This is a genomic window from Mesorhizobium sp. YM1C-6-2 (assembly GCF_003666685.1).
Lineage (GTDB): Bacteria > Pseudomonadota > Alphaproteobacteria > Rhizobiales > Rhizobiaceae > Mesorhizobium_K.
In genome coordinates, this window is the sequence record NZ_RCIZ01000001.1 from 110950 (window position 1) to 221964 (window position 111015).

Genomic DNA, 111015 nt, shown 5'->3' on the forward strand with positions numbered 1-111015 from the left:
CTGGTTCTCGGCGAACTGCGCAAGAAGGTGCATCAGGAAGTATCGAACAGAATCGTCGGCGAAATCCCCAAGACGCTCACCAACCACGCCGTCTTCGACATCGAAAAGCTTCTGCTCGCCGCCTGAGGAAGCCTGTCCGGTTTCGCCGTACTCCGGCGACACCGCTCCCGGCAGGCCATCGGCAAGGCACAGGCGTGGACGCGCCCCCGTCGGCGGCAAAATCCTCCGCCACCAGCCCGGCACTCGAAGAAATTGCGTTCGTGCCGGTTGCGCAGCGCCCCCGGCGTCACTCATAGTGATCCGGCGGGCTCCGGGTCGCTTCATTTTCCTTTCGGACGTTTTTTGAAGGTCGTTCCCAGACGATGCCTCACGCCACCCCTTTGATCGCCACCATAGTCGCCGGCCTCGGACTGGCCTTCATCTTCGGCGCGCTGGCGAACCGCTTCCGCATCCCGCCGCTTGTGGGCTATCTGATCGCCGGCGTGCTCGTCGGGCCGAACACGCCGGGCTTCGTGGCCGATCAGTCGCTGGCGGTGGAACTCGCCGAAATCGGCGTCATCCTGCTGATGTTCGGCGTCGGTCTGCACTTCTCCCTGAAGGATTTGCTGTCGGTCCGCGCGATCGCGGTGCCAGGCGCGGTGGTGCAGATCGCCTTCGCCACCGTGCTCGGCGTCGCGCTGTCATGGGCGCTCGGCTGGGAGCTCGGCGCCGGCCTCGTCTTCGGCCTGGCGCTCTCGGTCGCGTCGACCGTCGTGCTGCTCAGGGCGCTGCAGGAGCGCCGGCTGATCGAGACCGAGCGCGGACGCATCGCGGTCGGCTGGCTCATCGTCGAGGATCTCGCCATGGTGCTGGCGCTGGTCCTGCTGCCGGCACTGGCCGGCGCGCTCGGCGGCGTGAGCGAGGATGCGACGGCCAGCGGCGTCGCCGTCTTCGCCCTGCCCGCCAATCTCGGCGTCTGGGGCGTGCTTGGCGTCACGCTGGCCAAGGTGGCGGCGTTCGTCGCCCTGATGCTGGTCGTCGGGCGGCGCATCATCCCCTGGATCCTGCACTACGTCGCGCATACCGGCTCGCGCGAGCTGTTCCGCCTGTCCGTGCTCGCCATCGCGCTCGGCGTCGCCTTCGGCGCATCGCATCTCTTTGGCGTATCGCTGGCGCTCGGCGCCTTCTTCGCCGGCATGATCATGAGCGAGTCCGAACTCAGCCATCGCGCCGCGGAGGAATCGCTGCCGCTGCGCGACGCCTTCTCGGTGCTGTTCTTCGTTTCGGTCGGCATGCTGTTCGACCCGGCCAGCCTGGCCGAACATCCTTGGTCGACCCTCGCCACGCTCTTCATCATCCTGGTCGGCAAATCGGTCGCCGCCTTCCTGATCGTCATCGCGTTCCGTCACCCGGTGGGGACCGCGCTGACGATCTCCGCGAGCCTCGCGCAGATCGGCGAATTCTCCTTCATCCTCGCCGAGCTCGGCGTAGGGCTCAATCTCCTGCCGGAAGAAGGCCGCGACCTGATCCTCGCCGGCGCGATATTGTCGATCGTGTTCAACCCGCTGGTCTTCGCCGGCGTCGACAGGCTGAGGCCGTGGCTTGAAAAGCGCCTCGGCGCGGCCGTACAGCCCACCGAGCCAAAGCCGCTCGGGCCGGCCACGGAAATCGGCGCCGTCGCCGCGGCTCCCGCCCCCGCCGAAGCCAGCCCGCAGGAGGACGGCCCGCCGCCGCCGACCAAGCTCAGCGGCCACACGATCCTCATCGGCTATGGCAGGGTCGGCAACCTCGTCGGCCAGGCGCTCAAGCAGCACGGCCTGCCCTTCCTGGTCATCGAGGACGCCCTGAAGACGATCGCCAAGCTGCGCGAGGACGACATCGAGACCGTCACCGGCAACGCCGCCAATGCCGAAGTCTTCGCCGCCGCCAATGCAGCCGGCGCGCGCCGGCTGATCATCGCCATCCCCAACGCCTTCGAGGCCGGCCAGATCATCCTGCGCGCACGCGCCGCCAATCCAGCGATCGACATCGTCGCGCGCGCGCAATCCGAGGCGGAAGGCGACCACCTGACCGGGCTCGGCGCCAACACCGTGATCCTGAGCGAGCGGGAGATCGCGCGCGGCATCGTCGAGGAAGTGCTTGGCGGCAGGCCGAAGCCGGCCCTGCCGGACGAGCAGCCGGACATGCCGGGAGCGCCGGAGCCCTCAGCCGCCTGAGCGGCGACTCAGCCGCCGGTCAGGATATCGAGGATCGAGTTCGTCCGGCGCGGCGCCGGCGCGCCGACATCGCCGGGCGGCACGATGCGGCGGATCGAGGAGGTCGGCGGCTCCTCGAACTGCGGCTCGGCCTCATAGCCTGCGCTTTCGATCCGCTGCGAGGCGGGCGCTCTTTGCACCGGCTCCTGCGCCAGCGGCACGTCCGGTGTCGCCACGATCTCGCCGCCGTCCCCAGAACGCCAGTTCCCCGGCAGTTGCGCCACCGGCACGCCTTCATGGGCAGCCACCATGAACTCGTGCCAGGCCTGCGCCGGCAGGGCGCCGCCGGTCACCTTCTTCATCGGCGCGCCGTCGTCATTGCCGAACCAGACGCCGGTGGTCAGGTTCGCCGTGTAGCCTATGAACCACGCATCGCGCGATTTCTGGCTGGTGCCGGTCTTGCCCGCCGACGGCCAGGCGAAGGCAGCCTTCCTCGCGGTGCCGGTCTCCACCGTGCCGGTCATCATGGCGTTCATCATGCCGACCACCTCGGAGCGCACGACGCGCGGATTGTTGCCGCCGGTGAACTCGTAGAGGACCTCACCCTCGGTGGTGGTGATGCGTCGCACGAAATGCACGTCCGGCCGGTAGCCGCCATTGGCGAAGGGCACATAGGCCGCCGTCAACTCGAGCGGGGTCACCTCCGAGGTGCCGAGCGCGATCGAGGTGTTGGCCTGCAGCGTGGACTCGATGCCCATGCGGTGCGCCGCCTCGACCACGGCCTCCGGCCCGACCTCCATGGTGAGTTGCGCCGCCACCGAGTTCAGCGATTTCGCCAGCGCGGTCGCCAGCGTCACCTTGCCGAAATACTTGCCGTTGTAGTTCTCCGGCGTCCACTTGCCGATCCGGATCGGCGCGTCGTTCCGGACGCTGTCCGGCGTCCGGCCCTGCTCCAGCGCGGCCATGAAGACGAAAGGCTTGAAGGCCGAGCCCGGCTGCCGGCGCGCTTCCGAGGCGCGGTCGAACTGGCTGTTGGCGTAATCGTAGCCGCCGACCATCGCGCGCACGGCGCCCGAATTGTCGATCGAGACCAGAGCGCCTTGGCTGACATTCAGCGTCTTGCTGTTCTCGTCGACCAGCCGCCGGATCGATTTTTCGGCCAGTTCCTGCAGGTCGAGATCGACGGTCGTGTCGACGATGATGTCTGTCCTGACCTCGCCCATCAGGCCGGGCAGCTCTTCCATGACGCGGTCGGCGACATAGTTCTCGGAGCCGGTCCAGTACGCGGGCGCGCGCGTCGCCGGCGCGCTCATCGCGGTGGTCAGCTCCTTGTCGCCGATCATCTTCTCGTCGCGCATGGCGGCGAGCACGAGCTGCGCGCGCTCCTCGGCCGCCTTCGGATCGCGTGCCGGCGAAAGCCTGGACGGCGCCTTCAGGAGGCCGGCGAGCAGCGCCGCCTCCGACAGCGTCACGTCGCGCGCGGACTTTCCGAAATAGCGCCGCGACGCCGCCTCGACGCCATAGGCGCCCGAGCCGAAATAGACCCGGTTGAGGTACATTTCGAGGATCTGGTCCTTGGAGTGCTCGTGCTCCAGCCAGAAGGCGAGCAGCACTTCCTGCACCTTGCGCTCGATGGTCCGGTCCGGCTTCAGGAAGAGGTTCTTCGCCAGCTGCTGCGTCAGCGTCGAGCCGCCCTGCGAGAAGTGCCCGCTGGTCAGGTTGGTGACCATAGCGCGCGCGAACCCGATCGGGTCGACGCCGAAATGCGAATAGAAACGGCGGTCCTCGATCGCCATCACCGCTTGCGGGATGTAGGGCGACATCTCGTGCAGCCCGATCGCCTCGCCGCCGGTCATGCCGCGGTTGGCGAGCAGCCTGCCGTCGACCGAGACGATCTTGATGTTGGGCGAGCGGTCCGGAATGGACCATGTCGTCGCCGCCGGCATCTTGGCGCCGTAATAGACGACGACGCCGGCAGCCGCGATGCCGCCCCAGATCATCAGAACAAAGGCCCAGTAGAAAAGCCTGCCGAAGCGGCCGAGAAGGCTGCCGCGCCGCGGCTTGGCCTTGCTGCCGCGCGAGCGCGAGCCGCTTGCCGTCTTCCTGGCTGTTTTTTTCGAGCGCTGGGCCGGCACGACGCGGTCCTCCTCGCTGACGGACAGACCGCGTGCGGTCTTGCCTTTCGCCGGCCCGTCGAATGTCGGCTCGATGCGCCGGTCGGTTCTTTTCGCCATGAAGTATGCTGGTCCAATCCCGAAGCTGGCTTCGGTTGGAAGCTAAATGCGGCAATTTAAGGTGGGGTTAAGTGCGGCCTGACCGCACGGCCGCCGCAGGCCTGCCCGGATCTCAGTTCTCTTCGACTGAAATGCCGGATTCGTCGATCCTCAGCTCGACGCCGGAAGGCTTGGATTCCTCGCGCCAGACATAGATGCCGAGCGCGACCACCACCACGATGAGCGCGCCGATGATCAGATAAAGCGAATTCGTTCTCATCGGCGCCGCCCTTGTTGTTGTCAGTGTCAGCCTCGGCTGAGGTCAGGCCCGCTTCACGAGCCGGATGATCAAGAGAAGGATGACCGCGCCGATGACCGCATTGATGATGTCGGCAATGATGCCGCCGCCGATGACGAGACCGATGCGCGGCAGCAGCCAGCCGGCGATCAAGGCGCCGACGATACCGACGACGATGTTGCCGAGCAGTCCGAATCCAAAGCCTTTGACGATCAGGCCGGCGAGCCAGCCGGCGATCGCGCCGACGATGAGGAAGACGATAAGACTTTCAATGCCCATGACAATTCCCCTCCAGTTGGGAGCGCAACGTCGAAACGGCACGGCGCGCGAATCGGTCACGCATGCGAATCACCATACCCGGAAAACGCGAATCCGACGAGACAAGGGTTGTGGACGCCGCCCTATCCCGTTCGACGAACCAGGCTCTATTCGTCCTCGTCGCCGCTGTCGGCCGGTTTCCAGCCATGCGGCTCGATGCGCTTCTGGGTATCGCTGTCGACATAGGCCCACCAGCCGGCGTCGCTTTCGTCCCAGTCGCCGCCCGCCTGCTTCAGGCGCTCGGGTGCGCGGTACTGCGCGATGCTCTCGTTTTCCTGCCCGTCGCGGTCGGTCCACAGCACCGTGATCTTGCGCCCGTCGCGGGGCGCGGTTTCCATCGGTTTCGGCTCGGCCATCAAGTCCTCCTGCTCGGCCCAACATAGGCCAGCCGCTCTAAATGTCCCAGCGGCGAATTGGTTTCGCCTTCTGCGGAACGATCCGCGCCGACGCGGATTGTGGCCGCAGACGCTCGAATCCGGGGAACCCCAATGAAACGCATACTGCTCCTCCTCGCCGGCTACGCCCTCTATCGCTGGTGGACCAGAGAGCCGCCGGAACAGCCGGAGGGACCGCCTATCGCGCTGCCGCCGCCGCAAAAGCGCAAGCCGGCGGAGCGACGGGCCGCGAACTGAGCGCCGATCGAGCCGCTGGGCCCGCGCTCAGCTATGGGCGAAGATGTCTTCTTCCGGCCAGCCCATCAGGTCGAGCTTCGCCCGCGTCGGCAGGAAGCGGAAGCACGCCTCCGCCTCGCTCGTGCGGTTTTCCCGCGCCAGCCGTGCCGAGAGCGCCTCGCGCAGCCGGTGCAGATAGAGCACGTCGGATGCCGCATATTCGAGCTGTTCGGGCGTCAGCGTCTCGGCCGCCCAGTCGGACGACTGCTGCTGCTTGGACAGGGTGACGCCGAGCAGTTCGGAGCAGATGTCCTTCAGCCCATGCCGGTCCGTATAGGTACGCGTCAGCCGCGACGCGATCTTGGTGCAGAACACCGGCTCCGCCATGGCGCCGAGCGCATGGTAGAGCACCGCGATGTCGAAGCGCCCGTAGTGGAAGATCTTGGTGATCGAGCTGTCTCTGAGCAGACGGACGAGGTTCGGCGCCTCCCGCTGTCCGGGCGCGATCTGGATGACGTCCGCCGTTCCATCGCCCGGCGAGATCTGCACCACGCAGAGCCGGTCGCGGTGCGGGTTGAGGCCCAGCGTCTCGGTGTCGATGGCGACCGCCGGAACGGCGTATCGGGAGAGGTCGGGAAGGTCGTGCTTGTGGAAGCGGATGTCGGTCATCTGGTTAACCCTGGAGTGAAGCTAGCGGGACAGGGCGTCGAGAATGCGCGCCCAGGAGCGCTGCCCCCGGTGGAAGGAGTTGAGGTCGTATTTCTCGTTCGGCGAGTGGATGCGGTCGTCGGAGAGTGCGAAGCCGACCAATAGCGATTCCATGCCGAGATAGGTGCGGAAGTCGCCGACGATCGGGATCGAGCCGCCGCTGCCCACCATCACCGCCGGCTTCGGCCACTCGTCGGAGAGCGCCGCCTTCGCCTTGGCGAGGAAAGGCGAGTCGTAGGAAAGCTGGATCGCCGGCGAGCCGCCATGCGGGTGGAACTCGACCGTGCAATCCTTGGGCAGCCGCTCGCGCACGAACTTGCGGAACGCCTCGCGGATCTTCGCGGGGTCCTGCTTGTGCACCAGGCGGAACGACACCTTTGCCTGGGCTTCCGCCGCGATCACCGTCTTGAAGCCCTTGCCGGTGTAGCCGCCGGAAATGCCGTTGAACTCGGCGGTCGGCCGCGCCCACACCATCTCCAACACGGAGCGGCCTTCCTCGCCTGCCGGCTCTGAGAGGCCTATCGGGCCGAGGAAGTTTTCCGCGGTCGTGCCGAGCGTCTCCCACGACTTCAGCACCTGGCTCGGCGTCTCCTCGACGCCGTCGTAGAAGCCCGGGATGGTGACGCGGCCGTTCTCGTCGTGCACGTCCGCCAGTATGGCGGCGAGAACCCGGATCGGATTGGCTGCCGGCCCGCCATACATGCCCGAATGCAGGTCGCGGTTCGCCGCCTTGATGGTGATCTCCTCGCCGACCAGCCCGCGCAGCGAGGCGCAGATCGAAGGCGTCTCGGGGTCGAACATGTCGGTGTCGCACACCAGCGCGAAATCGGCCGTGAGTTCTTCCTTGTTGGCCTCGAGGAAAGGCTTCAGCGAAGGCGATCCGCTCTCCTCCTCGCCCTCGAACAGGATGCTGACGCGGCAGGGCAGTTGCCCGTGCTCGGCCTTCCATGCCCGGCAGGCCTCGACGAACAGCATCAGCTGTCCCTTGTCGTCGGAGGAGCCGCGGCCGGTGATCACCTTGCGGCCCGGCTCGATCTCCTTGACCTCGGGCAGGAACGGCGCGGTTTCCCAGAGCTCGACCGGATCGACCGGCTGCACGTCGTAGTGGCCGTAGAAGAGGACATGCGGGCTGTCGGGACGCGGGCCGGGGTGATGCGCAACCACCATCGGGTGGCCCGGCGTCTGCCGCACGCTGGCCTCGAAGCCGATCGTGGCGAGGTCGTTGACCAGCCATTCGGCGGCCTTGCGGCACTCCACGGCATAGGCCGGGTCGGTCGAGATCGACTGGATCCGGAGCAGCGAGAACAGGCGCTCCAGGCTGTCGTCGAGATGCTTGTCGATATGGTCGAGAACGGGGGAAAGCACGGGCATTCGGGGTTCCTGTACGGGCTGCCAGCCGTCCTACAACAAGCCCGCCGGGAAGGAAACCGCGCCCGGCGACGCGTTCAGGCGGCTGCCCTGACCGCCTGCGGCTGGTCGACGCGCGATGCCGGCGGCGCAAGCACCGTTATCGCCTCGGGATGGACCAGGAACTTCGCCGGCGTCGAGGTGACGATCTCGCCGTCGGTGTTGATCGGCATCGGCCGCTTGGTCTCGATCTCGAACTCGTCGCTCTTGGCGGTGCGCACCTCCTTCCACGCGCCATGCGTGCCGCTCCGGAAGGAACGCAGCATGCCGGCGAGCTTCCACACCCGGTTCATTTCCAGGCTGTAGAGGTCGAGATGGCCGTCATCGATCTCGGCGTTCGCCTCGATCACGTTGCCGCCGCCATAGTGGCGGCCGTTGCCGACGGCGATCTGGAACGTCTTCACCGTGCTGACGCTCCCCTTCTCCCGTATCGTCGCGGTGAACGGACGCGCTTTCGTCAGCACCTTCGCCGCGGCGAGCGCGTAGCCGAAGCGGCCGAAACGCTTCTTCAGCGTCGGGTCCAGGCCCTGCGCCAGTTCGGCGCTGAGCCCGATGCTCGCCACGTTGAAGAAGGCGTAGCCGTTGACGGAGCCGAGGTCGATCTTGCGGGTGTTGCCGGCCAGGATCACGTCCGCGGCCTGGCTGAGATCCATCGGGATGCCGAGCGTGCGGGCAAGGTCGTTGGCGGTGCCCATCGGGATGATGCCGAGCGGCAGGCCGCATTCCTCGACCGCCAGCGCGCCCGATGCGATGGTGCCGTCGCCGCCGCACAGGATGATGAGATCGGCGCTCTCGCGCAGCCTGACGATGTCGCGGGCGATCTCGGGAAGCGCCTCGAACGGCTCGATGGTGACGTCGAGGCCGCCCCTGTGCAGCCGCCCGACGACCGCATCGATTGCCTCGCCGCCCCGGCGCGCCTTCGGATTGACGAGAAGCAGCGCTCTTTTCTTGACCCTTTTCAAGGCTCGCCTTTCTTCGGATTGCTTCTGGACAGGGATATGGGGCGAAATGAGCGCTTGAATAAGGCCGTCGGACCCCAGACATAAAAATGCCGCCGTGGCGGAGGGGACAACCACGGCGGCCTTACTACAAATCGCAGCAGCCCGGAGAGGGGGATGAGGCTGCCGCATTGTGTCCGGTCTAGGCGGGGGACGGGCCATACTCCGGACTTCGGCAAAAACGCCGATGCACCGTATTTGGAGAGGGGAACGTGGCGATTCAAGGGCACGAACATTACAGTTGCGTAACAAACCCGTGAGGCCTTGCCCCGCTTGGGTTTGACCGTCAGGAGAGATTCCCGCGCCGCGCCTTTGCGGTGGACACTGTGATGAGCCCGCGCTACGGCTTCGCCCATGAAAAATGGCGACCATCTCTTCCTCGTCGACGGTTCCGGCTACATCTTCCGCGCCTACCACGCGCTGCCGCCCCTCAACCGCAAATCGGACGGGCTGCCGACCAGCGCGGTGCTCGGCTTCTGCAACATGGTGTGGAAGCTGATGCAGGACGCCCGCAACACCGATGTCGGGGTGACGCCGACCCATTTCGCGGTCATTTTCGACTATTCGTCGAAAACCTTCCGCAACGAACTCTACGCCGACTACAAGGCCAACCGCTCGGCGCCGCCCGACGACCTGATCCCGCAGTTCGGACTCATCCGCGAGGCGACGCGGGCGTTCAACCTGCCCTGCATCGAGATGGAGGGCTTCGAGGCCGACGACATCATCGCCACCTATGCCAGGCTCGCCAATGAGGCCGGCGCCGACACCACCATCATCTCCTCCGACAAGGACCTGATGCAGCTCGTCGGTCCCACCGTCTCGATGTACGACCCGATGAAGGACCGCCAGATCGGCGTTCCCGAGGTCATCGAGAAATGGGGCGTGCCGCCCGAGAAGATGATCGACCTACAGGCGATGATGGGCGATTCCGTCGACAACGTGCCCGGCGTCCCCGGCATCGGCCAGAAGACCGCCGCGCAGCTTCTCGAACAGTTCGGCGATCTCGACACGCTGCTCGCCCGCGCCGGAGAGATCAAGCAGGAGAAGCGCCGGCAGACGATCATCGACAATGCCGACAAGGCGCGCATCTCGCGCGAGCTGGTCAGGCTGAAGAACGACGTGCCGATGACCGAAGGGCTCGACGAGCTGGTGCTGCAGCAGCCGGACGGCCCCAAGCTGATCGCCTTCCTGAAGACGATGGAGTTCTCGACGCTGACGCGGCGCGTCGCCGAGGCGACCGGCACCGATGCGGCCGAGGTCGCGCCGGCCCCTGTCGTCGTCGACCTGACCGATGTGCACGGCCCCGACGTCGGCGCCGGGGCGCCGCGGGCGGAAGCGGCTGCCGAGGATGCGGACGCCGCGCCGGCCAGCGCGCCCGTCACCAACGGCAAGGTCAGCACGCCGACCCAGCTCGCCGGCGCGCGGGCACAGGCCGCGGCGGGCGTCAAGATCGACCACAAGCGTTATGCCTGCATCCGCCATCGCGCCGAGCTCGAAGCCTGGATCGCCGAGGCACGCGAAACGGGCATCGTCGCCTTCCGCACCGAGACCACCTCGCTCGATCCCATGCAGGCCGAGCCGGTCGGCTTCGCGCTTGCCGTCAAGCCCGGAAAGGCGGCCTACATCCCGGTCGGCCACCGCTCCAGCGCGGAGGACCTCCTGGGTGGCGGGCGCGCCGACGACCAGATGTCGGTCGACGAGGCGCTCACAGCGCTTGAGCCGCTGCTTGCCGACCGCTCCGTCCTCAAGATCGGCCACAACATCAAATATGACTGGCTGACCATGCACCGGAAGGGCATCGACGTCGCTCCCTTCGACGACACGATGCTGATCTCCTACGCGATCGGCGCCAACACCGGCTCGCAGGACATCAATGCGCTGGCCGAGCGCTGGCTCGGCCATGCGATGATCCCCTTCAAGGATGTCGTCGGATCGGGCAGGAACCTGATCCCCTTCGACCTCGTCGAGATCGAGCGTGCGACCACCTACGCCACCGAGGGCGCCGACATCGCGCTGCGCCTCTGGCAGATATTGAAGCCGAAGCTCGTCGCCGACGGGCTGGTCTCCGTCTACGAGCGGCTGGAGCGGCCGCTGGTGCCGGTGCTGGCCCGCATGGAGGAACGCGGCATCTCGGTCGACCGGCAGATGCTCAGCCGGCTGTCGGGCGAGTTCGCGCAACGCGCCGCCGCGCTCGAGGAAGACGTCTACGCCGCCGCCGGCGAACGCTTCACCATCGGCTCGCCGAAACAGCTCGGCGACATATTGTTCGGCAAGATGGGGGTGCCGGGCGGCGCCAAGACCAAATCCGGCCAGTGGTCGACCACCGCGCAGCGTCTCGAGGAACTCGCCGCCGAAGGCTACGAGCTGCCGCGCCGCATCGTCGACTGGCGCCAGCTCACCAAGCTGAAGTCGACCTATACCGACGCGCTGCCGGAATACATCAATCCGGAGACGAAGCGCCTGCACACGTCCTATGCGCTGGCCTCGACGCCGACCGGCCGCATCTCGTCGTCCGAACCCAACCTGCAGAACATTCCGATCCGCACCGCCGAGGGCCGGCGCATCCGCACCGCCTTCATCGCCGACCCCGGCAACAAGCTGGTCTCGGCCGACTACAGCCAGATCGAGCTGCGCGTGCTCGCCCACATCGCCGACATACCGCAGCTCCGCCAGGCCTTCGAGGACGGCGTCGACATCCACGCCATGACCGCATCCGAGATGTTCGGCGTGCCGGTCGAGGGCATGCCATCGGAGGTGCGCCGGCGCGCCAAGGCGATCAATTTCGGCATCATCTACGGCATCTCGGCCTTCGGCCTCGCCAACCAGCTCTCCATCGAGCGCTCGGAGGCCGGCGACTACATCAAGAAATATTTCGAGCGCTTCCCCGGCATCCGCGATTACATGGACAGCCGCAAGCAGATGGCGCGCGACAAGGGTTATGTGGAGACCATCTTCGGCCGCCGCATCCACTATCCGGAGATCCGCGCTTCCAATCCGTCGATCCGCTCCTTCAACGAGCGCGCCTCGATCAACGCGCCGATCCAGGGTTCCGCGGCCGACATCATCCGCCGGGCCATGATCCGCATGGAAGATGCGCTCGCCAAGGAGAAGCTGTCGGCGCGCATGCTCCTGCAGGTGCATGACGAACTGATCTTCGAAGTCGCCGAGGAAGAGGTCGCCGCAACGCTGCCCGTCATCAAGACGGTCATGGAGGGGTCGGCCATGCCGGCGGTGGCGCTGAAGGTGCCGCTAGCCGTCGACGCCCGCGCCGCCGACAATTGGGACGAGGCGCACTAACCGCAACGGGTGAAAGCCGAATGGAAATTCTCGCATCGGCTGCTGCCTCGTCGAGCCTGCTCTCCTTCGCGCTCACCTCTGTGATCATCGAGCTGACGCCCGGCCCGAACATGACCTATCTGGCGCTGGTTTCGGCGCAGGACGGCAGGCGCGCAGGCTTCGCCACCGTCGCCGGCGTGGCGCTCGGGCTCGCTGTCATCGGCGTCATCGCCGCCTTCGGCGTCGCCGAGCTCGTCCAGTCGTCACACCTGCTCTATGACGGCCTGCGCTGGGCCGGTGTGCTCTTCCTGCTCTTCCTTGCCTGGGAAGGCTGGACTGGCGGCACCGACGTCGTCGCCAGCGAGGCACAGTCGCGCAGTCGCTATTTCATGCGCGGCCTCGTCACCAACCTGCTCAATCCCAAGGCCGCCGTCTTCTATATCGCGGTGCTGCCGACCTTCATCGACACGGCGCGGCCGGTGCTGCCGCAGACCGTCTCGCTCACCGTCATCTATGTGCTGGTCGCGACGCTCATCCACGCGGCGATCGTCGTGCTTGCCGGCGCGCTGGAGCCGTTCCTCAACGATCCCCGCCGCGAGAAGATCGCGCGTCGCCTGCTCTCGGCGCTGCTTGCCTGCGTCGCGATCTGGTTCGGCTGGTCGACCGCTCGATAGCAGGGACGGTTTCGGCTACGCGGCCTCCGCCAGGCACCTGGCGCAGGTGCCGCGGAACTCGATCACCGCCTTCTTCGCGGCAAAGCCGGTCGACCGCACCCAGTGGTCGAGCTGCTCGCCGACCTCGTGGTCGGACATCTCCACCACCTGCCCGCAGCGGTCGCAGATGGCGAAGGCGGTCATGTCGTGACTGTGGTCATGCGGCTCGGCGCAGGCGACGAAGGCGTTGAGGCTCTCCAGCCTGTGCACGAAGCCGCCCTTGATCAGCGTGTCGAGCGCCCGGTAGACCTGCAGCGGCGCGCGGAACCCTTGCTCGCGCAACTGATCGAGCAGCGTGTAGGCGCTGAGCGGGCCGGCCGAAGCCTCCAGCCTTTCGAGAACGCAGATCTGGTTCCGGGTCAGCGCTTCGCGGGCAGCCATGGGTCCACTTCCATCGTCCGATGATCGTCAGCCTGGAAAATGGTGACGATCCAGCCCCGTTGCTACCGGTTCCCGCCCGCAAAGACAATCTTGCCCACTTTCGGGCTCGACCCGTCCTCGAGGAGCGCGCCCCTCAATCGCCCTGGTGGCGCTGCGGATAGGAGATGATGGACAGGTAGCGGATGGGCAGTTTCGTCAGTTCCTCCGGCCCGTGCGGGGCGTCGGCGTCGAAGAACAGGCTGTCGCCCGGCAGCATGCGGAAGAGGTGCGAGCCGTGGCGATAAACCACCTCGCCCTCCAGCATGTAGAGGAACTCCATGCCCTCGTGCTGGAAAGTCGGGAACACGTCGGAGTTCTGCGACAAGGTGATGAGATAGGGCTCGACCACGACGCCCGACGTGTTGGCGTCGACATGGCCGAGCAGATTGTACTGGTGGCCGGCGCGGGTGCCGCGCCGCTCGATCTCCAGCCCCTCGCCGGCCTTGACGAAGACCGCGCTGCGCTCCTCCTCGAAGCGGCGGAAGAAGGCCGTCACCGGCACGCCGAGCGCCCTGGACAACGCCTGCAGCGTGGTCAGCGAAGGCGAGGTGATGCCATTCTCGATCTTCGACAGCATGCCGAGCGACAGGCTCGTCGCCTGGGCGAGGTCGGCGACCGTGATGCCGAGCTTCTTGCGGAAGGCGCGCACCTCGCGGCCGATCGCGACTTCCAGCACCTTCTCCTTGGAGTCGCGCACCGCGTGCGGGTTCTGCGTCAGCGGCGGGCGTATGGCGTGGATCTCGGCGACCGCCTGGCGGAACGATTTCACGCCTTCGGCCGCAGCCGCTTTCTCACGCGGCTTCTTGCCCTTGCCGATTACCCCGGTGCTCGCCATCGCCCCTCGCTCCCTACAGGGCTGATTTCACCCCGATGAATGATTTATCCCTTTCATATGCACTGACAGGAATCGATCTGCAACAATGCCGCACGAGCGGCTCGCCACTGCACTCAGCCGGCGGGCGCCGCGTTAGCACCCGCATTGACAGGCTTACAGGAGAAATTATTGTCCTCACAGTGAAATTTGTTTCCAATAAAGACAACGGGGAATTCATACCAATGGGAGCATCCAAGAAGCGCGTCGCCGTCATCGGTGCAGGCCCCTCGGGGCTCGCCCAGCTCAGGGCGTTCAAGTCGGCGGCCGACAAGGGGGCCGAGATCCCCGAAATCGTCTGCTTCGAGAAGCAGACCGACTGGGGCGGGCTGTGGAACTACACATGGCGCACCGGGCTCGACGAGCACGGCGACCCGGTGCACGGCTCGATGTACCGCTACCTCTGGTCGAACGGGCCGAAGGAATGCCTGGAATTCGCCGACTACACGTTCGAGGAGCATTTCGGCCGGCCGATCGGCTCCTACCCGCCGCGCGCCGTGCTGTGGGACTACATCAAGGGCCGCGTCGAGAAATCAGGCGTGCGCAAATGGGTGCGCTTCAACTCGCCGGTGCGCATGGTGACCTGGTCGGACGAGACCAGGAAATTCACCGTCACCGCGCATGACCGCACCGAGGACCGCACCTATTCGGAGGAATTCGATTACGTCGTTGTGGCGTCGGGCCATTTCTCGACGCCGAACGTGCCGTGGTTCGAGGGTTTCGACACGTTCCAGGGCCGCGTGCTGCACAGCCACGATTTCCGCGACGCCACCGAGTTCCAGGGCAGGAACGTGCTGGTCGTCGGCCGTTCCTACTCGGCCGAGGACATCGGCTCGCAGTGCTACAAGTACGGCGCGAAGTCGATCACGGTCAGCTACCGCTCGGCCCCGATGGCCTTCAACTTCCCCGAAGGCTGGGAACAGAAGCCGCTCCTGCAGAAGGTCGTCGGCAAGACCGCGCATTTCAAGGACGGCTCGACCAAGGAGGTCGACGCGATCATCCTCTGCACCGGCTACCTGCACCACTTCCCCTTTCTCACCGACGACCTCAAGCTGAAGACCAACAACCGCATGTGGCCTTCAGGCATCTACAAGGGCGTCGTATGGGAGAAGAACCCGGCGCTGTTCTACATCGGCATGCAGGACCAGTTCTACACGTTCAACATGTTCGACGCGCAGGCATGGTACGCGCGCGACGTGATGCTCGGCCGCATCGAACTGCCATCGCCGGCCGAGATGGCCGCCGACAGCCAGAAATGGCGCGACCGCGAGGAGACGCTCGCCGACGCCGAGCAGATGATCTGGTTCCAGGGCGACTACACCAAGGAACTGATCGAGGCGACCGACTATCCGTCCTTCGACATCGAGGAGACCAACAAGACCTTCATGGAGTGGGAGCACCACAAGATGGAGAACATCATGGGTTTCCGCGACAACGCCTACCGCTCGCTGATGACCGGCACCATGGCGCCCAAGCACCACACCAAGTGGATGGAGGCGATGGACGACTCGCTGGAGAGCTATCTGCAGACGAAGTGAGACGGCTAACCGCTAGAGCACGGCTCTAGCGGTCCACCGCCGCCATCGCCCTTTCGCTGTAGCGCGGCCCGGCCGTCCTGCCGGGGGCTAGGGCATCATCGAGGGTCGCCATCTGCGCGGCATCGAGCTTCAGCGACGCGGCAGCGATATTCTCCTCCAGATATTTGCGCCGCTTCGTGCCGGGGATCGGCACGAAGGTCTCGCTCTTGTGCAGGATCCAGGCCAGCGCGACCTGTCCCGGCCTGGCGCCGACCTCGGCAGCCACGTCGCGGACGGCCTGAGCGGCGCTGACGTTGGCGTCGTAGTTGGCGCCCTGGTAGCGCGGGTCGTTGCGGCGGTAATCGCCTTCCGAATATTCTTCCGCGCGCTTGACCTCGCCGGTCAGGAAACCGCGGCCGAGAGGCGAGAAGGGGACGAGCCCGATCCCGAGATCGCCGAGCGCCGGAATGACGTCGGCTTCGAGGTTGCGCTCCCAGAGTGAATATTCGCTCTGCACTGCCGACACGGGATGCACCGCATGGGCGCGTCGGATGTTGGCGACGCCCGCCTCGGACAGGCCGAAGAAGCGGACCTTGCCCTGCTTCACGAGATCGCCGACGGTGCCCGCGACGTCCTCCATCGGGACGGCCGGGTCGACGCGGTGCTGATAGAGCAGGTCGATATGGTCGGTCGCGAGGCGGAGGAGCGAGGCTTCGACCACCTCCCTGATATGCTCCGGCCGGCTGTCGAGGTCCATGCCGACCTGCTTGCCGTTCTCGATGCGGAAGCCGAACTTCGTCGCGAGGACGACCTGGTCGCGGCGGCCCTTGAGCGCCCGCCCCAGCAGGTCTTCGTTGGTGAACGGCCCGTAGACTTCCGCCGTGTCCAGGAAGTTGCAGCCGAGCTCGATGGCGCGATGCAACGTGGCGATCGACTCCGTCTCGTCGGCAGGCCCGTAGGACTGGCTCATGCCCATGCAGCCGAGACCGACGGCCGAGACTTCAAGCCCCTGGCTTCCGAGTTTGCGCTTACCCAGGCTCATGACGTGACCTCCGTTCGCCGCTCCGTTCACGACGTTAGATAGAGCCGCCCGATGACATTCAAAAGAGGCTTTGGGCCCGGAGCGTGATGCGGTTTCTCAGAATCGTCACCACGCTCCAGCCTTTTTGTTTCAGCATGATCTCTTCCGAAAACCGGTTCCCACTTTTCGGGATCATGCCCTAGTCGCCGAATCTCGGCGAACCGTGGTGCTGGGCGATCTTCCAGTTGCCGTCCTTCTTCACCAGCACCCATGTCATGCGGTAGGGGCTCGGCGTATCGCCGTCGGCGAAGTCGACATGACCGCCGGTTATGGCGAGATCGGGCGCGATCTCGCGCACCTCGGGCATCGGGTACGACCTGACCCGAACGCCGGCAGGGCGTCCGCCGAAATAGGCCCTGATTTTCTCGCGCCCCTTCTGCAACTCGTCGACCGAGCCGAACAGCATCGCGTCCTCGGTGTAGAGCTTCATGTGGCGGTCGAGGTCATGGGCGTTGAAGGCCGCGATCCATTCGGCGAGCAGCGCCTCGACGGTCGGCGTAGCGGTCATGTCGTTCCTCCCTGACGATTTTCCCGGGAAGCTGGTTACCATGCCATGCGGCGCGGCTCCACGATGAACGCTTAGCCCAGTTTCGACCCGGGCGGTACTATCCCGCCAATGTCAGCCGAGCCGCGCCCTTGCCCTTGCGCTCCAGGCGTTGAACAGGCGATCGGCGATGATGCCGATGAAGGCGATCGCCAGGCCGGCGACGATGCCGCGGCCGGCATCGGCCTTGGACAGCGCGATGAACACTTCCTGGCCGAGGTCGCGTGTACCGATCATCGCGCAGATGATGATCATGGCGAGCGCCATCAGGATCGTCTGGTTGATGCCGAGCATGATCTCCGGCAGCGCCAGCGGAAGCTGCACCTTCCAGAAGGTCTGCCGCCTGGTGCAGCCCGACACGACGGCCGCCTCGATCAGCGCCGGTGGCACCTGACGGATGCCGTGGTTGGTGTAGCGGATCGCCGGCACCACGGCGAAGGCGACGGTGGCGATCATGGCGGTGACGTCGCCGACGCGGAAGAGCATCACCACCGGGATGATGAAGCAGAAGGAGGGCAGCACCTGCAGCGTGTCGATGAACGGGGTGATGATCTTCTCGAAGCGGTCGCTGCGCGAGGCGGCAAGCCCCAGCGGTATGCCGATCAGGCAGGCGACGACGACGGATATGCCGGTCAGGTAGACGGTGGCCATCGTCTTCTCCCACAGGCCCACCATCGCGCAGAACGCCGTTAGCGCCGCCACGAGCAGGGCAAGCCTGGCGCCGCCGAACTGCCAGCCGGCAAGCCCGAGCAGGAACACCGCGCCGAGCCACGGAAAGCCTTCGCAGAAGGCGCGCACGGGATTGAGGACGTAGAGGATAAGGAAGACGCGGAACGCCTCGATCACGTCGAAGAAATTGACGGTGATCCAGTTGAGCGCGATGCGCCACGCCGGCGCGGTGGTGAAGGTGATCGCCTTCGGCACGTCGGCGAAGAAGGATATGGCAAGGCTCGCCAGCGTCGTGCCGATGAGCAGGATGGCGGCAAGCGTCAGGTTGGGATGGCGCACCCAGAAGCTCTGCCCGTCGGTGAGTTCGCCGTGATATTCCGACTGTCGGCGCGCCGCCGCCTGGCTCAGCCGGTCGAGCGCGATGGCGAGCGCGACGATGGCAAGGCCCGCCTCCATCGCCTCGCCGACCTTCAGCGCGCGCAGCGCGAGCAGCACGTCGTAGCCGAGCCCGCCGGCGCCGATCATCGAGGCGATGATCACCATGTTCAGCGCCAGCATGATGACCTGGTTGACGCCGACCATCAGCGTCGGCCGCGCCGAGGGCAGCAGCACCCGCCAGAGCTTCTGCCGGGGCGTGCAGCCGGCCATCTCGCCGAACTCGCTGATCTCGGTAGGCACGCGGGCGAGGCCAAGCATGGTGGCGCGCACCATCGGCGGCGTCGCGAAGATGGCGGTCGCGATCATCGCCGAGACCGGGCTGTTGCCGAAGAGCAGCAGCATCGGGATCAGATAGGCGAAGGTCGGGATCGTCTGCATCAGGTCAAGCGCCGGCAGGACGAGGTACTTTTCCACCCACGGCCGCTTCCACGCCCATATGCCGACGAAGAGCCCGGTGGCGATGCAGAACGGTACGGCGATGGCGATGAGGCCGAGCGTCAGCATGGCGCTCGTCCATTTGCCGAACAGCGCGATGTAGAGGAAGAGGCCGCCGGAAAGCAGGGCGAGCCGCATGCCGCCGAAGGCGCGGCCGGCGAGGAAGGCCGCCGCGACGATGCCGACCCAGGAGAGGCGCGGCAGCGTGAAGGCGTCGGCGCCGGTGCCGATCTTGAAGTTCTTGGCGAGCAGGTCGAGCGCGAAATCGAGCGGCACGCCAAACACCGCGGTGATCGAGCGGGTCAGCCAGCTCAGATTGACCTTGAGCCAGTTCATCAGCCAGCTGATCCAGTCGTCGACTGGCACCACCGCCCAGGCCGGATAGTTCACAGTCCACGGCACGACACTGCGGGCAAGGAACATGGCAAGCACGATCGCCAGCGCCGCGGCCCAGATGGCCAGCCATGTCTGGACGGGCCGCGCCCTGACGGTTCCGGCGTCGGCGGCGATCGTCACGCAGGCGCTCCGCGGTTGTCGAGGCCAGCGAGGAGATTGATGACCGCCTCGGGCGTCACCTCGCCGATCGGCTTGCCGGCGCCGCTGGCAACCGCGAACGGCTTCTTTGCGGCGATGATCTCGGCCGAGAAGCTCGCCACCCGCGCGTCGGGCGATACCGTGCCCGCGTGCTGCCCCTTGCCTGCTGGCCGCATGATGCTCCTGGCGGAGATCACCTTGGCGCGCTGCACGTCGCGCGTGAACTCGGCGACGTAGTCGGTCGCCGGCTTCACCACCAGTTCCTCCGGCGTGCCGATCTGGATGACCTCGCCGTCCTTCATGATGGCGATGCGGTCGGCGAGGCGTATCGCCTCATCGAAATCATGGGTGATGAAGACGATCGTCTTCTTCAGCACCGACTGCAGCCGCATCAGCTCATCCTGCATCTCGCGGCGGATCAGCGGGTCGAGCGCCGAGAAGGGCTCGTCGAGGAACCAGATCTCCGGCTTGGTCGCCAGGCTGCGGGCGATGCCGACGCGCTGCTGCTGGCCGCCGGAAAGCTCGCGCGGATAGAAATGCTCGCGGCCGCGCAGGCCGACCAGATCGATCACATCGCGGGCGCGTGCCTCCCGCTCGGCGCGGCCGATGCCCTGGACCGACAGCGGGAAGGCGATGTTCTCCAGCACGTTCAGATGCGGCAGCAGCGCGAAATTCTGGAACACCATGCCCATGCGGTGGCGGCGCAGCTCGATCAGCTCGGCGTCGGAGATGGACAGCAGGTCCTTCCCCTCGAACTCGACCTTTCCGTAGGTCGGCTCGACCAGCCGCGACATGCAGCGCACCAGCGTCGACTTGCCGGACCCCGACAGGCCCATGATGATGAATATCTCGCCCTGTCGGATCTCGAGGTCGATCGCGCGGGCCGCACCGACCAGCCCCGCCTCGACAAGCTCCGCCGAGCTGGCCTTGCCGTCGCGGCGCCGGATGAAGTCCTGGGCACCGGAGCCGAACAGCTTCCAGACATTGCGGCAGGCAAGCTTGATCGGACGCGAATCCTTGCTCTTGCCCGCGACGACAGGAGTTTCCTGCGAGGCGATCGTCATGCTCTGCCTTCTCGATAATACGGAAGAATTGAGCGGCCCCGATCGTCGCCCGAACGGGACCGCTTGTCCACGACGAACTGCGTTACTCGGCCCAGGCCTTCCAGGTCGCCTCGTTCTCGGCGATCCAGCCGGCCGCCACATCCTCAGGCGACTTGCCGTCGAGATCGACCTGGCCGCTCAGCGCGTTCAGCACGTCGGTGTCGATCTTGTAGTTCTTCGCCACCTTGTAGGCGATCGGCCATTTGTCCTTCATGCCTTTCCAGGCATATTTGTAGATCTCGCCGGTCGGCTTGCCGCAGTCATAGGCAGCGCTGGTGTTGGAGCCCCAGGCCGGGTCCTCGTAGCACTCCTTGGTATAGGGCGGGAACTCGACCCACTCGCCCTTGTATTTCGCCGGGGCCCAGTGGGGCGAATAGATCCACAGCATGATCGGCGCCTGCCGCTGATAGGCGGAGTCGAGCTCGGCGAACATCGCCGCGTCGGTGCCGGCGTGGATGACCGTGAAGGGCAGGCCGAGCGAGACGACGCGCTCGTCGTCAAAACCTTCCCAGGTCACCGGCCCGCCGAGATAGCGGCCGTTCGGCGCCGTCTCCGGCGTCGAGAACGCCTCGGCGCATTTCGGGTCCTTCAGCGCCTCCCAGTTGGGCAGGCCCGGGCACTTCTCCTTCATGTAGGCCGGGTACCACCATTCTTCCTTGGCCTGCGGACCGAGCGGGCCGAGATTCTCGGTCTGGCCGGTGGCGTCGGATGCCACCATCGCCTCGCCGGCGGTGGTCTGCCAGTATTCCATGGCGAGCGTCAGGTCGCCATTGGTGAGGCCGGTGGTGAGGCTGGAGAGATAGTCGGCGGTCGGGTACTCGACCGTGTAGCCGAGCTTCTCGAGTACGCCGCCCATGATCTTGGCGTTGAGGTTGACGCTGGTCCAGTCGAACAGCGCGATCTTGATAGGGTCGCTCGATTCAGGCGCCTGCGCATAGGCGGAAGGCGTGCAGAAGCTAGCGGCGATGAGTGCGGCCGCCCCCATTCCCAGAAACTTGACGTTCATGCTGTGCTCCCATTGTACGAACTTTCGATACCTGTTCCCCGTCGCGCGCCTTGGCGGCGCGTCGTTCGCGGCTGTACCGCGTTTTTCATGTTATGAAAATTTATATACCAACGTTCAGCCCACGCAATGGCTGAAGTGTCCGACGCAACGAGTTTGGCTGGAGCGCGGGGCCGGATCGGCTGGCAAAATTCCGGCGGGAAACCTGTTCCGGCTTTTACGGGATTCTCTCAGTGGAAGCCTTGGCCGCCGCCGGCCGCACGCTTCAACGCGCCGTTCTCCATCCGGAGCGGCGCGGGGTGCCCGAACAGGAAACCCTGGAACACCTCGCAGCCGGCGGCGCGCAGCAGCGTCGCCTGGCTCTCCGTCTCGACGCCCTCGGCGATGGCATGGACGCCGAGCGCCCGCGACAGGCCGACGATGGTGGAGACCACCGCGCCCGAGTTGGGGTCGGTGTCGAGGCGGCTGACGAAGGAACGGTCGATCTTCAGCTTGTGGAAGGAGAAGTCGATCAGGTAGCTGAGGTTGGAATAGCCCGTGCCGAAATCGTCGACGGCCACCGAGATGCCCATCTCGGTCAGCTGCTTCAGGATGGCGGCGGCGCGCTCGCGATCCTGCATCATCGCCGTCTCGGTCAGCTCGAGCTCCAGCCGCTCGGGCTTGATGCCGGTCTCGCGGATCACGTCGCCGACCAGCCCGACGAAGTCCTTGGTCATGAACTGGACGGCCGAGATGTTCACCGCCACGAAGCAGTCGTCGGGCAGGTGGCGGGCGTCGGCGCAGGCCTTGCGCAGCACCCATTCGCCGATCGGCCCGATCATGCCGGTCTCCTCGGCGATCGGAATGAACTCCATCGGCGGGATCATGCCGCGCTCGGGGTGCTTCCAGCGGATCAGCGCCTCGTAGCCGACCGTCCTGCCCTTCAGCAGGTCGATCTGCGGCTGGTAGTGCAGGTCGAAATCGCCGCGTTCGAAGGCGACGTTGAGTTCCGCCTCGACCCACTGCCGGTAGTCGGCGACCTTGCCGATCTCGGGATGGAACACGGCCCAGTTGCCGATGCCGGCGGCGCGTGCGTTCTGCAGCGCCAGGTTGGAGCGCCTCAGCAGGAGCACGGGGTCGTCGCCATCCTTCGGCATGGCGACGACGCCGATCGACACGTTGACCGACTGCTGGTGGGCCGTCAGGTCGTAGGGCTCCATCAGCTCGGCGATCAGCCGCTCGGCGATGACGTCCATCGACATGTTGAAATAGGCGTCCGGGTAGAGCACGGCGAACTCGCCGGCGCCGATGCGGCCGATGACGACCTTGTCCGGCAGGGCCGCCTTCAGCCGCTGGGCGAAGGCGCGAACCAGTTCGTCGCCCTTGGCGTAGCCTATCGATTCGTTGATCTGCTTGAAGCGTCCGATATCGATGTCGATCAGGAAGACCGGCTCGCCGGTCCTTTTCGTTTCCTGCGCCGCCTCGGCGATCTTGCCGATCATGGCCGGTCGCGACAGAAACCCGGTCAGCTTGTCGAAATGCGTCTCCTTGACCACGTAGTCCACCGACTCGTCGACGCCCGCGAAGAAGGACATCGCAGCGCCGCCGGCCGCCAGCGCGCATAGCCCAGCGATGACGGCGCCGACCACTTCGGCCGGCAGGCCGACGACGCCGTCGCCGAAGCCGAACTGCAGCCCCCACAGGCCGAGTATGAAGCTGCCGAGCCCGGAACTGGCGATCGTGATCAGCCGGAACACCGGACTGCGGCTGGGGTGGCTGACTGCGGGCATGCACAAATTTCCCGATTCTGCGGGAACCTCTAGCACTTGCCCCTTAAGACGGGTTTCCCTGGGCAACTCGCATTTTAGCGAATGGCATCAAAGCTTCGGCAGCCGCCCGTTTCCGCCTGCGGCCGGCCACCGCGGACGCGATGGCGATGCGATTTGCCGCCGGCTGTTGCAGAAAGGGAATGGCAACGGCTTCCGGCATAGGTTAGTCGGATAGCCCATCATGTCGCCATCGGATACGTTATGAACGACGCATATGCCGCGACCGCATCGGCCGCCGCCGGATGGCATGGCCTGCTCCGCAGGATGCTTGCCCTGGTCGCCGTGCTCGTGCTGGCCGCCGGCTGCGCGACGAGCGAAGCGACACTCGACGTGGTTTCGCCGCCGCCGGGTCCGGAAACGAAATATTCGGCACTGGTGATCGACACGGCAAGCGGCGCCACGCTCTATCAGGCCAACGCCACGGCGGCGCGCTATCCGGCGTCGCTGACCAAGATGATGACGCTCTATCTGCTGTTCGAGGCGATCGAGCAGGGACGCGTGTCGAAAACCTCGGAAATCCCCGTGTCGTCGTTCGCGGCCCGCCAGCCGCCGTCGAAGATCGGCATCCGGACAGGCCAGACGATCGACGTGGAGAGCGCCATCCTGGCGCTCGCCGTCAAGTCCGGCAACGACTGCGCGGTGGCCGTCGCCGAATATCTCGGCGGCACGGAGGAGCAGTTCGCCCAGCAGATGACGGCGCGGGCGCGCCAGCTCGGCATGACCGGCACCGTGTTCCGCAACGCGTCGGGCCTGCCCGATCCCGAGCAGCGCACGACGGCGCGCGACATGGCGATCCTCGGCATGGCGCTCAAGTCGCGCTTTCCGCAGCACTTCCACTATTTCTCCGAGCGCGACTTTGTCTTCCGCGGCAAGACCATTCGCGGCCACAACGACCTGATCGGCCGCGTCGACGGCGTCAACGGCATCAAGACTGGCTATATCAAGGCGTCCGGCTACAACATCGTGACGTCGGTGGACCGGGGCTCGCGGCGGCTGATGATCGTGGTGATGGGCGCCGACAGCGCCCGCGCCCGCAATGCGCATGTCGAGGAGCTGATCGACAAGTATATGCGCCCGCCCGCTCCAAAAAGCATGCTGAGCTCGCTTTCTCCCTTCGATTGACCGGAACCCGCGTCGGGCAAGACGCGTTTATCTCCGCTGAAACGACTGAGCGGAGACCCAGTCATGGAACAAACGGCCAGCCTTGAGAAAGAAGACCGCATGCCGTTCGGCAGTTCGGTCTGCGTGCAAATCAGCGACAGTACGAAACGCGAGGTCAAATCCGTGCGCGGCGCGTGCGAGATCCTGATCGATTGGCCTCATTCGCGCCGTGGACCTGTCTACCAGGTCACGATGGCGGCCCTGCAGTCGGCGCTCGCCGGAAAGGTGACGGCCGAGGAGGCGCATGATGCTTTCGTGGCCTTCGCCAAGCATGCAGGGGTGCTGGCGACATGATGGAGGCGACGATGAACGATGCAGCCGGGCAGACCGGACGACCCAGTCCGGCGCCCGAACCTTTCCCAGGCCCCCCGTCCGAGCCCATTCCGCCGGAGCCCGCGCCGCCGCCGGGGCCGATCCCGGTGCCGCCGGTGAGGTGACGTGATGAGCGACGCGCCGAAGGCCGACAGATCGAAGAACGGGCCGAAGACCCCGCCGCCGGACGGCGAGCCGAAGGAGCCGACCAGGGACCGCGACAGCACGTCGAAGAGCAAGGTCGCGGAGGTGCAGGATCCGCTGATTTCGGGCGATGCCGGCAAGCCGGGCGGGCGCGTCGAGACCAACGAGGCCAATGTCGACGAGGCCGGCCAGATCCGCCGCAAGAAGCGCGTAGTCGATCTTCTTCATTAGCGTCGTCCGGGCCGGAACGCTTTTTCGGTATCGCCGTTTGTCCTCAGCCCGAGAGGAGACACCAATGAGCTACAAGGACAAGACGGACCTGACCCCGGAAGAAGCGCGCGACCGCGTCTGGGAACTCGCCGAAGACATCAATATCTGCATGTTCGTGACCTGGGATGGAGAGCGTCAGCGTGCAAGGCCGCTGGCGGCCAATGTCGATCGCGACGCGCACGCGATCTATTTCCTGACCGACGTCACCGGCATGAAGGACGACCAGATCGAACGGTTTCCGATCGTGACGCTCGCCTTCGCCGATACCGGCGGCAACAAATATGTGAGCCTCACCGGCGAGGCGACGGTCAGCAACGACCGCGCCAAGATCGGCGAGCTGTGGACTCCCGATAACAAAGCCTTCTGGGATTCCAAGGACGATCCTGACATCCGCCTCATCACGGTCCGGCCGGAAGACGCCGAGGTGTGGGATAGTCCCGGCATGATCGTCGCCACGGTGAAGATGCTGACCGCCGCCGTCACCGGCGCCAAAGTGGAACTCGGAAACAACCGCAAGGTCACGATGTAACGGAGCAGAAGTCGAGATCGTCAGGTGCCGGCGCCCGGCTCGGGCGTCGGCTTTTTGACGGGAGGGCAGCAATTGATGGAACGGCTCTTCACCAAAATCGCCAACGCTGTCGCCCACGCTGCCGGCAAGCCCGAAACCTTCATCGGCTGCTGCGTGGTCATCGTCGTCTGGGCCGTCTCCGGTCCGTTCTTCGGCTTCTCCGACACCTGGCAGCTCATCATCAACACCGGCACGACCATCATCACCTTCCTGATGGTGTTCCTGATCCAGAACACGCAGAACCGCGACGGCGCCGCGCTTCAGGCCAAGCTCGACGAACTGATCCGCGTCGGCGAGGCCGAGAACAGGTTCATCGGCATCGAGCACCTCTCCGAAAGCGAGGTCGAGGAATTCAGGCGGCTTTGCGAGAAGGCCGCGAAGGCGCACGGCGAGAAACAGAAGCACAATGCCAGGCGGCGCGGCGCGGCCTGACGCCAGCACCTGTCTGCCGGTTGCCGCCGAGAATCGAAATACGTCTCGCTCCAGCCTAGTAGCCGCCGATGATCGGCAGGATCTCGCCGGTGATATAGCTGGAGCAGTGCGGCGACGCCAGGAACACATAGGCCGGCGCGATCTCCTCGGGCTGGGCCGGACGCTTCATCGGCGTCTTGGCGCCGAATTGCGAGATGTCTCCCGCTTCCTTGTCCGACGGGTTGAGCGGCGTCCAGACGGGACCGGGCGCTACCGCGTTCACGCGGATGCCGCGCGCGAGCAGGTTGCCGGACAGCGCGCGCGTGAAGGCGTGGATGCCGCCCTTGGTCATCGAATAGTCGACCAGTTCCTTCGAACCGTCGATGCCCGTGACAGAACCGGTGTTGATGATCGACGAGCCCGGCTCCATGTGCGGGATCGCCGCCTGCGCCATGTGGAAATAGCCGTAGAGATTGGTCTTCAGGGTGGTGTCGAAATGCTCCGGCGTCAGGTCCTCGAACTTTTCCGAATGGATCTGGAAGGCGGCGTTGTTCACCAGAACGTCGATGCGGCCGAACTCCTTCACGGTCCGCGCCACCGCCTTCATGCAATTGGTACGCTTCGACACGTCGCCGGCGATCGTGATGCAGCGGCGGCCTTCCGACTCGACCGCCTTTTTGGTGGTTTCGGCGTCCCTCCGCTCGGTGAGGTAGCTGATGGCGATATCGGCGCCCTCGCGCGCGAAAAGTACGGCCACCGCGCGTCCTATGCCTGAATCGCCGCCGGTGACCAGCGCGACCTTGCCGTCCAGCTTCTTCGAGCCGAGGTAGAACGGCGCGTCATAGAGCGGGACAGGCTCGATCCGATCTTCTATGCCGGGCTTCGGATGGTGCTGTTTGGGAAAGGGCGGTTCCGGATATTTGCGCGCGCCGAGCTGAGCCGGCTTGGGTTTTTCTTCCGGCGATGCCTTGTCCCTGGCGTCGACGCCCGCCTGTATCCTGCGCTGCTTCGAGGCGGCCGCACTGGCGTCATCCTTGGCGCCTTTCTCCGTGGCGGCCCCGTCCTTCGCGCTTTTTCTGGTCTTGTCGAGCATGGCTCTCTCCCGGTTCGATGCCCGCTAACGCGCGACCGGGAGGAAAGTTGTGGGGAGCCGGGGTTTTTCGTCAGTTGGACGCGCTCTCGGCGAAGACGCGGGCGCGGTGGATGCGCACGAAACCTTGATCGCCCGCGCGCGCCACGGTTTCCGGCGGGACGTCGAGCTCGACCTGCTCGCCCCCGGCCGTCCTCGCCAGGATGCGGCGGCCGTCCGGCTTGTCGATCACGCGGGTGACGGTGGCAGCAATGCCCGGCTCGGTCGCCGACCAGTCGAGGTCGCGCGGGCGCAGGTAGACGCTCGCCGCCCCGTCCCCGAAGCCGGCCGCCTCCAGCGATGCGCCGCCGATCTCGGCCTTGCCGTTCGCCACCGTCGCGCCGAGGCGGTTGGCGTCCCCGAGGAAATTCATCACGAAGGCCGAATTCGGATTGCGGCAGACCGCCTCCGGCGTGCCTTCCTGCACAATTTTGCCTTCGTTGAGGATGACGACGCGGTCGGCAAGGTCGAGCGCCTCCTCTTGATCATGCGTGACGAAGAGCGTGGTGATGCCGAGTTCCTCGTGGATCTCGCGCAGCCAGCGCCTGAGATCGCGCCTGACATTGGCGTCGAGCGCGCCGAAAGGCTCGTCGAGCAGCAGTACCTTCGGGTCGACGGCGAGCGCGCGGGCGAGCGCCACGCGCTGCCGCTGGCCGCCGGAAATCTGGCTCGGGAAGCGTCCGCCAAGATTGTCGAGCTTGACCAGCCGCAGCAGTTCGGCGACCCGCGCCTCCATCTGCTGTTTGCTTCGCTTCACCTTCGACACCTTCATGCCGAAGGCGATGTTCTCGCCCACCGTCATGTGCGGGAAGAGCGCATAATGCTGGAAGACGAAGCCGACGCCGCGGTCGCGCACCGGAATGTCGGTGGCGTCCTGCTCGCCGAAATAGATGTGGCCGCCATCGGCATATTCGAGGCCGGCGACCATGCGCAGGATGGTCGTCTTGCCGGAGCCCGAAGGACCGAGCAGGGCGACCAGTTCGCCGCTCGCGATATCGAGCGAGACGCCGTGCACGGCGCGGAAGGTGTCGAAGGTCTTCACGACATTGTCGAGGCGGATCTTCATGGCGTCTTTCCTTGCGCAGCGGGCGCCGGGGAGGCGAGGGCCGGCCTTCCGGCGCGCCCGGCGCCCTGCCGTTCGAGCAGAACCTTGGCGATGATGGTGACGATGGCGAGCACGGTGAGGATCGATGCGGCCGCGAAGGCGCCCACCGTCTGGTAGTCGTGGTAGAGCAGCTCGATATGCAAAGGCAGCGTGTTGGTCTGGCCGCGTATGTTGCCCGACACGACCGACACCGCGCCGAACTCGCCCATGACGCGGGCGTTGCAGAGCACCACGCCGTAGAGCAGCGCCCAGCGTATGTTGGGCAGCGTCACCGAGAAGAAGGTGCGCCAGCCGCTGGCGCCGAGCGAGGTCGCGGCCTCCTCCAGGTCGCGGCCCTGCGCCTGCATCAGCGGGATCAGCTCGCGCGCTACGAAGGGGGCGGTGACGAACATCGATGCGAGCACGATGCCCGGCAGCGCGAACATGACCTTGATGCCGGCGGCGTCGAGCGCCGGGCCGAAGACACCCTGCAGGCCGTAGACGAAGAGGTAAGCGACGCCGGCGACGATCGGCGAGACCGAGAAGGGGATCTCGATGACGACGATGAGGAAGCGCCTGCCCCAGAAATCGAACTTGGTGATCGCCCAGGCCGCGGCGACGCCGAAGGCGGTGTTGAGCGGCACCGCGATCAGCGCGGTGAGGACCGTCAGCCAGATGGCATGGCGGGTGTCGGGATGCGCGATCGTGTCGGCAAAGACGCCAACGCCGAGCGAGAAGGCCTGGTAGAGGATGACGAGCAGCGGCGCGAGGATGAGGAACGCACCGACGATGAGCACGAAACCGAGCAGCGTGCGGCGGACGGCCGGCGTGTCGCCGACGCGCGGCGGCTTCTTGCGGAGAGGCGCGCTCATGCCCGCGTCTTCTCGGTATAGCGCAGCGCGCGCGCCTGCATCAGGTTGGTTATGGCGAGCATGACGAAGGCGGTGATCAGGAGCACCGAAGCGATGGCGGCCGCCGCCTGGTAGTCGTATTCCTCGAGCCGGATGAAGGTGAGCAGCGCGGTGATTTCCGTCTCCATCGGCTGGTTGCCGGCGATGAAGATGATGGCGCCGAACTCGCCGAGGCTCCTGGCGAAGGACAAAGAGACGCCGGCGAGCAGCGCCGGGGTGAGCAATGGCAGGATGACGCGCATGAAGATCGCGCCGTCACTTCCGCCGAGCGTCTGGGCCGCTTCCTCAAGCGCGGGGTCGAGGTCCTCCAGCACCGGCTGCACGGTGCGCACGATGAACGGCAGGCTGGTGAAGGACATCGCCACCATGATGCCGAGCGGCGTGTAGGCGACCTTGATGCCGGCCTCGGCGAGCACCGAGCCGAACCAGCCGTTCTGGGCGAACAGCGTGGTGAGCGCGATGCCGGCGACCGCGGTCGGCAGCGCGAAAGGCAGGTCGACGATGGCGTCGATCAAGCGGCGTCCCGGAAAGCGGTAGCGCACCAGCACCCAGGCGAGCGCCATGCCGAAAACCAGGTTGAAGGCGGTGGCGGCGAGCGCCGAGAGCACGGTCACGCGGTAGCTGGCGACGGCGCGCGCCGACGACACGATGCGCCAGTAGTCCTCCGGCCCGAGGCTTGCCGCCTTGAACACCAGTGCGCCGAGCGGCAGCACGACGATCAGCCCGACATAGAAGAGAGTGATCCCGAGCGACAGGGTGAGCCCGGGCAGGACGCGTCTTCTCACACGTGGACCTCTGCGTCTGGAGCGGTTGCGAAAAACGATATGCGGCCGGCGGGCAATGCCCGCCGGCCATCAAGACCAAACAGACCGTCAGGTCAACGGTCGCCGTAGATCTGGTCGAGCAGCGCGCCGGAGGCGAAATGCTCTTCCTGGGCCTTGTCCCAGCCGCCGAACACGTCCTCGACGGTCACCAGGCGGACCTCGGGGAACTCGCCCTTGAACGCCTCGGCGACCGCCTCGTCATTGACGCGGTTGCCGTTCTCGGCTGCGATCTTCTGGCCTTCCGGGCTGTACAGGAATTCCAGATAGGCCTTGGCGGCTTCGCGCGTGCCCTTCTTGTCCACCACCTTGTCGACGATGGCGACCGGGAACTCGGCGAGCAGACTGACCGACGGCGTGACGCGCTCGAACTTGTCCTCGCCGAATTCCTTGGCGATGCCGCGCGTCTCCGATTCGAAGGTGATCAGCACGTCGCCGACCTCGCGCTCGACGAAGGTGGTCGTCGAGGCGCGGCCGCCGGTGTCGAAGACCGGCACGTTGGCGAAGATCTTGGCGACGAACTCCTTCACCTTCGCCTCGTCATTGTCGAAGGCCTCCCGCGCATAGGCCGTCGCCGCGAGGTAGGTGTAGCGCGCATTGCCCGATGTCTTCGGGTTCGGGAAGATCACCTTCACGTCGTCGCGGACGAGATCGTTCCAGTCCTTGATGCCCTTCGGGTTGCCGGCGCGCACCAGGAAGGACGGCAGCGAGTACCAGGGCGACGAGTTGTTGGGGAAATCGTTCTTCCAGTCGTCGGAGACGAAGCCGTTCTTGACCAGGAAGTCGATGTCGATGACCTGGTTGAAGGTCACGACGTCCGCCTCGAGGCCCTCGACGACGGCGCGCGCCTGCTTGGAGGTGCCGGCATGCGACTGGTCGACGGAGATGTCCTTGCCGGTGTCGGCCTTGTATTGCGGCACGAAGGCGGCGTTCTCCTGGACGAAGAGCTCGCGCGCAACGTCGTAGGACGCGTTGAGGATCTTGTCCTGCGCGCTGGCCGGCCCGGCGAGTATGGCGGCGAGCGCCGCGCCGGCGAGAATGAGGCGGTTCATGATGGCTCCCTGACGGATGGATGGATTTTGCCGGAAACTAGCCGACGCGGCAGTCTTGCGAGAGGTACGCAAGACTGCGGCCGGCATAGTCGGGAGAATATTTTTCTACGCCGGGCGCAATTACGGGCTGTTCGTTTGCGCCGAGGCCGCCTGGCCGGGCGTCACGGGAAAAAGATCAGGAAGACATAGGCGCCGAAGACGACCAGATGCACGAGGCCGGTGAGCATGGTCGTGCGCCCCGTGCCGAAGCTGATGATGCTTATGCCCAGCCCGAGCAGGAGCAGCACCGTGTCGCCCGGATCCAGCCCGAGCGTCAGCTCACGGCCGGTGAGGAGGCTCGCGGCGGCGACGGCCGGTATCGTCAGACCGATGGTGGCGCAGGCGGAGCCGAGCGCGATGTTCAGGCTACGCTGCAGCTCGTTCCTGAGCGACGCCCGGATCGCCGCCAGCGATTCCGGCAGCAGCACCAGCGTCGCGATGAAGGCGCCGACGATCGCGTCGGCCCGGTCGACCTGCAGCGCGACCAGCGCGTCCTCGACGCCCGCTGCGATATCCTCCGCCAGCAGCACGACGCCGGCCAGCCCGACGAAGAGCAGGACGACGTTGAGGGCGATCCCGTCCCTAGCGATGTGCCTGCCCTGGTCGGCCTTCACGAGCTCCTCGACGAAGTCCTCCTTGCGCGATCCCATCTGCGCATAGACGAAGCTGCCGTAGAGCAGGATCGAGAGCACGCTGACGAAGGCGAGCTGCTTGGGCGAGAACGTGCCGTGGCCGACCGACAGCGTGAAGTCCGGCAGCACGAGCGTCAGCACCGCGAGCGCCGTCAGCAGCGACAGATAGGCATTGGTGCCCTGCCTCTTCAGATCCTGATGCTTGTGGCGCAGCCCGCCGAAAGTGAGGCAGATGCCGATGACGCCCCCGCAGACGATCATGACCGTGGAGAACACGGATTCTCGCGCCAGCGTCGGGTTGTTCTCGCCGTGCAGCATCATCGAGACGATCACCGAGACTTCGATGGTGGTAACCGCGAAGGTGAGAACCAGCGTGCCATAGGGTTCGCCGATGCGGTGCGCGATCGCCTCGGCGTGGTGCAGGGCCGCGAAAACCGCCGCGAACACCAGCCCGATCGCCAGCAGCGAGAGAACGAGCCGGACCGGAACCGCCGCATGCTGCGCCGAGACGATGCCGAGCTGCAGGGTCACCGCTAGCAGCAGGGTGGCCACGGGAAGCGCATTGAACGCAACCTTCTGCCGTCCGGTCATGCTTTTCCCCGCAGTACCTGCCCTAGGCCTACCACTACACCAAGGCCGGCCGGGCCGCGACGGGAAAGACCGCGCTTACTGGGGCGGGATCCTGGTGGCGCGGCGGCTGAGGCGATGGGCGACGTACCAGCCGCCGACACCGGCGACGACGCCGATGCCGAGCCCGATCAGCAGGCGCTGGTGCCGGTGCAGCGTATCGCCGACGATATGCTCCGCGCCGAGGCCGAAGACATAGCCGATGCCGCCGAACAGGGTCGTCCAGATGAGCGCGGACAAGGCATTGAGGACCACGAATTTCGGCGCTGCGATGCCCGACAGGCCAGCCGCCACGCCGCCGACCAGCCGGAAGCCGTAGACGTAGCGGTTGCCGAGTACATAGAGCGTCGGATAGCGCTGCATCAGGTCGAAGGCGCGATCGAAACCTGGCTTCGCCCGCAGCCGCTGCACGAACGGCCTGTCTGCGAAGCGGCGGCCGCACAGGAAGAAGGCCGCGTCACCGCCGAATGCGCCGAGGAAGACGGCCATGAAGGCCTGCCACGGCACGAACACGCCCTGATGCGCGAAGAAGCCGGCGACGATCGCCGCCGTCTCGCCTTCCGCCAGGCAGCCGGCGAAGACGGCGATCAGCCCGTATTGCTCGATCAGGCTATGGAGGGTGTCAGACATTGCCGACCATCGCGCGACCGGTGGAGCGAATGGAAGATCGGGCGGGGCGGGTCACGGAACCGACCCCGCCGGCCGATCTCAGTAGGTCTTTGCGCCGTTGACCATCAGGCGGACCATGTAGAGCGAGGTCGTGCCTGCAATGTAGAGGTCGTTGCGCTTGGAGCCGCCGAAGCAGACATTGGCGACCACCTCCGGCACCTTCACCTTGCCGATCAGCGTCCCGTCCGGCGCGTAGCAATGGACGCCGTCGGCGGCGCTCGTCCAGACATTGCCTTCCTCGTCCAGCCGGAAGCCGTCGAAGAGGCCGGCCGTGCACTCGGCGAAGACCTTGCCGCCGCGCACCTTCTTGCCGCCGGCCGCGACGTTGAAGACGAGCATGTGGGCCGGATGGTCCGGCACATGGGTGCGGCCCGTATCCGCGACGTAGAGCTTCGATTCGTCGAGGGAGAAGGCCAGCCCGTTCGGCCGCACCATGTCGGTGATGACGGCGTCGACCTTTCCCGTCCCCGGATCGACCCGGTAGACATGGCAGGCGCCGATCTCGCTCTCGGCCTTGTCGCCCTCATAGTCCGTGTCGATGCCGTAGGCCGGGTCGGTGAACCAGATCGATCCGTCCGACTTGACGACTGCGTCGTTGGGCGAATTGAGGCGCTTGCCCTGCCAGCTGTCGGCGATGGTCGTTATCGAGCCGTCGAACTCGGTGCGGCTCACCCGGCGGCCGGAATGCTCGCAGGAGACGAGCCTGCCCTGCCGGTCGACCGTGTGGCCGTTGGTGTTGCCGCAGGGTTGGCGGAACACGCTGACGCCGCCGTCCGTCTCGTCGTAGCGCAGGATGCGGTTGTTGGGGATGTCCGACCAGAGAAGATAGCGGCCGGCGGCGAACCAGACCGGGCCTTCCGCCCACTGGCATCCCGTATAGAGCTGGCGGACGCCGGCGTTTCCGTTGACCAGTTTCCCGAAACGCGCGTCCAGAATCTCGTAGTCGCTTGCCGGCATGAAGTCCCTCCCAATGCGCTGGCCCGGACCGGGCTCATATCATCACGGCGATGACGCCAGACAATCGCGCCGCTCGCCGCATCCCGCTGAATGCGGCGAGATAAGAGGAACATTCACGCGCTTTGACAAGCCCGTCCGCAACGAAAGTGCATCGCCGGCGGGATCGGCCGGCAAGCCGACGTGTATTGTCCGCGAGCGGCGCGGCGCAGGAAACACCCTGCGCCCCTGCCGTCATTGATCCGGCCGCCAGTCGGGCAGCGGCACGGCGACGCCCTCGGCCGGCAGGTAGGCGCTGGCGCCGATCGACACGCCCGGCCGCGGCACGATTTCCCCGGCGGACTCGATGACCGACGCAATCGACGCGCCGCCATCGACGCCACTACCACCACTGCCGCCGCCTCCGAAGGTAGCAGCCATCTCGGATGCCGGCGCCGGCGCATTGAGCACCATGCGGCATTCCTTCGGCAGCGCCGACATCTTCATCACGTCGCGCGCCTTGGGCGCATCCGGGTTCTTGTTCGGCCGCCACGGCTCCTCGGTGAACCACCAGGCGAGCGACTTGTCGCAGCCGTCGCCGGGCGCGGTCGCCGGTTGCGACTTGCAGCCGGTGGAGCCCGGCTGGCAGCCGATGCGGATGTGGAAATGGTAGTCATGGCCCCAGAACGGACGCACCTTGCGCAGCCAGGAGCGGTCGCCCGTCACCGTGTCGCAGAGCTTCTTCTTGATACCGGGGTGGACGAGGATGCGCTCGACTTCCGGGTAGCTCGCAGCGCGCCTGAGCAGCCGGGCATGCGCCGGCGTCCAGACCTTCTCGTTGACGGTCAGCCCGCCCTTCTTGATCATCGAGACGGCGCTGATGTTCTCGCGCTCGCTCACCGACAATGTGCGGCCCGGCATCGGGTTGAGCCAGATATCCGCGTCAAGGCCGATCTGGTGCGAGGCGTGACCGGTCAGCATCGGGCCGCCGCGCGGCTGCGAGATGTCGCCGATGAGCAGCCCCGGCCAGCCGTCCTTCTCGGCGGCGTCGCGCGACAGCTTCTCGATCAGCGCGATCATCGTCGGATGGCCCCAGCGGCGGTTGCGCGAGAGGCGCATGGCCTGCCAGGTCGGCCCGTCCGTCGGGATGGCGACGCCGCCCGAGAAACAGCCCTTCGAATAGAAGCCATAGGATTTAGCCGGGATGGCGGCCGGCAGCGGTTGGTGGCCGAACAGGTTTTTCGCAAGCTCCTCGGCGCCGGCCTGCGGCGCCTCGATGCCGGACATGGCGAAAGCGGCGACCGCGACGGCCGCAAGCTTCAGCACGGATGTCAGAAGTGTCTTCATGGGCTGTCCCAGCCTTTCTCCGGCCCCGACCCTGGACCCCGATGGTTACCCAACCGTAAACGCCCCACGCCACCGTCGATCGCGCGCTTTCGCGATCCTCGAAGCCCATCTCGCGTCCGTCTAGCGCTTCATCGGGCTCCTTGCGTCGCTCTCGCCTTCGCCCTTCCAATCGCCCGTCGCCCACATGGCATCGAAGGCCGAGCGGTAGTCGGGATGACGAAATCGATAGCCGGTCCCCTTGAGCGCCGCGTTCGAGACGCGCTTGTTCTCGCCATAGAAAGACCGCGCCATGGGCGAAAGTTGGGCAGAGGCGAAAGGAATCTCCGGCGGCGGCTCGACCCCCATCAATCCGGCGGCGTAAGTCACCACGTCCTGCGGGGGCCCCGGCTCGTCGTCGGTGACGTTGAAGACCCCGCCGAGGTCGCGCTCCGCCAGATGCCAGAGCGCGCCGGCTATGTCGGCGGCATGGATGCGGTTGAACACCTGGCCGGGTTTTATCAGGCGCTTGGCCGTGCCGCTCCGGAGATTGACTAACGCATTGCGGCCCGGCCCGTAGATGCCGGACAGCCTGAGCACTGCGACGGGCACGCCGGCCTTTTCGCCCAGCGCCAGCCACTGGTTTTCGGCTTCGAGGCGCAGCTGGGAGCGTTTCGACACCGGCCGGCATTGGCCGGTTTCGTCGACCCAGCCCCCATCGTAGTTGCCGTAGACTCCCACGGTGGAGAGGTAGCCGATCCAGCGAAGCTGTGGCGTCAGTCTCGCCAGATCGCCTCCAACCATTTCGACCACCGGATCGCCGCCTTCTTCGGGCGAGATCGAGACAATGAGATGCGTCGCCTCGCCCAGCGACTTCAGCAGATCGGGCGAAAACTCTTCCCCGTCGAAAAGGATCGGTTCGATCCCCACGCGTCTGAGCGCATCGAACTTTTCGGTCGAGCGCGTCGTGCCGGCGATGTCGATCGTTGGATCGCTGCGTGTGGCCGCAAAAGCTTTCGCTGAATAGCCGGCGCCGAGGATGAAGAAGCGTGATGTCATGCGTTGACCAGTCGTGGGATGGGAGTGAAGCAGCCAGCCATTCGGGTAGTGTCTCAGTTTGAATTCCCATGTCCGAATGCGAACTCGATCCGATTCGGGCGGGGGCCTGGCCGACCAGTTGCCCGAAAACCCGCCTTGGTCAGTAGTCCAATGGAGGCTGAATTATCTGGATGTGTTTCAGCGATGATCGGCCTTGAAGCAAGCGACGGTCTAGTGGCGATCTGCTCAAGCAAACCTTGAAGAGCCTCGTATGCGTATCCCTTTTTCTGATGGTCCACACCTAGCCAGTAGCCAATCTCGATGGTTTGGTCAGGATGATCGATTACGCCTACAGCACCGATCATTGGGCCATTCGCGAGCCGAACAGCGAAGAAGAACTCCTTGGTTTCCTCTTGGGCGGCAATGAGCGCCGCCGCTTTCGCGGTGGGTAACCCGCCTTCCATAAAGGCCATCCACTGATAAACTTCAGGCACGTTGCTGATTGCAGCTAGCTCCTCAGCGTCGTCTGGTGTGAGCCGCTGTATCCGGAGCCGGTCCGTCGTGAACGCATCAAGCATGGGAACGGCCTCATTTTCAAACTGAGACACTACCGCCATTCGGCACGGACGGATTCGTCGGATTCCTGAGCGCTCGCTGCAAGTTTCGCCAGTTCAGCCGGTTCAAGAAGCCGTGACAGCGCCCACACCGCCGCGCCGCGCACCAGTGGCGAGGGATCTTCAAGCAGTTCGCGGCAACGGGCGGCGAGCGCGGCGTCGCCCGAGTTTCCCGCAGCGATCAGCACGTTACGCAAAAAACGGTCGCGTCCGATGCGCTTTACCGGCGATCCCGAGAACAGCGAGCGGAACGCCGCGTCGTCGAGCGCCAGAAGCTCGGCGAGTTTCGGTTCGCGCAGGTCGTCTCGCGCCGCGAGCTTCGCTTCGGACGCCTGGCGGGCAAACTTGTTCCAGGGGCAGGCGGCGAGGCAGTCGTCGCAGCCATAGATGCGGTTGCCGATGGCCTCGCGGAATTCGTGCGGGATCGGCCCCTTGTTCTCGATCGTGAGGTAGGAGATGCAGCGCCGCGCATCGAGCCGGTAGGGCGCCGGGAAGGCGTCTGTCGGGCAGGCGTCCAGGCAGGCGCGGCAGGAGCCGCAATGGTCTTCCTCTGCGGTGTCAGGCTCGATCTCGGCCGTGGTGAAGATCGAGCCGAGGAACAGCCACGATCCGAATTCGCGGCTGACGAGGTTCGAATGCTTGCCCTGCCAGCCGACGCCGGCGGCTTCGGCGAGCGGCTTCTCCATCACCGGCGCGGTGTCCACGAACACCTTCACGTCGCCGCCGGCCCTGGCGACGATGCGCCCGGCGATCTCCTTCAGCCTGCCCTTGATGATGTCGTGATAGTCGCGGTTCTGCGCATAGACCGAGATCGCGCCGCGGTCGCGCTTTTCCAGAACCTCGCGCGGATCGTGGTCGGGGCCGTAGTTCATGGCGAGCACGATGATCGAGCGCACCTCCGGCCAGAGCGTCCTGGGATCGGCGCGCCGCTCCAGCGTCTCGGCGATCCAGCCCATCGAACCGTGGAAACCGTCGGCGACGAACTCCTTCAGCCTTGCCGGCGCGAGCGGAATGGCGTCGGGTGACGTCACGGCAACAGCGTCGAAGCCGGCCAGCCTCGCCTGCCGGCCGATCATCTGCCGCAGCGTCTCGCCTTTTGCGGCCCTGCTAGAAGTCGAGGTCCGCATAATGCGATACCGGGGACAGGCCCCGGACCCGATCGGCGAGCAGCGGCCGGAAGGACGGCCGCGACTTCATGCGCGTGTACCATTCGCGCGCCGCGCTGTGGCCGCTCCAGTCGATTTCCCCGAGGTAATCGAGGATCGACAGCGACGCGGCGGCGGCGAGGTCGGCATAGGTGATGCGCGGGCCGGCGAGCCAGTGGCGCGTGCCGGCCAGCCAGTTGGTGTATTTCATGTGCTGGCGCACATTGGCGCGCGCCGCGCGGATAGCCGCCGAATCGGGCGAGCCGCCGCCGAGCGCTTCCGGCATCAACGGCTTCAGCACGCGCTCGCGCACCAGGTGGCGCGTCACCTCGGCCTCGGTCTTGACCAGATACCAGTCGGCCAGGCGGCGGATCTCGGCGCGGTCCATCGGGTCTTCGGCCAGCAACCTCCGGTCGCGCTTCAATACGCCGCGTGTCTCATCGAGATATTCGGCAATAACATGCGCGCCGATGATCGGCACGTCACCTTCCGCGAGCAGCACCGGCAGCGTACCGGCGGCGTTCAGCGCCAAGAATTCCTTGCGCCGCGTCCACGGCTTCTCCTCGATCAGCGCCAGTTCCTCGTTGAACTCGCCGAACGCCAGGCGGACGAAACGGCAGGTCGCGAACATCGGATGATGAAAAAGCGTCAGCATGATCCCGCGTTATAAAACTGAAAATGCGTCTGGCCTCGCGGAGGCTGCGCCGCTAAATCTTGCGCGCCCGATTCCGGGATCGCCGCGGCCGATCGACCTATAGGGCCGGTTCCGCGCCGTGACAAGCAATTGCACCCGTTCCCGTAGATAAGGGAAATCATGGAAAATCAGTCTCTCATCGATGCCCTGGTGCTCGGCCTGCTCGAAGGTCTGACCGAATTCATCCCGGTGTCGTCGACCGGCCACATATTGCTGGCCGGGCATTTCCTCGGCTTCGAATCGACCGGCAAGGCCTTCGAGATCCTGATCCAGCTCGGCGCGATCCTGGCGATCCTGACCGTCTATTCCGGCCGCCTGATCAAGCTGCTGGTCGATTTCCCCAGCGACGGCCGCACGCGCCGCTTCGTGTTCGGCATCCTGCTCGCCTTCCTTCCCGCGGCCTTCCTCGGCGTCATCGGCCACAGCTTCATCAAGACGGTGCTGTTCGAGACGCCGAAGCTGATCTGCGTCATGCTTCTGCTCGGCGGGCTCGTGCTCCTGTGGGTCGACAGGCTGGAACTCAAGCCGAAATACCACGACGTGATGGAGTTCCCGCTGTCGCTCTGCCTGAAGATCGGGCTGTTCCAGTGCCTGGCGCTCATTCCCGGCACCTCGCGGTCCGGCTCGACCATCGTCGGCGCGCTGCTGATGGGCACGGACAAGCGCTCGGCGGCGGAGTTCTCCTTCTTCCTCGCCATGCCGACCATGGCCGGCGCCTTCGCCTATGACCTCTACAAGAACCGCGACGTGCTGTCGGCCGCCGACCTGCCGGTGATCGGCGTCGGCTTCGTTGCCGCCTTCGTCATGGCGGTGATCGTCGTGCGTTATCTGCTCGACTATGTGTCGCGGCACGGTTTTGCGCTGTTCGCCTGGTGGCGGCTGATCGTCGGCGCGGTCGGCCTCGCCGCCCTCTACATCTGGGGATAGCAGGCGCTAGAGCGTTTCCAGCTTTCCCAGAATCGCGGAACCGCTCTATCTATTTGTTTTTACGCAGTTCCGGACGCAAAACCGCTGCGCACTTTTGCTGGAATTGCTCTAGAGCGCCATGAGCCCGCGCCGCAGCAGGTCGAGCGCCAGCAGCGTGATGCCGATCTTGAACCACACGCGGAACGTCTTTTCCGGCATGCGCTCGAGCAGCGACGTTCCGTAGACGGTCCCGACGAAGCCGGACAGGATCATGGCGGCGATCAGCGGCAGCCATTCCCAGAAGGCGAATCCGGCAATGCCGAAGACGACGATCTTCAGGAGATGCTGGGTGGTCAGGCTGACCGCGCTGGTGGCGATCAGCGCCTTGCGGTCGTTGTGGAAAAACTGCGCGAACAGCACCGCGACCAGCGGGCCGGTCACCCCGACCAGCATCGAGAGCATGGCAAGCGCGACGCTCGCCAGAGCAAGCCCGACCTTGGTCAGCCGGTCGATGCCCGGGATTCTGGCCCAGGTGAGCAGCAGGATGAAGCCGCCGAGCACGAGCTTCAGCAGCGCGTCCGGAAGCTGCACGACCAGGAACACGCCGAGGACCGCGCCGACGACGGTGCCGGCGATGAACGGCTTCGCCACGTCCATCCGCACGAAGGCGCGCTGGTGCCAGGCGCGGCCGCTGTTGGAGCCGAGCTGGACGGCGCCGTGAACGGGGATCAGCGAGGCGACGGGCACGAACAAGCCCATCAGCGCCAGCATGGCCATGCCGCCGCCTATGCCGAAGGCGGCGGTGATGGCCGAAGTGAAGCTACTGGCGACGATGAGCAGCGCCGCGACCCATGGCTCCATGCCTGATGGCAGGAGGGCGGCGAGCGTCTCCACCTTGGCAGGGCGCCCTTACGCCTCGCTTTTGCGGGTGAACTGGCCGGCGGTGCGGTAGCGCCAGAGATAGCTCGGCAGCACCGATGCGGTCGACTGCGGATGGATGCCGAGGCCGGCAAAGGTGCGCCGTCCCTCCTCCGCCTGCCGCGACACGACATTGTCGGTCTTAAGCAGCGTCACCTGGTCGCGCGTCAGCAGCGGCTTGGGCAGGAGGCCGAGCACCGCGCCCTGGATCTCGGCCAGCCACCACGGCATCGGCACGAGCAGGCGCTTGCGTTCGATGACCTCGAGCATCTCCTCCATGCACTGGCGGAACGTCATCACGTTGGGGCCGCCGAGCTCATAGACCCTGCCGCCCTCGACTGCGCCGTCGACCGAGCGCGCGACCGCCTCGGCGACGTCGCCGACGAAGACCGGCTGGAATTTCGTCGTGCCGCCGCCGATCAGCGGCAGCACGGGCGAATACCGCGCCATGTCGGCGAAGCGGTTGAAGAACTGGTCCTCGGGGCCGAAGACGATGGAGGGGCGGAACACCACCGCGTCCTTCACCGTCTCGAAGACGGCCTTCTCGCCCGCAGCCTTGGTGCGGGCATAGACGGATGGCGAATCGGCGTCCGCGCCGATCGCCGAACCATGCGTCAGCCCGGCGCCGGCGGCCTTGGCCGCCTCGGCGACGTTGCGGGCGCCGTCGACCTGCACGGCCGAAAAGGTCTGCGCGCCGGAGCTGTAGAGGATGCCGACGAGGTTGATGACATGGTCGGCGCCCTCGACCGCCCGGTCGACCGACCAGCGCATCCTGAGATTGGCCTGCACCGGCTGGATCTGCCCGACATTGCCGAGCGGCTGCACGTGGCCGGCGAGTTCCGGCCGCCGGGTGGCCACGCGGATGCGGTAGCCGCGCTTGGCCAGCGCGCGCACCACATGCCGGCCGATGAAGCCCGAACCTCCGAAAACGGTGACGAGTTTCGGGGTCTCGAGGATTTCGGTCATGGCTGGCTCCGGTAACGCCACAAGGTCTTCTGGCGACGCTTGGCTTCGAGCCCGTCTCTTAGTCGGTTTTGCGGGAAAGGCAAAGATGCCGGCAGGTCAAAGGCGCCCGCCGGCCAGGCCGCAACCGACGCCCTAGAATTCCTTGCCGAGCTTCGCGTCGACCGAATGCCGGTTTGCGCCGCGGATGGCGAAAAAGGAGAAGATCGCCGCCCAGAGGATCGACTTCTCCGCACCGGCATAGCCTTCGCTGCGCACGATCCAGTGGAAATAGACGGTGACGAGCAGCACGAACATCGCCGCGAAGGAAGCCGGCCGGGTCAGCAAGCCTATGGCGATCAGCATGCCGCCGAAGAATTCGGTGAGCGCCAGCATCAGCGACCAGAACGCGCCCGGATAGAAGCCGAGGCTTTCGACCATGCCAGCCGCACCGAACGGGTTGGCGATCTTGCCCCAGCCATGGGTGACCAGCGCCAGGCCGGCGACGACGCGCAGGACGGTCTCGGCGGTGTCGCCAAGCGCGGCATAGAGCCGGCCGAGCGGCGGAATGACGAGGCGGGGGCTGGCATTGCGGTCGACGATGTCGGTCATGCGGATCTCCTGATTGTGCACTGCACAACCACCCATCATGACGAGCACGGTCAAGTAACGAAGGCTTGAGGCAGAGGACCCCACCGTTGACAGTCCGTTCAACGATCACGCCGGTCGGCGAAACCTATGTCCGCTCGGCGACTGCTGTGATGCGCCTGACGATGTCTGCCGGAACGTCGATCCCGAGCGCCTTGGCGAGCATTTTTGCCTTGCCGCGCGACACGCCCGGCAGGTGAACCCGGTAGTCGGATGCCAGCCGATCAAGCTGCGCCTTGAGCCGCGCCGAAAAATCCGGATCGATCAGCTTGGGATCGATGGCCAGCACGAAGAGGCCGGTCCCCGGGCTTTCGCGGCCTTCCGAGAAGGAGGGCGCGTCGAGCGACCAGTTGGCGCCGGAGAGGCCGGCGGCCAGCACCTCGACCATAAGAGCGATGTTGGCGCCGCGGTTTCCCCCGAAGGCGAGCAGCGCTCCCTTCATCGCCGCGGCCGGATCGGTGGTCGGCCTGCCCTGGGCATCGAGCGCCCAGCCAGCAGGTATCTCGCGGCCTTCCTCAGCCGCCTTGCGGATGCTGACGAAGGCGGTCGCGCTCGACGACTGGTCGATGACCAGCGGGGCGCTGTTCTCCACCGGCGCGGCGAACGACATCGGGTTGGTGCAATAGACCGGTTTGGTGGCGCCGGCGCCGGCCAGCAGGGCCGGGCCGTTGGTTGCGGCGAAGGAGACGAGCCCCTCGCCGGCCAGCCGGGCGGTGAAATAGCCGAGCTCGCCGCAGGTGAAGGCGTTCCTTTGCGAAAAGATCGCCACGCCGAACAGCCGCGCCGCCTTGGCGAGATCGCCGAAGGCGCGGTCGAAGCCGGTGTGGGCGGCGCCTCCATTGGCGTCCGAGACGAAGACGGCAAGCGACGGCCTTGTAATGACAGGCTCGGCGCGGCCGTCGATGCGCCCGGCGTCCAGCGCGTCGAGATAGTCGAGGAAATGCGACAGGCCCACCGCCTCGACGCCCTTGGCTTCGGCGACAACCACCGATTTCGCCAGCGCGGCCGCGGTTTCCTCGCTGGCGCCGGCCGCCATGGCCGCCCGCGTGCAGAGCGAAACCGCGTCATCCAGGTTCAGGCGGACCGTATCTGCCATGTCCCTATCCCAATCGTGCAGGAATCCGGGCCTCGAGCTTGCGGAATGCAAACACCAGGATGCCGGTGATGCAGAGGTAGACGACCGCCAGCAGAAGCAGCGGTTCGTAGACGATGAAGGTCGATTGCCTGACGCGCGAGGCGACGGCGTATATGTCGACGACGGTGATGGTGGCGACCAGCGGCGTCGCCTTGAGCTGCAGCACCGTCTCGCCGGTGAGCGTCGGCAGGGCGCGGTAGATCGCCTGCGGCAGCCAGATGCGGCGGAACACCTTCCACCGGCTCATGCCGAAGGCGCGCGCGGCTTCGAGCTGCCCGCGCGCCACGCCGGCGAAGGCGCCGCGCATCACCTCGCCCTCATAGGCGGCGTAGGAGAGGGTCAGCGACAGCACGGCGTAGGGCCAGGCCTGCCGGAGATACGGCCACAGGAAGGATTCGCGGATCCAGGGATATTGCGGGAAGAGCGAACCCAGCCCGTAATAGAGGAACCAGAGCTGCAGGAGCAGCGGCGTTCCGCGGATGACCGTGCAGAACCAGTAGGCCGGCACTGACAGCCACCGGGGCCCGGTCACCTGCACCAGCCCGATCGGGACGGCCAGCATGAAGCCGAGCACGCAGGTCACGACCAGGATCCAGAGCGTCCGCCAGATGCCTTCGAGCGCCAGCCCGTAATAGTTGGGCAGCCAGTCCCAGCGCATGAACAGCGCTGCGCACACGACCAGCACGACGCCCACCGCGATCAGGCCTATGCGGTGCGGCTGCAGCCAGAGCGAAGCGCGGGCGCCGGCGTCGACCAGCCTGGCGGTGGCGGGCTCGGCCATCAGTGCGACTCCACATGCATGCCGCGCCGCGCCCATTTCTCGACGCGCGCGATGATGACGTTGGAGAAGAGCGTGAGGAGCAGGTAGAGCGCGCCGGCGACCAGGAAGAAGGTGAAATAGGCCTTAGTGGTGCTGGCGGCGGTGCGCGTCTCCTGCGTGAGTTCGTTGAAGCCGACGATGGCGAGCAGCGCCGTATCCTTGGTGGCGATCAGCCAGAGATTGGCGAGGCCGGGAATGGCGAAGGGCAGCATGGCCGGCAGGGTGATGCGCCTCAAGAGCAGGCCGGGCGACATGCCGTAGGCGCGCGCCGCCTCGATCTGCCCCTGCGGGATCGCCAGGATGGCGCCGCGGATCACCTCGGTCGAATAGGCGCCCTGCACGATGCCGAGCACGCAGATGCCGGCGACGAGCCCGTTGATGTCGATGCGCTGGTAGCCGAAGGCTTCGAGCAGCCGATTGATCAGGTCGGTGCCGGCAAAATAGAGAAGCAGGATCAGCACCAGCTCCGGCACGGCCCGCACGATGGTCGTGTAGAGTTCGAGCAGGTCGCGCAGCACCGGCCCGCCATAGAGCTTGCCGAACGCCCCGGCGATGCCGACCATTATGCCGATGCTGTAGGCGCCGGCGGCGATCAGCACGGAGTTGAAGAGACCGCGCAGGAGATTGCCGCCCCACCCGGGCGGGCTCAAGGCAAGCAGGTCGAGGATGTTTCCCTGCGACAGCTGGAGGATGAGAGCTTCGATCTGCCCGTTCCCGCTATGCGCGGCGACGCTCCTGCACAGGAGGCAGCGCGCCGGCTACCCGTTGAATGCGCGATGGCGGCCGCGCCTAATTAGGCGCGGCCGGACGGAAGCGAGTATCAGCCGCCGTACACGTCGAAGCTGAAATACTTCTTGGTGATCTCTTCGTATTTGCCGTTGTCGCGGATGCCCTTGATGGCCGCGTTGATCCGCTCCTTGGTGGCGGTGTCTTCCTTGCGCAGGCCGACGCCGACGCCCGGCCCGAGGATTTCGAGGTCCTCGGCGACGTAGCCCTTGAGGTCGCAGCAGGCCTTGCCCTGATCCGACTGCAGGAAGGCGTCGAGCGCGATGTAGTCGGCCTGCGTGGCGTCGATGCGCCCGGCGGCGAGGTCCTGGTTCGCCTCGTCCTGCGTCTGGTATTCCTTGATCTCGGCCGCGTCGGGGAAGTGCTTCTTCACGTAGTTGGCGTGGACGGTCGAAACCTGCACGCCGATGATCTTGCCCTTCAGGGCCTCGGGCGAGGCGTCGAATGTCTCGCTTTTCGGGCCGACGATGGCGGTCGGCGTGTTGTAATACTTGTCCGAGAAGTCGATCGACTGCTTGCGCTCCTCGGTGATCGACATCGAATTCATGATCGCGTCGATCTTCTTGGTCGTCAGCGCCGGGATCAGGCCGTCCCAGGGGATCGGCACCAGCTCGCATTCGAACTTCGCCTCGGCGCAGATCGCGTTGGCGATCTCGACTTCCCAGCCGGTCCAGTTGCCGGCGGCGTCGGCGACGTAGAAGGGCGGATAGGCCTCGGGCGAGAAGCCGACCTTCAGCGGCTCGGCCTGCGCCATTGCAGCGCCCGATGCGGCAAGCAGCAGCGCCGCCGCGGCGATTTTCAGAGTTTTCAGCATTACGTTTTCTCCCAGTTTTGTTTTTGGTTGTTCCCGTATTCCCCGCTTCGCCACGCTAGTGGACGTTGTGCAGGAACTTCTTCAGCCGGTCGGAGCGCGGGGCGCCGAATATCGCCTCCGGCGGCCCTTCCTCCTCGACCAGCCCGTTGTAGAGATAGACGACATGGGTCGCGACCTTGCGAGCGAACTTCATCTCGTGGGTGACCAGGATCATGGTGCGGCCCTCCTGCGCGAGGTCGCCGATGACCTTCAGCACCTCGCCGACCAGCTCCGGATCGAGCGCCGAGGTGGGCTCGTCGAAGAGCATGACCCTCGGCTCGATGGCGAGAGCGCGCGCGATCGCGCCGCGCTGCTGCTGGCCGCCCGACAGGAAGGCCGGATAGACGTCGCGCTTCTCCGAAAGGCCGACGCGCGCGAGCAGCCGCTCGGCGTTCGCGACCGCCTCGTCGCGCTGCACGCCGAGCACATGGATCGGAACCTCGATGACGTTCTCGATCAGCGTCATGTGGCTCCACAGGTTGAAGCTCTGGAACACCATGCCGAGCCTCGAGCGGATGCGCTCGATCTGCCGGCGGTCGGCAGGCACGGTGTGGCCGTGGCTGTCGGCCTTCAGCTTGATCTCCTCGCCGTTGACGCGGATGAGCCCGCTGGTCGGATTCTCCAGGCAGTTGATGCAGCGCAGCAGCGTCGACTTGCCGGAGCCCGAGCCGCCGATGATGGCGACCACGTCGCCGTCGCGCGCCGAGAGCGACACGCCCTTCAGCACATGCAGCTCGCCGAACTTCTTGTGCAGGTTTTCGATATGGATGGCTTCGGCCGCTGCCTCGGGCGCGTATTTCACGGCAGATCGTGCAGGAGCACCCGAAGTCACGTCAGCCTGCGTCACGATCGCTGACCCACGCTTTTGCTTTGCCGCCTTGGCAATCTCGCACCCATAACCCTGCCACGAACGTCTGCCCGCAGGCAGGATGGACCGTCCGGCTTGCCGCCGTCAACCCGCCTTGACATGCCGCAAGGGAGGCCCAGGCGGCCGCGGCTCCCGGCCCCCTATTGATCGGGCCCGGCTGTTGGTGCAGTCTCGCACCATCCTCCAGGGAGAACGGACTGACCATGAGATTCGTCGACATGGCCGTCGCCGCGGCTTTCACGGCAACGTCCCTCTACACAACGCTTCCAGCGCAGGCTCATCACCACGACAATGCCGGTGCCTTCGTCGGCGGGCTGGTGGCAGGGGCGGTCCTCGGCGGCGCGGCGGTCGCCGCGACCCAGCCGCCGCCGTATTATTATTACGGCCACCATCACCGGCCGTATTATCCCCCGCCCTATCCGCCACCGCCGCCTTACGGTTATGCCTATCCGCCCTATTGCGGCTATGCGCCCTATCCGCCCTGCTATTGAAGATAGCGAGCGGCAGAGTCGGGATCGGTCCCTGTCCGGGCCACAGAAACGAGTGATGACATGCGCAACCTGCTGAAATCTTCTTTTGCGGCCGTCTGCCTGACGGCCCTTTCCAGCTACGCGCAGGCGCAGGAGACGCCTGCGCAGGCTCCCGCCGAGCCGCAGCATCTGCCTCCCTACGATTGCACGCTGAAAGAGGCCGTGCTCTGCAAGGCGGGCGCGACCTGCACGCCGGCCAAGACGCTCGGCGAACTGCCGCTTCCGGCCCGCGTCCTGCTCAATTTCGACAAGCAGGTGCTTGCCGGCGTCAGCGCCGACGGCCTGCCGCATGTCAGCACGATCGGCAGTCTCTCCCGCTCCGGCGACATCGTCGTCGCGCAGGGCGTGGACGGCGGCACCGGCTGGATGGTGCATTCGACGAGCAATGACGACGAGGTGACCTTCGTCGCCGCCTCGGACGATTTCATCATCAACGCCTTCGGCACCTGCAAGCCGCTCGGACTGGCCCAGTAGCCCGGCATGACAGCGCCGAGCCCAAGCCGTCCTCCACGCGGCCCGATCGTCGCCGGGGGCAGATCATGAACGTCATGGTCAAGCAGCGCCATGGCGCGCAATCCATGGCGGCGCCGATCCGGCGCGTGCTGATGCGCTCGGCGGCAAGCGCCATGCGCCATGCCAAGCCGGCCGAATGGCACTATGGGCCGGGCTTCGACGCGGCCCGCGCCGCCCGCCAGCACGGCACCTTCGCCGAACTGGTCGCCGCTTCCGGCGCCGAGATCGAATGGCTGACCGAGGAAGACGACGGGCTCGCCGATTCCGTCTTCACGCATGACCCGTCGCTGTCGACCGACCACGGCGCGATCATCCTCTCCATGGGCAAGGCGCTGAGGCGCCCGGAGCCCGCCCTGCACGAAAAGGCGTACCGCCGGATGGGCGTGCCGATCCTCGGACGCATCGAGGCGCCGGGAACGGTCGAGGGCGGCGACTGCGTCTGGGTCGACACGAAGACGCTGGCGATCGGACGCGGCGTGCGCACCAACGAGGCGGGCATCCGCCAGATGGCCGCGCTGCTTGCGCCTTATGGCGTCGAGGTGCTCGGCTACGACCTGCCGCTCTGGCACGGCGAGGAGGCCTGCCTGCACCTGATGTCGGTGATCAGCCCGCTGGCCGACGATCTGGCGCTGGTCCATTCGCCGCTTCTGCCGGCCGCCTTCTACCAGTTGCTCAAGGCGCGCGGCATCCGACTCGTCGAGGGGGACCCCCGGGAATTCCACGACAGTTTCGGCCTCAGCCTCAACGTGCTGCCGACCGCGCCGCGCGAAGTGATCGCCGTCGCCGGCTTCCCGAAGACGGCGGCCGCGATGGAAGCCGCAGGCTGCCGGGTGCAGACCTTCGAGGCTGATGCGCTCTGCATCGCCTGCGAGGGCGGGCCGACCTGCCTGACCAGACCGGTGTGGCGCGCATGACCACGCTCGGCGAAGCTCTCATCCATCTGCTCGAAGCCCATGGCGTCGACACGGTGTTCGGCATTCCGGGCGTCCATACGGTCGAGCTCTATCGCGGGCTGGCGCGCTCGAAAATCCGCCATGTCACGCCGCGCCACGAACAGGGCGCCGGCTTCATGGCCGACGGTTATGCCCGCGCCTCGGGCAAGCCTGGCGTCGCCTTCGTCATCACCGGTCCGGGCCTCACCAACACGCTGACCGCCATGGGGCAGGCGCGCGCCGATTCCGTGCCGATGCTGGTGATATCCGGCGTCAATGCGACCGACACGCTCGGCAAGGGCCTCGGCCATCTGCACGAGCTCCCCGACCAGCGCGGCATGATGGCGAAGGTGGCGCTGTCGTCGCGCCGCATCGACAAGGCCGACGAGCTGCCCGGCGCGCTCGCCGACGCCTTCGCGCTCTTCGCCAGCGCGCGGCCGGGACCGGTCCACATCGAGATCCCGACCGACGTCATGGTCGTGCCGGCGGACGGCCTGTCGCCAAAATTCGCCAACGCCGCCCCGCCAGCGCCCGACGGCGCGCTGATCGCGAAGGCGGCGGCGCTTGCGGCCAAGGCGACGCGCCCGGTGATCTTCGCGGGCGGCGGCACCAGGGCCGCCGAAGCCGCGCTGAAGCGGCTTGCCGAGGCGCTCGACGCGCCGGTCGTGCTCACCACCAATGCGCGCGGCCTGCTGCACGCCCATCCGCTCGCAGTGCCGGCCAGCCCGAGCTTCAAATCCGTCCGCAAGATGGTGGAAGAGGCCGATCTGGCGATCGCCGTCGGCACCGAGCTCGGGCCGACCGACTATGACATGTATGGCGACGACGGCTTCCGCCTGCCCGAAAATTTCGTGCGCATCGACATCGATGCAGAGCAACTGGCGCGCCACCCCACCACGGTCGCCGTCCAGGCCGACGCCCGCGCCGGGCTCGACGCATTGCTTGCGGCGCTCGCCGGAAAAACCCTGCAGGCAGACGGGGCCGGCCGCGCTGCTGCCGCCCGGACGGCGGCGAGGGCGGAACTGTCACCCGCGATGCAGGCGCAGCTCGACGCCGTCGAGACGATCCGCGACACGCTGCCCGGCGCGATCATCGTCGGCGATTCCACCCAGCCGGTCTATGCCGGCAACCTTTGCTACGACCACGACCGGCCGGGCGGCTGGTTCAACGCCGCGACCGGCTTCGGCGCGCTCGGCTACGGACCGCCGGCGGCGATCGGGGCGGCGCTCGCCGTGCCGGACGCGACGGTCGTCTGCCTGACCGGCGACGGCGGCTTCCAGTTCTCGCTGCCCGAGCTCGCGGCGGCGGTCGAGGCGGATGCGCGTGTCATCTTCGTCGTCTGGAACAATTCCGGCTACCGCGAGATCGAGACCTCGATGCGCGACGTCGGCGTCGAACCGGTCGGCGTCTCGCCCGCCCCACCGGATTTCGCCAAGATCGCCGAGGCCTACGGGATTCCGGCCGAGCGCCTCGCCGCGCGATCCGGCCTGCCGGACGCGCTGCGGCGGGCCCGGGCCGCGAAAAAGCCCTATCTCATCGAGATCGCGGTGGACTGAATCCATGGCAGGCGAGCTCGCGGGCAGGGTCGTGGTGGTGACGGGCGGCACCGGCGCGCTCGGCAGCGCAGTGCTCGACAGGCTTCTCGACGAGGGCTCGGTCTGCCATGTGCCGACCAGCCATGCGGCGGCACCAAAGGGATTTGCCTTTGCCAGGCACGGGCGCGTGACGCTCGCGCCCAATGTCGATCTCGGCGATCCGGTATCCACCGAGGCCTTTTACGCAACCATCCCGGACCTCTGGGCCTCGATCCACTGCGCAGGCGGCTTCGCCATGTCGCCGGTCGGCGAGGCCGGGGCGGACGTCTTCGCCGCCATGATCGACGCCAATGCCCTGACAGCCTTCCTCTGCTGCCATGCAGCGGCGCGGACGATGCGCGCCACCGGGACGGCGGGCCGCATCGTCAACGTGTCCGCCAGGCCCGGGCTCGATCCGCGCAAGGGCGCCGCGATGTCCGCCTATGCGGCGAGCAAGGCGGCAGTTGCCGCGATCACCGTCGCGCTCGCCGAGGAACTGAAGGGCGACGGCATCCTGGTCAACGCCGTGGCGCCCTCGACGCTCGACACGCCGGCCAACCGCAAGGCCATGCCGAAAGCGGATTTCTCGAAATGGGTGAGCCTGGAGGCGGCCGCGAAGGCGATCGTGCAGCTCGCCTCGCCGGAAAACGCAACGATCAGCGGCGCGCTGGCGCCGATCTACGGCCGCGCCTGATCCTGCCTGTCGCCCGGCTATGACGAGCCGTGGATGTCCACCATCGGCTTGAGCTGGTCCTGCGAGGCTGCCCAATCGGTCGGCCGCTCGATCATGCGGCGCACCTTGGGCGGCTCGGCGCCGCTGTGCAGCGCCACCAGCTTGTCCCGCACCACCGCATCGGCATGGGTCATGCGAAGATTGTGGCGGACATATTCGTGCCAGGTCGGCGTATGGTAGCTCTCGACCCAGATTTCGGGGTTCTCGAGGTCGCGCGCCAGCGTCCATTGCCGCGCGCCGTCGCGCCTGCGGATGCGCCGCCGCTCCACCATCACGTCGAGGAAATCATGCAGGTCGGCCTCGCGGATTACGTATTCGATCGAGATCACGATCGGGCCCGAGCGGGCCTTCAGGTCGAGCGCGACGCTCGGCTCGCGCCAGCGGTTCAACGGATCGAGGTTGAGGTCGGCCTGTTCCGGCAGCCGGATGACGAAGCCTATCGCCGCGCCGACCAGCATGAGCGCGGCCGAGGCCATCAGCGCCTCTGCCGGGCCGTAATTCTCGGCGACCACGCCCCAGATCCAGCTGCCCAGCGCCATGCCGCCGAAGGTCGCCATCTGGTAGAGCGACATGGCGCGGCCGACCACCCAGCGCGGCGTCGAGAGCTGCACCGTCACGTTGAACATGGCGAGCGTCAACACCCAGCTCGCGCCGCCGATCATCAGCCCGATGCAGCTCAGCCAGGCGGTGGTCGAGAGCGCCTGGACGATCGCCGAGACGGCGAAGGCGACGAAACCGATGCGCGCGATCCACTCGTTGGAGATGACGCCGCGCAGCCGGCCGCCGAGGAAGGCGCCGCCGATCGCGCCGACGCCATAGGCGCCGAGCAGGACGCCGTAGAGCAGCGGGCCGCCATGGATGATGTCGCGCGCCACCAGCGGCAGCAGCGCCAGCGTCGAGATCGCGGTCAGGCCGAAGACGAAGCCGCGCAGCAGCACCTTCTCGATGTTGGGCGACATGGCGACGTAGCGAAGGCCGGCCGAGATGGCGAGCCCGAGCGACTCGCGCGGCAGGGTCGAGGCCGGCGTCTCGAGCTTCCAGCGGAACAGGACGAAGATCAGCGCGATGTAGCTGACCGCATTGGCGGCGAAGGCGGCTGCCGCCCCCGCCGCGGCGACAATGGCGCCGCCGATCGCAGGGCCGACGCTGCGCGTCAGGTTGAAGCTCATCGAGTTCAGCGCCACCGCCGCCGGTACCTGGTCGCGGGTCACCATGTCGCCGACCGCCGCCTGCCATGACGGGTTGTGCAGCGCTGTGCCGCAGCCGATCAGGAAGGTGAAGGCAAGCAGCAGCCATGGCGTCATCACGTCGGCATAGGCGGCCAGCGCCAGCCCTACCGAGACGACGAGCATGAAGCACTGCGCGACCAGCATCACCGAGCGGCGGTTGAAATTGTCGGCCAGCGCGCCGGACACCAGCGAGAACAGCATGATCGGCAGCGTCGTCGAGGCCTGGACCAGCGCGACGAGATCGGCCGAGTCGGAGATCGACGTCATCATCCAGGCCGCGCCGACGCCCTGGATCAAAGAGCCCAGGTTCGAGGCGAGCGTGGCGAACCAGACATTGCGGAAGACGCCGGATTCGAAGGGCGCCAGGGCGCCGGGGCGGGCGGGAATGGGCTGATCAGGCATGCCGTTGTGACCGGCGTCGGACTCTTGGCTTGAAGAACGAAAACTTCGGTTGGCCGGCGGCGCCGCCGGCCGGTTCGGGATCCGAAACCCTTATTCCAGTTACCGAGGCATCCTGCAATGTCTCACGATCGGACTTGCCAGCGTCCGCATCCTACCCTGCCGTCCCGGGTGACGTCGGACAGGGGGCATCGCCATAGCCGTAGAGCCGCAGTCCGGACCCGGCATCCGCCGGACATTTGCGCAGCCATGGCGGCGGTACACCCTTCATCAACGATGCGGCAAAGGGATAACGGGCCTCAATCGGCTGCGGAAACGAAGCCTGCCAAGCACAGACTGCGACCATGTTGGCCCGCGACTGGTCAAGGAAGACGCGAGGGTCATCCTTGCCAGGATCGAGGAAGCGGGCGACGCGCTCTATGCCGCGCGCTGCAGGATGATGCGGCGTCGCCACCACGGCCGGATGTTGCTCCGCCGCCAGCAACCGGACACCTAGGACCGGCGGCGCCAGCACAACCGCGCCCTGCGGCCAGTCATAGGACGGCATGGGCGCCAGTGGCCCGCAACCGGCGTCGGCGACGGTGATTACCGTGGAGGCCGCCGTCACCGGTGGAACGGCGAGGTGATAGGCTGCGAGGAGCATTGCAAGCGCCGCGCCTGGCGCCGAAAGCACGAGCCTTTGCCACGGCGCATCGGGAAGCGCGCACTCCAGTCGCAAGCGGTTGGCCAGGCTCGGCGGCAGGAGCGCAGCCACGACCAGCGGCAGGCCCAGTCCGGAAAAGAACGGCACGTAGCGCAGATAGCGGAAGTAGAACAGCGCCTGCACGACGGCGAGCACGGAAAACAGTGCTATCGCCACCGTCGCGCGGTCGCGGCGTCCCGTCAGGCAAAGCGCCGCCGGCGCGAGCGCGCCGATGAACAGCACGGCCAGTGAGGGCAGGCTGCCCGAGAGGACGAGATCGCCGCGTTCGAGAAAACTCTTCTCCTGGCCTATCGCGGCCAGGAAATAGTCCCTGTAGTGCGCTTCGAGCACGGCGTAGGGCCCGCCGAGGCATTGCGGGAAAAGCGAGATCGTGACGCCGAGCGCTGCGGCGGTCAGAAGGCCGAGCGCGACGGCCTGCGCGGCCCATCCCCTCAGTGGCGCAAGCGCGGGCAGCGCCGCAAACACCGCGCCGGCCAGCCCGAGCGCAAGGGCGAAGGGCGCCGAATAGGTGTCGCAGCGGGCGATCCCGTAATTTTCCGGCGGCACGATAGCGACGAACAGCACGGCGGCGGCGCCCAGCATGCCGCCGCCGAACCACGCCATGTTCTCGGTCCCGCCCGCGCGGCCCGCTATATAGTCGAAAGCATAGAAACTCATCAGCAAAGCGTGAAAGGCAGCGAATTCGGGACTGATCGCGGTCGCAAGCGCAACGGCAACGCCATTGCCGAAGGCCGCTCCACGCCCGCCTTTCAGCAACAGCACGAGCCCCGCGAGCAGTAGCAGGACCTGCAGATTATGGTAGTCGATCCTGCCCGGCGCGAACTCAGCAAAACCCGGCAGGGCGACGAGAACCGCAAATGGCAGCGCACTGGTCCGGTCACGAAAGCCGACCGCGCCGACCAGTCGGGCGTAACAGAAGAAGGCCGGAACGAGCAGCAGCAGCGGCACCGCGAAGACGGCGGCCGAAAGCGCCCGCTCCGGCCCTAAGAAAACGCCCAGGAGCGCGGCGACCAGCGCATAGGGAAGGTCGACGATCCAGGGCCAGTGGCTGACATAGGGCTCGGGCTGGAGAATGTCGGGGAGCGACCGGTCGAAGATCGCACCCGTGGCAAGGAAGCTGCGTATCTCGTGCAGCTTCAGGAGATCGTCGGCGTCGCCGTTCATGGGGCGGCCCAGCCAATGGCCGTAGGCCAGGTAGAACGCCAGCGCCAACAGGGTGAGCACAGGCACGATGTGCCGCGACGCTGACGCATGGGCGTCCGTCACGGGCAGTTCGCCGTACCGTCCCGCCGCGTCCTGCACCATGTACCAAGCATAACCGGACAAGTTTGCATCATCGTAAACGAGCTGCCCCCCAACGCGCCGCAACCCAAAAATAAAAAAGACCCGCTGGATCGCTCAAGGAAGTCTTCGACGGAGTCGGGAATCGCTGTCGCCGAACGTCTTCATCATAGCGGCGGCAATCGCCGCCGGAACGTTGCCGGACGCCGGCGCATTGGAACGGCGGCAGGAAACCAACCCCAAGCGAAAGGACAGGACATGACCATTGCCAAGAACACGATCTGCCTGTGGTACGACAAGGATGCCGAGGACGCCGCGCGCTTCTATGCGGAGACCTTTCCCGACAGCGAGGTGAAGGCCGTCCACCGGGCGCCCGGCGACTATCCGAGCGGCAAGCAGGGCGACGTGCTGACCGTGGACTTCACCGTCTGCGGCATTCCCTGCATCGGCCTCAATGGCGGCACGATGTTCAAGCACTCGGAAGCCTTTTCCTTCCAGATCGCCACCGACGACCAGGCGGAAACCGACCGCTACTGGAACGCCATCGTCGGCAATGGCGGCAAGGAAAGCGAGTGCGGCTGGTGCAAGGACAAATGGGGTCTCTCCTGGCAGATCACGCCGCGCACCCTGACCGACGCGATGGCGGCCGGCGGCGCCGAAGCCAAACGCGCCTTCGACGCCATGATGAAGATGCAGAAGATCGACGTCGCCAAGATAGACGCGGCGCGGCGGGGCTGAGCCTCGCCCGCTGACGCGGGGCCCTGGAATGCAAAACCCCGCCGGCGAGATTGCCGGCGGGGTTTTTTCATGTCTGGCTGTATGCGGACAGGCAGGCCCGTCCGCACGGAGCGGCTTAGTTGCCGCCCTGCTTCTTCAGCGCGGCGCCGAGGATGTCGCCGAGCGAAGCGCCGGAGTCGGTCGAGCCGTACTGGGCGACCGCTTCCTTTTCTTCGGCGATTTCCAGCGCCTTGATCGACACCGTGAGCTTGCGCGTCTTCTTGTCGAAGGCGATGACGCGGGCATCGACCTTCTGGCCGACGGTGAAGCGCTCGGGGCGCTGCTCGTCACGGTCGCGGCTGAGATCGGACCGCTTGATGAAGGTCTCGATGCCGTGATCGACCAGCCGCACTTCAAGACCGCCGTCCTTGATGCCGATGACCTCGCAGGTCACGACCGCGTTCTTGCGCAGCTCGCCGGAACCGGCAGCCTCGCCGACGGAATCGCGCGCCATCTGCTTGATGCCGAGCGAGATGCGCTCTTTCTCGACGTCGACGTCGAGAACCTGCGCCTTGACCATGTCGCCGCGGTTGTACTCCTCGATGACCTGCTCGCCCGGACGGTTCCAGTCGAGGTCGGAGAGGTGCACCATGCCGTCGACATCGCCTTCCAGGCCGATGAACAGGCCGAACTCGGTCTTGTTCTTGACCTCGCCCTCGACCACCGCGCCGACCGGATGGTTGCGCTTGAAGGCTTCCCACGGGTTTTCAAGCGTCTGCTTGAGGCCCAGCGAGATACGACGCTTGGCCGGATCGACCTCGAGCACGACCACGTCGACCTGCTGCGTGGTCGACAGGATCTTGCCGGGGTGCACGTTCTTCTTCGTCCACGACATTTCCGAAACGTGGATGAGGCCCTCGATGCCCGGCTCCAGCTCGACGAACGCGCCGTAGTCGGTGATGTTGGTGACCGTGCCGGTGATCTTCTTGCCGATCGGGAACTTGGTGCCGATGTCGCCCCAAGGATCCGCCTCGAGCTGCTTCATGCCGAGCGAGATGCGGTGCGTCTCCTGGTTGATGCGGATGATCTGCACCTTGACCGTCTGGCCGATGTTGAGGATCTCGGTCGGATGGTTGACGCGACGCCATGCCATGTCGGTGACATGGAGCAGGCCGTCGATGCCGCCGAGGTCGACGAACGCACCGTAGTCGGTGATGTTCTTGACCACGCCCTCGACCACCTGACCCTCTTCGAGGTTCTGGACGATCTCCGAGCGCTGCTCGGCACGCGACTCTTCGAGCACGGTGCGGCGCGACACGACGATGTTGCCGCGGCGGCGATCCATCTTGAGGATCTCGAAGGGCTGCGGGTTGTGCATGAGCGGGGTGACGTCGCGGATCGGACGGATGTCGACCTGTGAGCGCGGCAGGAAGGCCACGGCGCCGTCGAGATCGACGGTGAAGCCGCCCTTGACCTGGTTGAAGATGACGCCTTCGACGCGCTCACCCTTGGAGAACTTCTCCTCGAGCTTGACCCAGCTCTCTTCGCGGCGGGCCTTGTCGCGCGACAGCATGGCTTCGCCAAGCGCGTTCTCGATGCGCTCGACATAGACCTCGACGGTGTCGCCGACCTTGAGGGTGGAGTCCTTGCCCTTGGCGCCGAATTCCTTGAGCGGGACGCGGCCTTCGACCTTGAGGCCGACGTCGATGATGGCCATGTCCTTTTCGATGGCCGTGACCGTACCCCTGACGACCTGGCCTTCTCCCGAATGACCGTCCGAGAAGGACTCTTCGAGAAGCGACGCGAAATCGTCGCGGGTTGGATTTGCTGCAGACATATTTTCTCCTGGAGGCCCCGCATTGCGGAGCAGGCGCCGTGGTTAGCGTTGCGATGGCCTGCCGGCGTTCCGGGCTAGGAGCCCTCTGCCGCTTTCGCGGCGGTATCGGCGCAAGAGAATGCTGACAGGCTGGTTCGGTATTTTCTCGGCCCGATATGGGTATCTTCACCGCTTCCGGCAACCGGAAGCCAATTCCCGTCTCAGGCTTCGTTCCGCTTGGCGAGGACTTCATCTACGATGGTCCGCGCCGCCTGGAACGCGGCTTCTATAGACATTTCCGAGGTATCGAGCAAGTGCGCGTCGGCGGCCGGCCGGAGCGGCGAGTCGGCGCGGCCCATGTCGCGCTCGTCGCGCCTGACGATGTCGGCGAGGATCTCGGCAAGGTCGGCGTGGCCGCCCCGCCCCTCGATGTCGCGCAGGCGGCGGCCTGCGCGCACCTCGGCGCTCGCGGTCACGTAGAGCTTCACATCGGCCTCCGGGCAGACCACCGTGCCGATGTCGCGGCCGTCGAGCACGGCGCCGCCGGGCTGGGTTGCGAAGGCGCGCTGCTTGTCGACCAGTATCTTGCGCACCGTCGGGAACACCGCGACCTTGGAGGCGGCTTCGCCGACCTCATGCGCCGACAGCGCCTCGCGGTCGAGGTTCCTGAGGTCGACCTGGCGCGCGGCGGTCTCGGCGGCCGAGACGTTGTCGAGCGGCAGGCCGTGGATGAGCAGCGCGCGGCCGACCGCCCGGTAGGTCAGCCCGGTATCGAGATGCGGCAGGTGGTAATAATCCGCCAGGCGGCGCGCCAGCGTGCCTTTTCCGGAGGCTGCGGGACCGTCGATGGCGATGCTGAGGGAATGGGTCATGCGGCTCGTTCAAATGGATCGGCGCGGCCCGCGCAAGGGGGTTCGACGCGGTTGCTCACGAAATGCCCGGACTATCGCGCCCGCACGGACACGCCTCGCGCCCATGCAGATCTCCTGCGGGCGCGAATCCATCCTAGGCGATTTCGTCCAGCGCCCGCCGCTGGCGGTGCATTTCCAGGAAGATGCGGTAGTCGCGGTCGAAGCGCGCCCGGGCCGCCGGGTTCGGCCGCCGCTCGCGCACCGGCTGGCGCATGCCGGCGCAGGCGCCGGCGAGGTCCGGGTAAAGGCCGGCGCCGGTCGCCGCGAGCGCCGCAGTCCCAGTCAGCACCGCCTCGTCGGCCAGCGGCTCGACCACCATGCAGCCGACGGCATCGGCGTAGAGTTCCATCAGCAGCGGGTTCTTGGTGTGGCCGCCGGTCACATGCAGCGTGTCGATGACGAAACCGCCGGCGTTGAGGGTGTCGAGTATGTGGCGGACGCCGAGCGCAATGCCCACGGCGGTGCGCCAGTAGAGGCGGCACAGGCTGTCGAAGGAGGCGTCGAGGGTGAGCCCGCTGACGACGCCGAGCGCATGCGGGTCGGCGAGCGGCGAGCGGTTGCCGTGGAAATCGGGCAGGACATGCAGCCGCCCGGCGAGGTCGAGCCCTTCCTCGGCCCTCAGCGCCATGATCCGTTCGGCGATCTCGCGGTGGCGGTCCGGCGTCGGCTCGCCGCCGGCGCCATGCAGGCGGATCACGTGATCGAGCAGCGCGCCGGTCGCCGACTGGCCGCCCTCGGCTATCCAGCAGCCCGGCAAGGCCGCGCCGTAATAAGGTCCCCAGCCGCCGGCGAACGGCCGCTCGTCGGGCGACATCGCCATCACGCAGCTCGACGTCCCGGCGATCAGCGCGAGGTGCCGGTTGAGTTCGGCCGGCTCGCCGGCGAAGCCGCCCAGCGTGCCCAGCGCCCCGGCATAGGCGTCGATGACGCCGGTCGCCACTCGGCATTGTTCGGTCAGTCCAAGCTCCGCCGCGGCTTGGCGGGTCAGCGGGCCGAGATCGGAGCCGACCGCGTTCGCCTTGGACGGCAGGCCGCCGCGCTCGATGATGTCCTCAAGCCCGACCCTGGCGAAGAAATCGCCCTGCCAGCCTGGGCTCTCATGCGCCAGATATGTCCATTTGCAGGTCAGCGTGCATTGCGAGCGGGCCGTCGAGCCCGACGCGCGGTAGGTCAGGTAATCGGCGAGGTCGAACATGTAGCCAGCTTTGTTCCAGCTTTCCGGCAGGCGGCGCTTCAGCCACATCAGCTTCGGCGTCGCCATCTCGGGCGACATCACGCCGCCGAGATAATCGAGCACGCGGTGGCCGCTTTCAGTGCATTCGTCGGCCTCGGCCAGCGCCCGGTGGTCGAGCCAGACGATCGTGTCCCAGCGCGTCTCGCCGGTCGACGAGACGCTGACCTGGCCGCCGTCCGTGCCGCGCACCACGATCGAGCAGGTGGCGTCGAAGCTGATGCCGGCGACGCTGTCCTTGGCGACGCCCGCCTTCGCCAGCGCGTTCCTCACGGCATGGCAGGCGGCCTGCCAGATATCCTCCGAATCGTGCTCGGCGTGGTCGGCCTTCGGCCTGTGCATCAGGATCGGGTGTTCGGCCCGCCCGAACACCTTGCCCGACCGGTCGAAGATCCCGGCGCGCGCGCTTCCCGTCCCGACATCGACGGCGCAGACATATTTTTCCATCAGTCGGCTCGCCGGCCCGTCCGGATCGGTCGCTCGCCAAGCAGCTCGGGCAGGCGCGCCATGTCTGAGAAGATCAGCTCGGGCCGCAACCGCGCGAGCGCCGTTTCCAGCCCCGCCGCCTCGGCATGCGCGCCGCCGGTGAAGGCGAAGGCGCGCATGCCCGCGCGCCTCGCCGCATCGATCCCTGCCGGACTGTCCTCCACGACGACGCAATCCTCCGCTCGGACGCCCATCTCCTCGGCGGCATGCAGGAAGAGGTCGGGCGCCGGCTTGCCTCTCGCCACCATCGAGGCACTGTATATATGCGGCTCCAGCATTTCCAGCAGGCCGGTGAGCGACAGCGAAAGCCGTATCCGTTCCGGGCTGCTCGACGACGCCACGCAGCGCCCGGTCTTCAGCCGTGACAGCGCCTCGGCCACGCCGGGCATGGGTTTCAGCTCGGCGCGGAAGCGCCGGAATGTCTCGGCCCTGATGCCGTCGAGCTCCGTCATGGAAAGCGCGAGCGCATAATCCTTGCGCAGCAGCTTCTCCACCGCCGCCATGCTGCGGCCGAGGAAGAGCCTGTAGCCGTCGCCGTCGGCGATCTCGGCGCCGGCCTGGCGCACCAGCTCGGTCAGCACGCCGACCGAGATGACCTCGCTGTCGACCAGCACGCCGTCGCAATCGAAGATGACGAGTTTTGGCGCACGCGGCATCGTTTTCTGCTCGCCGCCGCTCCCTCGCGTTCAGGCGGCCACGTACCGCTCCAGCGTGGCGCGCGCACCGCCCTGCCAGAGCGATTTGAGATGCCGGCCGAAGGCCTCGGCGAAAACGGCGCTCTTGCCGACCGCGCCATAGATGTCGGCCATGCCGAGCCAGGCCGCGGGATCGTCCTTCGCGGCCTTCGCCGTCGCCGTCATGCGTTCCCAGTTCGGGTCGTTCGGCTCGATCGCCGCGCCGCTGTCGGTCGTTCCGAAGCAGTAGCGGCACCACAGCGCCGACTCCAGCGCCAGCCCCTCGATCCCCTTGCCCGCCTTCAGCCGGTCGGCAATGGTCGGGATGATGAATTTCGGCTGCCGGTTGGAGCCGTCGAGGCAGAGCCTGCGGATGGTGTCACCGATCTTCGGGTTCAGGCAGCGCTCCTCCACCTTGCGGAAATAGGCATCGAGATCGGTGCCGGGGACCGGCGGGACGACGGGGATGATCTCGTCGCGCTCGACCTTCTGCAGGAAGGCGCGCACCAGCGGATTCTCCATGCCCTCATGGACAAAATGGATGTCCATGAGCCCCGACGGATAGGCGATGATGGCATGGCCGCCGTTGAGGATGCGGATCTTCATCATCTCCCACGGCGTAACGTCGGCGACGAATTCCGCGCCGACCTCCTCGAAGGCTGGCCGTCCCGCAGGGAAATTGTCCTCGACGACCCACTGGATGAAGTCCTCGCAGAACACCGGCCAGGCGTCTTCGATCCCGAACGTGTCGCGCGTGATCGCGCGCTCGCGGTCGGAGGTCGCCGTGGCGATGCGGTCGACCATCGCGTTCGGGAAGGCGACGTTGCCGCGCACCCACTGTGCGAAACCGGGGTCCTGCGCCTCGGCCAGCCCCGCGACCGCGTCGCGGCAGACCTTGCCGTTATGGGGGACATTGTCGCACGACATGACGGTGAACGGCTGGATGCCGGCGGCCCGGCGTGCCTTCAGCCCGGCGAGCATCAGCCCGAACACGGTCTTGGGATCGTCGGGATTGCTGGCGTCGGCGAGGATGGCCGGATGCTCCGGATCGAAGCTGCCGGTCGCCGGGTTCACGAAATAACCGCCCTCGGTGACAGTGAGCGAGACGATGCGTATGGCCGGATCGGCGAGCGCTTCGACGATCGCGCGCCCGTCCATCGGCGGCAGGAAATCTGCCATGACGCCGGTGACGCGCGCCTCGGATTTTTCCGCCGACTGCTCGACCACCGTCGACAGCCAGTCCTGTCCCGCCAGCGCGTCGCGCATCTTGATGTCGTAAGGCGTGACGCCGGCGCCCAGGATCGCGAAATCGCGATCCCTGCCGGCGTTCATCAGCCTGTCGAGATAGACTTGGAGATGCGCGCGGTGGAAATTGCCGACGCCGAAATGCAGGATGCCGGCGCGCAGGTCGCGGCGGCCGTAGCGCGGCACGGCGACATTCGTCTGCAGCTTGCCCAGATCGGCGAGGGAGAGTTTTACGGTCATCGCACTTGTGTCCTCTCAACTCATCCAGTTGCCGCCGTCGACATTGTAGGTCTGCGCCACCACGTAGTCGGCCTCGGCGCTGGCGAGGAAAACCGCCATGCCGGTAAGATCCTCGGGCGTTCCCATCCGCCCGTAGGGCACGGCGGCGCCGACCTGCCGTTTCTTCTCGCCGGGCTGCAGCCCTTCATATCTGGCGAACAGCGCGTCGACGCCGTCCCAGTGCTCGCCATCGACGACGCCGGGTGCGATGGCGTTGACGTTGATGCGGTGCTTGATGAGGTCGAGGCCGGCCGACTGGGTGAGCGAGATGACGGCGGCCTTGGTGGAGCAGTAGACCGCCACCAGGGCCTCGCCCCGACGCCCGGCCTGGCTCGCCATGTTGATGATCTTGCCTCCCTTGCCCCCGGAGATCATCGACCTGGCCGCGGCCTGCAGCGTGAAGAGACAGCCCGCGACGTTGACGGAAAACAGCTTCTCGTAGCTCGCGCGCGTGATCTCGACGATGGGCGCCGCATCGAACAGCGCTGCGTTGTTCACGAGTATGTCGAGCCCGCCGGCCTTCGCCTCGACAGTCTTCATCGCGGCGTCGATCGATGCCTGCTCGGTGACGTCGAGCTTGACCGCATAGGCGGCCGCGCCGATCCCGCTTGCCGTCTTTTCGGCGGCTTCGAGATTGATGTCGCCGATAGCGACCGTCGCGCCCTCGCGGACATAGGCTTCGGCGAAGGCCTTGCCGATGCCGCGCGCGGCCCCGGTGATCAGCGCCGATTTCCCCGCAAGTCTCATTTCAGCGCCTGCCCGTCCGGCCCGAAGCGATGGACCTTCGTCGCGTCCGGCGTCAGGAAGATGGTGTCGCCGTGATGCGCGCCGATGTCGCCGCCGGCGCGCACCGTCAGCGGCCCGACCCCGTCCGAATGCACATGCAGGAACGTGTCGGACCCCAGATGTTCGGCAACCCCGACCGTCGCTTTCCATTCTCCTGCCGTCGTGGACGCGGAAAGATGCTCCGGCCGGATGCCGATCGTCTTCGCGCCGTGCCTGGCGGCGGTCTCGCCTTCGATCAGGTTCATCCTGGGCGAGCCGATGAAGCCCGCCACGAAGAGGTTCCGCGGCGAACGGTACAGCTCCAGCGGCGAGCCGACCTGCTCGATGTTGCCGGCATTGAGCACGACGATCTTGTCGGCCATGGTCATCGCCTCGACCTGGTCGTGCGTGACGTAGATCATCGTGGTCTTGAGCTGGTTGTGCAGTTCGGAAATCTCCAGCCGCATGGTGCCGCGCAGCGCCGCGTCGAGGTTCGAGAGCGGTTCGTCGAACAGGAAGGCCGAGGGCTGGCGCACGATGGCGCGGCCGATGGCGACGCGCTGGCGCTGGCCGCCCGAGAGCTGGCCCGGCCGCCGCTCCAGGTAGTTGGTGAGGTTCAGCACGCGCGCCGCCTCGGCGACCTTCCTGTCGATCGTCTCCTTGCTCTCGCCCGCCATTTTCAGCGGAAAGGCGATGTTCTTCGCCACCGTCATGTGCGGATAGAGCGCGTAGGACTGGAACACCATCGCCAGCTTGCGCCTGGCCGGCGCCTCGCCGGTGACGTCGCGCCCGTCGATCGAGATGGTGCCGCCGCTGGTGTCCTCCAGGCCCGCGATCAGCCTCAGCAGCGTGGACTTGCCGCAGCCCGACGGGCCGACGAAGACGACGAACTCGCCATCCTCGATCTCGAGGTCGATATCGGGGATGATCGTCGTCGCCCCGAATGATTTCGACACGTTCCTGAGCGTTATCTGGCCCATCTTTGCCTCCCGGTGTTCCTGTCGCCGCTCACTTGACCGCGCCGAACGTCAATCCGCGCACCAGCTGCTTCTGCGAGAACCAGCCCATGATCAGGATCGGCGCGATGGCGAGCGTCGAGGCTGCCGACAGCTTCGCCCAGAAAAGCCCCTGCGGGCTCGAGAACGAGCTGATGAAGGCGGTCAGCGGCGCGGCTTCCGTCGTCGTCAGGCGGATCGTCCAGAACGCCTCGTTCCAGGCGAGGATGATGTTGAGCAGCATCGTCGAGGCGATGCCCGGCACCGCCATCGGGGTGAGCACGTACCAGATCTCGCCCCACAGCGAGGCGCCGTCCATGCGCGCGGCTTCGAGGATCTCGCCCGGGATTTCGCGGAAATAGGTGTAGAGCATCCACACCACGATAGGCAGATTGATCAGCATCAGCATGATCGTGAGGCCGATGCGGCTGTCGAGCAGCCCGGTGTCGCGGAAGATCAGGTAGATCGGGAACAGCACCGCCACCGCGGGCATCATCTTGGTGGAGAGCATCCACATCAGGATGTCCTTCGTCCTGCGCGTCGGCGAGAACGCCATCGACCACGCGGCAGGGATCGCCACGGCGAGGGCGAGGATGGTCGAGCCGACCGACAGGATCACCGAGTTCAGGAAGAACTTGAAATAGTTGCTCTGCGCCTGGACCTCGACGTAGCTCTCCAGCGTGCCCGACGGGATCAGGTTGAAGCCGGCGATCGCCTCCGTCTCCGACTTGAACGAGGTGATGATCGTGTAGAGGATCGGGAAGAAGATCAGGAAGGCGACAACCCAGGCGGCGATGGTTGCGACCGCCTTGTGCTGCGTGGTGACTGCGCGGGCCATGGCGTCCTCCTACTTGTCCAAGTTCTTGCCGACCGCGCGCATCACGAAGAAGGCGACGATGTTGGCGAGGATGACGGCGATGATGCCGCCGGCGGAGGCCTGGCCGATTTTGAATTCGAGCAGGGCTTTCTGGTAGACGAGGAACGGCAGGTTGGTCGACGCGAAGCCGGGGCCGCCATTGGTGGTGACCAGGATCTCGGCATAGACCGCGAGCAGGAAGATCGTCTGGATCAGGATGACGACGGTGATGGCGCGCGACATGTGCGGCAGCGTCAGGTACCAGAAGCGCGCGAGGAAACCGGCGCCGTCCATTTCGGCGGCCTCCTTCTGCTCGCCATCGAGCGACTGCAGCGACGTCAGCAGGATCAGCGTCGCAAAAGGCAGCCATTGCCAGGCGACGATGAGGATGATCGAAAACAGCGGGTAGTGCGCGAACCAGTCGACCGGCTGCACGCCAAGGAAACGGGCGATGTCGGCGAAGACGCCGTAGCCCGGATGCATGATCATGTTCTTCCACACCAGCGCCGCCACCGGCGGCATGACGAAGAAGGGCGAAATGACGAGGATGCGGACGATGCCCTGGCCCCAGATCGGCTGGTCGAGCAGCAGCGCGAGCAGGATGCCGAGGATCACGGTGATCGCCAGCACGCAGACCACGATCAGCAGCGTGTTGATGATCGACTGGATGAAGGCAGGGTTCGACCAGAACAGCGCGTAGTTGGCGAAACCGACGAAGCCGTCGCGGATCGGGTTGAGCGGATTGTACTGCTGGAACGAGAACCAGAGGGTGAAGGCCAGCGGAACGATCATCCAGACGAGCAGCAGGATCACGGACGGGGCCATCATCATGCGCGCCAGCGATCGGGTCTGTTGAGTAGCCATCGTTTCCTCTCCGGTTTCTGTGAACCGCTGAACGTGGTCTCATCTGCGCCTGCGGCGCAACGGTTCCCGGCAGCACCGGGCAAGGCGGCGGCCTCCCGAACGTGGCGGACGGGCGGGCCTGGCTGATTGAAGACGTTTCGCTATCCCGGGTCAGGCCGGCGAGATATCGGGCCTGGAAGGTGGCCGCCCGGCAGGGACACCGGACGGCCAAGGCACCGGGAGGATGCCTTTTACTGTATGTAGCCGCCCTCGGTCATTGCCGCGGTCGCGGCGTCCTGCGCCTGCTTCAGTGCGTCATCCACGGAGGACTGGCCGGCGAGCGCCGCCGAGAAGAGCTGCCCAACCGTCGTGCCGAGCCCCTGGAATTCGGGGATCGCCACGAACTGCACGCCGACATAGGGCACCGGCTTGACGGTCGGCTTGGTCGGATCGGCCGAATTGATCGAGTCCAGCGTCATCTTCGCGAAGGGCGCCGCCTTCTGGTACTCGGGATTGTTGTAGAGCGAGGTACGGGTTCCCGGAGGAACGTTGGCCCAGCCTTCCTTCGAGGCGACGAGGTCCAGATAGGCCTTGCTGGTCGCCCAGGAAACGAACTTCTGCGCGGCGTCCGCCTTCTGCGTGCCTGCCGGAATGGCCAGCGACCAGGCCCACAGCCAGTTGCCGCGCTTGCCGAGGCCGGTATCGGGAGCGAGCGCATAGGCGACCTTGTCGGCGACGGTGCTATCCTTCGGGTTCGACACGAAGGACGCCGCCACGGTTGCGTCGATCCACATGCCGCACTTGCCCTGCTGGAACAGCGCCAGATTCTCGTTGAAGCCGTTGGAGGAAGCACCGGACGGGCCGGCATCCTTCATCAGGTCGACGTAGAATTGCAGCGTGTTCTTCCACTCGGGCTGGTCGAACTGCGGCTTCCAGTTCTCGTCGAACCAGCGCGCGCCGAAGGAGTTCGACATGGCGGTCAGGAAGGCCATGTTCTCGCCCCAGCCGGCCTTGCCGCGCAGGCAGATGCCGTTGACGTCGGGGTTGTCCGCCTTGATCTTGCGGGCGGCCTCGGCGACGAAGTCCCAGGTCGGCGCGTCGGGCATGGTCAGGCCCGATTTCTCGAACAGGTCCTTGCGGTACATGATGAAGGAAGACTCGCCGTAGAACGGCGCGGCATAGAGCTTGCCGTCGACCGACAGGCCGCCGGCGATCGCCGGGATGATGTCGGCGGCGTCGTAGTCGGCGCCGAGATTGTCGAGCGGCAGGAGCCACTGCTGCTTTGCCCAGATCGGCACTTCGTAGGTGCCGATCGTCATCACGTCGTACTGGCCGCCCTTGGTGGCGATGTCGGTCGTGACGCGCTCGCGCAGCACGTTCTCCTCGAGCGTCACCCAGTTGAGCTCGATATCCGGATTCTTGGTGGTGAAATCATCCGTCAGCTTCTGCATGCGGATCATGTCGCCGTTGTTGACGGTGGCGATGGTGATGGTCTCGGCGTGCGCGGCGAAGGCAAGCGCGCTGGCGGAGCACAGGCTCAGAACGAGCGTTTTGAGTTTCATCCAGAATTCCTCCCTTGGAACCAAGTGAGCATTTGCCTTGGTCATGAGCAATTATTCGATTACGGAGAGAATGTGTCAAGACGGATTCCATGCTGCGCTGCAGCAGCAAGGGTTCCGGCTGGCAGTTGCGAGGCGAGGGACCGGCATGCGAGGCAGCCGCGTTAAGGCTAGGCTCAAATCTTCCAAAACACACCGGAAGTCGCCGGAGCAGGCGGGGTTTCCAGCAAAGGCGTCGGTTTTCCGGCACCGCGCCCTCGTTGTGAACAAATTCCGGGGTTTCCCAGGCAGCTTTCCCGGCAAGCCCTTGTTCCGGCTCGGTAGTTCCCGGTGCGAATACGGGCCTCGCGAAAATCTATCCACCTGTGACGCACTGCGGTGCAGGCTATGCCGTCGACCACCCGGGTCGCGTGGTCCTGCTTCGGTGGACACAGCGTTTCGCTGCCGCCCATTGAAGCCGGCCCGCCGGACTGCCAATTTGCATCAGGATCGAAAAAGGGCGCGCGCGCCGCATGACCTCAGTTTCCCCGCCCGCCCCCACCAGCCCCATCCCGGACGGCCCTATCCCGGCCAGCCCCGCTGTCGCTCCGGGCCGCAGCCAGGCGCGAGAACGGCATTTCCGGACCGCGCGCCTCGTCTCCGGCCTGGTGCTGATGCTCTTCGTGGCCATGCACCTCGCCAATGTGGCGCTGAACCTGGTCTCGATCGACACGGCGGATGCCGGCCTCGAATGGCTGACCGAGCCATGGCGGATCCTTCCGGCGAAGATCCTCCTCTATGGCGCGGCAACGGTGCATATCGTGCTGGTGCTGCGCACGCTCTACCTCAGGCGCACGCTGAAGATGCCGGGCAAGGAAGCGGCGCAGGTGCTGCTCGGCCTTCTGATCCCTCTCCTGATCGCCGAGCACGTCATCGGCGTCCACGTCTACAGGGCGATCACCGGCCTGGATGTCGACTACGAATTCGTGGCCCGCGCGCTCTGGATCGATTCTCCCGCGACCGGCGTGAAGCAGGTCTTCGCGCTGCTGGTGATCTGGGCGCATGGCTGCCTCGGCCTGCATTTCTGGCTGCGCTACCGCGATTGGTACCCGACTGCTGCGCCTTTCCTATTGATCGGCGCGGTGCTCGTCCCGGTCCTCGGGCTTCTCGGTTTCGCCGAAGCCGGCAAGGTCGTGCTGGCGCAGCCGACACCGCCGACGCCGGACGCCATCATGGCCGAGCGGCTTGCCACCGTGTACCTCACCAAGACCGCCTTCCTGAACCTCGCCTACGCCGTTGCAATCGGCGCCGTCGCGGCGACCCTTGCCCTGCGCGGCCTGCGGCAGGCGATCGCGCGGCGCAACCTGATCGAGGTCCGCTACGAAAGCGGCCAAGTCGTGCGTGTGCCCAGGGGCTCCAGCGTGCTCGAGGCGAGCCGAATCGGCGGGATTCCGCATTATGCTGTCTGCGGCGGCCGCGGCCGCTGCTCGACCTGCCGCGTCAGGGTGACGGCGGGCAGCGAGGCGCTGCCGCCACCGGCCCCGCTGGAGCGCGCAACGCTTTCGCGCATTCATGCCGATCCGAGCGTACGGCTGGCCTGCCAGCTCCGGCCGACCGCGCCGCTCACCGTGCTGCCGCTGCTCGTCGCCGACCGCGAACGTCTGCTGCCGGCAGGCGCCGGGCGGGCGAGGCCGGGCCGCGAGCAGGACATCGCGGTGCTTTTCTGCGATATCCGCGGTTTCACCGCGCTCGCCGATCATCGCCTGCCCTACGACATCGTCTTCCTGCTCAACCGCTATTTCGCCATCGTCGGCACCGCGGTGGAGAAGTCGGGCGGACGGCTCGACAAGTTCATCGGCGACGGCGCCATGGCGCTGTTCGGGCTGGACACGTCGACGGCCGAGGCCTGCCGCCAGGCGCTTGCCGCCTCGGCGGCGATCCTGGCCGAACTCGACCGGCTGAGCGAGGAACTCGCCGCCGAACTTCCCGCACCGCTCAAGGTCGCGATCGGCATCCATGCCGGGCCGACGATCGTCGGCGCCATGGGCTATGGCGACACAATGCATGTGACCGCCATTGGCGACACGGTGAATGTCGCCAGCCGGCTGGAATCGGCGGCCAAGGAATTCAACGCGGCGATCGTGGTGTCCGACACCGTGGTGGCGCTCTCCGGCCTCGACCTCAGCGACTACGAGGCGCGCGAGATCGCCATCCGCGGCAGCGCCAGGCCGCTGCATGTGCGCGTCGTACCGCAGGACGCGGCCCTCGGCTCGGGCTTCGCCGAGGCGGCCACGCAGTCCGCGGCGTAAGCCAACTGGATCGCCGGGCCAAAGGCACATAAGCTTCGCCGCGAGAGAGCGACGCGGAGAGGCCATTGTTTCGCAACATCGATTTCACTTCATGGCAAAGCCTGCTGGTGACGTTGATCGGCCTTGCTCTCTTCACGCTGATCAGCATCGGCATCCGCCTGCTGATGATGGTCACCATCCAGCAGCGGCGCGAGCGGGCAAACCGCCAGATCAACGAACGCCTGAAGACGCTGATCGCGGCCTACAAGGTGCTGGGTGGCTCGTTCACCGGCAATCTCACCGTCGATCCCAGGCATCTCAGCCAGATGCGACGCCCGCCGGCGGACGCGGAGGAAGGCGCCCAACCCGACGATGAAGACGCCGGGAACCTGACCGGCTTCGACCGCCCGCGGCGCATCCGCGACGCGGTCGAGGCGGCACTGTCGGACATCATCCTGCTCGGCACGGAGGAGCAGGTCCGGCTTGCCGAGCGCGCCGTGACCGAACTGGTCGCCGGACGTCCCGTGCACACGCACGAGCTTGTCGTCTCGCTGCGCGGCTTCATCCGCGAGGCGCTCGATCTGGCGCCGATCCCGCCTGACCTGGCGATCCCGATGCAGGGGCCGGCGCGCCCGTCCGGCTCGGGCGGCCGTGGCAAGAGCGAGCGCGGCGGGCAGGGCGGGGGCCGCGGCGGAGGAGGCGGCGGCGGGATGGGAGGTGGAATGGGCGGCGGAATGGGAATGGGGAGCGGCGCGGCCGACCAGTCGTCTGCCGATCAAAACCCGTGACGCGGCCGCTCAGGCCACCATGCCCGTCGACGCGCCGATCTCCTTCAGCAGCCAGTCCCGAAACGCCCTGATCTTCGGCACGTTGCGGCGCGCCTGCTGATAGACCAGCCAATAGGCGTGGCCGTCATTGCCGACGATGTCGAAAGGCTGGATCAGGCTGCCATTGTCGAGTTCCGCGGTGAACAGCTCCCGGGTCAGGATGCCGACGCCGACGCCGGCGACGGCAGCGCGCCCCTCGAAGGCCTGCGAGTTGAGCTGGCTGCGCGTCCTCGCCGCGAGGTTCTCGCGCGCGTCGATGCCGGCGAGGTCGAACCACATCGCCCACCAGGGATCGCCGGCATCGACGATCGGCAGCCTCAGCAGATCGGCCGGTTCCCTGACGCCGCCGATCGTGGCGGCCAGCGAGGGGCTGAGCATCGGCGTGAAATCGGCCATGAACAGGCGGTGCGAGGCGAGCCCCGGCCACTCGCCCTTGCCTCCCGTCCTGATGCCGACATCGATGTTGTCCTGCGCGAGGTCGACCACGCGGTCCGACGTTTCCAGCCTGACGGCGATCGCCGGATGGGCGATCTGGAAGGAACCCAGACGCAACGCCAGCCAGTTGGCGGCGAAGGTCGGGATCGTGCTGATCGACAGCGTCCCCTGGCCGCCGGTGCGCGCCTGCTCATAGCTCTCGGCGAGGATGCGCAGCGCTTCCGAGGCGCCGGCGGCGAGCGCGCGGCCGGTTTCGGTGAGTTCGACCTGACGCGCCTTGCGGGTGAAGAGCGGCTGGCCGACGCGGTCCTCCAGCACCTTGATCTGGTAGCTGACCGCGGCCTGGGTCATCGCCAACTCCTCGGCGGCACGGGTGAAGGAGGACAGCCGCGCGGCAGCCTCGAAGGCACGGATGGCGGCGAGCGGCGGCAGGTTCATGCATAAGTCCTCCTTATGCATCCTATGCAAGGTTCGATTGGCCGGCAAGGCCGCGCCGGCTCATATGTAACGCAACGAGATCGACCCCTTCGAGGATGACGACCATGCGTTACCTTCGCGCCGGAAAGACCATTCGCTCCATCGCCAACGTCTTGCACCGCAAGCGTTTCCATCTCGACGAGATGTCCGACTATATGCGCCGCGACATCGGCTTGGCAGACGGCGGCCTGGCGGAGGCCGACGCCCGCCTGCGCCGCCTCGACCTGCTCACGCTGACGCCGCGCGCGTCATAAGCCTGCTTAGGCAGCGGCTCCGAGCAACGCCGCGGCGGTCCGCTCGTCGGTGATGAGCCCGTTGACCAGCCGGCGGGTGACGGCGGCGAGAATGCCGGGCAGCTTGTTCTCGCCCATGGCGAGCGCGATCACCAGTGAGCGCTCGCGCGACGGCAGCGGCGCCGAAGCCACCCGGTCGTTGGTGACGCCCTCGATCTGCCGGCCGTCGCGGTCGAACACCCAGCCGACGATCTCGGCGACACCGCCCGCCTTCTGCAGCGCCTTGAGTTCGGCCTCGGTGACGAAGCCGTCCTCGTAGAGCGGCGCTTTCGGGCCGAGATCGCCTATGCCGACGAAGGTGACGTCGGCCTGTGCTGCGAGCGCCAGCGTCGGCTGGATCATCGGCTGGCTGAGCAGCATGGCGCGCTCCTCCGCCGAGGACGAGATGACCGGCAGCGGCATCGGAAAGGCGCGCGCCTTGATACGGTCGGCCATGGTGAAGATGACGTTGTAGAAGGCGGCCGAGCCGTCCGGCGCGATGTTGCCGGTGAGCGAGACGATCTTGTGCTGCGGGCAGTCCATCGGCGGCAGTTGCTCGATCGCCGCCTTCAGCGTGCGGCCGGTGCCGATCGCCATCACTATGGGCGTTTCGGAGCGGAGCCGGCGTTCGATCTCTGCCGCGGCCGCTTCGGCGATGCCGATCGTGGTGGAGGTCGAAGTCGGGTCGGTCGGCACCACCTCGACCAGGTCCAGCGCGAATCGCGACCTGAGCTTCGCCGCCAGCTCGAGGCAATTGGCGATCGGATGGTCGACGCGGACCTTGATCAGCCCCTCCGACACGGCAAGCGACACCAGCCGCTGCGCCGTCTGCCTGGAGATGCCGAGCTTCGCTGCGATCTGGTCTTGCGTGTTGCCGGCGACGTAATAGAGCCAGCCGGCGCGCGCCGCGTCGTCGAGCCTCGGATTCGTGGCGGTTTCCTGCCGAATGTTCATTTGCCTGTCCCAAGCTCCGGCCTCGGCCGAAGGCGCGGCACTGTCGCAGGGAATGACGCATTGTGCAATTGTCGACTTGGCTGGGCGAATATTCGCTGGCGGCGCCAAATGCGCTTGAGGCAATTGCCGAAGCCGCGCGCCCGCATTTTTCGAGAATCGCGGCGAAAACGCCGGAAAGGTGGATAGATTTCATTGACTGCCCAAATGTGCTCCGAAATCCGCCTGCGATCCCAATGGCTTGGCGGCATCGGCCTTCGCCAGCACCCAGAATTTGTTCACAAGGATCGCCAGGCAGGCGGATCGGGACGGATTTCTTCGCCAAATCGCCAAAAGATCCGGAAAACTGGCCTGACCGGACTGGAAGCCCAAGGCGGCGGGCTGCGCCAAAATTGAGATTCGATTTTCCGGCGGGAATGGCGCAGTAAGGGGCGCACAGAAGGAAGACGCAATGACGCCGAAGGCAGTCTACTGGGACATGGATGGCACGCTGATCGACAGCGAGCCGCTGCACGACGAGGCGCTGGTCTCGGCGATGAAGAGCGTCGGCATCTCGCCGCCGCCGGACCTGCATGAGCGCGTGCTCGGCATAGCGGCTTGGCCGGTCTACGAGATGATGCGCGACGAGTTCGGCCTCAAGCTGCCCTTCGACGACTGGATCCGGCGGAAATACGACCACTACCTGAAGCACGCGCCGGCTCTGAAGCCGCGCGAGGGGGCGATGGAGATCTTCCGCGACCTGCAGCGCATGGGCGTGGTGCAGGCGGTGGTGTCGAACTCGGACCGGCTGGTGGTCGACGCCAATCTGAGGGCGGTCGGCCTCGTCGAGCCGGGCTTCAGGTCGGTGTCGCGCAACGACGTCGCCGAGGGCAAGCCGCATCCCGAGCCGTTCCTGCGCGCCGCCTGGCTGACCGGCATAGATCCGGCCGACACGGTGGTGATGGAGGACAGCAATACCGGCTCGCGCGCCGGGCTCGCCGCCGGCATGCGCACCATCTTCTGGCCTGAGCGGCCGATGAAGGGGCCGGAAGGCGCGCTGACGGCGAACACGGCCGAGGACGTCAGGCGGCTGCTGGGGATGCTTTAAGCCAACCGCCGGTCGGAGGCGGTCCGGCTGAGAACCGGTCGGCTTCCGGAGCGGCTGCTCTATCTATTTGTGTTTACGCAATTCCAGCAAAACCGCGGCGCACTTTTGCTGGAATTGTTCTAGCTCCGGTAGACCGGCTCCTCGTCGTCGAGGATCGCCTTCAGTTCCGAGAGGTGGCGGTCGGCCTGGCCGGGATAGTTGTCGAGCTCGGCCGCCGTCTTTTCGGCGATCTCGTCAGAGAGGGTGCGCAGCGGCCGGCCGGTCCACAGCGCCTTGATGTAGGTCTCGGCGGCGCGCTCGAAATAGAACATGCGATTCCAGGCCTCGGCCACCGTGGCGCCGATGACCAGAATGCCGTGATTGCCCATGATCATGACCTGTGCACGCGCGTCGGAAAGCAGCTGCGAGCAGCGCTCGCCCTCCTCCTCGAAGGCCAGCCCGCCGTAATTCTCGTCGATCACCTGGCGCGGGCCGTAGAACATGGCGGAGTTCTGGTCGATGGGCGGCATGCGCGAATCGGCCAGCGAGGCCAGCACGGTGGCGTGGATCGAATGCACATGCATGACGCAGCGCGCATGCGGCACGTTGCGGTGGATGGCGCCGTGCAGGCCCCAGGCGGTTGGGTCGGGCGCGTCGGGGCCGGTGAGCGTCTCGGGGTCGTTGGCGTCGATCAGCAGGAGATCGCTCGCCTTGATGCGCGAGAAATGCACCTGGTTGGGATTCATCAGGAACCTGGTGCCGTCGTCGTTGACGGCGAGGGAGAAATGGTTGGCGACCGCCTCGTGCATGTTCAGCCGTGCCGTCCAGCGGAAGGCGGCGGCGAGGTCGACACGCTCCTCGTAGAAGGGCAGGTTGGTGAGCTTGCCGGTTTTCAGCTGCGTGACGGTCATGGCGCGTTCCTCCGTGTCGAGGGACCATGCCAGAGCGGCGGGCGGTGGGGCAACGGGAAAATCGGCGCGGCGTCTTTCGCCTTGTTCACGCGCAACTGCCGAGCCGCCCGGTGAGCCGGACCGAAAACTCCGTTTCGCCGAATTCCGGCGCCTCAATCGAGAAGAAGCCGATCTTCGGGCCGGCGGTGCGCGTCGTCCAGTCCATGCCCTTGCGCAGCAGGACCGGCCGGCCGTCGCGCAGCAGCCGGCGCCATTCCTCGTGCGAGGGCTTGTTCCACCAGTCGGCAAGGCCGCTGCTCGCCTGCCTGGAAACGTATCGGCCGGCCTTCCAGTCGATATGGCTTTCCTCGTCGTCGATCAGCACGGCGACGAGCGGATCGTCGGCGGGCACGCCGAGTTCGGCATGGCCGTTGAGCAGCTCGGCCACCCATGAACCCCGCTGCTGGCTGGCTCGGTAGATCGCCATCAGCAGCGGCGCTCAGGCATGGTTGTGGCCGTAATGCGGATCGCCGGGCAGGCGGCCGTAGGCGTCGCGCTCGCCGTGCCCGTGGTCATGGTCATGACCATGGTGGTGGTGATGATGATGCTCGTGGCCGTGCTCGTGCGAATGGCCGGAATGGACGCTGTGCACCGGCAGGAACGGCTCGACGACCTCGGTGACGGTGGCGCCGAGCTCTTCGAGCATAGCCCTGATTGCAGGGTCGCGCAGGACGAGGAGACGGTCGGCTTCCATGGCGGCGGCGAGATGCCGCTCGCCGATATGCCAGGCGAGTTCGGCGAGATGCGCCGCGTCACGGGCGCGGACGGTGTGGAGCTGCTCGGGCGCGGCGTCGACCTCGATCTGGCGGCCGTCCTCCAGCACCAGCCGGTCGCCCGCGGCGAGCGTCACCGGCTCGGTGAGGTCGACGAGGACCTTGCCGCCGGGGATTTCGCTCCCTTCGGCGAGGTCGACGGCGCGGCGGCGCAGATGCCGCTCGTCATGCGCAAGCAGCGCCCTGCCGGCGACGGCGCCCGACGCGCTGCCGGCCGGCGCCACGGAGACCGCGCGCGGAAATTTGGTGAAATCGGTGTTGATGGAAAGCTTCATGTGACCGCCGTCGTTGCGGGGCCATCATGCGTCCTGGGATGCGGCTTGCCAAGCGGGCTCAGACGATCCGGTCGAAGAGCCGCACGATCCACGACACCTGGTAGATGAGCGTGAAGGCGACGAAGCCGGCGTGGAAGCGGCGGTTGTCCGTGCGCATGGCCACGAGGCAAAGCCCGACGAAGAGCGGCGTGCGGACGAGATATTCGACGCCGAAACGGGCGAAATGCTCCTCGCCCTTGATCAGCGTGTCGACGACGTCGAGCAGATAGGTCGCCGCGAGCAGGCCGAAGAACCAGCCGCGCCGTGCGTAGAAAAAGTCCTCGTAGCCTTTGTAGTCCTGCATCGAGTCTGGGAACAGGAAGGCGCACAGCAGGAACAGCGAGACGGCATAGACGAGCACGAAGAGCTAGATGCCGAAGGTCCAGTTGGCGATGCCGTAGAGGCCAAACTGCCACCACCAGAAATGCACCAGCATCAAAAGCACCGACGTCACCCAGAGGAGGTGGACGGAATAGAGCGGATATTGCCTGGGATGCTGGACGATGCGGGCCACGCCGGACAGGAGCCGCGTGACACCGAGCCCGATCACCATGCCCATGACGATGCGTATATGGGGGAACACGTCGTGGGCGAGGGGAAGTTGTTCCATGGTGAATCCGCTGCAACCTCAAGGCGAGGCAAGGTAGAGCGGAAAGCACCGCTGCGCCACCGGGCCGGCGCATCATGACGATGGCTAGGGTTGCCGCAATCCGCCTTTGGCGAGCGCTCCGCCATTGGCCTGGGCGCGCGCCCGGGCAGGCCGCGAGAGGACGCGGTCGAGATAGGCGTTGACGCGATCCGACCCGATGGTGAAGCGGCCGCCGCGCGCCCAGGCGCCGATGTCGCCGAGCATCACATCCACCGCCGAAAAGCGGCTTCCGAGGGCATAGTCGCCGTCGCCAAGCCGGCCGTCGAGCGCCTTGACCTCGTTGGCGAAGTCATAGGCGGCGGCCGGGCCGACATCGACGCGCAGCTCCGGCGGCAGCAGGAAGCGGTGGCGCAGCTTGTTCCAGAGCGGCGCTTCGAACTCCGACTGCGCGAAATGCATCCAGCCATCCATCTCGGCGCGCCCAGCGAGCCCCGGATTGGCGCCGAAACCCATGTCCGCGTGCTTGTCGGCCAGATAGACGCAGATCGCCGCCGAATCGGTGATCTTGAGATCGCCGTCGATTAGGATCGGCACCTTGCCCGACGGATTGAGCGCATAAGCCTCGGGGGAACGCCGGCCGATCTCGACGAATTCGTAGGGAACGCCGAGTTCCTCCAACATCCAGAGCACGCGGGAGATGCGCGACCCGCGCGCGCCGACGGCCTGGTACATTTTTCCGAACTCCATTGGCATGAGCCGGAAAGGCTAAAACAGAAAACGGCGCGGCGCCACCGACCGGCGACAACGGCCAGAGGATCGGGCGGGCTCACATTCCGGCCATAGAATAAACAAGGAATGGCCCGCTCGCCGACGGCTTCCGGTCTCATTGGACGTGTGAACTCGACCGCGCACTCCCCCCAAGACCACCGACCGCAAGCATAAGGAAGGGAAACTCATGCGCATGATCACGATTCTGGCGACGGGCGTCACGCTCGCCTTCGCCATGGCGACCGGCGCGCAGGCACAGTCGGAGCAGGCCCCCGCGCAGGCTCCGACCCAAGCCCCTGCCCAGGCCGAACCGCCGGCCGCGGCTCCGGAGGCGCCGAACATCACCAGCGTCAGCGTCATCGACATAGAGGAACTGCCCGAGGACACGCAGAAACAGGTCAACGACGTCGTTTCGCAACGCGGCGAGGCGGACCTCGAAAGGCTGCGCACGTCGATCGACGGCATGCCGCAGCTCAAGTCGGCGCTGGAGGCGAAAGGCATGACCTCCGCCCAGGTGATCGCCGCCAGCATGGGCGCCGACGGCGCGCTGACGCTGATCACCAAGAAGGCCAGCTAAAGCCGACGTAGCCACGCCGGCCTCACGCGCCTGCCGGAACCCGGCAGGCGCGGCGCGACAAATTGCCAACTTTCGGGAACTGCGGTCAAAGGGTTGTCGTTTTGGTCCGTTAACCTGGCGGCAAGCGCCGGGCAGAGACTATCCGCGGAGCATGTGATGACGACCACCCTGGACCCCACCGCCGTTGGCCTGACCCTCCCCGACAAAAGATGGCTGCCGGCCTTCGCCGCCGCAATCATGCTTTCCGTCATGCCGGCCGCCGGCCCGGTGCTGGCGCAGCAGGGCACCGACAACCAGCAGGCCGTCGACGCCATCATCGGCACCGAAGTCCAGGAAGAAGAGACGCAGGCCGCGACCGATGCGGTACGGCTGATCGCGGCGATCGACAAGACCGCCGAGAACACCGCGATCGTGCGCAAGACCTCGAACCTCGCCAAGGTGGATATCGTGTTCCTGCCCGACGCGGCCCGCACGGAAGGCGGGCCGCCGCCGGAGATCGAGGCCAAGGTGAAGGAACGCGAAGCCGAGATCGCCGAGCTGCGCAAGGAGATCGAGGGCAACGCGATGCTCTTCCACGCCATCGATTCCCGCCAGATCCTGCCGCAGGACGTGCTGGCCGTGGAGTTCGACGACGCCAACGGCGTGGTGATCTTCGCGGCGGCCAAGCCCGCCGGATAATAACCTATCCGGGCCTTGCCCACGGCTTCGCGGGGACATCCTGCCGAATCCGGAACGGCCTCCGTATCAGCCTCAACGTCCGGCCGAGCCTGAGCGCACCGCAAGGTCGGCGAGCGAGGCGAAGCGCTCTCACCGGTGGATAAAGGCGGCGTTTGCCGGGCAGGCGATCGCCGCAGTTTCACCTCCCATGCGGTACGCCGAAAGCTCCGCCATACTGCGGAAACGCGGCGTCAGCCGCGTCCAGCAATCCTCCAGCAGCCTGGTTTCTGAACGGGATCACGCGCCGTAAACGGCCGTTTGCGGCAAACTTCCGTTGTTGCTTCCGGCCTTGCGGCTTTCTATAGAGGGCAGGTTCCCGGCGGCAGCAGGGGAGCGGAAGGGGGGCCGAGAGGCCCGGAGGAACGACATATTCGACATCAATGTCGGAGACGCAGGCGCGTTGGGACAACGCACAAATCTGGAAGGGCGCGATGGCTGACCAGCTTGCCGAGGACATCATCTCCAAGATCAAGGAGCATTCCGATCCCGCGATAGGCGAGATCGGCCCGGACACGGAGCTTACCTCGCTCGGCATCCATTCGCTCGAACTGACCGAGATCATCTTCGATCTCGAAGAGGCCTACGGGATCGAGATCGAGATGAACACGGTCGAGGCCTGGAGCAATCTGAAGACCGTCCACGACATGATCGAGGCCGTTCGCGCCCTGATCGCGAAAAAAGCCTAGAGTCCAGGCTGCGACCTTGTCCCCGGCTCGCTGCGGCAGAACGTTTCAACCCGGCCCGGAGAGGCTCTGAATGCGGCAGCGCATCGTCGTCACCGGCATAGGCGGGCTTTGCGGGCTCGGCAACGACGCGGCGTCGATCTGGAGCGCCATGCGCGAGGGCCGCTCGGCGATCGGGCAACTGAGCGGCGAAACGCTGGCCGACATCAAGATCAAGACCGGCTGCGAGATCAAGGAACTGCCCGACCACGGCATCGAGCGCAAGCGGACCGTATCGATGGACCGCTTCAGCCTGTTCGCGGTGATCGCCGCGCGCGAGGCGATGGCGCAGGCCGGCCTCCAGCTCAGCGAGAAAGACAGCTACCGGGCCGGCGTGACAGTCGGCGTCGGCGTCTTCGGCGCCGACACGACCGACGATAATTATCGAAAACTGCTGGTCGAGCAGAAAACGCGCGCCGAGATCTTCGCGGTGCCGAAGATCATGCCGGGCGCGGCGGCCGGCCAGGTCAGCATGAATCTCGGCCTGCGCGGACCGACCTTCGGCGTCACCTCTGCCTGTTCGTCGGCGAACCATGCCTTCGCCAGTGCAATGGACCAGTTGCTGCTCGGCCGCGCCGACGTGATGCTGGCCGGCGGCACCGAAGCGCCGCTCTCCTGGGGCGTGCTGAAGGCCTGGGAGGCGCTCAGGATTATCTCGCCCGACACGTGCCGGCCCTTCTCCGCCGACCGGCAGGGCGTGGTCATGGGCGAGGGCGCCGGGATGGCCGTGCTCGAAACCTACGAACATGCCAGGGCGCGGGGAGCGACCATCCTCGCCGAACTCGCCGGCGTCGGCCTGTCGGCTGATGCCTCCGACATCGTTGCGCCGACCGTCGAGGGGCCGGCGGCGGCGATGCGCGCCTGCCTGGCGGACGCCGGGCTTAACCCCGAGGACGTCGACTACCTCAACGCGCACGGCACCGGCACCAAGGCCAACGACCAGATCGAGACGGTGGCGATCAAGCAGGTGTTCGGCGAGCATGCCGCGAAACTCTCGGTGTCATCGACCAAGTCGATGCATGCCCATTGCCTCGGCGCATCCGGCGCGCTCGAGATGATCGCCTGCGTGATGGCGATGCGCGACGGCGTCATTCCGCCGACGGCGAATTATCGCGAGCCGGATCCCGAATGCGATCTCGACGTGACGCCGAACGTCGCGCGCGAGCGCAAGGTGCGCGTGGCGGTCAGCAACGGCTTCGCCTTCGGCGGCACCAACGCCGTGGTGGCGTTCAAGGCGGCCTGACCGGCGGGCGGCAGCGCGGCCGGCGAGGCACGCGCCATGTTCCGCTGCATCGCTATCCCGCACTCCAGGCACACTGGAACGATTGCACGGCCTGCGAGAATCCCTTCAGCCGGCGCGGCTTGAGCGGCTCAAGGATATCCTGGCAGCCGCACTCCCGGTGGATGTTCGCCGAAACCAGAATCTGGTCGCGCGAAGCCGCCGAGCACAGCCGGGCTGCAAGCTGGACCGTCGAGCCGAAGAGATCGTTGCTGTCCTCGACCGGCTCGCCGCAATCGAGCCCGATCCGGATGTGTAGGGGTTCTGCGTTTCCGCGGTTATAGCGCGCAAAACCCCGCTGGACCGTGATCGCGCAATCGATGGCTTCCGCCGTGGCGGCAAAGGACGCCATGATGCCGTCGCCGGTATGCTTCACCTCGCGTCCACCGGATGCGGTCAGGCATCGACGCACGATGGAATCGTGCGCACGGACCATCTCGGTCGCCATCCGGTCCCCCAGGCGCTCCGTCATCCTGGTAGAGCCGACGATATCGGTGAACATGATCGCCCGGTGTCCGGAGTCGAGGCTGGCATGCGATTGCCCCATGAGAGGCTCAGGATCATGGATGCGGCCGAGAAAAGCCTCCACCGCCGAAAGAGCCACCTCGACGACCTCTCCGGCCACGTGACCGTGCGCCTCGCGGTGGACGCATTGCGCGGTGTGCTTGTCGGGCGCCTCGACGAGGCAGAACGTCGTGCCACGCTGCTCGTCGAACCAGTAGGTGAGGAATTTTACGCCGTATTGGTCCTGGATTTCGAGGTCCTTGCGGTGCGCGTCGGCAATTTCCGCCGCGGTCACCCCTTTCATGTCGTGCCGGTCCAAGAAGATTGCCATGGCCTTCTCCTCCCTGCTCCGCCCGCTGCCCGTCGCTTGACCTCGATACCGCGGGCCAGCGCCAGCAGAGGAGCGTCATCGACAGGCCCCCATTATACACCGATTTGGGCCTATGGATCGTGCGCGATGCCGTTGCTACATGCCTCTATGGCTGACCTGCGCCAAATCTCTCATTCTTCCCCGGAGCCGACATGACCGACCTTTCCGCCTTCCCCATCGCCACGCGCTGGAAGCCCGAGCATCCCGACCGGATACAGCTCTATTCCCTGCCGACGCCGAACGGCGTGAAGGTGTCGATCGCGCTGGAGGAACTGGGGCTCGCCTACGAGCCGCATCTCGTCGACATCATGAAGAACGAGAGCTGGACGCCGGAATTCCTGTCGCTCAACCCGAACGGCAAGATACCGGCGATCGTCGACCCGGATGGGCCTGGAGGCAAGCCGATCGGCCTGTTCGAGTCCGGCGCCATCCTGCTCTACCTGGCCGAGAAGACCGGCAGGCTCATCCCGGCCGATGCGGCGCGCCGCTACGAGACCATCCAGTGGGTGTTCTTCCAGATGGCGTCGGTCGGGCCGATGTTCGGCCAGGTCGGCTTCTTCCACAAATTCGCCGGACGCGAGATCGCCGACAAGCGCCCGCTCAACCGCTATGCCGACGAATCGAAGCGGCTGCTCGGCGTCATGGAGACGCGGCTCACGGGCCGCAAATGGTTCATGGACGACGAATACACGATCGCCGACATCGCGCATGCCGGCTGGGTGCGCAACCTGATCGGCTTCTACGAGGCGCGCGACATCGTCGGCTACGACAATTTTCCGAATGTCGACGCCTGGCTGAAGCGGGTGCTGGAGCGGCCTGCGGTGCAGAAGGGCCTGACGATACCCGCGCGCGGATAATCGCGCGGATAGCCGGCCGGGCTACTTGCCCTTCGGTTTGGCGGCCCCGCCGTCCTTGCCGATGACCGATGCCGCCTTGGCGACGGCGCCGGTCGCGGTCCTGGTCACCTTGCTGATGACCCGGCGCGCCACGGACGGCTTCTCCGCGGCGCTCTTCGGCGCGGCGGCCGGCTTGGCGCTCGACTTGGCCGCCGGCTTCACGGTCTTGGGCGCGGCCTTGCCGAACGTCTTCTTGGCGTCCTTGCTTCGCGCCGCCACCGCCGGGCCTGCCCCGTTCTTCGACTGCGTTGCCTTCGATGACGCAGTCTTCGCTTTCGCGGGAGCTGCCTTCTTTGCCTTTGTTGCCATTGCCCTCTTCCTTCTGGCTGGCGCGGTGCGCCGCTCGCGAACAACGGACCGCGCAGCGGTTGGTTCCCTCAGGCCAACTGCTCGGAATAGCTGACGACGAGATCGGCGTTGCGGCGGCGGGCGAGCACCCGCTCTATGTTGGGCAGGTCGTTCGACGCGATCCAGGCGCGGGCGTCGTCGTCCGACTTGCCGTGGCCGCGCCAGCGCTCCATCAGCCGCCGCTCCAGTTCCGGGCGCTGGACATCGACGAAGACCGAGAAGTCGAACAGGCCGGCCAGCGCCGACCACGGCTCCTCGTCGAGCAGGAGATAGTTGCCCTCGACGAGGACGAACTTCACGTCGGAGCCGACGATGGCCGCGCCGGCGCGCGACAGTTCCATCGAACGGTCGAAGACGGGAATGGCGATCTCGGGCTCGGCGGCGCGGATTCGTTTCAGGAGCGCCGCGAAGCCGGCATAGTCGAACGTCTCCGGCGCTCCCTTGCGCGGGCGCAGGCCGCGATCGTTGAGCACGGCATCGTCGAAATGGAAGCCGTCCATCGGCACGACGACCGATTTCTCCTGGGGCAGGACTTCGTGCAGCCGTTCGGCAAGCGTCGACTTGCCGGAGCCCGGCGGTCCGGCGATGGCGACGATGAAGCGCTGCGTGCCGGCGGCGCGCTTGAAGATGGCGGCGGCGATCGATGCGATCTCGGACATGACCTCTCCATCCTGTTCGGCCCCATCTTGTCGCCGTTGAACACAAAATTCAAATGGCCGTTGCTTAGCTCCGCAGGTATGTCGGTGCTTGTCTTCGCGGTGCGCTTTGCTTACGAAATCCAAGGGCTGCGGTTCGCGGCCGCGGGACCTTCTCGATGATAACGCGCTTACGCAGGGCGGTTCATCTGCAATTGCTGCCGCTGGCGCTGGGCTTCGTCCTGCTCGGCGCGATCGTCGGCGCGCGCTCGCTGCTGATCGAATCGCAGCGCGACAGCAACAACGCCGCGCGGGCCGCCGCCGTGCTGGACAACCAGCTGGTAACGACCCTTTCGCTCGCCCAGGACGCGGAGACCGGCCAGCGCGGGTTCCTGCTGACGGGAGAGGAGCCCTATCTCGCGCCCTACCGCTCCGCCGTGTCGGCGCTGCCCGGCCAGCTGGAGGCGATCAGCGAGGCCGTCGCGTCGAGCCCGGAGCGGCGCGCGCAACTGGCTGCCCTGCGCGATGCGCTCGGCGACCGGATGGCCGAGATCGACGAGACGATAGCCCTCTACCGGGCCGGCAACGCCGCCGAGGCGCTGGCGCTCCTGCGGACCAACCGCGGCAAGGCTTCGATGGACCGCATCCGCGGCGTCATCGGGGAGATGCGCCGCGGCGAGAGCGCCGACCTGCAGCAGCGGCTCGCCGTCTCCGAGCGCATCGACGAGCTGCTGCGCTGGGCCTCGATCCTCACCTTGCTCGGCGTGGTCGCGGTCGGCGCCTACGGCCTCTATGACGCGCGCCGGCGCATGCGCGACGTGGAGACCGCGCATGCCGGGCTGCTCGCCGCGAACGAGGCGCTGCGCAACGAGATCGCCACCCGCGAGGCCGCCGAGCTGCAGGTGCGCCAGATGCAGAAGATGGAGGCGGTCGGCCAGCTCACCGGAGGCATCGCCCACGACTTCAACAACATGCTCGCCGTGATCATGAGCGCCATGAACCTGATCCAGCGCAAGCTGGCGCGCGGCGAGACCGACATCGGCAAGTTCGTCGACGCGGCGACCGATGCGACCGGCCGCGCCGCCGGCCTGACCACCCGGCTGCTCGCCTTCTCGCGCCAGCAGCCGCTGGCGCCGCAGGTGATCGACGCCAACCGCGTGGTGACCGGCATGTCCGACATGCTTCGGCGGACGCTCGGCGAGACGATCTCGGTGGAGACGGTGCTCGCCGGCGGGCTCTGGAAGACCCATGCCGACCCGAGCCAGATCGAGAACGCCATCCTCAACCTCGCGGTGAACGGGCGCGACGCCATGCCCGACGGCGGCAGCCTGACGATCGAGACGGCGAACTGCCATCTCGACGACGGCTACGCGGCAAGCCATGCGGAGGTGGTCGCCGGCCAGTATGTGATGATCGCCGTCACCGACAAGGGCGCCGGCATGACGCCGGATGTGCTGGCGAAGGCGTTCGAGCCGTTCTTCACCACCAAGCCGGTGGACAAGGGGACGGGGCTCGGCTTGTCGCAGGTGTTCGGCTTCGTCAAGCAGTCCGGCGGGCACGTCAAGATCTACTCCGAGCTGGGCGAAGGAACCACGGTCAAGATCTACCTGAAGCGGTATTTCGGCGAAGAGCAGGAGGCGCCGGAGCCGCAAAGCGCCGTCGACGCCGCGCGGCGGCCGACCGAGACCGTGCTGGTGGTCGAGGACGACGAAAGGGTGCGGATCGGCACGGTCGATGCGCTGCGCGAGCTCGGCTATGTGGTGGTCCATGCCGGCAGCGCGGCAGAGGCGCTGAAGAAGCTCGCCGAATATCCTGATGTCGCGCTGCTCTTCACCGACATCGTGATGCCGGCGATGAACGGCAGGAAACTCGCGGAAGAGGCACTGGCGGGACGGCCGGGGCTGAAGGTGCTGTTCACCACCGGCTTTACCCGGAACGCCGTGGTGCACAATGGCGTGCTCGATCCGGGCGTCAACTTCATCGCCAAGCCGTTCACGCTGGACCAGCTTGCCGCAAAACTGCGCGAAGTGCTGGACCGCTCGTAGGTTCCCGGACGGGAAGCGGACCCGGCGCTGCCGGGCCTGCTGCTATCCCAGCGCCCGTTCCGCGGGACGCTGGGTTCGTATGCTGTCTCGTCAGGCCGGCAGGAGCCGATCGTATTCCGTGCGCAGGCGGCTCCAGCGTTCCCAGAACGGCTCAGCCTCCCTGCCCGCGGCGCGCGCGGCAAGGACGTCCAGATGCGTATGCCAGCCGGCCGCCACCTTGGTCAGCGTGCCGCGATCAGGCAGGCGGCGATGGGTGATGGTGAGCAGCACTTCGCCGCCCTGCCGCTCCAGCTCGAAGGTCACGTCACCACTGTCTTCCCAGGTGAAGGAGAGCTTGCGGGGCGGATCGACCTCGGTGATGCGGCTCTTCATGCGCTGTTCCTCGGGGAAACCGGCCGGCCGCCGGGCAGGCCCCGTGGAGAGCTCGTCGTTGCGCCAGACGAATTCGAAGGGCGCGCCGACCTTCAGTTGCATCGGGCCGGCCGCCAGCCATTGGCGGCGCAGGTCGCTGTCGGTCAGATAGTCCCAGACGCGCTCGAGCGGGCCCGGCAGAAGGCGCTGGATCTTCAATGTGGTCGGTTCGATGAGGACGCCATAAGCGTCGATGGCGGAATGTGCGTTCATTGATCGTCTCCTTCTTTCGGGTCGGGTTCTTTGGGGTGGGGGGTGACTGGCGATTTCTCGGGGGTGACCGGCGATTGCCTGCGGGCATCGTCCTGGCGCAACAGGCGCTCCAACTGATCCAGGCGGCCGCTCCAGAAGCGCTCGTAGAAGCTCAGCCATTCATGGGCGCTGGCCAGCGGACCCGGGTCGAGGCGGCAGAAATGCGTGCGCCCGCGCACGTCGCGGCGGATCAGGCCAGCGCTTTCCAGTGTCTTGATGTGCTTGGAGGCTGCGGCAAGCGAGATGGAGAAGGGTTCGGCAAGCTGGCTCACCGTGCGCTCGCCATCCGCAAGCTGGCGCAACATGCGCCGCCGCGTCGGATCGCCGAGGGCGTGGAAAACGGTGTCCAGTTCGGGCGCAAGAAGCTCAACCATGTGGTTGAATATATGCGTACGATTATGAAAGTCAACCTTTCGGTTGAATATTATCGTCGGCTATGGCTGGGAGGCTGCCGGCTTGCCGCTGCGGCGTTCGAGCAGGATGGTCGGCTGCCCGTGATATGCCGTTCTCAGCTTTTCGCGATAGCCGAGCTTGCGCGCGACGGCGAGCGACGGCGCGTTTCCGGGATCGATGATGCAGACCGTCCTGTCGAAGCCGGGCCGGCCCTCCGCCCATGCGTGAATACCGCCGAGGACTTCGGTGGCGAGGCCCTTGCCATGCGTCGTCGGGATGAGCGCCCACCCGGCCTCCGGCGTGCCTTCGATCGATGGAACGAGGTCGCGCTTGAGGTCATGGAAACCGGCCTCGCCGATGAAACGGCCCGTCGCCTTCTCCTCGATCGCCCAGAAGCCGTAGCCGATCAGCGGCCACATGCCGACATAGCGCAGCAACCTGACCCAGGTCTCTTCGCGGCTGCGCGCCTTGCCGCCGATGAAGCGGGTAACGACCGGGTCGGTCCACATCGCGGCATAGGCTTCGAAGTCTCCGAGCCCATGCGCCCTGAGGATCGTACGCTCCGTCTCGATGGTCGGCGCCGTCATGGATTCCACCCTCTGCAAGGGCAGCATCCTGAGCCTTCTTTTCGCGAAGGCTAGTGCCACCGGTGCTTTCGCCTTGGCGGCAACCAGGAAGATCGGACTATTCGGCGGCGGACGTGGTTTCCGCCGACTTGCCGGCGGCCTCCTCGGCGGCTTCCTGCCGCTCACGGGCAAGCCGCTCGGCCTCGCGCTTGCGCTCCACCATGCGCGCCGCCCAGATCGAAACCTCGTAGAGGATGATGGTCGGCACGGCGAGACCGATCTGGCTGACCGGATCGGGCGGGGTGAGCACGGCGGCGACGATGAAGGCGATCACGATCGCCCATTTGCGCTTGTCGGCCAGCGCCGCGGAGGACAGCAGCCCGACACGCGCCATCAGCGTGGTGACGACCGGCAACTGGAAGACCAGGCCGAAGGAGAAGATCAGCGTCATGATGAGGCTGAGATATTCCGACACCTTCGGAAGCAGGGAAATCTGCACCTCGCCGTCGCCGCCGGTCTGCTGCATGGCGAGGAAGAACCACATCACCATCGGGGTGAAGAAGAAATAGACCAGCGCCCCGCCCATCAGGAACAGGATCGGCGAGGCGATGAGGAAGGGCAGGAAGGCGCTACGCTCGTTCTTGTAGAGGCCGGGCGCCACGAATTTGTAGATCTGCGCGGCGATCAGCGGGAAGGCCACGACCAGGCCGCCGAACATGGCGAGCTTGATCTGGGTGAAGAAGAACTCCTGCGGCGCGGTGTAGATGAGCTCGACCTTCTGGTCGGCGAGGCCAGCCCAATGGACCGCCCACTGGAAGGGGATGACCAGGATGTTGAAAAGCTGCTTGGCAAAGAAGAAGCAGACCAGGAAGGCTATGAAGAAGCCGCCGATCGACCACATCAGCCGCGAGCGCAGCTCGATCAGATGCTCGATGAGCGGGGCCGACGATTTGTCGATCTCGTCCTGGTCGGTGTTGCTCACGTCGCGCTGCTTTCGGTTTTCTTCTTGCGGGGCGCGGCCTTGGGCTTGGCCTCACCGGTCGCGACGGCGGTCTTTTTCGGGGCGCGGGGCTTCGCCGCCTTCTTCGGGGCGGCAGCCTTGGCGGCAGGCTGCGCTGCGGCCGTGGAGCCCGTTGCCGCTGCTGCCGCAACAGCGGCAGGCGCCGGCGTAGAGGCAGCCGGCGTGGAAGCAGGCGGCGTCGCGGCTTCGCCGGGCATGGCCGCGGCGCCGTTCTTCAGCGGCTCGCTTGCGGCGGCGACGGGCGAAGCAGGCTCCGGCGGCTTGGGCTTCAGCGTGTCGAGGCCGGCGCGGACATCGGCCGCGGCCTTCTCGAAGGGATTGAGCTGCTTCTTGATCTCTGTCGTCGGATTGAGGCTGCGCAGCGAGTCCACCGACTTCTTGACGTCGTCCAGCTCGGCTTCCTTGAGCGCCTCGTTGAACTGTTTCTGGAAGTCGCCGGCCATGGCGCGCAGTTTCGCCGTCGTCTTGCCGAAGGTGCGCAGCATCTTCGGCAAGTCTTTCGGCCCAACGACCACGATCATGACGACCGCGATCACCAGCATCTCGGTCCAGCCGATATCGAACATTGGCTTCTGTCCGGCTCTATTGGCCCGGGACGTTCCCGGGCGTCAGCTCTTGGAAGCCTTTTCCTTGGCCGAGTTCATCGCCTCGTCGGCGCGATGCTCCACGGTCTTGGGATCGTCGGCGGTGTCGTCGTCGGCCATGCCCTTCTTGAAGCTCTTGATGCCCTTGGCCATGTCGCCCATCAGCTCGGGGATCTTGCCGCGTCCGAAGACCAGCAGCACGACGACCAGCACGATCAGCCAGTGCCAGATTGAAAAGGAACCCATTTGTTACTCTCTTCCCATGTTTCTCTAGCTACGATCTATGCGTTTTCGTCGCCAGTTTCAAACACAAGTACGTCAGACTTGCGCAACGAAAGCCAGATATCTCGCGCGTTAGGAGACAATGCGCCGCAGCGGACCCGCGCCCGGACGGGCGTTTCGGCGCCTGAAACCGCAAATTCGATGAGTTCGACGACGCCGAGATAGCGCCGGGACAGGATGCGCGCCTCCGTCTCGCCCTCGCTCTCGCCGACGTCGAAGCCGGACAGCCTGACGGCGACGGTGGCCGCCGCGCCGTCGGCCAGCCCGGGGGCTAAGACCTTGCCGACCGGCGTATCGGCCATGCCGTCCCTGACCCTTGCCGGGAACAGGTTGAGCTCGGAGAAGAAGCCGGCGACGAAAAGATCGACCGGATTGAGATAAAGCTCTTCGGCGCGGCCTGCCTGGACCAGCCTGCCCGACTTCATGAGCGCGATGCGGTCGCCGAGCCGCATCGCCTCCTCCGCGTCGTGGGTGACGACGATGGCGGTGGCGCGACTTTCGCGCAGGATGGCCAGCGTCTCGGCGCGCACGCTGTCCTTGAGACGCGAATCGAGGCCGGAGAACGGTTCGTCCATCAGAAGCACGGCCGGCCGGGGCGCCAGCGCGCGGGCAAGTGCGACGCGCTGCTGCTCGCCGCCGGAAAGCACATGCGGGAAGGAGTTCGCATGATGCTCCAGGCCGACGCGGGAAAGCGCGATATGCGCCTCGCGTCGCGCCTCTTCGCGCGACAAAGCGGTGAGGCCGAAGCGGACATTGTCGAGGATGGTGAGGTGCGGAAAGAGCGCGAAATCCTGGAACACCAGCCCGATCGAGCGCTGCTCCGGCGGCAGGAAGACCGCGGGGCCGGCGATCTCGCGGTCGTTGAGCAGGACGCGGCCTGAGCTCTGCGGCTCGATGCCGGCGGCGATCCTGAGCAAGGTCGTCTTGCCCGAGCCCGAGGGACCGAGCAGGCAAAGCACCTCGCCGGGCTCGGCCGCGAAGGAGATGTCGGCCAGCGTCTCGCGATCCGAATTGAACGAATGCCTGATGTGCTCGAAGGCGAGTTTCGCCGCAAACGTGACGCCCGCCGTCACCCGCGAGGAAGCGGCCGGGGTTTCGGACTTGCTACGCTGGACGTTCAACCGGCAGGCTCCAGTGCGGGGCGGGCGACGTGGACTTATCGCCCGGCACCCTGCTTTCCCGGCAGCCGGTCAATCATCTGTCGCCTTGGGTGTCAACAGACCGAGTTCCTCGAGGTCGACGTCAGTCAGCGGATCCTCGTCCTCGGTAAGCTCGTCGGGATCGGCCGGCGGCGTCGGCATCGAGAAGTTCGCCGGCATGCGGGCCGCGAGCAGTCCGGCGCCCTTCAGCTCCTCCATGCCGGGCAGGTCGCGGATCTCCTCCAGCGCGAAATGGTCGAGGAAGGTATCGGTGGTGCCGTAGGTGACGGGACGGCCGGGAGTACGGCGGCGGCCGCGCATGCGGATCCATTCCGTCTCCATCAGCGTGTCTATGGTGCCCTTGGAGGTCTCGACGCCGCGGATATCCTCGATCTCGGCGCGGGTGACCGGCTGGTGATAGGCGATGATGGCGAGCACTTCGAGTGCCGCGCGGGAAAGCTTCTTCTGCTGAACGCTGTCGCGGCTCATCAGGAAGGCGAGGTCGCCGGCGGTACGGAAGGCCCAGCCGTCGCCGACCTTCACCAGGTTGACGCCACGACGCGCATAAATCTGCTGCAGCTCGGCCATGGCGGCGGGCACGTCGACGCCTTCGGGCAGGCGCTGGCCGATCTGCTTCTCGCTGACGGGCTCGGCACTGGCGAAGACGATGGCTTCCGCCATGCGCACGGCTTCGGCGAGGTGCAGGCGCTCGGCGGGATTGAGAACCGGAGCCGCTTCTTCCTCGACCTCGTCGGCGACAGTGTCGGCGATCGGAAAAGGTACGACGGAGCCGCTGCCTTCAGTCATGGTACCACCTCAAGGGACTTTCTGGCCTGCTGCTGCCGGCCGCGCAGATAGAGCGGCGCGAAGGCAACCTCCTGGCGCGCCTCCAGCGTGCCCTCGCGGATGAGCTCGAGGCTCGCGGCGAAGGAACTGGCGATCGCGGTCGCGCGATCCTCCGGCGTCGTCAGATAGTCGATCAGGAACTGGTCGAGCGCGGTCCAGTCGCGCATTTCGCCGACGATGCGCGAGAGGATGTCGCGCGCCTCCTTGAGCGACCAGACGCCGCGCCGGGCGATCTTCACCCGGTCGATGGCCTGGCGCTGGCGCTGCACCGCATAGGCGGTCAAGAGGTCGTAGAGCGTCGCCGACCACTCGTTGCGCTTCTCGACGATGACGAGTTCGGGCATGCCGCGGGCGAAGACGTCGCGGCCGAGCCGATTGCGGTTGACGAGCCGGGAGGCCGCATCGCGCATCGCTTCGAGGCGCTTCAGGCGGAACTGCAGCACGGCGGCCATTTCCTCGCCCGATTCGCCCTCGTCGCCGGGCTGCTTAGGGATCAGCAGCTTCGACTTCAGGAAGGCCAGCCAGGCGGCCATGACGAGATAGTCGGCGGCGAGTTCGAGGCGCAGCTTGCGGGCGGTCTCGATGAAGACGAGATATTGCTCGGCGAGCGCCAGCACCGAGATGCGCGCCAGATCGACCTTCTGGTTGCGGGCGAGATGCAGCAGGAGGTCGAGCGGGCCCTCGAAGCCGGCGACGTCGACGACCAGCGACGGATCGTCGGAGGTGCGCGTCTCGTCGTTGTCCGCCCACAGCTTTTCCATGGGGCGGTCCGTCGGGACGGCTTTCCCAGCCTTGCTGTCCGAGGTCTCCGCCAACTTCGTCCGGTCTCCTAGGCCACCATCGTGTCAAAATAGGTCGCGAATTCCGCGCGAAGCTCGGCCTCGTCGGCGGCGTCGCGATCCTTGATGTAGGAGAGTGCGCGCTTCGCCCGGTCCAGCGAGGCGCCTTCCAGCCCCTTGGTCCGGGAGGCGATGCCCGCCATCTCCTCCATCTCGCCGTTGCAGTGAAGGACGATATCGCAGCCGGCCGCAAGGATGGCGGCGGCTTTGGACGGGAAATCCCCAGAAAGCGCCTTCATCGAGGTGTCGTCGCTCATCAGCAGGCCCTCGAAGCCGATCTCGCCGCGGACGATCTCCTCGATGACCTTGCCGGAGGTGGTGGCCGGATTGTCGGGGTCGATGGCGCTGAAGATGACGTGGGCGGTCATCGCCATGGGCAGGTGCGCCAGCTCGCGGAACGGCGCGAAATCGTGGCGCTGCAGCTCGGCGAGCGTGGCGTCCACGGTCGGCAGCTCGAAATGGGTGTCGGAGAAGGCGCGGCCGTGGCCGGGAATGTGCTTCATGACGGGAAGCACGCCGCCCGACATCAGGCCGTCGGCGGCGGCGCGGCCCATGGCGGTGACGATTTCCGGCTTCTTGCCGTAGGCGCGCGAACCGATGACGTCGCTGGCGCCTTCGATCGGCACGTCGAGCACCGGCAGGCAGTCGGCGGTGATGCCGTAGCGCGAGAGGTCGAAGGCGTGCAGCCTGGCCAGCAGCCACACGGCGCGCTCGCCCGCCTCGTGATCCTGCTGCCAGAGCGCCCCGAGCGCGGCGCCGGCGGGATAGTTGGGGGCCAGCGGCGGGCGTATGCGCTGCACGCGGCCGCCCTCCTGGTCGATGAAGACAGGCGCGTCGGGACGGCCGACGCTGTCGCGCATCTCGGCGACGAGATCCTTGATCTGCTCGGCCTCGGAGATGTTGCGGGCGAAGAGGATGAAACCCCAGGGAGCCTCGCCGCGGTAGAATCGGACTTCCTCGCGGCTGAGCGACTTTCCGTAACAGCCGAGGATCATGGCTTTTGATTCGGTCATGCGGTCATTTTACCTCAACTGCGGGCGACTGCACCACCGGCCGGCCCGTCCAGGCTTTGGAATCAAAGGAAAACGGCGCGGCCAAGGCCGCGCCGTTTCTATTTTTCTTTCGGCCCGAAGGCGGAAAGCTATCGCGACACGAAGCAGTTGCCGCCGGCCGCCTTGTAGTTCTCGCAGAGGCTGATCGCCTCGTTGCGGGTCGCGGCAGGCACGCGGACGCGCCAGAACGTGCCCTTGCCGGCGATTTCGGCCTTGACGATGTTGACCTCGCGTCCCTGCAGCACGTTGCCGTAGCGGCGGGCGAGATCCTGGTAGGAGGACTGCGCCGCGGCTTCGCTCGGCTGCGAGGCGATCTGCATGGCCCAGTTGCCGTTGGCTGCCGCCGTGGTCGCCGCGGCGACCTGGTCGGGCTTCACTTCGCCGACGACGTCGATCGGCTGGTCGGCGGGACGCAGAGGCGCGATCGGCGCGGTGTCAGGCATGGCGGCCCTGGCGCCCGAAGCGGGCTCGACGGCCGCGTCCTCCTGCGCCGCAAGCGGCTCGGCGGCGGCAGTCTCCTGCGGAGCCTCGGTGGCGGCCTGCAGCGCACCGGTCGATTCCGGGATCGCCGGAGCAGGCGCCGCGTCAGGCACGGCGGCGGCGATCGTATCGGTCTGCTCGTTGGACGGGGCGGCGTCGGGCTCGTCCTCGCGCGGCATCAGCGTGCCGTCGGGCTTCACCACCAGCGTGCGCACCTTGCGCGGCGCCACGGCGACGATCTGGTCGTCGGTCTTGCCTTCCGTCTCCTGGAGAATCTGCTCGATGCGGTCCTCGCTCTTGCCGGAGGGAGCGGCGACAACGTCCTCTTCCATGGCCGGCGGAGGCGGCGTCACGTCCACGGGCTCTTCGGCGGTGGTGACCAGCGTTTCCTGCTGGGGAGCATCGGCCGTCCCTTCGCCAGCAACCGTCTGGTAGACCTTGTTGTCCTGGTTGGGCACCGTCGTGCCGCCCGGATTTTCCGGCTTCACCTTGACCGGACCGTCCTCGGCCCTGACCAGCGCCGGCGCATCGCCATCGGAACCGCCGCCGAAGGAGAAGGCGAAGGCGCCGATGGCACCGAGCAGCGCGACGCCGCCGACCAGGGCGCCGATCAGCACGGCGCGCGATTTCGGCTGGCGGGCATCGTCGGCGCCAAGATGCTGCGCGATCTCCTGATCCATGTCGGGATCGTAGTCGTAATCGTCAGGCGAATACTGGTCGACCGGACGGCTTCCCGGCAGGTCATCGTCATCCAGCGCGAAGGCAGGCTGCTCCGGATGATCGGCATAGGCCGGGGCCGGGGCCTGGCGCGGGCCGACCGCCGAGGTAGCCATGGCGGCCATCTGGCTTACATAGGGCCGCGCCTCGAAGCTGGCATAGGTGCCGTTCTCGCTGGACGAGGACGCAGCAACAAGCGGCTCGGCATTCATCTCGCTGAGCAGGCTGGAGAACTCGGCGTCGAGGTCGTCATAGGCCGAAACCGGCGGCAGTTCCTCTTCCTCGACGAGTTCGGGTATGTCGAGATCGTCGGCGAGCGCGATCGCCTTGTCGGCCACCTCAATGGTCTCCACATCGGGCTGCTCCTCGAAAGCCGAGGAGATGTCGATGTCGTCATCCTCGACCGATTCGCCGGCGAAAGGCGCGGAACCCCTGGCCACGCCCATGGCATGGCCATACGGCGTCTCCGGCTCCTTCTTCGAATATTTCGCCGCCAGCGCGGTGATGACGTCGAGCGGGTCTTCCTTCAGGGGATTGCCGCGCACGACGGGATCGCGATGCGTGCTGAAGAGCTCTGGTCCGCCCGAAGCGGCTGCCTGCGCCTGTCCGCCGAAACGCTGGCCGGCTGGCGTCCTCGGCAGATCGGACAGCCGCACCGGCGCGTCCGTTTCGAACGGGCGGGATCCAAAGGCCGAACCGAAATGCGCAGCGGCGGCGCCCAAACCCGCGCCGGCGGCCATGGCGCCGTAATGCGTCGAGGGCTGCTCTTCGGTCATCGGGTCGAACGACAGGTCGTCGACGTCGAGCGATGCCAGATCGTCTTCGGCCTCGAGCGCCTGGTCGTCTTCTGCTGCATATGCATAGGCGTCGGGCTGCCCGGGCTCGGCATAGGTTTCGTACTGCCGGTCTTCAGCATAGACGTCTTCCGCATAGGCCTGCGGCTGGTCGTCCTCGACCGGCTCGGGCGCTGCGTCGACAGCGAAACTCTCGTCGATATCCCAGTTCAGATTGTCGTCGATATCGGCCGGATGCTCGGGCGCATCGAAGCTGACCGGTTCGGCCGGACGGAAGTCGGCCGGCTCGTAGGCGGCATGGCTCGGCTGGTAGGCTTCCGGTGCGGCGGGCTCTTCCGCTTTCGCCGGTTCGGCGGGCGCACTGACCGGCTCCGAGGTTGCCGCCGAAGCGCCGGCCTGGCCGGACCTGATGTTGCCGAGCAGGGCGTTCAGCTCGTCCTCGAGATTGAACTCGGGCGCGGCAGGCCCCTGAGCGGCCTCGCGCTGACGGAACTCCTCCGCAGCGACGTCCATCGGCGACGTCGGCAGCTTGCGCGGCTCGTAGCGCGGCACCGAGAATTCGAAAAGCGGCGGCTCGCCCTGGCTGGAGGGTTCAGGCGCTGCAACGGCTTCGGGCTCGGCGTCGACAGGTTCGGCGGCCACGGGCTCGTCCGCAACGGGCTCATAGGCCACGAACTCGGGAGCGGAAGCTTCGGCCTCGAACTCCGCCGTTTCAGGCTCCATCGCCTCGGGCTCGGCGGAGAAATCCTCGGCCGTGAGGTCGATATCGTCGAACGCGAAATCGTCGGCCGCCGGCGCGGCAGCCGTTTCATGGATAGCGTGGGCCTCGACAGGATGCGAATCGTCCAGGCGCAGTTCGTCCTCGTCGAAGCTGAAGGCGCTTTCGTAGATCGTCGGCTGCGGCTCCGGTTCGGCCGCGACCGGGGCTGCGGGCTCGTCCGCGGCATGGTCGTCCAGGCGGAAGTCGGCTTCGTCGAACAGGTGCAGGTCGTCGGACTCGACCGTCTCGTCCTGCGCCGTTGCCGCCACCGCATCCTCGGCGGGCAGCTCGGCCTCCGACGCGAAGGCGTCGCCGAAATCCATGTCTATGTCGGCCATCGCGGCGTCGAAATCGGCATCGGTGGCGGCCATCGCCTCGACCGGCGCTGCCGGCTGCGCGGCTTCGACATCGAGCGCGCGGACATCGTCGTCCGTCAGGCCGAGATCGAAATCCCCGTCGTCGGCCTGGAAGGTTTCGGCGGCAGCGGGCTGCGGCGCTTCGGCATCCAGCGCCTGGACATCGTCATCGGTGAGACCGAGATCGAATTCCGCGTCGTCTTCAGCAGCGCCGCCCTCCTGACCGGAGGTGGCCAGAGCGGCCTCGAAATCGGCCGCGAAGTCGAAATCTACCTCGGGGATATCAGAGCGAACATCGCCGGCCTGGGCCGGGGCTTCCAAGGCGGGCGCCTCGACGGCGAAATCGGCGGCTTCCACCGCGAAATCATGCGCGGGCTCCTCATCGTCGAGCGAGAATTCGCCAAGCAGTTCCTTTTCCAGATCCAGACTGAAATCGTCTTCCTCGACGGCCTGTTCGACCGGAGCAGCCTGCTGAGCGGGCGCTTCCTGAGGCTGCGCCGCGGGCCTCGCCGGCTGGCGCGGGTCGAAACCCATGATTCTGGTCAGTTCCGCAAAGGGATCGTCGTCCGCCAGGTCGACATGATCGGCGATTTTTAGCTGGTTCTTGTCTGCCATTTTTCCCGAACTCGCACACATTCGGACGCCTTGGACGTCGCGCAGGGTTGGTCCCTACCAGCGCAATGTGGGCAAAAGGTGACAGGTGTTAGACGGCAAAACCTAGCGCATTTCAGTGGGCGCATCGGCCCCGATCAACGCTAGGCCAGACGTCAATACGTCGGAGACGGCCTGCACCAGCCCTAGTCTGGCATAGGTCGATTGTGGATCGTTAACCTTAACAAAACGTAAGTCCGGGTTCTCGGTGCCGCGGTTCCAATGGCCGTGGAAGGCGCTGGCGAGATCGTAGAGATAGAACGCCATGCGGTGCGGCTCGTGCGCCAGCGCCGCGGATTCGATCATGCGCGGATATTCGGCAAGCTTGCGGATGAGGCCGAGCTCACCGTCGTCGGCAAGCAGGCCGCTCGACGCGGCAAGCGCCCCGCGGGCGAACTCCTCGCCCGGGAACTGCTCGCGCGCCTGGCGGAACACCGAATGGCAGCGCGCCGAGGCGTATTGCACGTAGAAGACCGGATTGTCCTTAGACTGCTCGGTGACCTTGGCGAAATCGAAGTCGAGCGGCGCGTCGTTCTTGCGGTAGAGCATCATGAAGCGGATCGGGTCGCGACCGACCTCCTCCACCACCTCGCGCAGCGTGATGAAGTCGCCGGAGCGCTTCGACATCCTGACCGGCTCGCCGTCGCGGAAAAGTTTCACGAGCTGGCAGAGCAGGACCTTGAGGTCGACTTTGCCGTCCGACACGGCCCTCGCCAGCGCCTCCAGCCGCTTGACGTAGCCGCCATGGTCGGCGCCGAGCACGAAGATCAGTTCCTCGAAGCCACGGCCGATCTTGTCGTAGATGTAGCCGACATCGGCGGCGAAATAGGTGAAGGAGCCGTCCGACTTGACCAGCGGCCGGTCCATATCGTCGCCGACCTCGGTCGAGCGGAACAGCGTCTGCTCGCGATCCTCCCAGTCGTCCGACTTCTCGCCCTTGGGCGGCGGCAGCTTGCCCTTGTAGATGTGGCCCTTGAGGGTGAGGTCGCTGATCGCAGCACGGATCTTCCTGGCATTGTCGGCATGCAGCGAGCGTTCTGAGAAGAACACCTCGTGATGCACGTTGAGCAGCGCGAGGTCCTCCTTGATCATCACCATCATGGCGTCGATCGTGCGGTCCTTGACGATGGCGAGAGCCTCGTCCTCGGGCTTCTGCAGCAGGCCGCGGCCGAATTCGGCGGCGAGCGCCTGGCCGACCGGGACGAGATAGTCTCCGGGGTAGAGGCCGGCGGGGATTTCGCCGATCTCGTCGCCGAGCGCCTCGCGATAGCGCAGCATGACCGAACGGCCGAGCACGTCGATCTGCGCGCCGGCGTCGTTGATCAGATATTCCTTGGTGACGTCGTAGCCGGCGAAGGCAAGCAGGTTGGCGAGCGCATCGCCCACCACCGCGCCGCGGCAATGGCCGACATGCATGGGACCGGTCGGGTTGGCGGAGACATATTCGACATTCGTCTTCTTGCCGCCGCCGATCCTCGAGCGGCCGTAATCCGTGCCGGCGGCGAGGACGACCGACAGGTGCTTCTGCCAGAAAGCGTCGGCGAGCCTGATGTTGACGAAGCCGGGACCGGCGACATCGACGCTGACGATATCCTTGTCGGAGCGCAGCGCGGCGGCGATGGTCTCGGCGAGCGCGCGCGGATTCTGGCCGGCGGGCTTCGCCAGCACCATGGCGGCGTTGGTGGCGAGGTCGCCGTGGCTGGCATCGCGCGGCGGCTCGACCGCGACGCGCGACAGGTCGAGCGCACGCCCGTCCCTGTCCTTCAGGTCCAGCGCTTGAACGGCGTTGACGATCCGCTCGTTGAAATCGGCGAAGATGTTCATTGTTGGCTTTCGTCAAAGACTGAATTCAACCGAGTGGGCGACATTCCACACAAGTGTTGAATTTATGGGCGCGCCCTAGCTCAAATCCGGCGTATGGTCAAACAGACGCCGGTGTTCCTTCAGCGCATAGGTGTCGGTCATGCCGGCGAGGAAATCGGCGACGTCGCGCGCCTTGACGCGGTCGCTGGCGCGGTCGAGCCCCTCGCGCCAGCCCTCGGGCATCAGGCGCGGATCGGCGAAATAGGCGTCGAAGAGCTCGTTCACCACCCGCTCGGCGTCGGCGCGCACGCGCAGCACCTCGTCGGCCCGGTACATGTTCTTGTAGAGGAAGCTCTTCAGCTCCTTCTCCTCGGCGGCGAGCGTCTCGGAGAAGGTGACCATCGTTTCGCCGGCGGTACGGATGTCGTCCGGCGACCGAGGCTCCAGGCAGGCTAGCCTGGCGCCGGTGGCCGAGATCACGTCCTCGACCATGATGGTGATCTGGCGGCGCATCAGTTCATGGCCGGTGCGCACGGCGTCGAGATGCGGATAGCGCCCGCGCACGGTTTTCAGGATGCCGGCCGGCAACGCCACTGTTTCCAGCATGTCGAGGGTGAGCAGGCCGGCGCGCAGCCCGTCGTCTATGTCATGCGTGTTGTAGGCGATGTCGTCGGCGATCGCCGCGCACTGCGCTTCCAGGCTCGCATATCTGTCGAGTTCGAGGTCGAAGAGCTCGGAAAAGTCGCGGATCGCCTGCGGCACCGGACCCTTCAACCCGTTTCCCGCGGCGTCCGTCAGCGGGCCGTTGTGCTTGACCAGGCCCTCCAGCGTCTCCCAGGTGAGGTTCAGCCCGTCGAACTCGGCGTAGCGGCGCTCCAGCCGGGTGACGACGCGCAGCGACTGGGCGTTGTGGTCGAAGCCGCCCCATTGCGCCATCCTGACGTTCAGCGCGTCCTCGCCGGTATGGCCGAACGGCGTGTGGCCGAAATCGTGGACCAGCGCGATCGCCTCGGCGAGGTCCTCGTCGCAGCGCAATGCACGGGCGAGCGCGCGGGCGATCTGCGCGACCTCGATCGTATGGGTGAGCCGGGTGCGGTAGTGATCGCTCTCATGCGCGACGAAGACCTGCGTCTTGTGCTTCAGCCGGCGGAAGGCGGTGGAATGGATGATGCGGTCGCGGTCGCGCTGGAAGGGCGTGCGGGTCGGGCTTTCCGGCTCGGCCTTGAAGCGGCCCCGGGATTTTGCCGGATCGCAGGCATAGGGCGCGCGCGGACGATAGCCGAAGCCGATATCGCCAAGCTCTCCAGCGCCTTTGCCTGCTTCGTCCATGCCCCGTTCCCAGGGTAGCCGTGACCCGGATGCCCGTTGACTTGCCCCTCGCCCGTTCATACCTATGATGGGAACGCGAAAGCAAGGTGACGCCGCCATGGGCGCTGACGCAAAGACCACGATGAAAGTCGACGTGACGGACGCGGCCGCGGCGCGCGTGGCCAAGATCGTCGCCGGCGAGCCCGGCAAGATCGCGCTGCGGGTTGCGGTCGAGGGCGGCGGCTGTTCGGGTTTCTCCTACAAGTTCGACCTCGTCGATTCTAGGAACGACGACGACGTCGCCATCGAGAAGAACGGCGCCACCGTGCTGATCGACGATCTCTCGCTGGTCTATATGGGCGGCTCGGTGATCGACTTCGTCGACGACCTGATGGGCCAGTCCTTCCAGATCAGGAACCCGAACGCAGTCGCTTCCTGCGGCTGCGGGACCAGCTTCTCCATATAATCATGCCGACGATCGGGGCGGTCAGGCAGGTGGCTTTGTCCGCCGGCCGCGATCTCGACAGGACGCTCGCCTTCTGGCGCGACGTGCTCGGCCTAGCGGTGCACGCCCGCTACGACCCGCCGGGCATCGCCTTCCTGCTGGCCGGCGACGTCAGGCTGTTCTTCAGCGACGGCGTGCCGGCTGGCACGGTTTATCTCGACATGGCCGGACTGGACGACTTCTACGCGACGGCCAAGGCAGCCGGCGTACCGTTCACCGCACCACCGGCGCTCGTTCACCACGACCGCGAGGGGCAGTTCGGCACGGCCGGCGAGGAGGAATGGATGGCTTTCCTGAAGGATCCGGGCGGCAATACGGTCGGACTGGTCGAGCGGAAGCCGGCCGAGGCAGGCTAGCCTTGTCCGTCACACCGGCGGCGTGCCGTTCTCCGCGAGCACCTCGCCGGCCAGATAGAGCGAGCCACCGATCAGGATGCGCGGCGGGGTCTCGTCCTCGCTCCAGGTGTCGCGCAGGAGCATCAGCGCGTTGGCGACCGACGCGACGGGCTCGGCCGACAGGCCGGCAGCCTGGGCGCGGAGCGCAAGCTCGCTGTTCGGGACGCTGGCCTCCGAAAGGCTCACCGGCACCGTATAGACATGGCGGGCCATGCCTTCGAAGGCGCGGAAATAGCCGGTCTGGTCCTTGGTATTGAGCATGCCCGAGATGAGGAAGAGCGGTCGCGGCTGCTTTTCCTCCTGCTCGACCAACGCCTCGGCCACAACCAGCCCAGCGCCCGGATTGTGGCCGCCGTCGACCCAGATCTCGGCGCCTTCCGGCGCGAGTTGGGTCAGCCTGCCTGTCGGCAGCCGCTGCATGCGGCCCGGCCAATAGACCCCTTTCATCGCCCGTTCGACGGCGGAATGGCCGACATCGAAACCGGCGGCCCGGACGGCGGCGATCGCCGCCGCGGCATTGGCGTATTGATGGCGGCCGGGCAGCAGCGGCGACGGCAGGTCCATCAGCCCGTGCTCGTCCTGGTAGACCATGCGGCCGTTCTCCTCATAGGCGAGGAAATCCTGGCCATAGACGGTGACCGGGCATCCCAGGCGTTCGGCAGTCTCCACCAGCACCGCCTGCGCCGCCTCGGTCTCCTGCGCGCCGACGACCACCGGGCAGCCCGGCTTGATGATGCCGGCCTTCTCGGCGGCGATCAGCTCCACGCGGTCGCCGAGATAGGCCTCGTGGTCGAGCGACACCGGCATGATCAGCGAGACGGCGGGATTGGCGATGACATTGGTGGCGTCGAAGCGGCCGCCGAGGCCGACCTCGATGATCGCGGCGTCGGCCGGATGTTCGGAGAAGAGGAGGAAGGTGACGGCGGTCAGGATCTCGAAGACGGTGATCGTCTCGCCGTGATTGGCGTCGGCGACGCGGGCTATGGTGTCGGCGAGCAGCCGGTCATCGACGAACCTGCCGCCGCCCTCGGCGGCCAGGCGGTAGCGTTCATGCCAGTTCACCAGATGCGGCGAGGTGTGGACATGCACGCGGTAGCCCGCCTCTTCCAGCACTGCGCGCGAAAAGGCGGCGGCCGAGCCCTTGCCGTTGGTGCCGGCGATGTGGATCACCGGCGGCAGCTTCTCCTGCGGATTGCCGAGCCGGTCGAGCAGCCGCGCGATGCGGTCCAGCGAAAGGTCGTAGCCTTTCGGGTGCAGCGCCATCAGGCGCTCGATTTCGCGGTCTGCGAGGAGAGTTGTCATCCAAGGTTCCAGGGCTGGGACCGGCCGGATATCCGGGTCCTGGGCCGGGTCAAGGATAGTCCCGGCAGGCCGATGCACACAATCGAGCGATGCGGCGCGCGATGTCGCGCACCGTATCAGACGTGCGGACGGGTTTCGGGCGCCACCGGCACCGGCGGCAATATCTCGGGCTCGGCGGCCTCCTGCGGAAGCGGCGTCTTCAGCAGGATCTTCAGCAGCCGTGCGACGGTCGATTTCATCTCGAGGCGGGAGACGACCATGTCGACCATGCCGTGCTCCATCAGATATTCGGCGCGCTGGAAGCCGTCTGGGAGTTTTTCGCGGATGGTCTGCTCGATGACGCGCGGGCCGGCGAAGCCGATCAGCGCGCCGGGCTCGGCGATGTGCACGTCGCCCAGCATGGCATAGGACGCCGTGACGCCGCCGGTGGTCGGGTTGGTCAGCACGACGATATAGGGTAGGCCGGCCTCCTTCAGCCGGTCGACCCCGACCGTGGTGCGCGGCAGCTGCATCAACGACAGGATGCCTTCCTGCATGCGCGCCCCGCCGGAAGCGGCGAACAGCACCATCGGCCGCTTGCGGGCGAGCGCCGTCTCGAAGGCCTTGACGATCGCCTCGCCGGCCGCCATGCCGAGCGAGCCGCCCATGAAGGCGAAGTCCTGCACGGTGGCGACGATGGGCAGGCCCTCGATCGTGCCGGTAGCGCTGAGGATGGCGTCCTCGAGCTGGGTCTTGGCCTTGGCTTCCTTCAGCCGGTCCGTGTAGCGCTTCTCGTCGCGGAACTTCAGCGGGTCCAGGACGACCTTGGGGTTCTCCAGGGCCTCATACTCGCCATTGTCGAAGAAGAATTTCAGCCGCTCCTTGGCCGAAATCTTCATGTGATGGCCGGAGGAGGGGATCACCCACTGATTGCTCTCCAGGTCCTTGTGGAACACCATCTCGCCGCTGTCCGGATCCTTGATCCAGAGGTTCTCGGGGATGTCGCGGCGCCCGAGCATCGAGTTGATCCGGGGACGGACGAAATTGGTGATCCAGTTCATGGCAGAGGTTCCCGTTTCGGGGGAAGATGGGGAAACTATTCGGCGGGAGCAAGGCGGGCGGAACGTACGCCCTGCGCGAGCCCGCTGACCAGGGTCGCCACCGCTTCGGCGGGATCGGCGGTGACGCCGCCCTTCGGGTCGATGACGTTGGCGACAGCATTGACGATGGCCGTGCCGACGACGACGCCGTCGGCCGATGCGCCGATGGTGCGCGCCTGCTCGGCCGTCTTGACGCCGAAGCCGACGCAGACCGGCAGATCCGTGTGCGCCTTGATGCGCGTCACCGCCTCGGCGACCTTGGCGGTGTCGGCCAGCGCCGAGCCGGTGATGCCGGTCATGGAGACATAATAGACGAAGCCCGACGTGTTCTGCAGCACCTTGGGCAGGCGCCGGTCGTCGGTGGTGGGGGTGGCGAGGCGGATGAAGTTGACGCCGGCCTTGAGCGCCGGGATGCACAATTCCTCGTCCATCTCCGGCGGCAGGTCGACGACGATCAGCCCGTCTATGCCGGCGGCCTTCGCATCGGCGAGGAAGCGCTCGACGCCGTAGATGTAGATCGGGTTGTAGTAGCCCATTAGAACGATGGGCGTCTCGTCGTCGCCGGCGCGGAAGTCACGCGCCATGTCGAGCGTCCTGTGCAGCGTCTGGCCGGCCTTCAGAGCGCGCAGCCCCGCCGCCTGGATCGCCGGGCCGTCGGCCATCGGATCCGAAAAGGGCATGCCGAGCTCGATGATGTCGCTGCCGGCCCCGGGCAGCGACTTCATGATCGCGAGTGAGGTCGCGTAGTCGGGATCGCCACCCATGAAATAGGTGACGAGCGCCGGCCGGCCCTCGGTCTTCAGCTTCGCCATGCGACGATCGATGCGGGTGGTCATATCAGATCTCCATGCCCATCATCTTGGCGACCGTATGCACGTCCTTGTCGCCACGGCCGGACAGGTTGACGATGACGATCTGGTCCTTGGGAAGCGTCGGCGCGAGCTTCACCGCATGCGCGACCGCGTGGGCGGACTCCAGCGCCGGGATGATGCCCTCGACCTTGGTGGTGAGCTGGAAGGCTTCCAGCGCCTCGTCGTCTAGGATGGGGACATATTCGACGCGGCCGGAATCCCTCAGCCAGCTATGCTCGGGTCCGACGCCCGGATAGTCGAGGCCGGCCGAGATGGAATGGCCGTCGAGGATCTGGCCGTCGTCGTTCTGCAGGAGATAGGTACGGTTGCCGTGCAGGACGCCGGGCTTGCCGGCGTTCATCGAGGCGCAGTGCTCGATGCCCTGAAGCCCACGTCCACCGGCTTCGATGCCGATGATCCTGACGGAGCGGTCGTCGAGGAAGGGGTGGAACATGCCGATGGCGTTGGAGCCGCCGCCGACCGCGGCGATGATGACGTCGGGCAGCCGGCCTTCCTGCTCGAGGATCTGGGCGCGCGCCTCCGAGCCGATCACCGACTGGAAGTCGCGCACCAGCTCCGGATAGGGGTGCGGGCCGGCCGCCGTGCCGATCAGGTAATAGGTGTCCTCGACATTGGTGACCCAATCCCTCAAGGCTTCGTTCATGGCGTCCTTCAGCGTGCCGTGGCCGGCGCTGACCGGGCGGACCTCGGCGCCCAAGAGCTTCATGCGGAAGACGTTGGGCTTCTGCCGCTCGACGTCGGTGGCGCCCATATAGACGATGCAGGGATAGCCGAAGCGGGCGGCGACGGTGGCCGAGGCGACGCCGTGCTGGCCGGCGCCGGTCTCGGCGATGATGCGCTTCTTGCCCATGCGCTTGGCGAGCAGGATCTGGCCGAGGCAGTTGTTGATCTTGTGCGACCCGGTGTGGTTCAGATCCTCGCGCTTGAAATAGATTTTTGCGCCGCCGAGGTGTTTCGTCAGGCCTTCTGCGAAATAGAGTTTTGACGGCCGGCCGGCATAATGCGTCGAGAGCCCCGTCAGCTCCGCCCTGAAGGCCGGATCGTGCTTGGCCGCGTTCCACTCGCGCTCGAGGTCGAGGATGAGCGGCATCAGCGTCTCGGCGACGAAACGGCCGCCGAACATGCCGAACATGCCCTGCTCGTCGGGTCCGGTGCGGAAGGAATTAGGCAAGGAGTTGGGCTCGATCGGCTTGTTCATTGTGGTTCCCGGTGAGCGGCTTGCGATTGGTATGCTTGGTTTCGGCCGCTGTCGGTTTCGCTTAGCCCTTTAAGCGGCAGGAAGGCAACAGGCTCGGAGTGCTCCTCAGGCGGCGCTTTTCTTGCCCGCAGCGCGGACGGCCTCGAAAAAGCCCTCGATCAGCGCGACGTCCTTGACGCCGGGCGCGCTTTCGACCCCCGACGAGACGTCGATGCCGGACGGGCGCACCAGCCGCAGCGCCTCGCCGATATTTGCGGCATTCAGTCCGCCCGAGAGCATGTAGTCGATGCCGGGATTCAGCGCGGCGAGCACGGTCCAGTCGAACGGAACGCCGTTGCCGCCCGGAAGCTCGGCGCCCCGGGGCGGCTTGGCATCGAAGAGAAAGCGGTCGGCGACGCCGCGATAGGGCTCTATCGCATCGAGGTCGGCTGCCTCGCGGACGGAAAAGGCCTTCATCGCGGGCAGGCCGTAGCGCGCCTTCACCGAAGCGACGCGCTCCGGCGTCTCCCGGCCGTGAAGCTGCAGCATGTCGGGGCGCATCCCGGCGACGATGGCGTCGAGCGTCGCATCGTCGGCATCGACGGTCACCGCGACGGCCTTCGCCCGGCCGACCGCGGCCCTGCGCAGCAGGCCGGCGTCGGCAGGCAGGATGTTGCGCGGGCTTTTCTGGAAAAAGATGAAGCCGACATGCGACGCGCCGCCGGACAGCGCCGCTGCCAGCGCGTCCTCGGTCTTCAGGCCGCATATCTTTATATCGAGCGTCATGGCGCGGGAGTTGCCACGAAACGGAGGAAAAGTCGAGAAAAGGAAGGGCAGACCTGCCTTCCGAAGTCTAGGCTGACTTTCTCCGATCTGGTCGGACCACATTGACGATTCCGGCTTTCGTTTTCCCTGGGCTCGCCTTAGGATGCCCGACATTATTTCGTTAGTCGAAATAAATGGCTTCCAGGGAGGAACAGCGATGCCAGGCAAGAAGATCCTGATGCTGGTCGGAGAATTCAGCGAGGAATACGAGATCTTCGTCTTCGAGCAGGCCATGCATGCGGTCGGACACACGGTCCATGTGGTCTGTCCAGGCAAGAAGGCGGGCGAGGCGATCAAGACCTCGCTGCACGATTTCGAGGGCCACCAGACCTACACGGAAAAGCTCGGCCACGACTATTACGTCAACAAGACCTTCGCCGACGTGAACCCGGCCGACTACGACGCCGTCTATTGCGCGGGCGGCCGTGGGCCGGAATACATCCGCATCGACAAGGGCGTGCAGGCGATCGTCCGCCACTTCCACGAGACCGGCAAGCCGATCTTCACGATCTGCCATGGCGTGCAGATCCTGATCGCCGTCGACGGCGTGGTGCGCGGACGCGAGGTCGCCGCGCTGCAATATTGCGAACCTGAGGTGACGCTGGCCGGCGGCATCTACATCGACGTGCCGCCGACGGGCGCGCATGTCGACGGCAACCTCGTTTCGGCCAAGGGCTGGCCCGGCCTTTCCAACTTCATGCGCGAATGCCTGAAGGTCTTGGGCACGGAGATCCGCTACGGCGAAATCCTGATGCGCGACGAGCGCAAGGCGGCCTGAGCGAAGGGACGCCGCTTCAAGGCAAAAGGCCGTCGGCTTGCAAGCCGACGGCCTTCCGGTGCGGCCAAGATGGCCGCTTAGCCTCCGCCGCCTGTTCCGAAGCTCGGCTGGTCGGATTCCGCCCGGTCGAGTTCCGAAAGAAGATTGTTGAACCGTTCCGGAATACCGTGCTCGACCTGAAAAGCAGGCAAAGTATGCAGGAAGCGCACCGTCCCGGTCGAACCGAATTGCCGGCGGATTTCCTCCTGCAATATCTTCGAGCTGTCCTGTCTGTTGCGGGTCATGGTTCTTCCAAACTTTTGCTGGTTGGAAAACTTCCTCGCTTTTGAATGGTTCCAGCCGAGCCCGCCCGACGCAAGCAACACCGGCGGATAGGGTAAAGTTTGACTTAATTGCTAATGGCTCCCGACGGCTCGTCGAGGCAGCTGGACGGCGGTGGGGGCCTTGCGTGCGCCGCTGCACTTGATTTTTCGACCCCGAACATCGATATGCGGCGCAACTTCCAATACTGACGGACCACGTTATGAGCGACCACGCAAAAGAAGAACGCGCGCCCGACGAGAACCAGGCCGCCGAGGCCCCGAGCGAAAAGACCGAAGGCGCGATCGACGGCGATTACGAAGCCGTCGTCCGACTGCTCAAGGAAAACGAGGAATTGAAGGACCGCGCGCTGCGCGTTGCGGCGGACATGGAGAATCTGCGCCGCCGTACGGCGCGCGACGTGCACGATGCGCGCTCCTATGCCATCGCCAACTTCGCTCGCGACATGCTGTCGGTCTCGGACAATCTGGGCCGCGCGCTCGATGCCATTCCGGCCGAGGTGAAGGCTTCCGGCGATGCCGGCTTCAAGGCGCTGATCGAGGGTGTCGAACTCACCGAGCGCGCCATGCTCGCCGCGCTCGAGCGCCACGGCGTCAAGAAACTGCAGCCCGAGGGCGAGAAGTTCGACCCGAATTTCCATCAGGCGATGTTCGAGGTGCCCAATCCCGACGTGCCGGCCAATACGGTCGTGCAGGTCGTGCAGTCGGGCTATTCGATCGGCGACCGGGTGCTGCGTCCCGCCATGGTGGGTGTCGCCAAGGGCGGTCCGAAGCCTGCAAACGATGCGAAGCCGGAACCCGGCCCGGTCGACGGCCAGGCCGAGACGGACGCCTGACCTCTGGCGCGGAAACGGCGCGCAAATAGGGAGTAGCGATTAAGGAATTGAGGGCTAATCTGCCCCCAGGCAGGAGGCCCCATGTTTCCCTTCCAGTCGCTGCTTTCTTTTCCCTTGGGCTCCCTGCAGTTGCTCGATTATGCGGGGGTGGCCGTCTTCGCCGCCACCGGCGCGCTGGCCGCATCGCGAAAGCAGCTCGACATCGTCGGTTTCCTCTTCCTGGCGAGCGTGACCGGCATCGGCGGCGGCACGTTCCGCGATCTGATCCTCGACGTTCCGGTCTTCTGGGTGCTGGACCACGCCTATGTGCTGGTCTGCGCGGCGATCGGCATGCTTGTCTTCTTCGCCGCCCACAGGCTCGAATCCCGCTACAAGCTTCTCCTGTGGCTCGATGCGATCGGCATGTCGGCATATTCGGCGCTCGGCGCCGCCAAGGGCATGGCCGCCACCGGATCGCCGGTGGTCGCCATCGTCATGGGTACGTTGACGGCGACCTTCGGCGGCATCCTTCGCGATCTTTTGGCGGGTGAACCGTCGGTGCTGCTGAAACCCGAAATCTATGTGACCGCCGCCATGGCGGGCGCCGCCGTCTTCACGGCCGCGGATCTCGGCGGCCTGCCGGACCCGGCCTCGGCGCTGCTCGCCTTCGCCACTGCCTTCGCCATACGCGGCGGAGCGCTGAAATTCGGCTGGTGTTTCCCGACCTACAGGAGCCGTCCCGGCAGGCATCCGGACGACATTCCCTGACTATTCCCCGTTTTCCGCCAGCAATTGCTTGGCGAGACGCTTTGGCGCCTGCGCCAGCCATGCCTTGCGCAGCCGATGGCGCAGCTCGTCCGGCGCGATCTCCTTGAGACGGACGAGCACCGCCGGCCAGCCCTTGTAGTGGTCGGTCTCGAAATAGATGCCGGGCGCTGCCGCCATCAGCATCTCTTTCTCCTCCAGCGGGCAGATGACCACGAGGATGTCGGCGTCCCTGATGCGGCAGAGGAATTTCTTGCCGACCTTGAAGGCGGGTTCGCCATAGGAAGTGGCTTCGACGATGTCGGGCAGGCCGTCGAGCGCGGCGAGCAGCTTGCGGCGCGCCGCCGGGTCTTCCTGCATGGCCCGGTCTCGGGGCATGGCCCGTCAGGCCGCGAAGCGCTCCGCCTCTCCGCTGTAATAGCTGACATAGCGGGCGGCGATCTGTTGGACCGGCATGACGATGAAGACGTCGACGGTGCCGAACTGATGGTCGATCACGCAGCCGTCGCCGACCTTCGCGCCGACGCGAAGATAGCCCTTGATCAGCGGCGGCATGGCGGCCAGCGCCGACCTCATGCCGATCGCCTCGACGGGCATCAGGTCCATCGGGCAGTAGCGGCCGGACACGGCGCGGACGTCCCACTCCAGGCTGGCGCGGCAATTGTGCGCCAGATAGGACAGCGCCTCGGCATGCGCCGCCGGCACCGTGCCGTGGAAGGATGCGCAGCCCGTCATCACGCCGATGCGGTAGTGGTTGATGTAGGCCCAGATGCCCTGCCAGAGGATTTCGATCGTCCGCTTGGACCGGTATTGCGGCAGCACGCAGGAGCGTCCGAGCTCGAGGAAACGCTGGCCCGGATGGCGTGCGACCAGCCTCTTCAGTTCGAACTCGCCTTCCGAATAGAAGCCGCCGGCCTCGGTGGCGATCTCCTGTCGCAGCAGCCGGTAGGTGCCGACGATGCGCCGGTGGTCCGGGCCGGGAAGCGAGGTGTCGAACACCAGGAGGTGATCGCAGACCTCGTCGAAGCGATCGACGTCGCGCCCTGTAGCGGCCTCGATGCCGGCCTGCGTGGCGCCGAGTTCTTCATAGAAGACGCGGTAACGGACTTCCTGCGCGGCGGCGACCTCGGCGGCATCGCGGGCAAGGCGTACTTCCAGCGCGCCTATGCGCCCGAGCGTGTCCGCGGAAAGGGCATCGTCTGCGAAGCGTTCGGCGAGCATCGCCGTCACGGCGGCTGGATGGACCTCACGGTTCGGCAAAGCCTGCACGAGTGATTCTCCTTCGAGCCATCCTCTCCTGGCGCGGGATACGCACGCTTTGCAACAACACTGTGACAGTACCGTGATCAAGCCGTTGGGGCAATAGTTCGCCGGCCCCGGAAAAAGCCAAGCCGGCTCAGGACGGCGGTAAAAATCAGGCCGCGGCGCGCTCTTCCACGGTGCGCACGAGCGCCGCCGGATCGATGGGCTTGGTGACGAAGCCGCTCGCCCCATGCGCGAGAACCGCGTGCCTCGTCTTCTCCTGGCTGTCGGCCGACAGCACCATGATCGGCACCGGCGGCACGCCGACCTCCTCCTCGTAGCGGCGGATGGCGGCGATGGCGTCGAGCCCGTCCATGACTGGCATGTGGAGATCCATGAGGACGACGTCATAGCGGCGCTTGCGTCCGCCGCCGGTGACCGCCTCGACGGCCGCCTTGCCGTTGCCGACGATGTCCACGCGGTGTCCCGCCTTGAGAAGGGTGGCGCGCGCCAGCATTGCGTTGATGTCGTTGTCCTCGGCGACCAGCACGGCGAGCCCGGGCAGCCTGTTGTTGGCGCGAGGCGCCGTGGCTGTGGTGTGCGGCGCCGCCGCATGGACCGGCGGCTGCGGCGTCGAGATGCTGGCGAGCAGCACGCGCAGCAGCGTCTCGCCCCGCACCGGCCTGGCGAGGAACGTCGAATAGCCGCTGGCGCGGAATTCGCCGAGCAGGCCCCGGTCCGTCGGCGCAATCATGGTGATGGCGTCGGCCGTCGGGAAGCCGCCCTGGCGCAGGCGCTTGAGCACCCTGCCGTCTGCCCTTTCGATCGCCGCGTCGACGAGCAGCGCGTTGCAGCCCTCGGCCAGCGCGGACGCCTGGGCGACGGTCGCCGCGACCTCGACCGTCCCGCCATGTGCACGGACGGTCATCGCGATCGCCTCGGCCTCGACGGCATTCGTCGACAGCACGACGGCCTTGCGTCCCTTGAGCACTGCGCCGCGCATCTGGTTCCCGTCCTGCGGCGCGGCTGCGGGAATCTCGAAGGCGAACTCGGAACCTTTCCCGGGCTGGCTGGCGACCGAGATCGTGCCGTCCATGGAATCGACGAGACGTTTCGAGATGGCGAGGCCGAGACCGGCGCCGCCATGCGTCCGGGTTGAGCTCCCGTCGGCCTGCTCGAACTCCTCGAAGATGCGGTCGGTGTCTTCGGGCTGCAGTCCCGGCCCCGTATCCGAGACGGCGAAGCGGATCAGGTCGCCCTTCTCGGTCTTCGTCCGGGTGACGGTCAGCAGAACGCCGCCGGCGTCGGTGAACTTGACTGCGTTGCCGAGCAGGTTGAGCAGCACCTGGCGCACGCGGCCGGGGTCTGCCGTGATCATCTGCGGCACGTCGGGCGCGACATGGCAGCCAAGCCCGATATCCTTGGCGAAGGCCTTCGCCGCGAGCAGCTCGACCACATTGTCGGCGATCTCGCGCGGCGACATCGGCTGCGGCTCGGCGTCGAAGCGGCCGGCCTCGATCTTGGAATAGTCGAGCAGGTCCTCGATCAGCGCGAGTAGCGCGGCCGCCGAGGTCGAGACCGCGCCGACATAGGTGCGCTGCTCCGGCGACAGCTCGGTGTCGGCGAGCAGGGTCGCCATGCCCATGATGCCGTTCATCGGAGTGCGGATTTCATGGCTCACCGTGGCGAGGAACCGCGACTTCGCCTGGCTGGCGTATTCGGCGCGCTCCCGCGCATTGATCAGCGCCGTCTCCGCCCGCTTGCGCGAGGTGATGTCGCGGGCGATGGCGCGGTGCGAGACATGGTCGGTGGCCTTGTCGCGCACCGACAGCTCGATCCACGAGAACCAGCGGATGCCGCCCGCCGAGCGGATCGCGACGTCGGTCGAGCTGAGGCACTCGCCGGCGGCAAAAGCCGCATCCGGCACGATGCCGACGTCTACGCCGATCTGGGCGAGGGTCTGGCCGACGAGGTCGCGCTGGTCGACGCCGATCAGTTCGGCAAAAACCTTGTTGGCGTAGACGATGCAGCCCTCGCGGTC

At 66.4% G+C, this 111015-nt stretch carries 113 protein-coding genes and 1 pseudogene (2 of these 114 cut by a window edge); 33 read left to right on the forward strand and 81 right to left on the reverse strand.

Translation table 11 applies throughout. From position 1 onward, the window contains the following. Both D8676_RS00535 and D8676_RS00540 read left to right on the forward strand, forming a co-directional pair. Nucleotides 1-126, forward strand: partial view of a host attachment family protein gene (locus D8676_RS00535; RefSeq protein WP_121578891.1) — the 3' portion only. Its footprint begins 324 nt before the window's first position; only the last 126 of its 450 coding nucleotides appear in the window; its start codon lies beyond the left edge, outside the window; its stop codon occupies nucleotides 124-126. A gap of 236 nt (nucleotides 127-362) precedes the next feature. Then, on the forward strand, nucleotides 363-2195 hold the full coding sequence (locus D8676_RS00540) for a cation:proton antiporter (protein ID WP_121578892.1): 1833 nt from the start codon (nucleotides 363-365) through the stop codon (nucleotides 2193-2195). An 8-nt stretch (nucleotides 2196-2203) separates the two neighbouring features. Here D8676_RS00540 and D8676_RS00545 read toward each other — a convergent pair whose 3' ends face one another. From D8676_RS00545 to D8676_RS00555, 4 genes are all read right to left on the reverse strand, one after another. Then, nucleotides 2204-4408: a transglycosylase domain-containing protein gene (locus tag D8676_RS00545; protein ID WP_121578893.1), complete on the reverse strand. Its 2205-nt coding sequence runs from the start codon at nucleotides 4406-4408 to the stop codon at nucleotides 2204-2206. Nucleotides 4409-4520: 112 nt separating this feature from the next. Further along, on the reverse strand, nucleotides 4521-4667 hold the full coding sequence (locus D8676_RS27150) for a hypothetical protein (protein WP_183096908.1): 147 nt from the start codon (nucleotides 4665-4667) through the stop codon (nucleotides 4521-4523). Nucleotides 4668-4709: 42 nt separating this feature from the next. Continuing rightward, entirely contained in the window at nucleotides 4710-4964 is a 255-nt protein-coding gene (locus tag D8676_RS00550) for a GlsB/YeaQ/YmgE family stress response membrane protein (protein ID WP_121578894.1), read from the reverse strand. Between the two features lie 146 nt (nucleotides 4965-5110). Continuing rightward, nucleotides 5111-5359, reverse strand: a complete 249-nt coding sequence (locus D8676_RS00555) for a hypothetical protein (RefSeq protein ID WP_121578895.1) — start codon at nucleotides 5357-5359, stop codon at nucleotides 5111-5113. 132 nt (nucleotides 5360-5491) lie between these two features. Between D8676_RS00555 and D8676_RS27155 the strand changes: the two genes are divergently transcribed. Next, on the forward strand, nucleotides 5492-5635 hold the full coding sequence (locus D8676_RS27155) for a hypothetical protein (protein WP_183096909.1): 144 nt from the start codon (nucleotides 5492-5494) through the stop codon (nucleotides 5633-5635). 27 nt (nucleotides 5636-5662) lie between these two features. Here the strand turns inward: D8676_RS27155 and D8676_RS00560 are convergent, their stop codons facing one another. The 3 genes from D8676_RS00560 to D8676_RS00570 all read right to left on the reverse strand — a co-directional run bounded on the left by D8676_RS00560 (nucleotide 5663) and on the right by D8676_RS00570 (nucleotide 8691). Then, nucleotides 5663-6283 carry a ribonuclease D gene (locus D8676_RS00560; protein WP_121578896.1) on the reverse strand — a complete coding sequence of 207 codons (621 nt, stop codon included), beginning with the start codon at nucleotides 6281-6283 and terminating at the stop codon, nucleotides 5663-5665. Between the two features lie 21 nt (nucleotides 6284-6304). After that, complete coding sequence (locus D8676_RS00565; protein WP_121578897.1) at nucleotides 6305-7693, reverse strand: M20/M25/M40 family metallo-hydrolase; 1389 nt, start codon at nucleotides 7691-7693, stop codon at nucleotides 6305-6307. 74 nt (nucleotides 7694-7767) lie between these two features. Further along, nucleotides 7768-8691 (reverse strand): lipid kinase, encoded by a 924-nt coding sequence (locus D8676_RS00570; RefSeq protein ID WP_245426504.1) that lies wholly within the window; start codon nucleotides 8689-8691, stop codon nucleotides 7768-7770. Nucleotides 8692-9081: 390 nt separating this feature from the next. On the opposite strand from D8676_RS00570, the gene polA reads away from it, so the two are divergent. Continuing rightward, entirely contained in the window at nucleotides 9082-12024 is a 2943-nt protein-coding gene (gene polA / locus D8676_RS00575) for a DNA polymerase I (protein ID WP_121578899.1), read from the forward strand. A gap of 20 nt (nucleotides 12025-12044) precedes the next feature. Next, nucleotides 12045-12677, forward strand: coding sequence for a LysE family translocator (locus tag D8676_RS00580; protein ID WP_121578900.1), 633 nt, complete (start codon nucleotides 12045-12047; stop codon nucleotides 12675-12677). Between the two features lie 15 nt (nucleotides 12678-12692). On the opposite strand, the gene D8676_RS00585 is transcribed toward D8676_RS00580, so the two are convergent. Further along, nucleotides 12693-13097: a Fur family transcriptional regulator gene (locus tag D8676_RS00585; protein WP_121578901.1), complete on the reverse strand. Its 405-nt coding sequence runs from the start codon at nucleotides 13095-13097 to the stop codon at nucleotides 12693-12695. A 133-nt stretch (nucleotides 13098-13230) separates the two neighbouring features. Next, nucleotides 13231-13971 carry an XRE family transcriptional regulator gene (locus tag D8676_RS00590; protein ID WP_121578902.1) on the reverse strand — a complete coding sequence of 247 codons (741 nt, stop codon included), beginning with the start codon at nucleotides 13969-13971 and terminating at the stop codon, nucleotides 13231-13233. 221 nt (nucleotides 13972-14192) lie between these two features. Between D8676_RS00590 and D8676_RS00595 the strand changes: the two genes are divergently transcribed. Then, nucleotides 14193-15545 carry an NAD(P)/FAD-dependent oxidoreductase gene (locus D8676_RS00595; protein WP_121578903.1) on the forward strand — a complete coding sequence of 451 codons (1353 nt, stop codon included), beginning with the start codon at nucleotides 14193-14195 and terminating at the stop codon, nucleotides 15543-15545. Between the two features lie 25 nt (nucleotides 15546-15570). Here the strand turns inward: D8676_RS00595 and D8676_RS00600 are convergent, their stop codons facing one another. The 6 genes from D8676_RS00600 to D8676_RS00625 all read right to left on the reverse strand — a co-directional run bounded on the left by D8676_RS00600 (nucleotide 15571) and on the right by D8676_RS00625 (nucleotide 23100). Then, nucleotides 15571-16566: an aldo/keto reductase gene (locus D8676_RS00600; protein ID WP_121578904.1), complete on the reverse strand. Its 996-nt coding sequence runs from the start codon at nucleotides 16564-16566 to the stop codon at nucleotides 15571-15573. A 178-nt stretch (nucleotides 16567-16744) separates the two neighbouring features. Continuing rightward, a complete protein-coding gene (locus D8676_RS00605) occupies nucleotides 16745-17113 on the reverse strand; it encodes an SgcJ/EcaC family oxidoreductase (protein ID WP_183096910.1) in 369 nt (122 codons plus the stop codon). Nucleotides 17114-17224: 111 nt separating this feature from the next. Further along, entirely contained in the window at nucleotides 17225-19207 is a 1983-nt protein-coding gene (locus D8676_RS00610; RefSeq protein WP_121578906.1) for an ABC transporter permease subunit, read from the reverse strand. Next, nucleotides 19204-20289 carry a betaine/proline/choline family ABC transporter ATP-binding protein gene (locus tag D8676_RS00615; protein ID WP_121578907.1) on the reverse strand — a complete coding sequence of 362 codons (1086 nt, stop codon included), beginning with the start codon at nucleotides 20287-20289 and terminating at the stop codon, nucleotides 19204-19206. The genes D8676_RS00610 and D8676_RS00615 overlap by 4 nt, the downstream gene beginning before the upstream one ends. 82 nt (nucleotides 20290-20371) lie before the next feature. Next, complete coding sequence (locus D8676_RS00620) at nucleotides 20372-21334, reverse strand: ABC transporter substrate-binding protein (RefSeq protein ID WP_121578908.1); 963 nt, start codon at nucleotides 21332-21334, stop codon at nucleotides 20372-20374. A 227-nt stretch (nucleotides 21335-21561) separates the two neighbouring features. Continuing rightward, a complete protein-coding gene (locus D8676_RS00625; protein WP_121578909.1) occupies nucleotides 21562-23100 on the reverse strand; it encodes a bifunctional diguanylate cyclase/phosphodiesterase in 1539 nt (512 codons plus the stop codon). A 240-nt stretch (nucleotides 23101-23340) separates the two neighbouring features. On the opposite strand from D8676_RS00625, the gene D8676_RS00630 reads away from it, so the two are divergent. From D8676_RS00630 to D8676_RS00650, 5 genes are all read left to right on the forward strand, one after another. Further along, a complete protein-coding gene (locus D8676_RS00630) occupies nucleotides 23341-24261 on the forward strand; it encodes a D-alanyl-D-alanine carboxypeptidase family protein (RefSeq protein ID WP_121578910.1) in 921 nt (306 codons plus the stop codon). Between the two features lie 63 nt (nucleotides 24262-24324). After that, nucleotides 24325-24594 (forward strand): DUF982 domain-containing protein, encoded by a 270-nt coding sequence (locus D8676_RS00635; protein ID WP_245426506.1) that lies wholly within the window; start codon nucleotides 24325-24327, stop codon nucleotides 24592-24594. Nucleotides 24595-24741: 147 nt separating this feature from the next. After that, complete coding sequence (locus tag D8676_RS00640) at nucleotides 24742-24987, forward strand: hypothetical protein (RefSeq protein ID WP_121578911.1); 246 nt, start codon at nucleotides 24742-24744, stop codon at nucleotides 24985-24987. 64 nt (nucleotides 24988-25051) lie between these two features. After that, nucleotides 25052-25555: a pyridoxamine 5'-phosphate oxidase family protein gene (locus D8676_RS00645; RefSeq protein ID WP_121578912.1), complete on the forward strand. Its 504-nt coding sequence runs from the start codon at nucleotides 25052-25054 to the stop codon at nucleotides 25553-25555. Between the two features lie 75 nt (nucleotides 25556-25630). Then, the gene (locus D8676_RS00650; RefSeq protein WP_121578913.1) at nucleotides 25631-26026 is read left to right on the forward strand and encodes a low affinity iron permease family protein; all 396 of its coding nucleotides are present in this window, start codon (nucleotides 25631-25633) and stop codon (nucleotides 26024-26026) included. 55 nt (nucleotides 26027-26081) lie between these two features. Here the strand turns inward: D8676_RS00650 and D8676_RS00655 are convergent, their stop codons facing one another. The 13 genes from D8676_RS00655 to D8676_RS00715 all read right to left on the reverse strand — a co-directional run bounded on the left by D8676_RS00655 (nucleotide 26082) and on the right by D8676_RS00715 (nucleotide 38677). Further along, nucleotides 26082-27098: an SDR family oxidoreductase gene (locus tag D8676_RS00655; RefSeq protein WP_121578914.1), complete on the reverse strand. Its 1017-nt coding sequence runs from the start codon at nucleotides 27096-27098 to the stop codon at nucleotides 26082-26084. Between the two features lie 70 nt (nucleotides 27099-27168). After that, nucleotides 27169-28200 carry a sulfate/molybdate ABC transporter ATP-binding protein gene (locus tag D8676_RS00660; RefSeq protein ID WP_121578915.1) on the reverse strand — a complete coding sequence of 344 codons (1032 nt, stop codon included), beginning with the start codon at nucleotides 28198-28200 and terminating at the stop codon, nucleotides 27169-27171. Further along, nucleotides 28197-29090 (reverse strand): sulfate ABC transporter permease subunit CysW, encoded by an 894-nt coding sequence (cysW, locus tag D8676_RS00665; protein WP_121578916.1) that lies wholly within the window; start codon nucleotides 29088-29090, stop codon nucleotides 28197-28199. The genes D8676_RS00660 and cysW overlap by 4 nt, the downstream gene beginning before the upstream one ends. Further along, a complete protein-coding gene (cysT, locus tag D8676_RS00670) occupies nucleotides 29087-29914 on the reverse strand; it encodes a sulfate ABC transporter permease subunit CysT (protein WP_121578917.1) in 828 nt (275 codons plus the stop codon). Before cysT ends, cysW begins: the two co-directional genes overlap by 4 nt. Nucleotides 29915-30006: 92 nt before the next feature. Beyond that, nucleotides 30007-31002 carry a sulfate ABC transporter substrate-binding protein gene (locus D8676_RS00675; protein ID WP_121578918.1) on the reverse strand — a complete coding sequence of 332 codons (996 nt, stop codon included), beginning with the start codon at nucleotides 31000-31002 and terminating at the stop codon, nucleotides 30007-30009. 161 nt (nucleotides 31003-31163) lie between these two features. Then, entirely contained in the window at nucleotides 31164-32264 is a 1101-nt protein-coding gene (locus D8676_RS00680; protein ID WP_121578919.1) for an ionic transporter, read from the reverse strand. A gap of 75 nt (nucleotides 32265-32339) precedes the next feature. Next, the gene (locus D8676_RS00685; RefSeq protein ID WP_121578920.1) at nucleotides 32340-32930 is read right to left on the reverse strand and encodes a DedA family protein; all 591 of its coding nucleotides are present in this window, start codon (nucleotides 32928-32930) and stop codon (nucleotides 32340-32342) included. A 78-nt stretch (nucleotides 32931-33008) separates the two neighbouring features. Further along, complete coding sequence (locus D8676_RS00690; protein ID WP_121578921.1) at nucleotides 33009-33926, reverse strand: SMP-30/gluconolactonase/LRE family protein; 918 nt, start codon at nucleotides 33924-33926, stop codon at nucleotides 33009-33011. A gap of 231 nt (nucleotides 33927-34157) precedes the next feature. Beyond that, the gene (gene mepA / locus D8676_RS00695; RefSeq protein WP_245426575.1) at nucleotides 34158-35189 is read right to left on the reverse strand and encodes a penicillin-insensitive murein endopeptidase; all 1032 of its coding nucleotides are present in this window, start codon (nucleotides 35187-35189) and stop codon (nucleotides 34158-34160) included. 180 nt (nucleotides 35190-35369) lie between these two features. Then, the gene (locus tag D8676_RS00700) at nucleotides 35370-36284 is read right to left on the reverse strand and encodes an SDR family oxidoreductase (protein WP_121578923.1); all 915 of its coding nucleotides are present in this window, start codon (nucleotides 36282-36284) and stop codon (nucleotides 35370-35372) included. Nucleotides 36285-36337: 53 nt separating this feature from the next. Beyond that, complete coding sequence (locus D8676_RS00705; RefSeq protein WP_183096911.1) at nucleotides 36338-36841, reverse strand: GNAT family N-acetyltransferase; 504 nt, start codon at nucleotides 36839-36841, stop codon at nucleotides 36338-36340. Between the two features lie 29 nt (nucleotides 36842-36870). Further along, nucleotides 36871-38004, reverse strand: a complete 1134-nt coding sequence (gene queG, locus D8676_RS00710; protein WP_121578925.1) for a tRNA epoxyqueuosine(34) reductase QueG — start codon at nucleotides 38002-38004, stop codon at nucleotides 36871-36873. Further along, nucleotides 37985-38677: a glutathione S-transferase family protein gene (locus D8676_RS00715; RefSeq protein WP_121578926.1), complete on the reverse strand. Its 693-nt coding sequence runs from the start codon at nucleotides 38675-38677 to the stop codon at nucleotides 37985-37987. Before D8676_RS00715 ends, queG begins: the two co-directional genes overlap by 20 nt. Before the next feature lie 159 nt (nucleotides 38678-38836). Here D8676_RS00715 and D8676_RS00720 point away from each other — a divergent pair, with 159 nt between their 5' ends. After that, on the forward strand, nucleotides 38837-39643 hold the full coding sequence (locus tag D8676_RS00720; RefSeq protein ID WP_121578927.1) for an undecaprenyl-diphosphate phosphatase: 807 nt from the start codon (nucleotides 38837-38839) through the stop codon (nucleotides 39641-39643). A 108-nt stretch (nucleotides 39644-39751) separates the two neighbouring features. Here D8676_RS00720 and D8676_RS00725 read toward each other — a convergent pair whose 3' ends face one another. The 8 genes from D8676_RS00725 to D8676_RS00760 all read right to left on the reverse strand — a co-directional run bounded on the left by D8676_RS00725 (nucleotide 39752) and on the right by D8676_RS00760 (nucleotide 46526). Further along, nucleotides 39752-40516: a sulfite exporter TauE/SafE family protein gene (locus D8676_RS00725; RefSeq protein WP_121578928.1), complete on the reverse strand. Its 765-nt coding sequence runs from the start codon at nucleotides 40514-40516 to the stop codon at nucleotides 39752-39754. Between the two features lie 15 nt (nucleotides 40517-40531). After that, nucleotides 40532-41506: a complex I NDUFA9 subunit family protein gene (locus D8676_RS00730; RefSeq protein ID WP_121578929.1), complete on the reverse strand. Its 975-nt coding sequence runs from the start codon at nucleotides 41504-41506 to the stop codon at nucleotides 40532-40534. 132 nt (nucleotides 41507-41638) lie between these two features. After that, nucleotides 41639-42094: a DoxX family protein gene (locus tag D8676_RS00735; protein ID WP_121578930.1), complete on the reverse strand. Its 456-nt coding sequence runs from the start codon at nucleotides 42092-42094 to the stop codon at nucleotides 41639-41641. A gap of 124 nt (nucleotides 42095-42218) precedes the next feature. Then, nucleotides 42219-43226 (reverse strand): Ldh family oxidoreductase, encoded by a 1008-nt coding sequence (locus D8676_RS00740; RefSeq protein ID WP_121578931.1) that lies wholly within the window; start codon nucleotides 43224-43226, stop codon nucleotides 42219-42221. 4 nt (nucleotides 43227-43230) lie between these two features. Next, nucleotides 43231-44046, reverse strand: a complete 816-nt coding sequence (locus D8676_RS00745) for an ABC transporter permease (protein WP_121578932.1) — start codon at nucleotides 44044-44046, stop codon at nucleotides 43231-43233. Continuing rightward, nucleotides 44046-44744: an ABC transporter permease gene (locus D8676_RS00750; RefSeq protein ID WP_245426577.1), complete on the reverse strand. Its 699-nt coding sequence runs from the start codon at nucleotides 44742-44744 to the stop codon at nucleotides 44046-44048. The genes D8676_RS00745 and D8676_RS00750 overlap by 1 nt, the downstream gene beginning before the upstream one ends. Nucleotides 44745-44905: 161 nt before the next feature. Next, nucleotides 44906-45685 carry a transporter substrate-binding domain-containing protein gene (locus D8676_RS00755; protein WP_121578934.1) on the reverse strand — a complete coding sequence of 260 codons (780 nt, stop codon included), beginning with the start codon at nucleotides 45683-45685 and terminating at the stop codon, nucleotides 44906-44908. Nucleotides 45686-45740: 55 nt separating this feature from the next. Next, entirely contained in the window at nucleotides 45741-46526 is a 786-nt protein-coding gene (locus D8676_RS00760) for an ABC transporter ATP-binding protein (protein ID WP_183096912.1), read from the reverse strand. A 269-nt stretch (nucleotides 46527-46795) separates the two neighbouring features. Between D8676_RS00760 and D8676_RS00765 the strand changes: the two genes are divergently transcribed. From D8676_RS00765 to D8676_RS00785, 5 genes are all read left to right on the forward strand, one after another. Continuing rightward, a complete protein-coding gene (locus tag D8676_RS00765) occupies nucleotides 46796-47083 on the forward strand; it encodes a hypothetical protein (protein WP_121578935.1) in 288 nt (95 codons plus the stop codon). 60 nt (nucleotides 47084-47143) lie between these two features. Further along, nucleotides 47144-47596, forward strand: a complete 453-nt coding sequence (locus tag D8676_RS00770; RefSeq protein ID WP_121578936.1) for a hypothetical protein — start codon at nucleotides 47144-47146, stop codon at nucleotides 47594-47596. A 104-nt stretch (nucleotides 47597-47700) separates the two neighbouring features. Next, entirely contained in the window at nucleotides 47701-48549 is an 849-nt protein-coding gene (locus tag D8676_RS00775; RefSeq protein ID WP_121579688.1) for an arginine deiminase family protein, read from the forward strand. Further along, nucleotides 48546-50123: a 5-guanidino-2-oxopentanoate decarboxylase gene (locus D8676_RS00780; RefSeq protein ID WP_121579687.1), complete on the forward strand. Its 1578-nt coding sequence runs from the start codon at nucleotides 48546-48548 to the stop codon at nucleotides 50121-50123. Before D8676_RS00775 ends, D8676_RS00780 begins: the two co-directional genes overlap by 4 nt. 4 nt (nucleotides 50124-50127) lie before the next feature. Further along, on the forward strand, nucleotides 50128-50835 hold the full coding sequence (locus D8676_RS00785; protein ID WP_121578937.1) for an SDR family NAD(P)-dependent oxidoreductase: 708 nt from the start codon (nucleotides 50128-50130) through the stop codon (nucleotides 50833-50835). Nucleotides 50836-50852: 17 nt separating this feature from the next. Here the strand turns inward: D8676_RS00785 and D8676_RS00790 are convergent, their stop codons facing one another. Together D8676_RS00790 and D8676_RS00795 are read right to left on the reverse strand one after the other, a co-directional pair. Then, entirely contained in the window at nucleotides 50853-52505 is a 1653-nt protein-coding gene (locus D8676_RS00790; protein ID WP_121578938.1) for an MFS transporter, read from the reverse strand. A gap of 151 nt (nucleotides 52506-52656) precedes the next feature. Further along, nucleotides 52657-54531: a hypothetical protein gene (locus D8676_RS00795; protein ID WP_147448123.1), complete on the reverse strand. Its 1875-nt coding sequence runs from the start codon at nucleotides 54529-54531 to the stop codon at nucleotides 52657-52659. Between the two features lie 219 nt (nucleotides 54532-54750). On the opposite strand from D8676_RS00795, the gene D8676_RS00800 reads away from it, so the two are divergent. Next, nucleotides 54751-55224, forward strand: coding sequence for a VOC family protein (locus D8676_RS00800; RefSeq protein WP_183096979.1), 474 nt, complete (start codon nucleotides 54751-54753; stop codon nucleotides 55222-55224). Nucleotides 55225-55339: 115 nt separating this feature from the next. On the opposite strand, the gene rpsA is transcribed toward D8676_RS00800, so the two are convergent. The 10 genes from rpsA to D8676_RS00850 all read right to left on the reverse strand — a co-directional run bounded on the left by rpsA (nucleotide 55340) and on the right by D8676_RS00850 (nucleotide 66866). Continuing rightward, nucleotides 55340-57040 carry a 30S ribosomal protein S1 gene (rpsA, locus tag D8676_RS00805; RefSeq protein WP_121578941.1) on the reverse strand — a complete coding sequence of 567 codons (1701 nt, stop codon included), beginning with the start codon at nucleotides 57038-57040 and terminating at the stop codon, nucleotides 55340-55342. A 200-nt stretch (nucleotides 57041-57240) separates the two neighbouring features. Continuing rightward, on the reverse strand, nucleotides 57241-57891 hold the full coding sequence (gene cmk, locus D8676_RS00810; protein ID WP_121578942.1) for a (d)CMP kinase: 651 nt from the start codon (nucleotides 57889-57891) through the stop codon (nucleotides 57241-57243). Nucleotides 57892-58024: 133 nt separating this feature from the next. After that, the gene (locus D8676_RS00815; RefSeq protein ID WP_210210685.1) at nucleotides 58025-59608 is read right to left on the reverse strand and encodes an FGGY-family carbohydrate kinase; all 1584 of its coding nucleotides are present in this window, start codon (nucleotides 59606-59608) and stop codon (nucleotides 58025-58027) included. Further along, on the reverse strand, nucleotides 59608-60303 hold the full coding sequence (locus tag D8676_RS00820; protein ID WP_121578943.1) for an HAD family hydrolase: 696 nt from the start codon (nucleotides 60301-60303) through the stop codon (nucleotides 59608-59610). The genes D8676_RS00815 and D8676_RS00820 overlap by 1 nt, the downstream gene beginning before the upstream one ends. Before the next feature lie 30 nt (nucleotides 60304-60333). Then, nucleotides 60334-61806, reverse strand: coding sequence for a mannitol dehydrogenase family protein (locus D8676_RS00825; protein WP_121578944.1), 1473 nt, complete (start codon nucleotides 61804-61806; stop codon nucleotides 60334-60336). A 15-nt stretch (nucleotides 61807-61821) separates the two neighbouring features. Next, nucleotides 61822-62592 (reverse strand): L-iditol 2-dehydrogenase, encoded by a 771-nt coding sequence (locus D8676_RS00830; RefSeq protein ID WP_121578945.1) that lies wholly within the window; start codon nucleotides 62590-62592, stop codon nucleotides 61822-61824. After that, nucleotides 62589-63590, reverse strand: a complete 1002-nt coding sequence (locus D8676_RS00835) for an ABC transporter ATP-binding protein (protein ID WP_121578946.1) — start codon at nucleotides 63588-63590, stop codon at nucleotides 62589-62591. The genes D8676_RS00830 and D8676_RS00835 overlap by 4 nt, the downstream gene beginning before the upstream one ends. A gap of 28 nt (nucleotides 63591-63618) precedes the next feature. Beyond that, nucleotides 63619-64443 (reverse strand): carbohydrate ABC transporter permease, encoded by an 825-nt coding sequence (locus D8676_RS00840; protein WP_121578947.1) that lies wholly within the window; start codon nucleotides 64441-64443, stop codon nucleotides 63619-63621. A 9-nt stretch (nucleotides 64444-64452) separates the two neighbouring features. Beyond that, nucleotides 64453-65325 (reverse strand): sugar ABC transporter permease, encoded by an 873-nt coding sequence (locus D8676_RS00845; RefSeq protein WP_121578948.1) that lies wholly within the window; start codon nucleotides 65323-65325, stop codon nucleotides 64453-64455. A 230-nt stretch (nucleotides 65326-65555) separates the two neighbouring features. Further along, the gene (locus D8676_RS00850; protein ID WP_121578949.1) at nucleotides 65556-66866 is read right to left on the reverse strand and encodes a sugar ABC transporter substrate-binding protein; all 1311 of its coding nucleotides are present in this window, start codon (nucleotides 66864-66866) and stop codon (nucleotides 65556-65558) included. Nucleotides 66867-67516: 650 nt separating this feature from the next. On the opposite strand from D8676_RS00850, the gene D8676_RS00855 reads away from it, so the two are divergent. Together D8676_RS00855 and D8676_RS00860 are read left to right on the forward strand one after the other, a co-directional pair. Further along, nucleotides 67517-69151 (forward strand): adenylate/guanylate cyclase domain-containing protein, encoded by a 1635-nt coding sequence (locus tag D8676_RS00855; RefSeq protein ID WP_245426579.1) that lies wholly within the window; start codon nucleotides 67517-67519, stop codon nucleotides 69149-69151. A 65-nt stretch (nucleotides 69152-69216) separates the two neighbouring features. Continuing rightward, the gene (locus D8676_RS00860; RefSeq protein ID WP_121578951.1) at nucleotides 69217-69918 is read left to right on the forward strand and encodes a hypothetical protein; all 702 of its coding nucleotides are present in this window, start codon (nucleotides 69217-69219) and stop codon (nucleotides 69916-69918) included. Between the two features lie 9 nt (nucleotides 69919-69927). On the opposite strand, the gene D8676_RS00865 is transcribed toward D8676_RS00860, so the two are convergent. Further along, the gene (locus D8676_RS00865) at nucleotides 69928-70830 is read right to left on the reverse strand and encodes a LysR substrate-binding domain-containing protein (RefSeq protein ID WP_245426508.1); all 903 of its coding nucleotides are present in this window, start codon (nucleotides 70828-70830) and stop codon (nucleotides 69928-69930) included. A 104-nt stretch (nucleotides 70831-70934) separates the two neighbouring features. Here D8676_RS00865 and D8676_RS00870 point away from each other — a divergent pair, with 104 nt between their 5' ends. Beyond that, entirely contained in the window at nucleotides 70935-71123 is a 189-nt protein-coding gene (locus D8676_RS00870; RefSeq protein ID WP_121578953.1) for a hypothetical protein, read from the forward strand. Nucleotides 71124-71129: 6 nt separating this feature from the next. Here the strand turns inward: D8676_RS00870 and D8676_RS00875 are convergent, their stop codons facing one another. Together D8676_RS00875 and D8676_RS26950 are read right to left on the reverse strand one after the other, a co-directional pair. Further along, a complete protein-coding gene (locus tag D8676_RS00875; RefSeq protein ID WP_121578954.1) occupies nucleotides 71130-72095 on the reverse strand; it encodes a sugar-binding transcriptional regulator in 966 nt (321 codons plus the stop codon). A 189-nt stretch (nucleotides 72096-72284) separates the two neighbouring features. Then, nucleotides 72285-72482, reverse strand: a complete 198-nt coding sequence (locus D8676_RS26950) for a hypothetical protein (protein WP_147448124.1) — start codon at nucleotides 72480-72482, stop codon at nucleotides 72285-72287. Between the two features lie 61 nt (nucleotides 72483-72543). Here D8676_RS26950 and D8676_RS00880 point away from each other — a divergent pair, with 61 nt between their 5' ends. Beyond that, nucleotides 72544-73179 (forward strand): HAD family phosphatase, encoded by a 636-nt coding sequence (locus D8676_RS00880; protein ID WP_121578955.1) that lies wholly within the window; start codon nucleotides 72544-72546, stop codon nucleotides 73177-73179. Nucleotides 73180-73298: 119 nt separating this feature from the next. Here the strand turns inward: D8676_RS00880 and D8676_RS00885 are convergent, their stop codons facing one another. From D8676_RS00885 to D8676_RS00905, 5 genes and pseudogenes are all read right to left on the reverse strand, one after another. Then, nucleotides 73299-74069: a class II aldolase and adducin N-terminal domain-containing protein gene (locus D8676_RS00885; protein WP_121578956.1), complete on the reverse strand. Its 771-nt coding sequence runs from the start codon at nucleotides 74067-74069 to the stop codon at nucleotides 73299-73301. Nucleotides 74070-74154: 85 nt separating this feature from the next. Then, the gene (locus D8676_RS00890) at nucleotides 74155-74535 is read right to left on the reverse strand and encodes a hypothetical protein (protein WP_121578957.1); all 381 of its coding nucleotides are present in this window, start codon (nucleotides 74533-74535) and stop codon (nucleotides 74155-74157) included. Between the two features lie 12 nt (nucleotides 74536-74547). Continuing rightward, a complete protein-coding gene (locus tag D8676_RS00895; protein WP_121578958.1) occupies nucleotides 74548-75156 on the reverse strand; it encodes an urease accessory protein UreE in 609 nt (202 codons plus the stop codon). Between the two features lie 58 nt (nucleotides 75157-75214). Further along, nucleotides 75215-75805 (reverse strand): annotated as a pseudogene (locus D8676_RS00900) (hypothetical protein). A gap of 84 nt (nucleotides 75806-75889) precedes the next feature. Next, nucleotides 75890-76516 carry a glutathione S-transferase family protein gene (locus tag D8676_RS00905; RefSeq protein ID WP_121578959.1) on the reverse strand — a complete coding sequence of 209 codons (627 nt, stop codon included), beginning with the start codon at nucleotides 76514-76516 and terminating at the stop codon, nucleotides 75890-75892. Nucleotides 76517-76745: 229 nt separating this feature from the next. Here D8676_RS00905 and D8676_RS00910 point away from each other — a divergent pair, with 229 nt between their 5' ends. The 4 genes from D8676_RS00910 (at nucleotide 76746) to D8676_RS00925 (ending at nucleotide 79811) form a co-directional block, all read left to right on the forward strand. Continuing rightward, nucleotides 76746-77129, forward strand: a complete 384-nt coding sequence (locus tag D8676_RS00910; RefSeq protein ID WP_121579690.1) for a hypothetical protein — start codon at nucleotides 76746-76748, stop codon at nucleotides 77127-77129. Between the two features lie 156 nt (nucleotides 77130-77285). Next, a complete protein-coding gene (locus tag D8676_RS00915) occupies nucleotides 77286-77807 on the forward strand; it encodes a hypothetical protein (RefSeq protein ID WP_121578960.1) in 522 nt (173 codons plus the stop codon). A 470-nt stretch (nucleotides 77808-78277) separates the two neighbouring features. Continuing rightward, entirely contained in the window at nucleotides 78278-78532 is a 255-nt protein-coding gene (locus tag D8676_RS00920; protein WP_121579691.1) for an acyl carrier protein, read from the forward strand. Nucleotides 78533-78602: 70 nt separating this feature from the next. Continuing rightward, the gene (locus D8676_RS00925) at nucleotides 78603-79811 is read left to right on the forward strand and encodes a beta-ketoacyl-[acyl-carrier-protein] synthase family protein (RefSeq protein ID WP_121578961.1); all 1209 of its coding nucleotides are present in this window, start codon (nucleotides 78603-78605) and stop codon (nucleotides 79809-79811) included. 52 nt (nucleotides 79812-79863) lie between these two features. On the opposite strand, the gene D8676_RS00930 is transcribed toward D8676_RS00925, so the two are convergent. Then, nucleotides 79864-80682, reverse strand: coding sequence for a nickel-binding protein (locus D8676_RS00930; RefSeq protein WP_121578962.1), 819 nt, complete (start codon nucleotides 80680-80682; stop codon nucleotides 79864-79866). Between the two features lie 191 nt (nucleotides 80683-80873). Between D8676_RS00930 and D8676_RS00935 the strand changes: the two genes are divergently transcribed. Then, on the forward strand, nucleotides 80874-81578 hold the full coding sequence (locus D8676_RS00935; protein WP_121578963.1) for a glutathione binding-like protein: 705 nt from the start codon (nucleotides 80874-80876) through the stop codon (nucleotides 81576-81578). Between the two features lie 21 nt (nucleotides 81579-81599). Here D8676_RS00935 and D8676_RS00940 read toward each other — a convergent pair whose 3' ends face one another. Beyond that, nucleotides 81600-81926, reverse strand: a complete 327-nt coding sequence (locus tag D8676_RS00940) for a hypothetical protein (protein WP_121578964.1) — start codon at nucleotides 81924-81926, stop codon at nucleotides 81600-81602. A gap of 68 nt (nucleotides 81927-81994) precedes the next feature. Continuing rightward, a complete protein-coding gene (locus D8676_RS00945; protein WP_121578965.1) occupies nucleotides 81995-82624 on the reverse strand; it encodes a nucleoside triphosphate hydrolase in 630 nt (209 codons plus the stop codon). 155 nt (nucleotides 82625-82779) lie between these two features. Between D8676_RS00945 and D8676_RS00950 the strand changes: the two genes are divergently transcribed. Continuing rightward, on the forward strand, nucleotides 82780-84645 hold the full coding sequence (locus D8676_RS00950) for a CHASE3 domain-containing protein (protein ID WP_121578966.1): 1866 nt from the start codon (nucleotides 82780-82782) through the stop codon (nucleotides 84643-84645). Nucleotides 84646-84735: 90 nt separating this feature from the next. Here the strand turns inward: D8676_RS00950 and D8676_RS00955 are convergent, their stop codons facing one another. The 13 genes from D8676_RS00955 to D8676_RS01020 form a co-directional block, all read right to left on the reverse strand. Beyond that, on the reverse strand, nucleotides 84736-85269 hold the full coding sequence (locus D8676_RS00955; protein WP_121578967.1) for an SRPBCC family protein: 534 nt from the start codon (nucleotides 85267-85269) through the stop codon (nucleotides 84736-84738). After that, nucleotides 85266-85682: a metalloregulator ArsR/SmtB family transcription factor gene (locus tag D8676_RS00960; RefSeq protein WP_121578968.1), complete on the reverse strand. Its 417-nt coding sequence runs from the start codon at nucleotides 85680-85682 to the stop codon at nucleotides 85266-85268. The genes D8676_RS00955 and D8676_RS00960 overlap by 4 nt, the downstream gene beginning before the upstream one ends. Before the next feature lie 60 nt (nucleotides 85683-85742). Beyond that, nucleotides 85743-86288, reverse strand: coding sequence for a GNAT family N-acetyltransferase (locus D8676_RS00965; RefSeq protein ID WP_183096915.1), 546 nt, complete (start codon nucleotides 86286-86288; stop codon nucleotides 85743-85745). A 97-nt stretch (nucleotides 86289-86385) separates the two neighbouring features. Beyond that, nucleotides 86386-87249, reverse strand: coding sequence for a twin-arginine translocase subunit TatC (tatC, locus tag D8676_RS00970; RefSeq protein ID WP_121578970.1), 864 nt, complete (start codon nucleotides 87247-87249; stop codon nucleotides 86386-86388). Next, nucleotides 87246-87854 carry a Sec-independent protein translocase protein TatB gene (gene tatB / locus D8676_RS00975; RefSeq protein WP_121578971.1) on the reverse strand — a complete coding sequence of 203 codons (609 nt, stop codon included), beginning with the start codon at nucleotides 87852-87854 and terminating at the stop codon, nucleotides 87246-87248. The genes tatC and tatB overlap by 4 nt, the downstream gene beginning before the upstream one ends. 42 nt (nucleotides 87855-87896) lie before the next feature. After that, a complete protein-coding gene (locus D8676_RS00980) occupies nucleotides 87897-88118 on the reverse strand; it encodes a twin-arginine translocase TatA/TatE family subunit (RefSeq protein WP_121578972.1) in 222 nt (73 codons plus the stop codon). A gap of 35 nt (nucleotides 88119-88153) precedes the next feature. After that, entirely contained in the window at nucleotides 88154-89275 is a 1122-nt protein-coding gene (locus D8676_RS00985) for an ABC transporter ATP-binding protein (protein WP_245426510.1), read from the reverse strand. A gap of 69 nt (nucleotides 89276-89344) precedes the next feature. Further along, the gene (gene scpB, locus D8676_RS00990) at nucleotides 89345-90100 is read right to left on the reverse strand and encodes an SMC-Scp complex subunit ScpB (RefSeq protein ID WP_121578973.1); all 756 of its coding nucleotides are present in this window, start codon (nucleotides 90098-90100) and stop codon (nucleotides 89345-89347) included. Beyond that, nucleotides 90097-90900 (reverse strand): ScpA family protein, encoded by an 804-nt coding sequence (locus tag D8676_RS00995; RefSeq protein ID WP_121578974.1) that lies wholly within the window; start codon nucleotides 90898-90900, stop codon nucleotides 90097-90099. The genes scpB and D8676_RS00995 overlap by 4 nt, the downstream gene beginning before the upstream one ends. A 68-nt stretch (nucleotides 90901-90968) precedes the next feature. Further along, nucleotides 90969-91991, reverse strand: coding sequence for a beta-N-acetylhexosaminidase (gene nagZ, locus D8676_RS01000; protein WP_121578975.1), 1023 nt, complete (start codon nucleotides 91989-91991; stop codon nucleotides 90969-90971). 128 nt (nucleotides 91992-92119) lie between these two features. After that, nucleotides 92120-95752, reverse strand: a complete 3633-nt coding sequence (locus D8676_RS01005; protein ID WP_147448125.1) for an SPOR domain-containing protein — start codon at nucleotides 95750-95752, stop codon at nucleotides 92120-92122. 102 nt (nucleotides 95753-95854) lie between these two features. Next, complete coding sequence (argS, locus tag D8676_RS01015; RefSeq protein WP_121578978.1) at nucleotides 95855-97612, reverse strand: arginine--tRNA ligase; 1758 nt, start codon at nucleotides 97610-97612, stop codon at nucleotides 95855-95857. 75 nt (nucleotides 97613-97687) lie between these two features. Beyond that, complete coding sequence (locus D8676_RS01020; RefSeq protein ID WP_121578979.1) at nucleotides 97688-98920, reverse strand: deoxyguanosinetriphosphate triphosphohydrolase; 1233 nt, start codon at nucleotides 98918-98920, stop codon at nucleotides 97688-97690. Nucleotides 98921-99017: 97 nt separating this feature from the next. Here D8676_RS01020 and erpA point away from each other — a divergent pair, with 97 nt between their 5' ends. Continuing rightward, nucleotides 99018-99365, forward strand: coding sequence for an iron-sulfur cluster insertion protein ErpA (gene erpA, locus D8676_RS01025; protein ID WP_121578980.1), 348 nt, complete (start codon nucleotides 99018-99020; stop codon nucleotides 99363-99365). A gap of 2 nt (nucleotides 99366-99367) precedes the next feature. Continuing rightward, nucleotides 99368-99760 (forward strand): VOC family protein, encoded by a 393-nt coding sequence (locus D8676_RS01030; protein WP_121578981.1) that lies wholly within the window; start codon nucleotides 99368-99370, stop codon nucleotides 99758-99760. A gap of 9 nt (nucleotides 99761-99769) precedes the next feature. Here the strand turns inward: D8676_RS01030 and D8676_RS01035 are convergent, their stop codons facing one another. The 5 genes from D8676_RS01035 to D8676_RS01055 all read right to left on the reverse strand — a co-directional run bounded on the left by D8676_RS01035 (nucleotide 99770) and on the right by D8676_RS01055 (nucleotide 105015). Continuing rightward, entirely contained in the window at nucleotides 99770-101101 is a 1332-nt protein-coding gene (locus tag D8676_RS01035; protein ID WP_121578982.1) for a folylpolyglutamate synthase/dihydrofolate synthase family protein, read from the reverse strand. Between the two features lie 116 nt (nucleotides 101102-101217). Further along, nucleotides 101218-102141, reverse strand: coding sequence for an acetyl-CoA carboxylase, carboxyltransferase subunit beta (gene accD, locus D8676_RS01040; protein WP_121578983.1), 924 nt, complete (start codon nucleotides 102139-102141; stop codon nucleotides 101218-101220). A 35-nt stretch (nucleotides 102142-102176) separates the two neighbouring features. Next, on the reverse strand, nucleotides 102177-103016 hold the full coding sequence (gene trpA, locus D8676_RS01045) for a tryptophan synthase subunit alpha (RefSeq protein ID WP_121578984.1): 840 nt from the start codon (nucleotides 103014-103016) through the stop codon (nucleotides 102177-102179). 1 nt (nucleotide 103017) lies between these two features. Further along, a complete protein-coding gene (gene trpB / locus D8676_RS01050) occupies nucleotides 103018-104250 on the reverse strand; it encodes a tryptophan synthase subunit beta (protein WP_121578985.1) in 1233 nt (410 codons plus the stop codon). Nucleotides 104251-104355: 105 nt separating this feature from the next. Further along, the gene (locus D8676_RS01055) at nucleotides 104356-105015 is read right to left on the reverse strand and encodes a phosphoribosylanthranilate isomerase (RefSeq protein WP_121578986.1); all 660 of its coding nucleotides are present in this window, start codon (nucleotides 105013-105015) and stop codon (nucleotides 104356-104358) included. Nucleotides 105016-105211: 196 nt separating this feature from the next. On the opposite strand from D8676_RS01055, the gene D8676_RS01060 reads away from it, so the two are divergent. After that, entirely contained in the window at nucleotides 105212-105832 is a 621-nt protein-coding gene (locus D8676_RS01060) for a DJ-1/PfpI family protein (protein WP_121578987.1), read from the forward strand. Nucleotides 105833-105909: 77 nt separating this feature from the next. On the opposite strand, the gene D8676_RS01065 is transcribed toward D8676_RS01060, so the two are convergent. Next, on the reverse strand, nucleotides 105910-106116 hold the full coding sequence (locus D8676_RS01065; RefSeq protein WP_121578988.1) for a hypothetical protein: 207 nt from the start codon (nucleotides 106114-106116) through the stop codon (nucleotides 105910-105912). Nucleotides 106117-106355: 239 nt separating this feature from the next. On the opposite strand from D8676_RS01065, the gene grpE reads away from it, so the two are divergent. Both grpE and D8676_RS01075 read left to right on the forward strand, forming a co-directional pair. Next, entirely contained in the window at nucleotides 106356-106988 is a 633-nt protein-coding gene (gene grpE / locus D8676_RS01070) for a nucleotide exchange factor GrpE (protein ID WP_121578989.1), read from the forward strand. Nucleotides 106989-107102: 114 nt separating this feature from the next. After that, nucleotides 107103-107735, forward strand: a complete 633-nt coding sequence (locus tag D8676_RS01075) for a trimeric intracellular cation channel family protein (protein ID WP_121579693.1) — start codon at nucleotides 107103-107105, stop codon at nucleotides 107733-107735. Here the strand turns inward: D8676_RS01075 and D8676_RS01080 are convergent, their stop codons facing one another. The 3 genes from D8676_RS01080 to D8676_RS01090 all read right to left on the reverse strand — a co-directional run. After that, nucleotides 107736-108092, reverse strand: a complete 357-nt coding sequence (locus D8676_RS01080) for an MmcQ/YjbR family DNA-binding protein (protein ID WP_121578990.1) — start codon at nucleotides 108090-108092, stop codon at nucleotides 107736-107738. It abuts the gene before it with no gap. A 24-nt stretch (nucleotides 108093-108116) separates the two neighbouring features. Beyond that, on the reverse strand, nucleotides 108117-108953 hold the full coding sequence (locus tag D8676_RS01085; RefSeq protein WP_121579694.1) for a GNAT family N-acetyltransferase: 837 nt from the start codon (nucleotides 108951-108953) through the stop codon (nucleotides 108117-108119). A gap of 193 nt (nucleotides 108954-109146) precedes the next feature. Next, a protein-coding gene (locus tag D8676_RS01090; RefSeq protein ID WP_121578991.1) for an ATP-binding protein crosses the window boundary here: on the reverse strand, nucleotides 109147-111015 show its 3' portion. Its footprint extends 420 nt past the window's final position; 1869 of the gene's 2289 nt are visible here — the last part of the coding sequence; the start codon falls outside the window, past its right edge; it ends in the stop codon at nucleotides 109147-109149.

Excerpts from the sequence above, each read along its gene's own strand:
- D8676_RS00540 (WP_121578892.1), top strand. The coding sequence starts at position 363 with ATGCCTCACGCCACCCCTTTGATCGCCACCATAGTCGCCGGCCTCGGA.
- D8676_RS00545 (WP_121578893.1), bottom strand. The coding sequence starts at position 4,408 with ATGGCGAAAAGAACCGACCGGCGCATCGAGCCGACATTCGACGGGCCG.
- D8676_RS27150 (WP_183096908.1), bottom strand. The coding sequence starts at position 4,667 with ATGAGAACGAATTCGCTTTATCTGATCATCGGCGCGCTCATCGTGGTG.
- D8676_RS00550 (WP_121578894.1), bottom strand. The coding sequence starts at position 4,964 with ATGGGCATTGAAAGTCTTATCGTCTTCCTCATCGTCGGCGCGATCGCC.
- D8676_RS00555 (WP_121578895.1), bottom strand. The coding sequence starts at position 5,359 with ATGGCCGAGCCGAAACCGATGGAAACCGCGCCCCGCGACGGGCGCAAG.
- D8676_RS27155 (WP_183096909.1), top strand. The coding sequence starts at position 5,492 with ATGAAACGCATACTGCTCCTCCTCGCCGGCTACGCCCTCTATCGCTGG.
- D8676_RS00560 (WP_121578896.1), bottom strand. The coding sequence starts at position 6,283 with ATGACCGACATCCGCTTCCACAAGCACGACCTTCCCGACCTCTCCCGA.
- D8676_RS00565 (WP_121578897.1), bottom strand. The coding sequence starts at position 7,693 with ATGCCCGTGCTTTCCCCCGTTCTCGACCATATCGACAAGCATCTCGAC.
- polA (WP_121578899.1), top strand. The coding sequence starts at position 9,082 with ATGAAAAATGGCGACCATCTCTTCCTCGTCGACGGTTCCGGCTACATC.
- D8676_RS00580 (WP_121578900.1), top strand. The coding sequence starts at position 12,045 with ATGGAAATTCTCGCATCGGCTGCTGCCTCGTCGAGCCTGCTCTCCTTC.
- D8676_RS00585 (WP_121578901.1), bottom strand. The coding sequence starts at position 13,097 with ATGGCTGCCCGCGAAGCGCTGACCCGGAACCAGATCTGCGTTCTCGAA.
- D8676_RS00590 (WP_121578902.1), bottom strand. The coding sequence starts at position 13,971 with ATGGCGAGCACCGGGGTAATCGGCAAGGGCAAGAAGCCGCGTGAGAAA.
- D8676_RS00595 (WP_121578903.1), top strand. The coding sequence starts at position 14,193 with ATGGGAGCATCCAAGAAGCGCGTCGCCGTCATCGGTGCAGGCCCCTCG.
- D8676_RS00600 (WP_121578904.1), bottom strand. The coding sequence starts at position 16,566 with ATGAGCCTGGGTAAGCGCAAACTCGGAAGCCAGGGGCTTGAAGTCTCG.
- D8676_RS00605 (WP_183096910.1), bottom strand. The coding sequence starts at position 17,113 with ATGACCGCTACGCCGACCGTCGAGGCGCTGCTCGCCGAATGGATCGCG.
- D8676_RS00615 (WP_121578907.1), bottom strand. The coding sequence starts at position 20,289 with ATGACGATCGCCTCGCAGGAAACTCCTGTCGTCGCGGGCAAGAGCAAG.
- D8676_RS00620 (WP_121578908.1), bottom strand. The coding sequence starts at position 21,334 with ATGAACGTCAAGTTTCTGGGAATGGGGGCGGCCGCACTCATCGCCGCT.
- D8676_RS00625 (WP_121578909.1), bottom strand. The coding sequence starts at position 23,100 with ATGCCCGCAGTCAGCCACCCCAGCCGCAGTCCGGTGTTCCGGCTGATC.
- D8676_RS00630 (WP_121578910.1), top strand. The coding sequence starts at position 23,341 with ATGAACGACGCATATGCCGCGACCGCATCGGCCGCCGCCGGATGGCAT.
- D8676_RS00635 (WP_245426506.1), top strand. The coding sequence starts at position 24,325 with ATGGAACAAACGGCCAGCCTTGAGAAAGAAGACCGCATGCCGTTCGGC.
- D8676_RS00640 (WP_121578911.1), top strand. The coding sequence starts at position 24,742 with ATGAGCGACGCGCCGAAGGCCGACAGATCGAAGAACGGGCCGAAGACC.
- D8676_RS00645 (WP_121578912.1), top strand. The coding sequence starts at position 25,052 with ATGAGCTACAAGGACAAGACGGACCTGACCCCGGAAGAAGCGCGCGAC.
- D8676_RS00650 (WP_121578913.1), top strand. The coding sequence starts at position 25,631 with ATGGAACGGCTCTTCACCAAAATCGCCAACGCTGTCGCCCACGCTGCC.
- D8676_RS00655 (WP_121578914.1), bottom strand. The coding sequence starts at position 27,098 with ATGCTCGACAAGACCAGAAAAAGCGCGAAGGACGGGGCCGCCACGGAG.
- D8676_RS00660 (WP_121578915.1), bottom strand. The coding sequence starts at position 28,200 with ATGAAGATCCGCCTCGACAATGTCGTGAAGACCTTCGACACCTTCCGC.
- cysW (WP_121578916.1), bottom strand. The coding sequence starts at position 29,090 with ATGAGCGCGCCTCTCCGCAAGAAGCCGCCGCGCGTCGGCGACACGCCG.
- D8676_RS00675 (WP_121578918.1), bottom strand. The coding sequence starts at position 31,002 with ATGAACCGCCTCATTCTCGCCGGCGCGGCGCTCGCCGCCATACTCGCC.
- D8676_RS00680 (WP_121578919.1), bottom strand. The coding sequence starts at position 32,264 with ATGACCGGACGGCAGAAGGTTGCGTTCAATGCGCTTCCCGTGGCCACC.
- D8676_RS00685 (WP_121578920.1), bottom strand. The coding sequence starts at position 32,930 with ATGTCTGACACCCTCCATAGCCTGATCGAGCAATACGGGCTGATCGCC.
- D8676_RS00690 (WP_121578921.1), bottom strand. The coding sequence starts at position 33,926 with ATGCCGGCAAGCGACTACGAGATTCTGGACGCGCGTTTCGGGAAACTG.
- mepA (WP_245426575.1), bottom strand. The coding sequence starts at position 35,189 with ATGTCCGGCATCGAGGCGCCGCAGGCCGGCGCCGAGGAGCTTGCGAAA.
- D8676_RS00700 (WP_121578923.1), bottom strand. The coding sequence starts at position 36,284 with ATGACATCACGCTTCTTCATCCTCGGCGCCGGCTATTCAGCGAAAGCT.
- D8676_RS00705 (WP_183096911.1), bottom strand. The coding sequence starts at position 36,841 with ATGCTTGATGCGTTCACGACGGACCGGCTCCGGATACAGCGGCTCACA.
- queG (WP_121578925.1), bottom strand. The coding sequence starts at position 38,004 with ATGCGGACCTCGACTTCTAGCAGGGCCGCAAAAGGCGAGACGCTGCGG.
- D8676_RS00715 (WP_121578926.1), bottom strand. The coding sequence starts at position 38,677 with ATGCTGACGCTTTTTCATCATCCGATGTTCGCGACCTGCCGTTTCGTC.
- D8676_RS00720 (WP_121578927.1), top strand. The coding sequence starts at position 38,837 with ATGGAAAATCAGTCTCTCATCGATGCCCTGGTGCTCGGCCTGCTCGAA.
- D8676_RS00730 (WP_121578929.1), bottom strand. The coding sequence starts at position 41,506 with ATGACCGAAATCCTCGAGACCCCGAAACTCGTCACCGTTTTCGGAGGT.
- D8676_RS00735 (WP_121578930.1), bottom strand. The coding sequence starts at position 42,094 with ATGACCGACATCGTCGACCGCAATGCCAGCCCCCGCCTCGTCATTCCG.
- D8676_RS00740 (WP_121578931.1), bottom strand. The coding sequence starts at position 43,226 with ATGGCAGATACGGTCCGCCTGAACCTGGATGACGCGGTTTCGCTCTGC.
- D8676_RS00745 (WP_121578932.1), bottom strand. The coding sequence starts at position 44,046 with ATGGCCGAGCCCGCCACCGCCAGGCTGGTCGACGCCGGCGCCCGCGCT.
- D8676_RS00755 (WP_121578934.1), bottom strand. The coding sequence starts at position 45,685 with ATGCTGAAAACTCTGAAAATCGCCGCGGCGGCGCTGCTGCTTGCCGCA.
- D8676_RS00765 (WP_121578935.1), top strand. The coding sequence starts at position 46,796 with ATGAGATTCGTCGACATGGCCGTCGCCGCGGCTTTCACGGCAACGTCC.
- D8676_RS00770 (WP_121578936.1), top strand. The coding sequence starts at position 47,144 with ATGCGCAACCTGCTGAAATCTTCTTTTGCGGCCGTCTGCCTGACGGCC.
- D8676_RS00775 (WP_121579688.1), top strand. The coding sequence starts at position 47,701 with ATGGCGGCGCCGATCCGGCGCGTGCTGATGCGCTCGGCGGCAAGCGCC.
- D8676_RS00780 (WP_121579687.1), top strand. The coding sequence starts at position 48,546 with ATGACCACGCTCGGCGAAGCTCTCATCCATCTGCTCGAAGCCCATGGC.
- D8676_RS00785 (WP_121578937.1), top strand. The coding sequence starts at position 50,128 with ATGGCAGGCGAGCTCGCGGGCAGGGTCGTGGTGGTGACGGGCGGCACC.
- D8676_RS00790 (WP_121578938.1), bottom strand. The coding sequence starts at position 52,505 with ATGCCTGATCAGCCCATTCCCGCCCGCCCCGGCGCCCTGGCGCCCTTC.
- rpsA (WP_121578941.1), bottom strand. The coding sequence starts at position 57,040 with ATGTCTGCAGCAAATCCAACCCGCGACGATTTCGCGTCGCTTCTCGAA.
- cmk (WP_121578942.1), bottom strand. The coding sequence starts at position 57,891 with ATGACCCATTCCCTCAGCATCGCCATCGACGGTCCCGCAGCCTCCGGA.
- D8676_RS00815 (WP_210210685.1), bottom strand. The coding sequence starts at position 59,608 with ATGGAAAAATATGTCTGCGCCGTCGATGTCGGGACGGGAAGCGCGCGC.
- D8676_RS00820 (WP_121578943.1), bottom strand. The coding sequence starts at position 60,303 with ATGCCGCGTGCGCCAAAACTCGTCATCTTCGATTGCGACGGCGTGCTG.
- D8676_RS00825 (WP_121578944.1), bottom strand. The coding sequence starts at position 61,806 with ATGACCGTAAAACTCTCCCTCGCCGATCTGGGCAAGCTGCAGACGAAT.
- D8676_RS00830 (WP_121578945.1), bottom strand. The coding sequence starts at position 62,592 with ATGAGACTTGCGGGGAAATCGGCGCTGATCACCGGGGCCGCGCGCGGC.
- D8676_RS00835 (WP_121578946.1), bottom strand. The coding sequence starts at position 63,590 with ATGGGCCAGATAACGCTCAGGAACGTGTCGAAATCATTCGGGGCGACG.
- D8676_RS00840 (WP_121578947.1), bottom strand. The coding sequence starts at position 64,443 with ATGGCCCGCGCAGTCACCACGCAGCACAAGGCGGTCGCAACCATCGCC.
- D8676_RS00845 (WP_121578948.1), bottom strand. The coding sequence starts at position 65,325 with ATGGCTACTCAACAGACCCGATCGCTGGCGCGCATGATGATGGCCCCG.
- D8676_RS00850 (WP_121578949.1), bottom strand. The coding sequence starts at position 66,866 with ATGAAACTCAAAACGCTCGTTCTGAGCCTGTGCTCCGCCAGCGCGCTT.
- D8676_RS00855 (WP_245426579.1), top strand. The coding sequence starts at position 67,517 with ATGCTCTTCGTGGCCATGCACCTCGCCAATGTGGCGCTGAACCTGGTC.
- D8676_RS00865 (WP_245426508.1), bottom strand. The coding sequence starts at position 70,830 with ATGAACCTGCCGCCGCTCGCCGCCATCCGTGCCTTCGAGGCTGCCGCG.
- D8676_RS00870 (WP_121578953.1), top strand. The coding sequence starts at position 70,935 with ATGCGTTACCTTCGCGCCGGAAAGACCATTCGCTCCATCGCCAACGTC.
- D8676_RS00875 (WP_121578954.1), bottom strand. The coding sequence starts at position 72,095 with ATGAACATTCGGCAGGAAACCGCCACGAATCCGAGGCTCGACGACGCG.
- D8676_RS00880 (WP_121578955.1), top strand. The coding sequence starts at position 72,544 with ATGACGCCGAAGGCAGTCTACTGGGACATGGATGGCACGCTGATCGAC.
- D8676_RS00885 (WP_121578956.1), bottom strand. The coding sequence starts at position 74,069 with ATGACCGTCACGCAGCTGAAAACCGGCAAGCTCACCAACCTGCCCTTC.
- D8676_RS00890 (WP_121578957.1), bottom strand. The coding sequence starts at position 74,535 with ATGGCGATCTACCGAGCCAGCCAGCAGCGGGGTTCATGGGTGGCCGAG.
- D8676_RS00895 (WP_121578958.1), bottom strand. The coding sequence starts at position 75,156 with ATGAAGCTTTCCATCAACACCGATTTCACCAAATTTCCGCGCGCGGTC.
- D8676_RS00905 (WP_121578959.1), bottom strand. The coding sequence starts at position 76,516 with ATGTACCAGGCCGTCGGCGCGCGCGGGTCGCGCATCTCCCGCGTGCTC.
- D8676_RS00910 (WP_121579690.1), top strand. The coding sequence starts at position 76,746 with ATGATCACGATTCTGGCGACGGGCGTCACGCTCGCCTTCGCCATGGCG.
- D8676_RS00915 (WP_121578960.1), top strand. The coding sequence starts at position 77,286 with ATGACGACCACCCTGGACCCCACCGCCGTTGGCCTGACCCTCCCCGAC.
- D8676_RS00920 (WP_121579691.1), top strand. The coding sequence starts at position 78,278 with ATGGCTGACCAGCTTGCCGAGGACATCATCTCCAAGATCAAGGAGCAT.
- D8676_RS00925 (WP_121578961.1), top strand. The coding sequence starts at position 78,603 with ATGCGGCAGCGCATCGTCGTCACCGGCATAGGCGGGCTTTGCGGGCTC.
- D8676_RS00930 (WP_121578962.1), bottom strand. The coding sequence starts at position 80,682 with ATGGCAATCTTCTTGGACCGGCACGACATGAAAGGGGTGACCGCGGCG.
- D8676_RS00935 (WP_121578963.1), top strand. The coding sequence starts at position 80,874 with ATGACCGACCTTTCCGCCTTCCCCATCGCCACGCGCTGGAAGCCCGAG.
- D8676_RS00940 (WP_121578964.1), bottom strand. The coding sequence starts at position 81,926 with ATGGCAACAAAGGCAAAGAAGGCAGCTCCCGCGAAAGCGAAGACTGCG.
- D8676_RS00945 (WP_121578965.1), bottom strand. The coding sequence starts at position 82,624 with ATGTCCGAGATCGCATCGATCGCCGCCGCCATCTTCAAGCGCGCCGCC.
- D8676_RS00950 (WP_121578966.1), top strand. The coding sequence starts at position 82,780 with ATGATAACGCGCTTACGCAGGGCGGTTCATCTGCAATTGCTGCCGCTG.
- D8676_RS00955 (WP_121578967.1), bottom strand. The coding sequence starts at position 85,269 with ATGAACGCACATTCCGCCATCGACGCTTATGGCGTCCTCATCGAACCG.
- D8676_RS00960 (WP_121578968.1), bottom strand. The coding sequence starts at position 85,682 with ATGGTTGAGCTTCTTGCGCCCGAACTGGACACCGTTTTCCACGCCCTC.
- D8676_RS00965 (WP_183096915.1), bottom strand. The coding sequence starts at position 86,288 with ATGACGGCGCCGACCATCGAGACGGAGCGTACGATCCTCAGGGCGCAT.
- tatB (WP_121578971.1), bottom strand. The coding sequence starts at position 87,854 with ATGTTCGATATCGGCTGGACCGAGATGCTGGTGATCGCGGTCGTCATG.
- D8676_RS00980 (WP_121578972.1), bottom strand. The coding sequence starts at position 88,118 with ATGGGTTCCTTTTCAATCTGGCACTGGCTGATCGTGCTGGTCGTCGTG.
- scpB (WP_121578973.1), bottom strand. The coding sequence starts at position 90,100 with ATGACTGAAGGCAGCGGCTCCGTCGTACCTTTTCCGATCGCCGACACT.
- D8676_RS00995 (WP_121578974.1), bottom strand. The coding sequence starts at position 90,900 with ATGGAAAAGCTGTGGGCGGACAACGACGAGACGCGCACCTCCGACGAT.
- nagZ (WP_121578975.1), bottom strand. The coding sequence starts at position 91,991 with ATGACCGAATCAAAAGCCATGATCCTCGGCTGTTACGGAAAGTCGCTC.
- D8676_RS01005 (WP_147448125.1), bottom strand. The coding sequence starts at position 95,752 with ATGGCAGACAAGAACCAGCTAAAAATCGCCGATCATGTCGACCTGGCG.
- argS (WP_121578978.1), bottom strand. The coding sequence starts at position 97,612 with ATGAACATCTTCGCCGATTTCAACGAGCGGATCGTCAACGCCGTTCAA.
- D8676_RS01020 (WP_121578979.1), bottom strand. The coding sequence starts at position 98,920 with ATGGACGAAGCAGGCAAAGGCGCTGGAGAGCTTGGCGATATCGGCTTC.
- erpA (WP_121578980.1), top strand. The coding sequence starts at position 99,018 with ATGGGCGCTGACGCAAAGACCACGATGAAAGTCGACGTGACGGACGCG.
- D8676_RS01030 (WP_121578981.1), top strand. The coding sequence starts at position 99,368 with ATGCCGACGATCGGGGCGGTCAGGCAGGTGGCTTTGTCCGCCGGCCGC.
- D8676_RS01035 (WP_121578982.1), bottom strand. The coding sequence starts at position 101,101 with ATGACAACTCTCCTCGCAGACCGCGAAATCGAGCGCCTGATGGCGCTG.
- accD (WP_121578983.1), bottom strand. The coding sequence starts at position 102,141 with ATGAACTGGATCACCAATTTCGTCCGTCCCCGGATCAACTCGATGCTC.
- trpA (WP_121578984.1), bottom strand. The coding sequence starts at position 103,016 with ATGACCACCCGCATCGATCGTCGCATGGCGAAGCTGAAGACCGAGGGC.
- trpB (WP_121578985.1), bottom strand. The coding sequence starts at position 104,250 with ATGAACAAGCCGATCGAGCCCAACTCCTTGCCTAATTCCTTCCGCACC.
- D8676_RS01055 (WP_121578986.1), bottom strand. The coding sequence starts at position 105,015 with ATGACGCTCGATATAAAGATATGCGGCCTGAAGACCGAGGACGCGCTG.
- D8676_RS01060 (WP_121578987.1), top strand. The coding sequence starts at position 105,212 with ATGCCAGGCAAGAAGATCCTGATGCTGGTCGGAGAATTCAGCGAGGAA.
- D8676_RS01065 (WP_121578988.1), bottom strand. The coding sequence starts at position 106,116 with ATGACCCGCAACAGACAGGACAGCTCGAAGATATTGCAGGAGGAAATC.
- grpE (WP_121578989.1), top strand. The coding sequence starts at position 106,356 with ATGAGCGACCACGCAAAAGAAGAACGCGCGCCCGACGAGAACCAGGCC.
- D8676_RS01080 (WP_121578990.1), bottom strand. The coding sequence starts at position 108,092 with ATGCAGGAAGACCCGGCGGCGCGCCGCAAGCTGCTCGCCGCGCTCGAC.
- D8676_RS01085 (WP_121579694.1), bottom strand. The coding sequence starts at position 108,953 with ATGCTCGCCGAACGCTTCGCAGACGATGCCCTTTCCGCGGACACGCTC.